Annotated in this window: 105 protein-coding genes and 1 tRNA gene (2 of these 106 running past the window's edge); 36 read left to right on the top strand and 70 right to left on the bottom strand. The window is 56.2% G+C overall.

Translation table 11 applies throughout. The features are described from left to right. A protein-coding gene (gene mltG, locus LNA76_RS04145) for an endolytic transglycosylase MltG (RefSeq protein WP_230018015.1) crosses the window boundary here: on the bottom strand, positions 1 to 897 show its 5' portion. Its footprint begins 111 nt before the window's first position; the window shows 897 of its 1,008 coding nt (coding positions 1–897); the start codon lies at positions 895 to 897; the stop codon falls past the left edge of the window. Positions 898 to 1,165: 268 nt separating this feature from the next. On the opposite strand from mltG, the gene ygfZ reads away from it, so the two are divergent. Then, on the top strand, positions 1,166 to 2,017 hold the full coding sequence (ygfZ, locus tag LNA76_RS04140; RefSeq protein WP_230018012.1) for a CAF17-like 4Fe-4S cluster assembly/insertion protein YgfZ: 852 nt from the start codon (positions 1,166 to 1,168) through the stop codon (positions 2,015 to 2,017). Here the strand turns inward: ygfZ and mmsB are convergent. The 5 genes from mmsB to LNA76_RS04115 form a co-directional block, all read right to left on the bottom strand. Then, a complete protein-coding gene (gene mmsB, locus LNA76_RS04135) occupies positions 1,992 to 2,888 on the bottom strand; it encodes a 3-hydroxyisobutyrate dehydrogenase (protein ID WP_094196801.1) in 897 nt (298 codons plus the stop codon). The two genes, ygfZ and mmsB, sit on opposite strands and share 26 nt — an antisense overlap. Positions 2,889 to 2,946: 58 nt before the next feature. Then, the gene (locus LNA76_RS04130) at positions 2,947 to 4,074 is read right to left on the bottom strand and encodes an enoyl-CoA hydratase/isomerase family protein (protein ID WP_230018010.1); all 1,128 of its coding nucleotides are present in this window, start codon (positions 4,072 to 4,074) and stop codon (positions 2,947 to 2,949) included. Further along, on the bottom strand, positions 4,071 to 5,219 hold the full coding sequence (locus tag LNA76_RS04125; protein WP_108727523.1) for an acyl-CoA dehydrogenase family protein: 1,149 nt from the start codon (positions 5,217 to 5,219) through the stop codon (positions 4,071 to 4,073). Before LNA76_RS04125 ends, LNA76_RS04130 begins: the two co-directional genes overlap by 4 nt. 149 nt (positions 5,220 to 5,368) lie before the next feature. Next, the gene (locus LNA76_RS04120) at positions 5,369 to 5,722 is read right to left on the bottom strand and encodes an RnfH family protein (RefSeq protein WP_094196804.1); all 354 of its coding nucleotides are present in this window, start codon (positions 5,720 to 5,722) and stop codon (positions 5,369 to 5,371) included. After that, complete coding sequence (locus LNA76_RS04115; protein WP_042480744.1) at positions 5,715 to 6,149, bottom strand: type II toxin-antitoxin system RatA family toxin; 435 nt, start codon at positions 6,147 to 6,149, stop codon at positions 5,715 to 5,717. The genes LNA76_RS04120 and LNA76_RS04115 overlap by 8 nt, the downstream gene beginning before the upstream one ends. Before the next feature lie 59 nt (positions 6,150 to 6,208). On the opposite strand from LNA76_RS04115, the gene smpB reads away from it, so the two are divergent. After that, positions 6,209 to 6,673 carry an SsrA-binding protein SmpB gene (smpB, locus tag LNA76_RS04110; RefSeq protein WP_042480746.1) on the top strand — a complete coding sequence of 155 codons (465 nt, stop codon included), beginning with the start codon at positions 6,209 to 6,211 and terminating at the stop codon, positions 6,671 to 6,673. A gap of 33 nt (positions 6,674 to 6,706) precedes the next feature. Here the strand turns inward: smpB and LNA76_RS04105 are convergent, their stop codons facing one another. Beyond that, positions 6,707 to 8,017 (bottom strand): NAD(P)/FAD-dependent oxidoreductase, encoded by a 1,311-nt coding sequence (locus tag LNA76_RS04105; protein ID WP_108727525.1) that lies wholly within the window; start codon positions 8,015 to 8,017, stop codon positions 6,707 to 6,709. Between the two features lie 341 nt (positions 8,018 to 8,358). Between LNA76_RS04105 and LNA76_RS04100 the strand changes: the two genes are divergently transcribed. Continuing rightward, complete coding sequence (locus tag LNA76_RS04100; RefSeq protein ID WP_230018008.1) at positions 8,359 to 9,000, top strand: TetR/AcrR family transcriptional regulator; 642 nt, start codon at positions 8,359 to 8,361, stop codon at positions 8,998 to 9,000. Positions 9,001 to 9,470: 470 nt separating this feature from the next. Here LNA76_RS04100 and ppsA read toward each other — a convergent pair whose 3' ends face one another. Beyond that, on the bottom strand, positions 9,471 to 11,837 hold the full coding sequence (ppsA, locus tag LNA76_RS04095; RefSeq protein ID WP_094196806.1) for a phosphoenolpyruvate synthase: 2,367 nt from the start codon (positions 11,835 to 11,837) through the stop codon (positions 9,471 to 9,473). 169 nt (positions 11,838 to 12,006) lie between these two features. Between ppsA and ppsR the strand changes: the two genes are divergently transcribed. Continuing rightward, on the top strand, positions 12,007 to 12,840 hold the full coding sequence (gene ppsR / locus LNA76_RS04090; RefSeq protein ID WP_094196807.1) for a posphoenolpyruvate synthetase regulatory kinase/phosphorylase PpsR: 834 nt from the start codon (positions 12,007 to 12,009) through the stop codon (positions 12,838 to 12,840). A gap of 143 nt (positions 12,841 to 12,983) precedes the next feature. Here the strand turns inward: ppsR and LNA76_RS04085 are convergent, their stop codons facing one another. The 17 genes from LNA76_RS04085 to rpsB all read right to left on the bottom strand — a co-directional run bounded on the left by LNA76_RS04085 (position 12,984) and on the right by rpsB (position 30,117). After that, positions 12,984 to 14,432 carry an amidase gene (locus LNA76_RS04085; protein ID WP_203226755.1) on the bottom strand — a complete coding sequence of 483 codons (1,449 nt, stop codon included), beginning with the start codon at positions 14,430 to 14,432 and terminating at the stop codon, positions 12,984 to 12,986. Between the two features lie 256 nt (positions 14,433 to 14,688). Continuing rightward, positions 14,689 to 15,471 (bottom strand): TrmH family RNA methyltransferase, encoded by a 783-nt coding sequence (locus LNA76_RS04080; protein ID WP_094196808.1) that lies wholly within the window; start codon positions 15,469 to 15,471, stop codon positions 14,689 to 14,691. A 10-nt stretch (positions 15,472 to 15,481) separates the two neighbouring features. After that, complete coding sequence (gene rnhB / locus LNA76_RS04075) at positions 15,482 to 16,087, bottom strand: ribonuclease HII (protein WP_230018006.1); 606 nt, start codon at positions 16,085 to 16,087, stop codon at positions 15,482 to 15,484. After that, complete coding sequence (gene lpxB, locus LNA76_RS04070) at positions 16,084 to 17,265, bottom strand: lipid-A-disaccharide synthase (protein WP_230018791.1); 1,182 nt, start codon at positions 17,263 to 17,265, stop codon at positions 16,084 to 16,086. The genes rnhB and lpxB overlap by 4 nt, the downstream gene beginning before the upstream one ends. 77 nt (positions 17,266 to 17,342) lie before the next feature. Next, the gene (lpxA, locus tag LNA76_RS04065) at positions 17,343 to 18,131 is read right to left on the bottom strand and encodes an acyl-ACP--UDP-N-acetylglucosamine O-acyltransferase (RefSeq protein WP_094196811.1); all 789 of its coding nucleotides are present in this window, start codon (positions 18,129 to 18,131) and stop codon (positions 17,343 to 17,345) included. A gap of 3 nt (positions 18,132 to 18,134) precedes the next feature. After that, positions 18,135 to 18,590 (bottom strand): 3-hydroxyacyl-ACP dehydratase FabZ, encoded by a 456-nt coding sequence (fabZ, locus tag LNA76_RS04060; protein WP_003799758.1) that lies wholly within the window; start codon positions 18,588 to 18,590, stop codon positions 18,135 to 18,137. A gap of 12 nt (positions 18,591 to 18,602) precedes the next feature. Continuing rightward, positions 18,603 to 19,736: a UDP-3-O-(3-hydroxymyristoyl)glucosamine N-acyltransferase gene (lpxD, locus tag LNA76_RS04055; protein ID WP_230018004.1), complete on the bottom strand. Its 1,134-nt coding sequence runs from the start codon at positions 19,734 to 19,736 to the stop codon at positions 18,603 to 18,605. A 6-nt stretch (positions 19,737 to 19,742) separates the two neighbouring features. Next, positions 19,743 to 20,297 carry an OmpH family outer membrane protein gene (locus LNA76_RS04050; RefSeq protein ID WP_094196813.1) on the bottom strand — a complete coding sequence of 185 codons (555 nt, stop codon included), beginning with the start codon at positions 20,295 to 20,297 and terminating at the stop codon, positions 19,743 to 19,745. Positions 20,298 to 20,358: 61 nt separating this feature from the next. Continuing rightward, positions 20,359 to 22,701: an outer membrane protein assembly factor BamA gene (bamA, locus tag LNA76_RS04045; protein WP_094196814.1), complete on the bottom strand. Its 2,343-nt coding sequence runs from the start codon at positions 22,699 to 22,701 to the stop codon at positions 20,359 to 20,361. A gap of 52 nt (positions 22,702 to 22,753) precedes the next feature. Continuing rightward, on the bottom strand, positions 22,754 to 24,076 hold the full coding sequence (gene rseP / locus LNA76_RS04040; protein ID WP_094196815.1) for an RIP metalloprotease RseP: 1,323 nt from the start codon (positions 24,074 to 24,076) through the stop codon (positions 22,754 to 22,756). An 11-nt stretch (positions 24,077 to 24,087) separates the two neighbouring features. After that, positions 24,088 to 25,290 (bottom strand): 1-deoxy-D-xylulose-5-phosphate reductoisomerase, encoded by a 1,203-nt coding sequence (locus LNA76_RS04035; protein ID WP_094196816.1) that lies wholly within the window; start codon positions 25,288 to 25,290, stop codon positions 24,088 to 24,090. Between the two features lie 39 nt (positions 25,291 to 25,329). After that, entirely contained in the window at positions 25,330 to 26,184 is an 855-nt protein-coding gene (locus LNA76_RS04030) for a phosphatidate cytidylyltransferase (RefSeq protein WP_230018002.1), read from the bottom strand. A gap of 13 nt (positions 26,185 to 26,197) precedes the next feature. Further along, the gene (gene uppS / locus LNA76_RS04025; protein WP_094198359.1) at positions 26,198 to 26,962 is read right to left on the bottom strand and encodes a polyprenyl diphosphate synthase; all 765 of its coding nucleotides are present in this window, start codon (positions 26,960 to 26,962) and stop codon (positions 26,198 to 26,200) included. A 25-nt stretch (positions 26,963 to 26,987) separates the two neighbouring features. Further along, entirely contained in the window at positions 26,988 to 27,548 is a 561-nt protein-coding gene (frr, locus tag LNA76_RS04020) for a ribosome recycling factor (protein WP_094196818.1), read from the bottom strand. A 19-nt stretch (positions 27,549 to 27,567) separates the two neighbouring features. After that, positions 27,568 to 28,284, bottom strand: coding sequence for a UMP kinase (gene pyrH / locus LNA76_RS04015; protein WP_094196819.1), 717 nt, complete (start codon positions 28,282 to 28,284; stop codon positions 27,568 to 27,570). A gap of 93 nt (positions 28,285 to 28,377) precedes the next feature. After that, positions 28,378 to 29,256, bottom strand: coding sequence for a translation elongation factor Ts (gene tsf, locus LNA76_RS04010; RefSeq protein WP_108727532.1), 879 nt, complete (start codon positions 29,254 to 29,256; stop codon positions 28,378 to 28,380). Positions 29,257 to 29,367: 111 nt separating this feature from the next. Continuing rightward, positions 29,368 to 30,117 (bottom strand): 30S ribosomal protein S2, encoded by a 750-nt coding sequence (rpsB, locus tag LNA76_RS04005; RefSeq protein ID WP_094196821.1) that lies wholly within the window; start codon positions 30,115 to 30,117, stop codon positions 29,368 to 29,370. A gap of 646 nt (positions 30,118 to 30,763) precedes the next feature. Between rpsB and map the strand changes: the two genes are divergently transcribed. The 4 genes from map to LNA76_RS03985 are packed head-to-tail and all read left to right on the top strand — an operon-like array spanning position 30,764 to position 35,368. Continuing rightward, positions 30,764 to 31,567 (top strand): type I methionyl aminopeptidase, encoded by an 804-nt coding sequence (gene map, locus LNA76_RS04000; RefSeq protein WP_094196822.1) that lies wholly within the window; start codon positions 30,764 to 30,766, stop codon positions 31,565 to 31,567. Positions 31,568 to 31,570: 3 nt separating this feature from the next. Next, entirely contained in the window at positions 31,571 to 34,150 is a 2,580-nt protein-coding gene (locus LNA76_RS03995) for a [protein-PII] uridylyltransferase (RefSeq protein ID WP_230018000.1), read from the top strand. Then, positions 34,150 to 34,863 (top strand): MarC family protein, encoded by a 714-nt coding sequence (locus tag LNA76_RS03990; RefSeq protein WP_094196824.1) that lies wholly within the window; start codon positions 34,150 to 34,152, stop codon positions 34,861 to 34,863. Before LNA76_RS03995 ends, LNA76_RS03990 begins: the two co-directional genes overlap by 1 nt. Positions 34,864 to 34,867: 4 nt before the next feature. Then, the gene (locus LNA76_RS03985; protein ID WP_094196825.1) at positions 34,868 to 35,368 is read left to right on the top strand and encodes a disulfide bond formation protein B; all 501 of its coding nucleotides are present in this window, start codon (positions 34,868 to 34,870) and stop codon (positions 35,366 to 35,368) included. Between the two features lie 78 nt (positions 35,369 to 35,446). On the opposite strand, the gene LNA76_RS03980 is transcribed toward LNA76_RS03985, so the two are convergent. The 8 genes from LNA76_RS03980 to aceE form a co-directional block, all read right to left on the bottom strand. Beyond that, positions 35,447 to 35,959, bottom strand: coding sequence for a ClbS/DfsB family four-helix bundle protein (locus LNA76_RS03980; protein WP_094196826.1), 513 nt, complete (start codon positions 35,957 to 35,959; stop codon positions 35,447 to 35,449). Positions 35,960 to 36,081: 122 nt separating this feature from the next. After that, a complete protein-coding gene (purF, locus tag LNA76_RS03975) occupies positions 36,082 to 37,566 on the bottom strand; it encodes an amidophosphoribosyltransferase (RefSeq protein WP_094196827.1) in 1,485 nt (494 codons plus the stop codon). Positions 37,567 to 37,589: 23 nt separating this feature from the next. Continuing rightward, positions 37,590 to 38,078: a CvpA family protein gene (locus tag LNA76_RS03970; protein WP_094196828.1), complete on the bottom strand. Its 489-nt coding sequence runs from the start codon at positions 38,076 to 38,078 to the stop codon at positions 37,590 to 37,592. Continuing rightward, entirely contained in the window at positions 38,075 to 38,920 is an 846-nt protein-coding gene (locus LNA76_RS03965; protein WP_094196829.1) for an SPOR domain-containing protein, read from the bottom strand. Before LNA76_RS03965 ends, LNA76_RS03970 begins: the two co-directional genes overlap by 4 nt. A gap of 38 nt (positions 38,921 to 38,958) precedes the next feature. Then, the gene (gene folC, locus LNA76_RS03960) at positions 38,959 to 40,350 is read right to left on the bottom strand and encodes a bifunctional tetrahydrofolate synthase/dihydrofolate synthase (RefSeq protein ID WP_121738972.1); all 1,392 of its coding nucleotides are present in this window, start codon (positions 40,348 to 40,350) and stop codon (positions 38,959 to 38,961) included. 92 nt (positions 40,351 to 40,442) lie between these two features. After that, the gene (gene lpdA, locus LNA76_RS03955; protein WP_230017998.1) at positions 40,443 to 42,215 is read right to left on the bottom strand and encodes a dihydrolipoyl dehydrogenase; all 1,773 of its coding nucleotides are present in this window, start codon (positions 42,213 to 42,215) and stop codon (positions 40,443 to 40,445) included. Between the two features lie 9 nt (positions 42,216 to 42,224). Further along, positions 42,225 to 43,913, bottom strand: a complete 1,689-nt coding sequence (aceF, locus tag LNA76_RS03950; protein WP_230017996.1) for a dihydrolipoyllysine-residue acetyltransferase — start codon at positions 43,911 to 43,913, stop codon at positions 42,225 to 42,227. Between the two features lie 11 nt (positions 43,914 to 43,924). Beyond that, positions 43,925 to 46,633, bottom strand: a complete 2,709-nt coding sequence (gene aceE, locus LNA76_RS03945) for a pyruvate dehydrogenase (acetyl-transferring), homodimeric type (protein WP_094196833.1) — start codon at positions 46,631 to 46,633, stop codon at positions 43,925 to 43,927. A gap of 267 nt (positions 46,634 to 46,900) precedes the next feature. Between aceE and LNA76_RS03940 the strand changes: the two genes are divergently transcribed. From LNA76_RS03940 to LNA76_RS03920, 5 genes are read left to right on the top strand one after another with little or no spacing between them, the layout of a single operon-like run. After that, positions 46,901 to 48,658 carry a PAS domain-containing sensor histidine kinase gene (locus tag LNA76_RS03940; protein ID WP_094196834.1) on the top strand — a complete coding sequence of 586 codons (1,758 nt, stop codon included), beginning with the start codon at positions 46,901 to 46,903 and terminating at the stop codon, positions 48,656 to 48,658. After that, a complete protein-coding gene (locus tag LNA76_RS03935; protein ID WP_094196835.1) occupies positions 48,655 to 49,278 on the top strand; it encodes a response regulator transcription factor in 624 nt (207 codons plus the stop codon). The genes LNA76_RS03940 and LNA76_RS03935 overlap by 4 nt, the downstream gene beginning before the upstream one ends. After that, entirely contained in the window at positions 49,279 to 50,142 is an 864-nt protein-coding gene (gene folD / locus LNA76_RS03930) for a bifunctional methylenetetrahydrofolate dehydrogenase/methenyltetrahydrofolate cyclohydrolase FolD (protein ID WP_230017994.1), read from the top strand. A 15-nt stretch (positions 50,143 to 50,157) separates the two neighbouring features. Next, positions 50,158 to 52,230: a M3 family metallopeptidase gene (locus tag LNA76_RS03925; protein ID WP_121738976.1), complete on the top strand. Its 2,073-nt coding sequence runs from the start codon at positions 50,158 to 50,160 to the stop codon at positions 52,228 to 52,230. Positions 52,231 to 52,245: 15 nt separating this feature from the next. Next, positions 52,246 to 52,857, top strand: coding sequence for an SCO family protein (locus LNA76_RS03920; RefSeq protein WP_230017992.1), 612 nt, complete (start codon positions 52,246 to 52,248; stop codon positions 52,855 to 52,857). Between the two features lie 209 nt (positions 52,858 to 53,066). On the opposite strand, the gene fusA is transcribed toward LNA76_RS03920, so the two are convergent. Continuing rightward, positions 53,067 to 55,184, bottom strand: a complete 2,118-nt coding sequence (gene fusA, locus LNA76_RS03915) for an elongation factor G (protein ID WP_230017990.1) — start codon at positions 55,182 to 55,184, stop codon at positions 53,067 to 53,069. Between the two features lie 120 nt (positions 55,185 to 55,304). On the opposite strand from fusA, the gene LNA76_RS03910 reads away from it, so the two are divergent. The 3 genes from LNA76_RS03910 to LNA76_RS03900 all read left to right on the top strand — a co-directional run bounded on the left by LNA76_RS03910 (position 55,305) and on the right by LNA76_RS03900 (position 56,957). Next, positions 55,305 to 56,147, top strand: coding sequence for an SGNH/GDSL hydrolase family protein (locus LNA76_RS03910; RefSeq protein ID WP_230017989.1), 843 nt, complete (start codon positions 55,305 to 55,307; stop codon positions 56,145 to 56,147). Next, entirely contained in the window at positions 56,098 to 56,520 is a 423-nt protein-coding gene (locus LNA76_RS17980; RefSeq protein ID WP_326833653.1) for an SGNH/GDSL hydrolase family protein, read from the top strand. Before LNA76_RS03910 ends, LNA76_RS17980 begins: the two co-directional genes overlap by 50 nt. A gap of 83 nt (positions 56,521 to 56,603) precedes the next feature. Beyond that, positions 56,604 to 56,957: an ArsR/SmtB family transcription factor gene (locus tag LNA76_RS03900; protein ID WP_094196841.1), complete on the top strand. Its 354-nt coding sequence runs from the start codon at positions 56,604 to 56,606 to the stop codon at positions 56,955 to 56,957. A gap of 133 nt (positions 56,958 to 57,090) precedes the next feature. On the opposite strand, the gene LNA76_RS03895 is transcribed toward LNA76_RS03900, so the two are convergent. Then, the gene (locus tag LNA76_RS03895; protein ID WP_230017984.1) at positions 57,091 to 58,476 is read right to left on the bottom strand and encodes a dihydrolipoyl dehydrogenase; all 1,386 of its coding nucleotides are present in this window, start codon (positions 58,474 to 58,476) and stop codon (positions 57,091 to 57,093) included. A 129-nt stretch (positions 58,477 to 58,605) separates the two neighbouring features. Between LNA76_RS03895 and LNA76_RS03890 the strand changes: the two genes are divergently transcribed. Further along, positions 58,606 to 59,067 (top strand): MerR family transcriptional regulator, encoded by a 462-nt coding sequence (locus tag LNA76_RS03890; protein ID WP_230017982.1) that lies wholly within the window; start codon positions 58,606 to 58,608, stop codon positions 59,065 to 59,067. Positions 59,068 to 59,276: 209 nt separating this feature from the next. On the opposite strand, the gene LNA76_RS03885 is transcribed toward LNA76_RS03890, so the two are convergent. The 11 genes from LNA76_RS03885 to LNA76_RS03835 all read right to left on the bottom strand — a co-directional run bounded on the left by LNA76_RS03885 (position 59,277) and on the right by LNA76_RS03835 (position 73,284). Further along, positions 59,277 to 59,846, bottom strand: a complete 570-nt coding sequence (locus LNA76_RS03885; RefSeq protein WP_108727544.1) for a nitroreductase family protein — start codon at positions 59,844 to 59,846, stop codon at positions 59,277 to 59,279. 50 nt (positions 59,847 to 59,896) lie between these two features. Beyond that, a complete protein-coding gene (gene pdxJ / locus LNA76_RS03880; protein ID WP_094196856.1) occupies positions 59,897 to 60,634 on the bottom strand; it encodes a pyridoxine 5'-phosphate synthase in 738 nt (245 codons plus the stop codon). 55 nt (positions 60,635 to 60,689) lie between these two features. Beyond that, positions 60,690 to 62,153: an efflux transporter outer membrane subunit gene (locus LNA76_RS03875; RefSeq protein ID WP_108727545.1), complete on the bottom strand. Its 1,464-nt coding sequence runs from the start codon at positions 62,151 to 62,153 to the stop codon at positions 60,690 to 60,692. After that, positions 62,153 to 65,347 (bottom strand): efflux RND transporter permease subunit, encoded by a 3,195-nt coding sequence (locus LNA76_RS03870; RefSeq protein WP_108727546.1) that lies wholly within the window; start codon positions 65,345 to 65,347, stop codon positions 62,153 to 62,155. The genes LNA76_RS03875 and LNA76_RS03870 overlap by 1 nt, the downstream gene beginning before the upstream one ends. A gap of 5 nt (positions 65,348 to 65,352) precedes the next feature. Continuing rightward, positions 65,353 to 66,594, bottom strand: coding sequence for an efflux RND transporter periplasmic adaptor subunit (locus LNA76_RS03865; protein ID WP_094196859.1), 1,242 nt, complete (start codon positions 66,592 to 66,594; stop codon positions 65,353 to 65,355). Between the two features lie 307 nt (positions 66,595 to 66,901). Then, entirely contained in the window at positions 66,902 to 67,696 is a 795-nt protein-coding gene (locus LNA76_RS03860; protein WP_108727547.1) for an ABC transporter ATP-binding protein, read from the bottom strand. Continuing rightward, entirely contained in the window at positions 67,696 to 68,592 is an 897-nt protein-coding gene (locus tag LNA76_RS03855; RefSeq protein WP_094196861.1) for an ABC transporter permease, read from the bottom strand. The genes LNA76_RS03860 and LNA76_RS03855 overlap by 1 nt, the downstream gene beginning before the upstream one ends. 79 nt (positions 68,593 to 68,671) lie before the next feature. After that, positions 68,672 to 69,640, bottom strand: coding sequence for an ABC transporter substrate-binding protein (locus LNA76_RS03850; protein WP_094196862.1), 969 nt, complete (start codon positions 69,638 to 69,640; stop codon positions 68,672 to 68,674). Positions 69,641 to 69,737: 97 nt separating this feature from the next. Further along, positions 69,738 to 70,499: a spermidine synthase gene (locus tag LNA76_RS03845; RefSeq protein ID WP_094196863.1), complete on the bottom strand. Its 762-nt coding sequence runs from the start codon at positions 70,497 to 70,499 to the stop codon at positions 69,738 to 69,740. A gap of 182 nt (positions 70,500 to 70,681) precedes the next feature. Beyond that, positions 70,682 to 71,854 carry a beta-ketothiolase BktB gene (gene bktB / locus LNA76_RS03840; protein ID WP_125276759.1) on the bottom strand — a complete coding sequence of 391 codons (1,173 nt, stop codon included), beginning with the start codon at positions 71,852 to 71,854 and terminating at the stop codon, positions 70,682 to 70,684. A 248-nt stretch (positions 71,855 to 72,102) separates the two neighbouring features. Further along, positions 72,103 to 73,284 (bottom strand): acetyl-CoA C-acyltransferase family protein, encoded by a 1,182-nt coding sequence (locus LNA76_RS03835; protein WP_094196865.1) that lies wholly within the window; start codon positions 73,282 to 73,284, stop codon positions 72,103 to 72,105. 192 nt (positions 73,285 to 73,476) lie between these two features. On the opposite strand from LNA76_RS03835, the gene LNA76_RS03830 reads away from it, so the two are divergent. Then, positions 73,477 to 73,938, top strand: a complete 462-nt coding sequence (locus tag LNA76_RS03830) for a universal stress protein (protein ID WP_009457090.1) — start codon at positions 73,477 to 73,479, stop codon at positions 73,936 to 73,938. A gap of 61 nt (positions 73,939 to 73,999) precedes the next feature. Further along, entirely contained in the window at positions 74,000 to 74,785 is a 786-nt protein-coding gene (locus LNA76_RS03825; RefSeq protein WP_094196866.1) for an isocitrate lyase/PEP mutase family protein, read from the top strand. 69 nt (positions 74,786 to 74,854) lie between these two features. Here LNA76_RS03825 and LNA76_RS03820 read toward each other — a convergent pair whose 3' ends face one another. Both LNA76_RS03820 and LNA76_RS03815 read right to left on the bottom strand, forming a co-directional pair. After that, complete coding sequence (locus LNA76_RS03820; RefSeq protein ID WP_159063934.1) at positions 74,855 to 74,995, bottom strand: hypothetical protein; 141 nt, start codon at positions 74,993 to 74,995, stop codon at positions 74,855 to 74,857. A 130-nt stretch (positions 74,996 to 75,125) separates the two neighbouring features. Further along, on the bottom strand, positions 75,126 to 75,287 hold the full coding sequence (locus LNA76_RS03815) for a hypothetical protein (RefSeq protein ID WP_230017980.1): 162 nt from the start codon (positions 75,285 to 75,287) through the stop codon (positions 75,126 to 75,128). Between LNA76_RS03815 and LNA76_RS03810 the strand changes: the two genes are divergently transcribed. Further along, positions 75,282 to 76,175: a LysR family transcriptional regulator gene (locus LNA76_RS03810; RefSeq protein ID WP_108727550.1), complete on the top strand. Its 894-nt coding sequence runs from the start codon at positions 75,282 to 75,284 to the stop codon at positions 76,173 to 76,175. The two genes, LNA76_RS03815 and LNA76_RS03810, sit on opposite strands and share 6 nt — an antisense overlap. Before the next feature lie 190 nt (positions 76,176 to 76,365). Here the strand turns inward: LNA76_RS03810 and LNA76_RS03805 are convergent, their stop codons facing one another. Beyond that, on the bottom strand, positions 76,366 to 78,633 hold the full coding sequence (locus LNA76_RS03805) for an arginine/lysine/ornithine decarboxylase (RefSeq protein WP_094196868.1): 2,268 nt from the start codon (positions 78,631 to 78,633) through the stop codon (positions 76,366 to 76,368). A 165-nt stretch (positions 78,634 to 78,798) separates the two neighbouring features. Here LNA76_RS03805 and LNA76_RS03800 point away from each other — a divergent pair. The 6 genes from LNA76_RS03800 (at position 78,799) to LNA76_RS03775 (ending at position 83,786) form a co-directional block, all read left to right on the top strand. Next, a tRNA-Cys gene (locus LNA76_RS03800) sits at positions 78,799 to 78,872 on the top strand. 564 nt (positions 78,873 to 79,436) lie between these two features. Then, entirely contained in the window at positions 79,437 to 80,219 is a 783-nt protein-coding gene (gene xth, locus LNA76_RS03795; protein ID WP_094196869.1) for an exodeoxyribonuclease III, read from the top strand. A gap of 15 nt (positions 80,220 to 80,234) precedes the next feature. Next, entirely contained in the window at positions 80,235 to 80,564 is a 330-nt protein-coding gene (locus LNA76_RS03790; protein ID WP_094196870.1) for a hypothetical protein, read from the top strand. A gap of 37 nt (positions 80,565 to 80,601) precedes the next feature. After that, complete coding sequence (gene gmk / locus LNA76_RS03785) at positions 80,602 to 81,246, top strand: guanylate kinase (protein ID WP_230017978.1); 645 nt, start codon at positions 80,602 to 80,604, stop codon at positions 81,244 to 81,246. A gap of 35 nt (positions 81,247 to 81,281) precedes the next feature. Beyond that, positions 81,282 to 81,485, top strand: coding sequence for a DNA-directed RNA polymerase subunit omega (gene rpoZ / locus LNA76_RS03780; protein WP_003799665.1), 204 nt, complete (start codon positions 81,282 to 81,284; stop codon positions 81,483 to 81,485). Between the two features lie 21 nt (positions 81,486 to 81,506). Beyond that, on the top strand, positions 81,507 to 83,786 hold the full coding sequence (locus LNA76_RS03775; RefSeq protein ID WP_094196872.1) for a RelA/SpoT family protein: 2,280 nt from the start codon (positions 81,507 to 81,509) through the stop codon (positions 83,784 to 83,786). A gap of 174 nt (positions 83,787 to 83,960) precedes the next feature. Here the strand turns inward: LNA76_RS03775 and LNA76_RS03770 are convergent, their stop codons facing one another. From LNA76_RS03770 to LNA76_RS03755, 4 genes are all read right to left on the bottom strand, one after another. Next, entirely contained in the window at positions 83,961 to 84,305 is a 345-nt protein-coding gene (locus LNA76_RS03770) for an AzlD domain-containing protein (protein ID WP_230017976.1), read from the bottom strand. Between the two features lie 9 nt (positions 84,306 to 84,314). Further along, positions 84,315 to 84,998 (bottom strand): AzlC family ABC transporter permease, encoded by a 684-nt coding sequence (locus LNA76_RS03765; RefSeq protein WP_125276757.1) that lies wholly within the window; start codon positions 84,996 to 84,998, stop codon positions 84,315 to 84,317. Positions 84,999 to 85,025: 27 nt separating this feature from the next. Next, positions 85,026 to 85,892: a M23 family metallopeptidase gene (locus LNA76_RS03760; RefSeq protein WP_230017974.1), complete on the bottom strand. Its 867-nt coding sequence runs from the start codon at positions 85,890 to 85,892 to the stop codon at positions 85,026 to 85,028. A 69-nt stretch (positions 85,893 to 85,961) separates the two neighbouring features. Next, a complete protein-coding gene (locus tag LNA76_RS03755) occupies positions 85,962 to 87,920 on the bottom strand; it encodes a SurA N-terminal domain-containing protein (protein ID WP_230017972.1) in 1,959 nt (652 codons plus the stop codon). Between the two features lie 161 nt (positions 87,921 to 88,081). On the opposite strand from LNA76_RS03755, the gene ugpQ reads away from it, so the two are divergent. Both ugpQ and LNA76_RS03745 read left to right on the top strand, forming a co-directional pair. Then, a complete protein-coding gene (ugpQ, locus tag LNA76_RS03750; protein ID WP_230017970.1) occupies positions 88,082 to 88,837 on the top strand; it encodes a glycerophosphodiester phosphodiesterase in 756 nt (251 codons plus the stop codon). 25 nt (positions 88,838 to 88,862) lie between these two features. Further along, on the top strand, positions 88,863 to 89,717 hold the full coding sequence (locus LNA76_RS03745) for a 23S rRNA (adenine(2030)-N(6))-methyltransferase RlmJ (RefSeq protein ID WP_108727555.1): 855 nt from the start codon (positions 88,863 to 88,865) through the stop codon (positions 89,715 to 89,717). A 15-nt stretch (positions 89,718 to 89,732) separates the two neighbouring features. Here the strand turns inward: LNA76_RS03745 and LNA76_RS03740 are convergent, their stop codons facing one another. Beyond that, a complete protein-coding gene (locus LNA76_RS03740; protein WP_094196878.1) occupies positions 89,733 to 90,467 on the bottom strand; it encodes a pseudouridine synthase in 735 nt (244 codons plus the stop codon). Between the two features lie 36 nt (positions 90,468 to 90,503). Here LNA76_RS03740 and LNA76_RS03735 point away from each other — a divergent pair, with 36 nt between their 5' ends. Together LNA76_RS03735 and LNA76_RS03730 are read left to right on the top strand one after the other, a co-directional pair. Next, the gene (locus tag LNA76_RS03735; protein ID WP_230017968.1) at positions 90,504 to 91,079 is read left to right on the top strand and encodes a chorismate--pyruvate lyase family protein; all 576 of its coding nucleotides are present in this window, start codon (positions 90,504 to 90,506) and stop codon (positions 91,077 to 91,079) included. 50 nt (positions 91,080 to 91,129) lie between these two features. Next, entirely contained in the window at positions 91,130 to 92,338 is a 1,209-nt protein-coding gene (locus LNA76_RS03730; protein WP_094196880.1) for an MFS transporter, read from the top strand. A gap of 75 nt (positions 92,339 to 92,413) precedes the next feature. On the opposite strand, the gene LNA76_RS03725 is transcribed toward LNA76_RS03730, so the two are convergent. Genes LNA76_RS03725 through LNA76_RS03715 form a run of 3 tightly spaced genes read right to left on the bottom strand, consistent with a single transcriptional unit; the run spans position 92,414 to position 94,975 of the window. Further along, positions 92,414 to 93,256 carry an aldo/keto reductase gene (locus LNA76_RS03725; protein WP_230017965.1) on the bottom strand — a complete coding sequence of 281 codons (843 nt, stop codon included), beginning with the start codon at positions 93,254 to 93,256 and terminating at the stop codon, positions 92,414 to 92,416. A gap of 50 nt (positions 93,257 to 93,306) precedes the next feature. Further along, on the bottom strand, positions 93,307 to 93,645 hold the full coding sequence (locus LNA76_RS03720) for a P-II family nitrogen regulator (protein WP_094196882.1): 339 nt from the start codon (positions 93,643 to 93,645) through the stop codon (positions 93,307 to 93,309). Positions 93,646 to 93,664: 19 nt separating this feature from the next. Next, positions 93,665 to 94,975 carry a mechanosensitive ion channel family protein gene (locus tag LNA76_RS03715; protein WP_094196883.1) on the bottom strand — a complete coding sequence of 437 codons (1,311 nt, stop codon included), beginning with the start codon at positions 94,973 to 94,975 and terminating at the stop codon, positions 93,665 to 93,667. Positions 94,976 to 95,120: 145 nt separating this feature from the next. On the opposite strand from LNA76_RS03715, the gene argH reads away from it, so the two are divergent. Next, positions 95,121 to 96,542, top strand: a complete 1,422-nt coding sequence (gene argH / locus LNA76_RS03710; protein WP_094196884.1) for an argininosuccinate lyase — start codon at positions 95,121 to 95,123, stop codon at positions 96,540 to 96,542. A gap of 287 nt (positions 96,543 to 96,829) precedes the next feature. Beyond that, positions 96,830 to 97,390 carry a hypothetical protein gene (locus LNA76_RS03705; RefSeq protein ID WP_230017964.1) on the top strand — a complete coding sequence of 187 codons (561 nt, stop codon included), beginning with the start codon at positions 96,830 to 96,832 and terminating at the stop codon, positions 97,388 to 97,390. A gap of 294 nt (positions 97,391 to 97,684) precedes the next feature. Here LNA76_RS03705 and LNA76_RS03700 read toward each other — a convergent pair whose 3' ends face one another. Then, complete coding sequence (locus tag LNA76_RS03700) at positions 97,685 to 100,135, bottom strand: penicillin G acylase (protein WP_230017962.1); 2,451 nt, start codon at positions 100,133 to 100,135, stop codon at positions 97,685 to 97,687. A gap of 154 nt (positions 100,136 to 100,289) precedes the next feature. Further along, positions 100,290 to 101,702 carry an NAD(P)/FAD-dependent oxidoreductase gene (locus LNA76_RS03695; protein WP_230017961.1) on the bottom strand — a complete coding sequence of 471 codons (1,413 nt, stop codon included), beginning with the start codon at positions 101,700 to 101,702 and terminating at the stop codon, positions 100,290 to 100,292. A gap of 227 nt (positions 101,703 to 101,929) precedes the next feature. On the opposite strand from LNA76_RS03695, the gene LNA76_RS03690 reads away from it, so the two are divergent. Next, complete coding sequence (locus LNA76_RS03690; protein ID WP_125276749.1) at positions 101,930 to 102,598, top strand: TetR/AcrR family transcriptional regulator; 669 nt, start codon at positions 101,930 to 101,932, stop codon at positions 102,596 to 102,598. Positions 102,599 to 102,938: 340 nt separating this feature from the next. Here the strand turns inward: LNA76_RS03690 and rlmD are convergent, their stop codons facing one another. The 4 genes from rlmD to surE all read right to left on the bottom strand — a co-directional run bounded on the left by rlmD (position 102,939) and on the right by surE (position 106,956). Beyond that, complete coding sequence (gene rlmD / locus LNA76_RS03685; RefSeq protein ID WP_230017960.1) at positions 102,939 to 104,249, bottom strand: 23S rRNA (uracil(1939)-C(5))-methyltransferase RlmD; 1,311 nt, start codon at positions 104,247 to 104,249, stop codon at positions 102,939 to 102,941. A gap of 297 nt (positions 104,250 to 104,546) precedes the next feature. After that, positions 104,547 to 105,371 carry a peptidoglycan DD-metalloendopeptidase family protein gene (locus LNA76_RS03680; protein ID WP_094196889.1) on the bottom strand — a complete coding sequence of 275 codons (825 nt, stop codon included), beginning with the start codon at positions 105,369 to 105,371 and terminating at the stop codon, positions 104,547 to 104,549. A 23-nt stretch (positions 105,372 to 105,394) separates the two neighbouring features. Further along, complete coding sequence (locus tag LNA76_RS03675; protein WP_094196890.1) at positions 105,395 to 106,219, bottom strand: protein-L-isoaspartate(D-aspartate) O-methyltransferase; 825 nt, start codon at positions 106,217 to 106,219, stop codon at positions 105,395 to 105,397. Beyond that, positions 106,216 to 106,956: a 5'/3'-nucleotidase SurE gene (gene surE, locus LNA76_RS03670; RefSeq protein ID WP_230017959.1), complete on the bottom strand. Its 741-nt coding sequence runs from the start codon at positions 106,954 to 106,956 to the stop codon at positions 106,216 to 106,218. Before surE ends, LNA76_RS03675 begins: the two co-directional genes overlap by 4 nt. Before the next feature lie 114 nt (positions 106,957 to 107,070). Here surE and plsY point away from each other — a divergent pair, with 114 nt between their 5' ends. Next, a complete protein-coding gene (gene plsY / locus LNA76_RS03665; RefSeq protein ID WP_230017958.1) occupies positions 107,071 to 107,712 on the top strand; it encodes a glycerol-3-phosphate 1-O-acyltransferase PlsY in 642 nt (213 codons plus the stop codon). Positions 107,713 to 107,715: 3 nt separating this feature from the next. On the opposite strand, the gene tsaD is transcribed toward plsY, so the two are convergent. Further along, positions 107,716 to 108,774 (bottom strand): tRNA (adenosine(37)-N6)-threonylcarbamoyltransferase complex transferase subunit TsaD, encoded by a 1,059-nt coding sequence (gene tsaD / locus LNA76_RS03660; RefSeq protein WP_094196893.1) that lies wholly within the window; start codon positions 108,772 to 108,774, stop codon positions 107,716 to 107,718. Positions 108,775 to 108,962: 188 nt separating this feature from the next. Here tsaD and LNA76_RS03655 point away from each other — a divergent pair, with 188 nt between their 5' ends. Both LNA76_RS03655 and trxA read left to right on the top strand, forming a co-directional pair. After that, positions 108,963 to 110,255: an NCS2 family permease gene (locus LNA76_RS03655; RefSeq protein ID WP_094196894.1), complete on the top strand. Its 1,293-nt coding sequence runs from the start codon at positions 108,963 to 108,965 to the stop codon at positions 110,253 to 110,255. A 120-nt stretch (positions 110,256 to 110,375) separates the two neighbouring features. Beyond that, positions 110,376 to 110,756 carry a thioredoxin gene (gene trxA / locus LNA76_RS03650; protein WP_094196895.1) on the top strand — a complete coding sequence of 127 codons (381 nt, stop codon included), beginning with the start codon at positions 110,376 to 110,378 and terminating at the stop codon, positions 110,754 to 110,756. Positions 110,757 to 110,820: 64 nt separating this feature from the next. Here trxA and LNA76_RS03645 read toward each other — a convergent pair whose 3' ends face one another. The 6 genes from LNA76_RS03645 to tadA form a co-directional block, all read right to left on the bottom strand. Further along, the gene (locus LNA76_RS03645) at positions 110,821 to 111,084 is read right to left on the bottom strand and encodes a DUF2024 family protein (RefSeq protein ID WP_094196896.1); all 264 of its coding nucleotides are present in this window, start codon (positions 111,082 to 111,084) and stop codon (positions 110,821 to 110,823) included. A gap of 24 nt (positions 111,085 to 111,108) precedes the next feature. Further along, on the bottom strand, positions 111,109 to 111,639 hold the full coding sequence (locus tag LNA76_RS03640; protein WP_125276746.1) for a peroxiredoxin family protein: 531 nt from the start codon (positions 111,637 to 111,639) through the stop codon (positions 111,109 to 111,111). Positions 111,640 to 111,849: 210 nt separating this feature from the next. Then, a complete protein-coding gene (locus tag LNA76_RS03635; protein ID WP_094196898.1) occupies positions 111,850 to 112,446 on the bottom strand; it encodes an IMPACT family protein in 597 nt (198 codons plus the stop codon). Positions 112,447 to 112,454: 8 nt separating this feature from the next. Beyond that, on the bottom strand, positions 112,455 to 114,053 hold the full coding sequence (locus tag LNA76_RS03630; protein WP_094196899.1) for an ABC-F family ATPase: 1,599 nt from the start codon (positions 114,051 to 114,053) through the stop codon (positions 112,455 to 112,457). 63 nt (positions 114,054 to 114,116) lie between these two features. After that, positions 114,117 to 115,079: an LD-carboxypeptidase gene (locus LNA76_RS03625; protein ID WP_230017957.1), complete on the bottom strand. Its 963-nt coding sequence runs from the start codon at positions 115,077 to 115,079 to the stop codon at positions 114,117 to 114,119. A 39-nt stretch (positions 115,080 to 115,118) separates the two neighbouring features. Then, positions 115,119 to 115,343, bottom strand: the final stretch of a protein-coding gene (tadA, locus tag LNA76_RS03620; RefSeq protein ID WP_166727010.1) for a tRNA adenosine(34) deaminase TadA. 324 nt of this gene lie beyond the right edge of the window; the window shows 225 of its 549 coding nt (coding positions 325–549); its start codon lies beyond the right edge, outside the window; it ends in the stop codon at positions 115,119 to 115,121.

Below are 115,343 nucleotides of genomic sequence, written 5' to 3'. Positions count from 1 at the left end.
GGGATGCAAGGTCGCCATCAAGGAAGCCTTACCGGGACTGGCAATCGGCGTGGGTGGCAATCCATTGCGCGTGTACGTGTTCCAGGGTGTATCGGTCGTCAAATCACGCTTGCGAATACGGCCCTCATAAGCCGAACCCATGCCGTAAATAACCGTCGGGTCTGTCTGCAAAGGCATGCCGACACGCAAACGATTCATGAATACCCCAGCCACGCGTGCCCGGTCCTGGCTGTGGCCCGTCTCACGTTCCACGATAGAGGCCATGATCAAGGCTTCATACGGGGTCTTCAAGGGCAAATCCGCGTCCCGGTCCGCCCAAAGCTGCTCCAGCAGTTCCTGCTGGGCCTGAAAACCGCGACGCAGAATGTCGATATCCGCCGTACCGGGCACAAAGACATAGGTATCGGGATAGAACAAACCTTCTGGATGAGACGCATCCACACCAAAGCGCTTCAACAAATCGGCATCGCTCACCTCGCTCAAGGTCTGTCGAACCTGAGGGTTGCTTGCCAGCGTGTCACGTATGCGTTGATAGGTCCACCCCTCGGGAATGGTCAAACGGGTCTGCAGCATATTGCCGCTGGACATGCGCTCCATCACCACCCACGGTGTATCCCCGCGTACCGCCTCATAAGCCCCCGCTTGCAAGGAGGTATCCAGACCAGAGAGACGCGCCATCCAGACAAAGGCATCTTCCTGAATATCGATCCCGGCCTGCTGCATACTGCGCGCAATCGCACGGGGACCTGAACCGGCAGGGACCACATAATCGATGCGTTCAGCACGCATCGTCACGGGCTGCTTCTTGGCCCAATACCAGGCACCACCCGCTATCACACAGGCGACTACCAACCAAAGGCCCAACAGGGCAGAGAAGATCTTGACAGTTTTTTTCATGCGAGCGCTATTGTAAACAGAATAAGGCGGCGTATTCCTGAATATGTGTCACAGCCCAACACCGAAACTGGGATCAGTCAGCCCCGCCCTCTCCTTCCACCCAGCCCATGCCCTGATCCCAGCGGGGGTATGCCCCTAGAACCAGCCTCGCACACGGTATCATTGATGTTTAAATTTATTTTTTCGCTCAGCCATGACCGGAATGCCTGCTCCCTCCTCTTTCGCCCTGCCAGATTTGTGCGTCCTCCAGTTCCAAGGAGCCGATGCCGTGTCTTTTCTCCATGCTCAAGTCAGCAATGATTTGGAGCACCTGGCTGCCGACCGTGCCTGCATCGCGGCCTATTGCACCGCCAAAGGTCGCAGCTTGGCCACCATGGTGTTGTGGCGCGAGCAGAACGAAACGGTCTTTGCCCTGGTCCGCCGTGATCTTAGCGAAGCCCTGATCAAGCGCTTACGCATGTTCGTGCTGCGCAGCAAAGTCGCGATCAGTCTGGCCGAGTTACAGGTTTACGGTGTGGCCGATTCGTCCGCTGCCCAAGCCGTCTGGAATGTGCGGCGCGAAGGTGGCGACACCCTGATTCAGGCCCCCGGCGATCTGGACGGCTTGAATCGTCACTGGCGAATTTCTCCCCAGCAGGACGCAAACGCTCAGACTTCTGAAGGTCGTTGGGAAACGGCAGATATTTTGGCCGGCTTGCCCTGGATCAGCGCCGACACGCAGGATTTGTTCATTCCCCAGACCCTGAACCTGGATCTGATCGATGGCATCAACTTCAAGAAAGGTTGTTATCCGGGCCAGGAAGTTGTGGCTCGCAGCCACTATCGAGGCACGATCAAACGGCGCATGATGGCCGCCCGTACCGCCGTTCTGGACACGGCACCACAGACGCCGGAAGCTGCCGATGTGTTTCTGGTCTCGCAGAATGCGGAACCGCTGGCCGCCGCGCGCATTATCAACCGCGCCTGGCATAACGGGCAGCAACGTCTGTATGTCTTGATGGAAGTGGTACTGGCGGACCTGGAACAAGGCCAGTTTCAACTGGAGCAAGGACAGGCGCTGGAACTGCAGCCCCTGCCCTACGCACTGCCAGAACTTAGTGCTTCTGACGGTACAAATTAAGAATGCTGGAGAAATCCAGCCCTGCATTCTGACCTTGTGCGGCGTGCAGGGCGAACAGGTTGCGTGCCAGTTCGCCCAAAGGCGTCGCGCTGTTCTGGCTGACAGCCGCATCGGCTGCCAGACCCAGGTCTTTCAGCATCAGGCCCGTGGCAAAGCCACCCTGATAATCACGCGAAGCCGGTACATCCGGCATCACCCCAGGCCAGGGGTTGTACAGCTCGGTTGCCCAGTTTCGACCGGAACTGCGCGCCATGATGGTCGACAGCACGGCAGGGTCCAGACCGTGGGCAACGCCCAAAGCCAAGGCTTCAGCAGTACCTGCCATCAAAATCCCCAAGAGCATATTGTTGCAAATCTTGGCAACCTGACCCGCACCGGCTTTACCCGCGTGGAAAATGTTCTTGCCCATGGCATCCAAGTAAGGGCGCGCCTTTTCCAGGGCCTGATCCTCGCCCCCGACCATAAAGGTCAAGGTGCCAGCAATGGCGCCACCGGTCCCACCGGAGACCGGCGCATCCAGCATTAACAGACCCAGCTTGCTGGCTTTGGCCGCCAGATCCTGGCTGGTTTGCGCATCAATGGTGCTGCAATCGACCAGCACCGTACCGGGGGCCACAGTCTGCAGCAAGCCGTTCTCGCCCTCGTAAACCTGACGAACATGGCGGCCAGCAGGCAGCATGGTAAAGACCATCTGCGCGTCTTGGGCGATTTGCACCGCCGATTCCCCCACCTGTGCCCCTGCTGCCTGTAGTTCCTGCATGGCTTGCGCATTCAAGTCAAAGACTTTCAGGCTATGACCGGCTTTAAGCAGATTCAGCGCCATGGGTTTACCCATATGGCCCAGCCCGATAAATGCAATCGTGTTACTCATTTTGTCTCCTCGTCATTATGAAAGCGGCGCCGTCTGGCGCCGCAGCGGTCTGCCTGGGTTACAGGTCAGCCAAGGGATGAGTCGTTTCTGCCGGCCAGGCAGGAACAAAAAACCGTTCCACCCAGCGTGCATCCGCCTGTTCCAGCAAGGCAGGATTCCAGCGCGGCTGTTTGTCTTTATCAATCAGCAGTGCCCGTATGCCTTCCTGGAAGTCGCCCTGTACGCCACATTGCAGCGACACTATGTATTCCAGACGGAAAACATCGGCCAAAGACAGGTGATGCACCCTCTCCAGCAGCTCAAAGGACAAACGAGCCGAGCCAGGCGCACCTTTGGCGAAGGTTTGCGCGGCACGGGACAACCAGGGGTCGGCACTGCCCTGCCACTGCTGCAGAGCCTGTGTAATGCGTTCAAATTCACGGCTAGCGCAAACGTCACGCAGCATGGCGTAGTTCTGCTCCAGCGGGCCGCTATCGGGGCGAGCGCCATCCGCCAAACGACACAGGATCTGATGCACGCTGCTGTCACACACAGCGCGATCATCGGACCAGTTTGTGGTTTGCAGGGCCTGGAGCAAGGCGTCGAAATGCACCCGTGGCAAGTAGGCATCCGCCAGACCCAGGAACAAGCAGTCCGACGCGTTGATTTGTGCGCCACTCAGTGCCAGAAAATGGCCAATGCCGGCAGGCAGATGCGACAGCATCCAAGTGCCGCCCACATCGGGAAACAGGCCAATGGAGATTTCGGGCATGGCAAAACGCGTGGTATCGGTTACCACACGATGGCTGGCGCCGTTGAACAGGCCCACGCCCCCGCCCATCACAATCCCGTCACCCCAGCACAAAATCGGCTTGGGAAAGGTATGAATCAGATAGTCCAGGCGGTATTCCACATCGAAAAATTCGCGGGCGTACTCGTTATTCCAGGCCGAGCCACCCTGGTTCTTTTGCATGGAGGCGTACAGCGAATGCAGATCGCCCCCTGCGCACAGCGCCTTTTCTCCGGCACCGTGCAATACGATCATGGCAATACTGGAGTCCTGCGCCCATTCCTGAAACTGCTTGAACAGCAGTTGGCACATCTCCAAATTAAGTCCATTCAGGGCTTGCGGGCGGTTCAGCGTAGCAACACCAATCGCCTTTCCGTTCTGGCCGGGCAGGCGATCAAACAAAACAGAATCCGTCATCGAATATCAGCTCCAAGATCAATGATTTGTCGTGCGATGATGACACGCATGATCTCGTTTGTGCCTTCCAGAATCTGGTGCACCCGAGTATCGCGCACCAGTCGCTCCACAGGATAATCCTTCAAGTAACCATAACCGCCAAAGAGCTGTTGCGCATCCACGCAGGCCTGAAAACCCAGATCCGTGGCCATGCGTTTGGCCATGGCGCAGTACGTGCTGGCCTGACTGCTGCCGGCGTCCAGGTGCGAGGCGGCCAGACGCACCATTTGACGAGCAGCCACGACACTGGTCAGGATATCGGACAATTTGAATTGCAGGGCCTGGAACTGATCCAGACTCTTGCCGAACTGGCGGCGCTCCTGCATGTATTGGCGGGCGGCATCATAAGCGCCTTGGGCGGCGCCTACCGAGCAACAAGCGATATTGATACGGCCACCGTCCAGGCCCTTCATGGCCAGCTTGAAGCCCTCGCCTTCCTGGCCCAGCATGGCCGAGGCAGGAACACGCACACGCTCAAAGGTAATGCCCCGTGTGGACTGGCTGTTCCAGCCCATCTTCAATTCTTTACGACCGTAGGTAATACCGGCGGCATCAGCAGGTACGGCAAAGGCGGAAATCCCCTTGGGACCGTCACCGCCGGTACGAGCCATGACCACCAGCAGGTCCGTGTCCCCAGCACCGGAGATAAAGGCTTTGCTGCCACTGATCAGATAATCGTCACCATCACGTTCGGCGCGGGTACGCAGGGAGGCGGCGTCCGACCCCGCACCGGGTTCAGTCAGACAATACGAACCCAATTTCTGGCCACTACTCAGCAACTCCCCCCATTGAGACTTGATCTCCTCCGTACCCCAGGTGCCCACCATCCAGGTCACCATATTGTGGATGGTCAGAAATGCGGTGGTCGACGGGTCAACCGCAGCCATTTCCTCAAATACCAGGCTGGACTCCAGACGTCCCAGGCCCAGACCACCGATGGATTCCGGGGCGTACAAGCCGCAAAAACCCAATTCACCCGCTTTACGGAACGCCTCGATCGGGAAAATTTGTTCCTCGTCCCAACGCGCCGCATGCGGTGCCAGCTCCCCTTGTGCAAACTCGCGAGCCGCTTGCGCAAAAGCGTTCTGATCGTCTGTCAGTATCATGTCTGTCTCCTTATTTTTACCCACCATAATGCGAGCCGCCCCCTTTAGTTGTCGTGCTGATGACAATCAGCATTTTCATAGGGAACAGCGCCAGGCAGAAGGCGACAGTCTAGCTGAAAGTAGCAGCCTGATGATCAGGCCGGAATGAACTAGGCGCGGACGGGTTTGCGGCGGGGTCTGGCGGCAGCGCGTGCCGCCAACTTGTGCGCGTAGCGACGACGGCGGGAATCCATCGGGTCAAAGACCAACTCACGGTAGACCTCCACCCGGTCCTGATCCTGCAAGAGCTGATCCAACTGGCAACGTTGGCCATAGACACCGACGTGCAATGCGTCCAGGCCCTGTTCATCATCCAGCGGTGGCAGGCCGCACTCACGCAGCCCTTCGGCAATTCCTGCTTTTAAAAGCGCATCACGGACACAACTGCCCGCAGGCAAACGCAGGGCGGCTTTCCAGACCTGGGCCTGAGTGGCCACAATTACGCTGACGGATAACTCAGTCACCGTAAACCTCTTGGGCGCGGCGCGTAAAGGAGTCGATAAAGCTGTTGGCAACGCGGTTAAAGATGGGACCCACGACCATTTCCAGCGCGCGGCTGGAGAATTCATACTCCATGGTGAACACGATCTTGCAACCGTCTTCGCCCAAAGGAGTAAACTGCCAGTCCCCCGTCAAGGCCGAGAACGGACCTTTGACTAGGCGCAAGACAATACGGTTGGGATAATCGTGTTCGTTGCGTGTGGTGAAGGTTTGACGAATACCCGCAATGCTGATGGTCACCGAGGCTTCCATCCCCTTTTCGTCGCGCTGATTGACGGTCGCGCCACCACACCAGGGCATGAATTCAGGGTATTTTTCCACCTCTGCAACCAAATCAAACATCTGTTCGCAGCTATAAGGAAGGAGGACGGAGCGTTTTACTGTATGCATCAGGTCTGGTTAATAGATAGAATGTTCTGATTTTACAATCTATGGTTGGCAATTAATTCATGAGTATTGTTGATAATCGCAAGGCTACCCACGAATATTTTATCGAAGAGCGCTTTGAGGCCGGTCTGGTCCTGGAGGGCTGGGAGGTCAAGGCGATCCGAGCTGGTCATGTTCAGCTCAAAGAAAGCTTTGTCATCGTACGCGAAGGCGAGCTGTTTATTATCGGGATGCACGTCAGCGCCTTGCCGACCGCGTCCACCCATATCCGGCCCGATGCTACTCGTACACGTAAACTACTGCTCAAAGCCGAAGAAATCAGCAAGCTGATTGGCAAGGTTGAGCAACGTGGCTACGCCCTGGTTCCCCTGAACCTCCACTACAAGAAAGGTCGTATCAAGCTGGACTTCGGCCTGGGACGCGGTAAAAAACTGCACGATAAACGTGATGTTTCCCGCGACAAAGACTGGAAGCGCGAACAAGAACGCTTGATGAAACACGACACCCGCCGTAAGACGAATGAATAAAAACGGGCTAAAAAGCCCGTTTTGTTCCAAGTCTCAATGTAATTTAACACGAGGGGCGGCCCGTTTGCTGAGCAAACGGCCCAAAGCCAAGGTTGCCGTTCGCGCAACCCCCAAAATCGCCATGTGGTGCATCAAGTGCAGGCTCATATACATAATGCGAGCCAGCAAACCCTCTACAAACCAGCTCTTGCCAGACAGAACCCCCATCAGGCTGCCTACCCCACGGCTATGGCCCACCGAGACCAGTGAGCCGTAGTCCTTGTAGACAAAGGGAGCTTCATCAACCGGCTTGCCTTGAATGCGAGCAGCCAACCGCTTGCGCAAGTAACTGGCTTGCTGGTGTGCGACCTGTGCGCGAGCAGGCAAGAACTGGCCTTCCTTGTCCCAAGGCACTTGCGCGCAATCGCCCAACGCCCAAATATACGGATCGGGCGTAGACAAACAGGCGTCCAGCACCAGTTGATTGATACGGTTAACAGGTAGACCGAGTTGAGCCAAAAAGGCAGGGGCTTCAATCCCTGCGGCCCAGACGCACAAATCGTTGGGATACTGACCACCGTTCACATCCTCAATGTGATCAGCCGCCAAACGGCTGACTCGCACCGAGGTCCGTACCGCCACACCACGCTGCTCCAGCAGGCTTTGCGCGGTAGCCGATAGCTTGGGCGGCAAGGCGGACAGAATGCGATCGGCACCTTCCAGCAAGGTGATACGCACTTCGCGGTCCGAGCTGCTGCCCGGAATGCTGTAAATGCTTAAATCGGCACGGGCTTCCAGCAACTCGGCTGCCAGTTCTACCCCGGTAGCCCCGCCCCCAACAATATTGATGTACAGGGGCGCCCCCGGTTCACGCTGCGCGCGGCGGGTCACACTGATCAGCTCATTGAGCAGCTTCAAACGGAAACGCTCGGCCTGATGAGTCGAGTCCAAGGCCAGCGCATGCTCATGGGTGCCAGGCGTATTGAAGAAATTGGATTTGCTGCCTACGGCCATCACCAGCGTACCGTAGGACAGGCTGCGCTCCGGGAAGACTTCTTCATGGTCGGGTCCCAGGACCGGAGCCAGCGTGATCGTGCGTTGCTCGCGGTCTATGCTGATCATTTCACCCTGAATAAAGGTAAAACCGCAGTCACGCGCCAGCATGAAATACGACAGCCCCTCGCGGTGAATATCCAGGGTACCGGCAGCCACCTCATGCAATGACGGTTTCCAGATATGGTCGCTGTCTTTGTCGACCAAAAAGATATGCTGACGCCCAAACTGACGCCCTAATTTGGCAGCCAGCTCCAGGCCTCCTGCCCCGCCCCCAACAATCACCACTTGATACGACTGCGTAGTAGACATCCACAACTCCTTGGGCCTTGTCTTAAGCAAAGAGAGTATCAGAACCGCCGCCTTATACTTTAAATCAAAACAGATAAGGACTATAGCGATCTGTAGACGCCGCCAGGCGCGTCCAGAAGCACTGACCCGTGCAACCACCCGAATGTGTGGCACTTTTGCGCTTTACTAGGCCTTAGATCAAAGACTGAGGCAAACAAATAGGCCCAATAGCAGTGCATGTCGTAAAATTAAGGGGTTTGGTCTTGCCTTCCCTTAACGGTCGACATGGAGCAGCAGCACAGCAGCCATTGATACGGTATGATGCTGGCTTTGTCCTATTCACTTAATTTTTGCCTGCCATTATGCATGACGATGTTCCCCGAAAATCCCAACGCGCGACTCGAAAGGGGCGCGAACGCCGCGACAAAATCCTGGAAGTGGCTTCCGAGGTTTTTCGCGAGAATGGTTTTGAGGCCACATCCATGTCCCAAATCGCTGCATTGGCAGGCGGCTCCAAGGGCACGCTCTACAATTATTTCCCATCCAAAGAAGACCTTTTGCTGGCTGTCCTGCTGACAGGTGCCCAGGAATTTACCGAACAGGTTCTGACCAAGCTGGACTGCGAAGGTGATATCCGCCAGGAACTGCAGAGTTTCCTGCTGCCCATGCTGCGTAATCTGTACTCCAAGCAAACCGCCCAGCTTTTGCGTATCGTGGTCTCTGTCGGTGGACACAGCGACATCGGCAAACGCTTTATGGAGATGCTGGACGACCAGATCTGGGACGGAGTGCAGTGTTTCTTTGCTCACCATATCGAGCGTGGCACGCTACGCCGGCTGGACCCGGTATTAATGGTGGAACACTTCCGTTGCCTGAGCGAAGGCGAAATTGTATTGTTGCTCATGGGGGCGATGGAGCCCTGGAGTGAAGAGCGCATTCAAACTGAGACGGAACATATTCTGGATATGTTCTTACACGTTTACCAAATCGACGCAGTAAACTAATACCAGCCAATCAGCTGCAGCGCTGATTGTTCTGTCCATACACGGTTCCTCTCCCCTTAGCAGCGAACCCGTCAAGACACTCCGAATCCATGCCGCCCGATCCAGGGCGGTTACGGCCATTCCCCATCACGGCCTCTCACCCGCGCCCTGCCCTGTTCCGTTCTGCTCATCAGAATTGCAGCCTGCCCCTCTCCTTAGCCACACACCAATAGGCACGAGCGCTTGGCAATACCTATACAAGCTTGTACAAGCACTCCAGCCAGCCAAAGCGCCAATATGCACACCTAATCAGCAAGCGCTGCAAAACAAAATCGCATGAGCACGGCCAAGAGCCATAGCAAGAACAAAAGCACAAGATACGTCCCCAAAACGACAACACCCCAACATGGAGCTTCCATGTTGGGGTGTTAGGTCTTACCTGACTTGACCCGCGTACTGCCAGAGAGATTTCGCTAGCAGTAACTTACGTCTTAGACCTTGGCCAGACGTTGCCAGGTATCCACAACCGTATCCGGGTTCAGCGACAGCGAAATAATGCCTTCATCGCTCAGCCACTTGGCCAGATCAGGGTGGTCGCTGGGGCCTTGGCCACAAATACCCACGTATTTGTTTTGTGCCAGGCATGCCTTGATGGCACGACTGAGCATGAACTTCACAGCCTCGTCGCGCTCGTCGAAGTCGGCAGCCAGCAGCTCCATACCGGAGTCACGATCCAGACCCAGAGTCAACTGAGTCATGTCGTTGGAACCGATGGAGAAACCGTCAAAGTACTGCAGGAACTGCTCGGCCAGAATGGCGTTGGAAGGCACTTCGCACATCATGATCAGGCGCAGGCCATTTTCGCCACGAGCCAGACCGTGGGAAGCCAACAGGTCCACAACACGTTCTGCCTGACCCAGGGTACGCACGAATGGCACCATGATTTCGACGTTGGTCAGACCCATTTCGTCACGCACTTTCTTCAGGGCTTCGCATTCCATCTTGAAGCATTCTGCGAAGTCTTCGGACAGGTAGCGAGCCACACCACGGAAGCCCAGCATGGGGTTCTCTTCCTCGGGTTCGTAGCGCGAACCACCCACCAGCTTGCGGTATTCGTTGGACTTGAAGTCCGACAGACGCACGATGACGGGCTTGGGGTAGAAGGAAGCGGCCAGAGTCGCAATACCTTCGGCCAGTTTTTCCACGAAGAAAGCACGTGGGCTGGCGTAGCCACGAGCCGCCGATTCCACTGCCTTTTTCAGGTCGCTATCCACATTGGGGTAGTCCAGAACGGCTTTGGGGTGAATCGCAATGTTGTTGTTGATGATGAATTCCAGACGAGCCAGACCCACACCATCGTTAGGAATTTGCGAGAAGTCGAAAGCCAGTTGGGGGTTACCCACGTTCATCATGACTTTCAGGCCGATCTCGGGCATTTGGCCCCAGCTGACTTCTTCGATCTCGGTTTCCAGCAGACCGTCGTAAATCCGGCCTTCGTCGCCTTCAGCACACGACACCGTCACTTCCTGACCTTCTTTCAGCACGTCTGTGGCGTTGTTGCAACCGACCACGGCAGGGATGCCCAGTTCGCGAGCAATAATCGCCGCGTGGCAGGTACGACCGCCACGGTTGGTGACGATAGCCGAAGCCAGCTTCATGATGGGTTCCCAGTTAGGGTCCGTCATGTCGGTGACCAGCACGTCGCCGGGTTTGACCAGATCCATCTCGGAGGCGTCTGCCACGATACGGACTTTGCCCGAACCGATCTTCTGACCAATAGCGCGGCCGGTAACCAGCACTTCGCCAGTGGCTTTCAGGCGGTAACGCTCTTGCACGTCGTTGCTGCCTTGCTGGGACTTAACGGTCTCAGGGCGGGCTTGCAGAATGTAGATCTTGCCGTCGATACCGTCACGACCCCACTCAATGTCCATAGGACGCTGGTAGTGTTTTTCAATGATGGTGGCGTAACGAGCCAGTTCGATCACTTCTTCGTCGCTCAGGGAGTAACGGTTGCGCTCGGACACCGGCACGTCTACGGTACGCACAGCGTGATCAGTCGTACGGCCTTCGTCAAATTCCATCTTGATCAGCTTGGAGCCGATACGGCGGCTGATGATGGGGTAGTGACCGGAAGCCAGCGTTGGCTTGTACACGTAGAACTCGTCCGGATTGACCGAACCTTGAACCACGGTTTCGCCCAGGCCGTAAGAGGACGTCAAAAAGACCACATCCTTAAAGCCCGATTCAGTGTCCAGGGTGAACATCACACCAGCGCTGCCCTTGTCGGAGCGCACCATGCGCTGAATACCAGCGGACAGCGCCACTTCAGCGTGGGCGTAGCCCTTGTGCACGCGGTAGGAAATAGCACGGTCGTTGTACAGGGAGGCAAACACGTGGTGAATCTTGCTCAGCACCTCGTCGATGCCCACCACGTTCAGGTAGGTTTCTTGCTGACCAGCAAAGGAAGCGTCAGGCAAGTCTTCAGCGGTGGCGGAAGAGCGCACGGCAAACGAACCCTTGCCGTCTGCATCCAGTTCAGCAAACGCGTCACGTACGGCTTTTTCAAACTCGGCCGGGAATGGAGTGTCGATGATCCACTGGCGAATTTCGGCACCGGCAGCGGCCAGTTCACGAACGTCGTCGGCGTCCAGCGCGTCCAGACGCTGCTGAATGCGCTTGTCCAGATCGTTGTTTTTCAGGAAAACGCGGAATGCTTCGGCTGTTGTGGCAAAACCACCTGGCACGCGCACACCAGCGTCGGCCAGTTGACTGATCATTTCGCCCAGCGACGCGTTTTTACCGCCCACTGTGTCGACGTCCGTCATGCGGAGCTTGTCGAAACTAATTACGTAAGACATAAGTCACCTTGAATAGAAAAAAAAGCGTGTTTGCTTAAGGCAGTGATCCCAACAGCGCTGTCTGTGTGATCTGTCCTAAGCAAACCTGCCTTTCCATACCCCGATCCGAGCGGTAAATGGTAATCTTGCAAATTGTACCGTTTCCCGAGCATTGTGCACGACTTATTCCATGACATCTTCTCCTATTGAGCGTACCGTCTTTGTCGTTTCTGACAGCACGGGCATTACCGCCGAAACTTTCAGCAACTCCGTCCTGTCGCAATTCGCTCAATTCGAATTTCAGGCCGTCCGTATCCCCTTCATCGATACCATCGAGAAAGCCCAAGCTGTCGCTGATCGCATCAACCAATGCGCTCAAGAGCAAGGCCAGCAACCGCTGGTATTCAGCACCTTGGTTGACCCCAAGATGGCACACATTATTGGCGCGGCCAACTGCACTTTCCTGGATTTGTTTGGTGCCTTTGTACGACACATTGAACGCGCCCTGGGAGTGAAGTCCAGCCGTTCCGTAGGCCGTTCGCACTCCGGTGGCATGTCCAAGCGCTACAACAATCGCATTGAAGCCATCAACTTCAGTCTGGCGCACGACGATGGTCAGTACGTGAATGGTCTGGAACAAGCCGACGTGATTCTGGTGGGTGTATCCCGCTGCGGAAAAACGCCTACCAGCTTGTACTTGGCGATGCAGTACGCCGTCAAGGCCGCCAACTACCCCATCATTCCCGAAGATTTCCAGCGCGGCACCCTGCCCGCCACGCTGGCTCCCTACCGGAAAAAGATTTTTGGTCTGTCCATTCATCCAGACCGTCTGTCTGAAGTGCGTAATGAGCGCCGTCCGGGAAGCAAATACGCCACCATCGAGCAGTGCCGCATGGAAGTGGCTGAGGCGGAACGTTTAATGCGTATGGAAGGCATTCCCTGGCTGTCCACCACCACCAAATCCATCGAGGAAATCTCCACCAAAATTCTGGATGATGTCGGTTTGGACCGCCGCTCTTACTAAGGATCGAACAGCTAGTCCGGGCGATACCCCTACGGGAGTATTCGGACAGCCTCAACATCAAGGCCTGATCTCGGTATCACACCGAGCTCAGGCCTTTTTGTTGGCCGCTGCTACGGTGTCAGATCTGCTGCTTTTATCCGCACTCAATCCAACTTGCCCACCCAAACCTGCGGGTGCTGATCACTCCAGGGCAAGGCTTGCTCCAATTGGCCAGCCAAGCCAAACAAGAGGCATTCCTGGCCATAAGCGGCCGTAAACATCATGCCTATAGGTAAGGAAGTCGCCACATCCTGCCCGGCCGGCACCGACATGGAGGGTGAGCCACTGATATTGGCCAAAGCCGCAAAAGGTGCTTGCTTAAAGACGTGGGCAATCCAGCCCAGGCCATCCACCTGATCCTGTATCTGGTTGTACTCACCCACCCTCATGGGCAGCGCAGGTACGGTGGGAGTCATCAGGACATCATATTTCTGGAAATACGCGCCCAGATTCCGGGAAACCGTATTACGCACGGCGATCGCCCCCAAAAGATCAATTCCGCTAATCTTCTTGCCGTAGGCATAGGCCGCCAACGTGGCCTGTTCCAGATACACCTCATTCACCGGCCGCCCGGTCGCTGCGGCAATGCTGTCTATCCACGCCGCCGTGTTCACATTCCAGAATTGGGCATTGGCGTGTACAAAAGCCTCCCAACTGACGCCGGAATCAAATACCAGGGGTTCGACCTGATGGCCCAGAGACTCCAGCACCGAGGCCATATCAATCGCCTTGCCGGCAATGACAGACTCGGTTTTATCACCGCTGGGCGGGTCCATCATCAACCCGATACGCAAAGCGCCTGGATTTTTCTTCACAGCCGATAGAAAGGTCTGAGGGGGTGCTGCCGTGTAATACGGTTCACCAATACCGGGACGGCTAATCGCATCCAGCAAAGCAGCGCTGTCTCGCACGCTACGACTGACGCCCAGGTGGGCCAGCAAACCGCTCCAGACCTCATCTTGCAGGGGGCCGCTGGAGACCCGCCCCCGAGTGGGCTTCAAGCCGAACAAGCCGTTCACAGCCGCCGGGACACGAATAGAGCCACCGCCATCAGTTGCGTGAGCCACCGGCACCATCCCTGCCGCGACCGCGGCTGCCGAGCCTCCTGTCGAGCCACCGGCATTAAAGGCAGGGTTCCAGGGGTTCAGCGTAGGGCCTACGCAGCGCGCCTCCGTCGTTGTACTGATGGCAAATTCCGAGGTCGTGGTTCGACCCAGGGTGACCAGTCCCGCCTCTTTGTAGAGGCTCATCAAAGTACTGTCCGCATCCATGACCATGCCTTGCGCCAGCTTGCTACCCAGCTCGTAGCGTTTGCCCTTCATGGTGATGGCCAGATCTTTAATCAAAAACGGGACGCCGTAAAGTACGGAGTCCCGGTCAGCATGGGGGTCAATCTCCCCGTCCCAGCTCTCTACCACCGCATTGATTTTGCTGTTCAATGCATCAACCGCTTTCTTGCCCACCTGACTTAATTCTTGAACACTGATGTGTTTCTTGGCAACCAGCTCAGCCAACGCCAAGGCATCATAGGTCGCGTATTCGCTAAGTTTCATTGTTGACCTCATCTGAAAAAGATTAGGAATCCAGCCGGATACAACGATGGAGCGATACAAGATGACAAAGCGGCCCTCAGGGAGCCGCTAGCAGACAAGCGTCAATGCCCTATGCTCTCAATGCTCGCGTAGCGATAAGCAGACGCCTTACTAGATGATTTACTTGATTTTAAAAGTGGAGACAAGAGCGACATCAAGAAAGAAGTCACTGACACCGGCTGACTCTTCCCGGTGCGGTGCAATCAAGCCGCCAAGACTAGCGGCTGTGCTGACGACGCTGCTCGTACAGACAAAGGGCGGTGGCAATCGCCACGTTCAAGGACTCCACGCCGGGCGCCTGAGGGATGAACAAACACTGATTCGCTTTGGTCAGCAAGGCCGGGCTAACACCCTGCCCTTCATTGCCAAAAACCCAAATTCCCTGGTCGGGCAAGCTGGATTCATACAGGTCCTGGGCATCTGGCCCCAAGGAGGTCACCAGCACCGGCAAGGCAGCTTTTTCAAGCAGAGCCACACCATCGACCTGCTCATGGATTTGAATGGAGAAATGGGCGCCCTGTGCACTACGCAGCACTTTCTGAGACCAGACGCTGGCACAGCCTGGCGTCAGATACACGGCCTCCAACCCCACCGCCACCGCCGTTCGCAAGACGGTGCCCACATTACCCGGGTCTTGAACCTGATCCAGCAAGATGGCACGTTTTGTGGGAGCCGTCCAAACCTGCCCTCGAGGTACGCGAACAATAAAGCCTATGCCCTGCCCCTGACCAACTTGGGATACGGCATTCATCAAGGTTGCATTGAAGGTCACACTGCTATGACCTGGCAAGAAGCGCGCCAGTTCGAGCAACTCGTCCGAGTGGCGGTCCATCTCGAAAACGGCCAGTTCCGGCAAACCTCGGCGCTCCAGCCACATCTGGCATAGATGAATGCCTTCCAACCAAATCAACTGATCGCCCCCGTCCAGCTCGCGTTTATCGTGAGCCAGGCGCTGCACTCGTTTGAACAGCGCATTATCTTTGGATTCAATCAGCCTCATTTTCTTCAACTTACCTAACTAGAGATGCGCGTACCGGCGCGAAACTTCGACGATGCTCGGGGCAAGGCCCGTGCTGAGACAAACGGTCCAAATGCAAGGCCGTCCCGTAGCCTTTGTGCTGATCAAAACCGTATTCAGGATAGTCTCGGTGTAATTCCAGACAGACCGCATCCCGCGCTGTTTTCGCCAAAATGGATGCGGCCGCAATGGCAGCATGGCTGGCGTCACCTTTGATGATGGCTTCTGCCGGGCAGCACAGGCCAGTGGGAATACGATTGCCATCCACCAAGGCTTGCTCAGGTTTGACGCTCAGGCCATTACAGGCTCGTTGCATCGCCAGCATGGCGGCGTGCAAAATATTGATGTCATCAATTTCTGCGACGGTCGCGCTGGCAATTTCCCAGGCCAAAGCCCTTTCCTTGATCTGAACGGCCAAGGCTTCACGCCGTTTGGCGGTCAGCTTCTTGGAGTCGTTCAGGCCTTCAATGGGATTGTTCGGGTCCAGAATCACAGCAGCGGCAAAGACGGGACCGGCCAATGGGCCACGCCCCGCTTCATCCAGCCCCGCCACCAAACCTGCCGAGACATCACTGACCAATAAATCCAGCTGCTTCATGCACGTGCCATCTTCAAAATGACCTCCGCCGCCAAGGCAGGCGTGTCCCTGCGCAAGGTCAAATGCATCTCGGTAAAGACTTGCTCGATATGCGCCACATAGCTCTGATCGCTCAAGGCTTTCCAGCACGCTTGCGCCAGTTTCGCTGGCTGGGCATCTTCTTGTAGCAGTTCGGGTACGACAAAATCCCGAGCCAGCACATTGGGCAAACCCACCCAGGGCACATAAGGCCTGTCCTGACCGGACTTCCACCGTATGATGCGCTCCATCATGGGGCTGAGCACATACGAAATAACCATAGGCCGCTTGTACAAGGCAGTTTCCAAGCTGGCAGTACCACTGGCCACCAACACAGCGTCACTGGCTTCCATCACCGTCCAGGCAGGTGGGCGAACCACGCCTTCCGAATCAGGCTGACGAATACCGGCCGTATTGGCATCAATAATGTGTAAATTGCGGATGGGATGCTGAGCCAGCGCTTCCTCAAACTCCTGACGGCGCTTGGGATTCACCATAGGCACCAGAATCGTCAGATCCGGATCCTGGTCTTGCAAGATCTGCACGGCCTGCAAAAAGCGCGGTGACAGCATCTTGACCTCGGAGGAGCGGCTGCCAGGCAGCACGCCCAGAATACGGCCTGTCTCGGGCAAGCCCAGGCGACAGCGAGCGTCAGCCTTATCCGGCTGCAAGGGAATATTCGCCGCCAAGGGATGGCCCACATAGGTCACCGGAATGCCTTCCTTTTCGTAGATCTCGGTCTCGAAAGGAAACAGTACCAGCATATGAGACACCGCTTCGCGGATTTTGTGGATGCGCTCGTAGCGCCAGGCCCAGATCGAAGGCCCCACAAAGTGCACCGTCGGCACACCGGCCTGACGCAAACGATGCTCCAGGCGCAAATTGAAGTCCGGGGCGTCAATACCCACAAACACATCCGGACGCTGGCGCAACCATTGATTGCGCATGCCCAAATACGTGGAGATCAGACCCGGAATACGTTTGAGCGCCTCGACGTAACCAAATACCGTCAAGGCGTCCATGGGATAGTATTGGTGAAATTGCTGAGCGGCCATCTCGGGGCCGCCTATGCCTTCTACCTGCACGCCAGGATTGCCCTGGCGCAGTCCTTGAATGATGCGGGCCGCCAGCAAATCGCCAGACGGCTCGCCCGCTACCATTCCTATACACAGATCCCGCTTGGCCCCTGTTTGCCCCGACCCGTCTGAACGTGCCGCTAATGGGCTGGAGGCGCTGCTCATGGTCTGCAAATACCCCGGCTGGAGTCATTCAGAAAGTCGATCATGACCTGTACGGCCGCACGGCACTCAGGCTGCGTTTCCTGCAAGGCTTGCATCTGCTCCACGGCCTGCTCCACCGTCAGCTTGCGACGATACAGCAGCTTGTAGCTTTCCTTCACCGCCGAAATCGCTTCAGCCGAGAAGTTGCGACGGCCCAAGCCTTCGCTATTCACACCGACAGGACGGAAAGGATCGCCTGCACCAATCACGTAAGGAGGAATATCCTGACGCACCGAGCTGGTACCACCAATCATGCTGTGTGCGCCGATACGACCGAACTGGTGCACAGCCGTCAAACCGCCCAGAATGGCCCAGTCGCCAATATGCACGTGGCCGCCCAGTTGGACGCTGTTGGCGATAATCGTGTGATTGGCAATCTGGCAATCATGTGCAATGTGGGTGTAGGCCATGATCCAGTTATCATTGCCGACACGGGTCACACCGACATCCTGCACCGTACCGGTATTGATGGTGACGTACTCACGAACCATATTGCCATCGCCGATTTCCAGACGAGTCGGTTCACCCGCGTACTTCTTGTCCTGCGGCATGCCACCAATGGAGCAGAAACGGTAGAAATGGTTGTTGCAACCAATCGTGGTCACGCCATCAATCACGCAGTGGGGCCCCACTTTGGTGCCCGCCCCTATCGTGACATTAGGCCCAATGATGCTGTAAGGCCCGACCTCGACATCATCTGCAAGCTGAGCGCCCGCTTCAATGATGGCCGTTTCATGAATACGCATAAACTATTCTTCCAATTGACGGATCGCACACATAATTTTAGCTTCGGCAACCACTTGGCCATCAACCAAGGCACGGCCCGTGTACTTGCACAAGGCGCGGCTGATGCGATCCGCGGTCACTTCCAAACGCAACTGATCGCCTGGCATCACGGGTTTGCGAAAACGCGCGCCATCCACACCAACCAGGTAATAGGCTAGCTTGTTGTCCACTTTGGCGTACGGATCCTCAGGATCGGTAAAAGAGAACAGCGCCGCTGCCTGAGCCATGGCTTCAATGATCAAGACCCCAGGCATAACCGGCATGTGCGGAAAGTGACCCGTAAAAAAGGGTTCATTCATCGACACGTTTTTAATGGCGACGATGCTCTTGCCGGGCACCAGTTCCAAGACGCGATCAACCAGCAGCATCGGGTAACGATGAGGGAGGCGATCCATAATTTGTCGAATGTCGAGTTCCATGTCCTGTCCTGCTTATTTTTGTTTATTGATATGTTCAGATGATTCATTTGCCCCATCAGCCTGCTGACGCTCCAAAGAGCGCAGGCGACGGCGCAAACCGCTCAATTGCCCCAGCACGGCAGCGTTTTTCTGCCAGTCCTGATGCCCAGCAAAGGGATAAACCCCGGTATAACGTCCAGGCTGACTGATATTGGAGGTGACAGCCGTACCGCCAGAGACGTGTACATCGTCACCCAAGACCAGGTGACCCGAGAGCATCGCTGCCCCGGCGATCGTACAACGCGCCCCAATCTGGGTAGAGCCGGCCACCCCCACACACGCCGCCATGGCCGTGTGCTCGCCAACCTGCACGTTGTGCCCGATCATAATCTGGTTGTCCAGCTTGACGCCGTTGGCCAACACGGTGTCATCCAGTGCACCACGATCCACCGTCGTATTGGCGCCGATTTCAACATCGTCGCCAATACGCACGTGGCCGATCTGTGCAATCTTGGCCCAGGCACCCTTGCCTTTCACTGGATCCGGCGCAAAACCAAAACCGTCCGCACCCAGCACTACGCCCGAATGCAAAATGGCGCGAGCACCGATATGCACCTGGTGGTAAAGAGTGACACGCGCATGCAGTAAACAGTCTGGCCCCAAGGTAGATCCTGCGCCAATCACGCAATGCGCACCCAAACGGGTGCCACGTCCGATCTTGACGCCGGCCTCCACCACGCAAAAGGGCCCGACCGACACGCCCTCGCCCAATTGAGCACTAGGGTCAATCACCGCACTGGGATGGATGCCCTGGGGCAAATCCGCCATGCGCACCTGATCAAAACGCTGAGCCAGCAGCGCATACATTAGATAAGGCTCTGAGCACAAAACCGGAATAAAGGACGGTGTAAAGCCCAGATCCTCGTAGACCTGTGGCGTCAAAATCACCACCGCAGCACGGGTCTGCTCCAGCAGATCCTGCATCTTGGGATTGGACAGAAAGCTGATTTCTTCCGGACCCGCAGAAAGTAAAGAGCCTAGGCCCCGAATCCGGGGCATAGGCTCTTTAATGCCTTCTGGCAGCTTGCAATCCAGTCCGGTGTTGTTGATGGCGTCTATGAGTTCAGACAGCTGTACAGCCTGATCAACGTTCAGCAATACCGGCATAGTGCATCAACCGCCCAGTGCTTTCAGAACTTCCTCGGTGATGTCCACACGTGGGCTAACGGTGACCGCGTCCTGAATGATCAGGTCGTAGCCTTGCGAGTCAGCAATACGCTTGATAGCGGCATCAGCCTGCTCAACGATGGCCGAGAACTCTTCGTTGCGGCGACGATTGAAGTCTTCCTGGAATTCGCGGCGCTTGCGCTGCAAATCGGAATCCAGGTCAGCCAGTTGACGCTGACGCTTCACACGATCGGACTCGGACAAGACAGGAGCATCCTTGTCGAACTTCTGAGCTTGCGAACGCAGGTTGTTGGCCATGCGCTCCAGCTCTTCGTCACGACGCTTGAATTCTGCTTCGATTTTGGTTTGGGCCGCTTTGGCGGGCTTGGAATCACGCAAAATGCGCTCTGTGCTGACAAAACCAATTTTGGTCTGGGCCTGAACAACAGGAGCAGCGGTCATGGCGCCGACACCCAGCGCGGCAGCCAGAACGAGCGCGTTATTGCCACGCGACAAGCTGCGGGCGATGTTTGTAAGTTTTAATGCGATGTTTGACTTCATGAAAAATCTACCTTGCTAATTAGGCTGCAGAATAGTGCAATTGTGCCACTAAACACGAACATCAGAAAGCGGTACCAATCTGGAACTGGAAGGCTTGTTTATCGTCGCCTTCCTTGGCGCGCAAGGCGCGACCATAGGACAACTGCAACGGACCGAGTGGGGACTCCCACGACAAGCCCAGACCTGCAGCGTACTTCCAACCGCATGGATCCTCCGACAAACGGTCAGGACGACCCATTGGGCAACCACCGCTGGTGTTGTCAACTTTACCGGCATCGGCAAAGACGAACCAACGCAACGTACGGTCACGTGAGGCACCGGGGAATGGCAGATACAGTTGAGCGTTGGCAATCATTCGACGCGAACCACCCAGGTAGTCGCCCGTCAAGATATCGCGTCCGCCCAAGGATGCACCTTCGTAGCCACGTACCGACCCGATACCACCGGCGTATACGTTCTTGATCACCGGGAAACTCTTGCCACCGATGCTGCGACCGTAGTCAATCGCCCCGTTCAGAGCCAGCGTGTAAGCACGCCCCAAAGGAATGTAGTGCTGATGGCTGGCACGCAGCATGTAATAGCGCAAATCCATCGTACCCATATCAGCCGACAGACTGGTCAAGCTGCCCTTGTTGGGAGCAATCGCACTGTCGCGAGTATCTTTGGACCAACCCAGGTTGAAAATAAAGGTGTTGGTGCCTTCACCGTACTCGTTTACGTAATCCTGATAGGCACGGGGTGTGTACTGCGGGCTCAGGCGCGAGAGCTTGTTGTGCTCGAAGTTCACGCCCATGAATACACGGTCGTACTCGGAAATAGGCACACCGAAGTTCAAACCGGCACCGATTGCGGTGTTCTGATAATCACCCCAACCATCATTGGACTGGTAAGGCGTGGTACGACGGTAGTAAATCGAGGTGGTCTTGCTGATGCCGTCACCTGTCCAGAAAGGATTGGTATGGCTGATCACCGCCGCACGGTTCACTTTACTGGTATTGACCTGCAAGGACAGACTGTTACCACTACCGAAGATGTTGTCCTGACTGATACCGGCTGACAGCATCAGCTTGTCAGTCGAACCGTAACCAATACCGAGGTTAACCAAGCCGGTGGGCTTTTCTTTCACGTCCACGTTCACGTCGACCTGGTCAGGCGAACCCGGTACAGGCTTGGTGTTCACATCTACTTCATTGAAGTAGCCCAGACGGTCGATACGGTCACGCGAGAACTTGATGGCGTCCGAGTCATACCAGGCCGCTTCCTGCTGACGCATTTCACGACGCACCACTTCATCACGGGTACGGACGTTCCCACCAACCTCAATACGGCGCACATACACGCGACGACCGGGATCGACGTAGAAGGTCAAGTCAGCCGTATGATTTTCGCGATCCAGCACCGGGTTCGGGTTGGCATTCGCAAAGGCATAACCCAAGCCACCCAGATATTCGGTGATCGATTTTACGGTAGCGCTGGTCTTGTCCGAGGAAAACACTTCGCCTTCTTTTTGCTGCACCATCGGCTCGATCTTGTCTTCCAGACCCAGCAGATCACCGGCCAATTTCACGCTGCTCAAGGTGTAGGGCTGGCCCTCGTGAATGGTCAGGGTAATGAAAATGTCTTTGCGATCGGGCGAAATCGATACCTGAGGCGCTTCGGCCGAGTACTCCAGGAAACCACGATTCAGGTAGTAGGAGCGGATACGCTCCATATCCCCTTCCAGTTTTTCGCGGGAGTATTTATCAGTGCCGGTGTACCAGGTCATCATGCCCGAGGTCGTCAGCTCCATCTGATCGAGCAGGTCACCTTGCGAGACGGCTTCCGTACCGACGATGCGGATTTCCTTGATCTTGGCCAAGCCACCCTCAAAGATGTCAAAGCTGACACCGACGCGGTTACGTGGCAAAGGCGTGATGATAGGCGTGATTTCCACACCATACTTGCCCTTGGACAAGTACTGTTGTTTCAGCTCGAATTCAGCACGTTCCAACATGGAACGGTCAAAAACCCGGCCTTCTCCAAAGCCTACCTGGGCCAGGGAGTTGATAATATTCTTGGCGTCGAACTCGCGCATGCCATTAAAAGACACGGAGGCGATGGTTGGACGCTCCTTGACGTTAACGATCAGCACATTGGTGCTGGTGTCAATTTGCACGTCACTGAAAAAACCGGTGGCGTACAAGCGCTGAATCGCGTCTGCCGCCTGCTCTTCCGAGAAGGACTCACCGACCTTGACAGGCAAAGACGAGAACACGGCACCGGGATCGACCCGCTGGATGCCATTGACTTGAATATCGCGCACGACAAACGGTGCAAATGCATTCGCCAGGGCGGGGGCAAGCAGACTTGCCACCAATACGGGCAGAACACGCAACGCAAAAGTAGGTTTCCGGCTAAACGACATCCTGGACAATCCTTGGTCGGTCAAATGGTTGGAAATTGTATGCCACCCGCTCTCAACTGAAAAGACGGGTGATGTCATTAAAAAAAGCAATACTCATCAGCACGGCCAACAAGGCCAAACCCAGCCGTTGACCGACAAGCATCATACGCTCCGAAGCGGGCTTGCCGCGCACGGCTTCGATGGCATAGTACAGTAGATGCCCACCGTCTAGCATAGGTACGGGCAATAAATTCAGTAAACCAATGCTAATACTGATCAAGGCCAAGAAATTCAGGTAGGCAATAAAGCCAATACGCGCTGTCTGACCTGCATAATCCGCAATAGTAACCGGCCCGCTAACATTACGTACAGAGACATCGCCCGTAATCATGCGCCCGATCATCTTCAAAGAGAACCAGAAAGTCTGCCCGGTACGGGTAAATCCGCGCTCCACGCTCTCAATGGGCCCATACCGCACCAAGGTCATGGGCATATCCATAGCCACTTGGGCACCAATACGCCCTTGTGCCTTGGCATTGCTCTGGGGAGTGAGCAGCAGGCGTTGAATTTCACCCTCGCGCAGCACCTCAAGCTCAAGTGTCTTACCCGCAGATTGTTGCACCTTTTGAACGAACGCCGTAATTCCAGGCTCGATCAAATCATCCAGCCGGAGAATAAGGTCGTCTTTTTTCAGACCTGCTTGTTCGGCTGCCGTATCTTTAAACACTTCTTGAACGACTGATCGTGCCGGGCGTAACATCAGCCCAGCCTTGGCCATCAGGTCCTGCCCGTCCGGCAAAATCTCGCCAGCCGGTAATGTCAGGTAACGATTTTCTTCTCGTCCCAGCAGGTCCTTGACTCCCACTTCGAGCTCGCCGCCCGAGGACAAGGCATCCATAAAGGCCCAGCGCGCCTGCAACCAGGAATCCACAGGTTTGCCATCCACCGAGACCAGACGATCCCCAGCCTGGAAACCGGCCTGAGCCGCTGGCGTGCCTTCTGGGACGGGACCGATTTGCGCGACGGGCTCCTGGGCTCCTAACAACCCTACAAAGGCATAAATCACCACCGCCAGAATCAGGTTGGCCATTGGACCAGCCAGCACAATCGCGGCACGCTGTCGCAGGGGCTTGTGATTGAAGGACTCGTCGATCTGTGCCTGCGTTGCATGAGCAGGCGGATCATTTTGCATGGCGACGTAGCCGCCCAAAGGAAGAGCAGAGACAGCCCATTCGGTGCCGTTCTTGTCGAAACGACGGTACAGCACCTTGCCAAAACCGATAGAAAAACGCTCTACACGCACGCCGCAACGACGAGCCACCCAGTAGTGGCCAAGCTCGTGAAAAGTCACCAGCACGCCCAAGGCTACCAAGAAAGCCAGAACCGTGAAGAGCATGTTAATTCCTGTTAAATACGCGCAGAGACTCTGCAGTAATCCAGCGCCAGCGAACGGGTCTCGCTATCCAGCTCCAACACCCCTTCCAGGGCCTCTAAGGCCTGGCTGGCACGGCCATTGAGCCTGTCCAGACAATGCTCAATCACCGCCGGAATCTGAGTATAGCCAATCTGCCTTTCCAAGAAGCGGTCTACGGCAATTTCGTTGGCGGCATTCAAAGTCACGCAGGCAGCCTGACTGCTGCGCAAAGCATCATAGGCCAATCGCAGACAGGGAAAACGCACAAAATCCGGCTGTTCAAAGTCCAGGCGACCCATTGTGGCCAGATCCAACAAGCCTACGCCGCTGTACAAGCGTTCCGGAAAGCCTAGACCGTAGGCAATCGCCGTGCGCATGTCGGGCTGCCCCAATTGCGCCATCACCGAGCCATCTATGTACTCAACCATGGAGTGAATCACGCTTTGCGGATGCACCACCACATCAATCTGCTCAACGGGCACCGAGAACAACCAATGCGCCTCAATAACTTCCAGGCCTTTATTCAGCATAGTGGCTGAATCTACCGAAATTTTGCGGCCCATGCTCCAGTTGGGATGCGCACAGGCTTGCTCGGGGGTCACCTCATCCAGCTCGGCCAAGCTGCGCGAGCGAAACGGTCCACCGGAAGCTGTCACCAAGAGACGGCGTAGAGCAGCCACAGGCTGACCGGGCTCCGCAGGTAACTCACCGGCCAGACATTGGTAGATGGCGCTGTGTTCGGAGTCGATAGGCATCAATTGCGCCCCGCCCTCTTGCACGGCTTGCATGAAGATACGGCCCGCAGCGACCAGCGCTTCTTTATTGGCCAGCAACACCCGCTTGCCCGCACGAGCCGCAGCCAGGGCCGAAGGCAGACCTGCTGCCCCGATAATCGCGGCCATCACCGTCGTTACTTGTGGGTCTGCTGCCGTATCGGCCAGAGCTTGGGCACCTACCCGGATCTCGGGCAAGACACCACCCTGCCACGCCGCCAGAAAGCGGCTACGCGCGGCTTCATCAGGCACCAGAACAACCCGGGCGGCACTGTCACGAGCTTGCTGGGCCAGCAGCTCCATACGAGTGTGGCCGCTCACGGCATAAACCGCCATCCGCTCCGGATGACGAGCAATCACATCCAGTGTGCTGATACCAATAGAGCCAGTGGCCCCTAACACACAAACATGCTGGAAACTCATGAGTTCTTCCTTGACGCAAACACTTAGTTCCACGCAGGACTAAAAGAGCCACGCCCCACTTAACAGCAAGGCTACGGGAGCAACCGGCAACAAGGCGTCGATACGGTCGTAGACTCCACCATGGCCGGGCAATAATTGACTGGAATCTTTCACAGCGGCACGGCGCTTGAGCAAAGACTCGAACAAATCACCTACGATCGACAAGGCCGCCAGGGCAACACCCAAAACAGCCGCGGCAACCCACCCCCAACGTTGCTGCACGTCGGCACCAAAGCTGCCTGCCCAATTTGCGCTTATCACCATCCATACCGCCGCAGCGGCCATACCGCCAACCGCTCCAGCCCAGGTCTTGCCGGGACTGACACGCGGGGCCAGTTTGGCCTTACCAAAAGCACGACCCGTGAAGTAGGCGGCGATATCCGCCGCCCAGATCAGAACCAATAGGGAGAGCACATACACAATGCCCTGCGTGTACAAGAAAAGAGACAGGCTGGCCCACGCGACCAAGGGAGCCAGCACACCCATCACACTGAGCAAAACACCTTGAGCTCGTTGTGTGGCCTGACCCTGCAACACCAGCCCTGTCGCACCAACGATCCACCATGCCGCCATTAACGGCACCAGGGCACGGTACACCAGATCAGCCGCCTGCTCTTGTGGACCTGTGTCATACCAGTACACGCTTAGCCACAACATCAAGGCACCGTTAAGCAAGGCCAAGGGCCATGCCCAACGCTGCTGATCCTCAGACAGACTCAGACGCTCCCACTCCCAGCACGCCAACGTACTCATCAGCACAAAGATGGCCAACAAGGGCCAGCGCACGGGGGCAAGCATGGCCGCGCCCAGAATCACCAGCAAGATCAGGGCGGTGATGACTCGTTGTTTCAACATAGATAAGGCTCCGTCAAGGCGCGGGGCTACCCTGCACCTGGGCACTGGTGCGCCCAAAGCGCCGCTCGCGCCCACGATACCACTCGAAGGCTTGTTCCAGCTGCGCCCGGTCAAAATCCGGCCAGTACACGTCTGTAAAGTACAGCTCGGTATAGGCCATCTGCCAGATCAAGAAATTGGAAATGCGACGCTCTCCACCCGTGCGAATGAACAAATCCGGCTCGGGGGCATAAGACATCGCCAAATAGGGGCTGAACATGGCCTCATCCAACTGCTCGGGATGATCGACCAAGTGAGGATTAGCGGCCAGCGCCTTTTGGGTCGCTTGCAAAATATCCCAACGACCGCCGTAATTGGCGGCAATCGTCAAATGCAAGGTGTCGTTATCGCGTGTTTTTTCCTCTGCATCGGCAATCAGCCCACGCAGTTCATCGCTAAATGCGGACAGTTCGCCAATAACATGAAGTCGGACGCCGTTTTTTTTCAGTGTTGCCACTTCTTTTTGCAGCATCTTGACAAATAGCCCCATCAACAGGGAGACCTCCTCGGGAGGACGTCGCCAGTTCTCGGAACTAAAAGCAAACAGGGTCAAATAACGCACGCCGAGCTCACCACAAGCCTCGACAATGCGCCGCACGGTCTGCACACCCCGCAAGTGCCCTGCCGTGCGTGGCAAAAGACGACGGGTCGCCCATCGTCCATTGCCGTCCATGACAATTGCCAGGTGGCCAGGAACCTGACCGTGTTCCGGAATAGTTTGGGTAGAACTGAAAGAAATCACCTAGCCACCTGTGCAAAAGCCGTTAGACCGTCATGATCTCGGCTTCTTTTTGGGCGATCAGCTTGTCGACTTCAGCCACATACTTGTCGGTCAGCTTCTGGATTTCATCCTGAGCGCGACGCTCGTCGTCCTCGGAAATCTCCTTGTCCTTGACTTGCTTTTTGAGCGTGTCATTGGCATCCCGACGCAGGTTGCGAATCGCCACCTTGGCATCTTCACCTTCACCGCGCACCACTTTGGCCAGATCGCGACGGCGCTCTTCGGTCAAGGCAGGCATGGGCACACGAATGCTCTCGCCCATCGAGATGGGGTTCAGGCCCAGCTCGTTGTCGCGAATGGCTTTTTCAATGGGGCCAGCCATATGCTTTTCCCATACCTGCACATTCAAGGTGCGAGCGTCAACCACCGTGATGTTAGCCACTTGACTGACAGGCACCATGGAACCGTAGTATTCGACCTGAACATGATCCAGCAAGCCTGCCGTAGCGCGGCCAGTACGAATCTTGGCCAGGCCCGTCTTGAGAGACTCCAGGGACTTGCCCATACGGTTATCGGTCGATGCTTTAATCTCGGAAAGACTCATGGACTAAATTCCTATAACTTTAAACGTGAACCAGGGTGCCCTCGTCCTCGCCACAAACCGCACGCGTCAAAGCGCCGGGTTTGTTGATCGAAAACACCTTAATCGGCAGTTTCTGATCGCGACACAAGGCGAAGGCCGTGGCGTCCATCACTTCCAGACGACGCACAATGGCCTCGTCAAAGCTGATGCGCGAATAACGGGTCGCACCGGGATCCTTATTGGGATCGGCACTGTAGATGCCGTCAACCTTGGTGGCTTTCAGTACGATTTCCGCCCCCACTTCGGCGCCGCGCAAGGCCGCTGCCGTATCGGTGGTAAAAAACGGATTGCCCGTACCGGCTGCAAAAATAACAACTTTGTTTTCTTCCAGGTAACGCAGTGCCTTGGGACGAATGTAAGGCTCCACAACCTGTTCAATATTCAGGGCGGATTGCACACGGGCATCCAGGCCACGGTGCTTCAAGGCATCTTGCAAGGCCAGCGCGTTCATGACGGTGGCCATCATGCCCATGTAATCGGCTGTCGCACGATCCATGCCCTGGGCACCTGGAGCGATGCCGCGAAAGATATTTCCCCCGCCAATCACGATAGCCAGTTGCACCCCCAACTGGGCAACCTGGGCGATCTCCTCCGTCATGCGAATGATTGTGCTGCGATTAATACCGAACGAGTCCTCACCCATCAGCGCTTCGCCGGAGAGCTTTAACAGGACACGTTTGTAAAGAGGGGTAGTCATGGGTGGGATTCCAAGTGACGAAGACAGAAGAGAGTGTAAAGCAGCAGGGCAGGCACCGCCACTACGGTGCCTGCCCTGAAAAAACCAGCTAGATTAGGCTTGGCCGGCAGCAGCAGCTACCTCAGCGGCGAAATCCTCAACACGCTTTTCAATGCCTTCACCCACAACGTACAGGGTAAAGCCAGCGATCGATGCTTTTTTCTCGTCCAGCATTTGCTGCACGCTTTGCTTGTCGTTCTTGACGAAAGGCTGGCTCAGCAGAGTCACTTCTTTCAGGAACTTGGCAACAGCGCCGTCAACCATTTTGGTGACGATGTCAGCAGGCTTGCCCGATTCAGCCGCTTTCTGAGCCGCCACGGAGCGTTCGGCTTCGATTTCAGCAGCGTCAACACCGGAAGCGTCCATCGCTTTAGGACGAGTCGCAGCAATGTGCATGGCCAGATCCTTGCCCACTTCTTCGTCGCCACCGGCGAAATCAACCAATACGCCGATTTTGCCACCGTGAACGTAGCTGGCCAGTTGGCCGGCTGTTTCGTAGCGCTGGAAGCGACGGATCGAGATGTTTTCACCAATCTTGCCAACCAGAGCAGCGCGCACGGTCTCGACATTGCTGTCGGCCAGTGGCAGTTCAGCCAAAGCGGCCAGATCTGCTGGGTTGTGCTTGGCAACCAGTTGTGCGACGTCGTTGATAAAGCCGATGAAGTCATCGTTCTTGGCAACGAAGTCGGTTTCGCAGTTGACTTCAACAACGGAACCGGTCTTGGCATCGTCAGCAATGTAAACAGAAACCAGGCCTTCAGCGGTAACGCGGGTAGCTGCTTTGCTAGCCTTGCTGCCCAGCTTCACGCGCAAGATTTCTTCAGCACGTGCCATATCGCCGTCGGCTTCGGTCAGTGCTTTTTTGCATTCCATCATGGGCGCGTCGGTTTTCTCGCGCAATTCTTTAACCATCGATGCGGTGATTTGAGCCACGGTTTTCTCCAATTCTGTAGAACGTGCCCCGGCAAGCCGGGGCGATACGAAAGGTCACTGTAGCTGTCTGCCATGACAACTGATGGTGTCTGGCAGACAGCGGTGAACCTGTTACTCCTGGGTGTCAGCCTGAACTTCGACGAATTCTTCGTCAGCGGCGATTTCTTCAACCAGACCGTTCAGGTTCTGTTCGCGGCCAGCCAACACGGCGTCAGCCATGCCACGGGCGTACAGAGCGATAGCCTTGGCCGAGTCATCGTTACCAGGAATCACGTAATCCAGACCTTCTGGCGAGTGGTTGGTATCAACCACGGCCACAACGGGGATACCCAGCGTGCGGGCTTCGGCCACAGCAATCTTGTGGTAGCCGACGTCGATCACGAACAGGGCGTCAGGCAGGTTGTTCATGTCCTTGATACCGCCGATGGCCTTGTTCAGCTTTTCCAGTTCGCGCTCGAACATCAAGGCTTCTTTCTTGCTCATGGTTTCCAGACGGCCTTCAGCCATCTGACCTTCCATTTCTTTCAGACGCTTGATGGAAGTCTTGACCGTTTTGAAGTTGGTCATCATGCCACCCAGCCAGCGGCTGTCAACGTAAGGCATACCGCAACGCTCGGCCTCAGCAGCCACCAGTTCGCGAGCAGCACGCTTGGTACCGACGAACAGCACGTTGCCGCCACGAGCAGCCAGTTGACGCACGAATTTGGTTGCTTCTTCGTACTGAACAACCGTTTTTTCCAGGTTGATGATGTGGATGTTGTTACGCTGGCCGAAGATGAACGGAGCCATCTTGGGGTTCCAGTAACGGGTTTGGTGGCCAAAGTGCACACCAGCTTCCAGCATTTCACGCATTAAAGACATAAAGTTCTCCAAGGGTTTGGTCTTGTAACTGCCCGGTATCCGGTAAGGGCCGCAGCCTGTGCTGCATTCCAGACACCCCGAGACGGACAGTCACGCGATTTACTACATACAACATAAAAAACGTCGCCCGACATGAGCGTACGCCTGCACTGCAACGGACCCGCGCCTTTGAGCAGACAAGAAATCTGCCGTCAAACCCGGGCCTGAAACTTTTCTGGCTACTGCCTGCATGCAGCGCACCGCTTGCAGGTGTATCCTAGGGGATTGCCTGGTCAGCATCTGTTGAACAAGAACCGGGCTGCTGCCCATGTTGCTTTTGCAACGCTTGTAATCGTGCTGACCCTGTATTCGTTGTGAATTCTGCGTGTTTTTGCTGGCTCGCAGCGCCCTGAGGCGTTTTTTTCAATCTTGGAGCAAACTGTCCTGACCCCTTGCTTTACTCATCCGCCCTGAAGATTCAGAAGGCCTGAGAAAAGCCGGTCAAACCAGGAAAACCTAGATTTAATGCGGTAAACAGCGTCTTGCGCTGCCTTACACCACCTTGCTTGGACAGCCGCCAGATCGTCCCAAACGGGACTGTGCGTAACTGCAAAATTCACAAAAGCCTATAATTCTACTATTTTTCAATAGACCTGTTCAAGTTGCTATGAGTATTCTCGTCACAGACCCCACTGATCTCGAAAAAATGCGCACTGCTTGCCAGACGGCGGCATCCATCCTTGACTACCTGACCCCCTTTGTCAAAGCAGGCGTCACGACTGGCGAATTGGACCGCCTGTGCATGGAGCGCATCAATGAACTAGGGGTCAAATCAGCCACCGTGGGTTACGCGCCCCCTGGCTACCCGCCCTTTCCGGGCTCTATCTGCACCTCCGTCAACCACGTCATCTGTCACGGCATTCCTGGCGATAAAGTGTTGAAAAACGGCGATATTCTGAACATGGACGTCACCATTATTCAAGATGGCTGGTTTGGTGACACCAGCCGCATGTTCTACGTGGGTGAACCCAGCATCCTGGCCCGTCGCCTGACTGAAACCACTTACGAATGCATGTGGTTGGGCATCGATCAGGTCAAGCCGGGCGCAACCCTGGGGGATATCGGCCACGCTATTCAGCAACACGCTGAAAAACAAGGCTTTTCCGTGGTACGTGAATATTGCGGACATGGCGTGGGCCAAAAATTCCACCAGGACCCGCAAGTGCTGCACTACGGCAAGCCCGGCACAGGCGTAAAACTGGAAGCCGGCATGATCTTCACCATTGAACCCATGATCAACGCGGGCCGTCGCGAACTGCGCACCCTGGCAGATCAATGGACCGTCGTCACCCGCGACCACAGCCTGTCAGCCCAATGGGAGCACGCCATACTGGTGACCGATACCGGCTATGAAGTACTGACCGTCTCGCCCGGCATGCCTGCCCCTCCAGCCATCATCAACAAGGCCTGAACCATGTCCTTCCTGGCCCAGCTTCGCGACAGAATTGCTTGCCGCCGGGCCCAGGTCTACGAGCGCTTCAGGCAAGACCTGCATTGTGATCGTCTGCTCAAAAGCCTGTGCCAGATTTGTGACCAAGGCCTGCGCGAACTCCTGGACTGTTACCCCCTGCCCCGCCAAGCCAGCTTGGCGGCCTTGGGCGGGTATGGTCGCGGGGAACTGTACCCGCACTCGGATGTGGATCTACTGATTCTGTTGCAGCGTGAACCAAACGCAGAGGACATTGACCGCATCCAGGCATTGGTCGCCGCCTTATGGGATATCGGCCTGGCCCCCAGCCACAATGTGGCCACACCCGCCCAATGCCTGGAACAAGCCAGCCAGGACATCACTACCGAAACCGCCATGCTGGAAAGCCGTTGGTTGGCAGGCTCCAGGTTATTGCTGCGCCATGCCCAACAGCAACTGCAAAGCCAGATGGACCCGCAAGCCTTCTTTCTGGCCAAGCAGGCCGAGCAGCAGCAGCGTCATGCCCATCTGCAAGACACGCCCTACTCCCTGGAGCCCAACTGCAAAGAGTCGCCTGGCGCCTTGCGTGACTTGCAAGTGCTGCTCTGGATGGCCAGGGCAGCCGGTTTGGGGCGCACTTGGCTGGACGTCGCGCAATCCGAGCTGCTGACCGAATCCGAGCTCAATGCCCTGCAACGGGTCGAAGCAGCCTTCAAGCGCCTGCGCATTGAACTTCATCTACTGACAGGCCGCGCCGAAGACAGACTGCTGTTTGATCTGCAACCACGTCTGGCGGAAATCTACGGCTTCCAACCCACGGCCACCCGACGTGCCAGCGAACTGCTGATGCAGCGTTACTACTGGGCCGCCAAGATTGTCAGCCAGCTCAATCTGATCCTGATGCGCAGCATTGAGGAACACCTGTTTCCACAAACCGATCAGGAACCGCTTGTCCTGGATGAACACTTCCAGATTCATCATGGACAGTTGGAATTGCGTCAAGCCAATGGCTTCGAGCAAGACCCCTCTCTGATCTTTGTCGCCATGCTGCATTTGCAGCAACAAGCTAGTTTGCGCGGCCTGAAAGCCGATACGCTGCGCGCCTTGTGGCACGCCCGCCGCCTGATCGATGCCACCTTCCGGGCCGAGCCCCGAAATCGACGTCTGTTTCTGGAAATTCTCCAACAGAACAAAGGCATTGTGCACACTTTGCGCTTGATGAATTTGCTCAACCTGCTGCCCCGCTACCTACCTGTCTTCCGGCGCGTGGTCGGGCAGATGCAGCACGACCTGTTCCATGCCTATACCGTGGACGAGCACACGCTGAAAGTCATACGCAATCTACGCCGCTTCACCATGGCTGAGCACAGCGAGGAGCTGTCCATGGCCAATCAGCTAATGAGCGGTTTTGATCGCCACTGGCTGCTGTATATTGCCGCCCTTTTTCACGACATTGCCAAAGGACGCGGTGGGAATCACTCCGAATTGGGTGCCCAGGACGCATTGGCCTTTTGCCAGGATCACGGCCTGATGCCCGTAGATGCAGAACTGGTGGTGTTTCTGGTCCGAGAACACCTGAGCATGTCTCAGGTCGCACAAAAACGCGATTTGAGCGACCCGAATGTAATTTTCCAGTTCTTACAAACCGTAGGCACCGAACGCCGGCTGACCGCCCTGTACCTGCTCACCGTAGCCGACATTCGTGCCACCAGCCCAACCGTCTGGAACTCCTGGAAAGGCAAGCTACTGGAGGATCTGTACAACCTGACCTTGGCCGCGTTAGGGCGCGACGTCAAGGACGGTGTCTCCGTGCTGGATCAGCGCAAACGTGACGCCGCCGGTGAAATACGTCTGGCCGGTCTGCTGGACGATGCTCGTGAAGACTTTTGGCAGTGGCTGGACAAGCCTTATTTTCTGCGTCATGACGCCAGCGAAATCGCCTGGCACACGATCCAGCTCTACCACCAGTCCCACAGCCTGACTCCTGTTGTGCGCATACGTCCCGCCGGACAAACCGACGCGCTGCAGGTACTGGTCTATACCAAAGACGCCAGCCGTCTGTTTTTACGTATCTGTCGTTACTTTGACAGCCAGGCCGTCAGCATTCAGGACGCACGCATCTACACGACTCGCCACGGCTGGGCACTGGACAGCTTTGTCGTGATGCTGCCCGCCTACGACCATGCCCTGCGGCGTGATCCCTTGCTGATCGAAACCGAGCTGTGCCAGGCACTACAGCAGGACTGGATCCCCAACGAGCATGCTCACGATCCCTATCGCGACATACGTTCGCGCCGGGCTCGAGTATTCCCCATTCAGCCCACCGTGGATCTGCGCCTGGATGAGCAAGGCCAGGACTGGATTTTGACCTTAAGTGCTACAGACCGGCGCGGTTTGTTGTACAGTCTCGCCCAAGTATTCGAGCGCCACGGCGTACGACTGCGCTCAGCCAAAGTCATGACTCTGGGCGACCGCGTGGAAGACGTCTTCATCCTCAGTGGCGCCGCACTGGAACACAACCGTCATCAATTGCGCCTGGAGCGCGATGTACGTTTGGCCCTCTCTCAACAAACCTCCGCGTCTTAATGGAAATCTCCTCTGTCTTTGCCGATGTCAGTCGCAGCTTCTTGTTTGCATTGGCCACACTCTTGCCCATGCTGAACCCGCCTGCGGCCGCCCCCATCTTTCTGACCCTGACCGAAGGGGCCAGCGTGCCCGATCGCGCCCGACTGGCCAAGAAAGTTGCCATCAACATTTTCATCATGCTGGCCATCGCTATGGTGGCAGGCAATATTGTGCTGAATTTCTTTGGCATCTCCCTACCCATCATTCGTATTGGCGGGGGCTTGCTGGTGATTGGCACCGCCTGGCGATTGATCAACGCCTCGGACTTTGATGCGGCACACGCCCAGAACATGGCCGAGTCCTATTCCTGGGAACAAATTCGCTCCAAGGCCTTCTACCCCTTGACCTTCCCCATGCTCTGCGGCCCCGGCTCCTTGTCTGCTGCGCTGACGGTAGGGGCGACCTTGCACGACAACTCGGTCGCCGGCACCATGAGCAAGCTGGCTGGCGCCCTGCCCGCTATTGCCGCTGCCAGCTTTATTGTGTTTCTGGCCTTGCGGTTTGCATCTCAATTTCTGTACAAACTGGGCAAGAATGGCACCGCTGTCGTGATGCGCCTGTCCGCCTTTATTCTCTTGTGCCTGGGCGTGCAGATTACCTGGGCAGGTTTCCACGAGCTTTTCCTGGGTTTGCTACAGGAAGCCTCTACCTTTCATTCTTTAAGTTCCTCTTGATACCATGGCCGCCTCTTCCCGCCAATCCGCTGCACCCTATTATCTGATCGCCCTGCTCGCCTTCTCAGGCGTAGGCATTGCGCTGCTCTCTCAGCACGTATTCAGCATCCCACCTTGCGCCTGGTGCGTGCTGCAACGGCTGATTTTCATTGTGCTGGGCGTATTCAGCCTGATCGCAGGTGTGCTGCAGCAACTTGGTCACCCACGCAGCTCCACCATAGCCAGCCTGCTGGGTTTGGCCACAGCGGTAGGCGGTATTGTGGCTGCCTGGTATCAGGTCTCTGTGGCGCAACACCTGTTCAGCTGCGACCAGACCTTTGCTGACCGCTTCATTACCCAATCTGGCCTGGAAAGCGGCCTGCCCTGGTTATTTGGCATCTATGCTTCCTGCATGGACGCCCGTCAACCGCTGCTGGGGATTGAATATGCGTACTGGAGCCTGGCGTTGTTTGTCATTCTGGGCCTAGGCTTGCTGCTGACCTTGTTCAAGCGTCGTGGTGCTTAGCATTGGCGGCCATATGTTTCAGGCATGGCGTGACAGCTCGGCCAGACCGTGCGCCAGCACGCCAAGAACATCGAATTATCAGGTGATGGCGTTCGCTTTCTTCCACTTGCGCAACCGCAACCGTGCATTGGCATAGGGTGACGATGTATTGAACTGGATCATCCGGCCTTGGGTGTACCTCTCATACCAAGGCATGCCATACAGCGAAGCATCGTTTTCCTGCTCAACGAGCGCGACAATGCGAGCATGTACATCCGCAAATAGCCGCAGCAAGTCAGCGTAGGCCACGCCTGCATAGTCGGCATAAAATTTTTGCGCCAGTCTGCCTAACTCGCTCCACGTATAGCCGGTTTCAGGGAAATCGACCGGTCGTCCCTTTGATTTGCCATCACACCATTTCAGCACCAACAGATTCCATCCGATCAAATAAGCCACCAGATCGGACACACTCATCTGTGTGCCTTGTCTATGCCCCGGCAGCGTCGCGTCTCGGGCATGCTCCGCTGGCACACTGGCAAGGTCGGCCATCAGTTTCTGATAGGTGGTACGAATCGCATCCAGCAATTCCTGCTTGTTCTGTGGCACCGCCATACCGATCCTCTTTACGCTACGACGAAACTTCCGATTAAAACACCCCAAAGCTTGGACTGGCGTCCAGCTTTGGGGTATAGCTCAGAAAAGCAGATTTTCTATTCAACTAAGCGGTTAAGCGATCAATCCGTCACGTCCGGCACTTCACGACCGCTTTTGCGGCCTTCCGCCAGCAAATTCAGATAAGCCTCGTCCACATCACCCGTCACATACTCGCCACTAAAGCAGGAGGACTCAAAACCGGCAAAACGTGGGTTCAAATCGCGCAGGGATTGCTCCAGATCGTGCAGATCCTGGTAGACCAGACCATCCACACCGATTTCCTTGGCAACCTGATCCACATCACGCCCCGTGGCAATCAGCTCGGACACGGTAGGCATATCAATGCCGTATACGTTCGGAAAACGCACAGGTGGCGCTGCCGAGGCAAAGAACACCTTGTTCGCACCGGCAGCACGAGCCATGTCCACGATCTGGCGGCTGGTTGTGCCACGCACGATGGAGTCATCCACCAACAGCACGTTCTTGCCCTGGAACTCCATGGGAATGGCGCTCAGTTTCTGACGCACAGACTTCTTGCGCACTTCCTGGCCGGGCATGATGAAGGTGCGACCTACATAGCGGTTCTTGATGAAACCTTCGCGGTAGTTCAGATTCAGATGAGCCGCCAGCTGCATGGCCGATGGACGGGCCGAGTCAGGAATAGGCATCACCACATCAATATCAGCCAGACGCAGATTCTTGGCAACGTTCTCGGCCAGGTACACACCCATCAACAAACGCGCGTCGTACACCGACACACCATCGACCGTCGAATCGGGACGGGCAAAGTATACGTATTCAAAGACACAGGGATTCAGGCGCGGGTTCTCGGCACACTGGCGGCTGCTGAGATTGCCATCCAGATCAATGATGATGGCCTCGCCGGGCTCCACATCACGAACCAGCTCAAAGCCGCAACCGGTCAAGGCCACGGACTCGGAGGCAACCATCCACTCCTCGCCCTTGGGGGTCACGTTGCGGCCCAGGCACAAAGGACGAATCCCGTTCGGATCGCGAAAGGCAACCAGACCAAAGTTTGCAATTTGCGACACCACGGCGTAAGCACCACGAGCACGACGGTGCACGGCGGCCACGGCGTCAAACACCTCGTCCTGAGACAGCTCAGGACCGGTAGCAGCACGTTGCAGTTCGTGCGCGTACACATTCAGCAGAACCTCGGAGTCCGAGTTGGTGTTGATGTGGCGACGGTCAATGGTAAATAGCTCTTCACGCAGTTCACGCCAGTTGGTCAGATTACCGTTGTGAACAAAGCTCAGACCAAAGGGGGCATTGACGTAAAACGGCTGCGCCTCCTCCACGCTCTGGCTAGAGCCTGCAGTGGGATAACGCACATGGCCAATACCGCTATTGCCTGGCAAAGAGCGCATGTTGCGGGTACGAAATACGTCCCGCACCAGCCCAAATGCCTTGTGCATGCTGAAGAACTGGTCGTGCCAGGTCGCCAGCCCCGCTGCATCCTGCCCGCGATGCTGCAGCAAGAGCAAACTGTCATAGATCAACTGATTTACAGGGCTGCGCGCAACAACCCCTACAACTCCACACATGATTGGTTCCCGTTAGTGTGTTCTCAATAAGGCAGCCATTCTGCCAGAGACGGCGGCAGCATGGCCTTAATCGATTGCACCGCGCGGATCGCAGGTTCGGCCAACTTAGCCTGCTCCCACCACGGCTCTTTCGGTAAATCGGTATGTCCGGCCAGGATGACCAGAATCAGCACCAGCAATACCCCGCGGGCCAGCCCAAACAAGCCACCCAGCCCATGATCGGCAGGTGTCAAACCCGTTTGTTCTATCAGGCTGGCCAGCAGCATATTCAACAAACCCACCAGCAACAAGACCATAAAAAAAACGGCTCCGTAGGCCAAAGCCGTACGTAATAAGCCGTTTTCTATCCAGACTTGTATCCAACCTGATGTGCGTGGCCCCCACCAGATTGCGGCCATGAAAGCCAGCAAATAGGCGCTGAGCGAAAGAACTTCCTTGATCAATCCGCGTATCAGGCCCAGCAGGCCTGATACGCCCACAATTCCAAGGACGATATAGTCGAAGCTGCTCACTTAGCCGAGATAAAACTGTTCTCGTAACCGAGCGAGCGCAAGCGGGCCTGAGCTGCCTGAGCCGCTTCACGGGTGGGGAATGGTCCCACACGCAAACGATAGGTTGGCTTGCCACCGCTTTGTGCCGTTTCTACATAGGCATTGGTCACACCGGCCGATACCAGCTGATCACGACGCGACTGGGCATCGTTCTGGTTGGAATAGGCGACAATCTGCAAAATGAAATTGCCTTGCTGCGCTGCGGGTTTGGTGGCAGCTGCAGGGGCAGGCTTGTTGGGTACACGGCCTTCGAGCAGGGCCAGCGCATAGGAGCCATCATCCGTACGGCCGTTTTGGGCAGGCGCTGGAGCAGGCTTGGGTTTTTCAACAGGTTTGGGCTTTTCGACCGGTTTGGGCTGCTCTGGAGGCGTTGTCACCGGCGGTGGTGCTGTCGGCGTGCTTGGCGTGGTCACATGAGCAGGATCCGTTTCAAGGCCGGGATTGACCACAGCCAGACCACCATTTGTGCTGGTGGAGGGATCAGTCACCGGTGGCTCGTCGGGCTGCTCGATAACAGGCGTTGGGGTGTTCTCTTGCACGACTAACTCGCCAGGGCGAGTTTGCGCCGCGCCCTGCCCCGTTGTCTGACCAATAGGGCCCAAGGCCAGAGATTGCTCGGGCTCGGGTGGCGTTTTGTCGGCAGTCAGCATAGGCACCAGCACAACCACGGCCAGAACCAGAGCCAACGCACCGATCAGACGGCGGCGAGCCCGTCCACGCAGTTCCGATAATTGTGAGTCGCTAGAAGCACTAGCGCGGCGACCCGACGATGAGGAAGTATCGTTACGTGAAAATAAACCCATGAGCCCCAGACCTATGAAATAAGCAGTCTTACCGATATTCAGGAAGATGAACGGTCGTTTGCGGCTTCAAGTATCGGCCCTACTGTCGCAAACGAGCCAAACACAACAATTCTATCATTGTCACTGGCCTCTTTTAATGCCGCCTCGTAAGCAAGCCGAGGACTGTTGTAACTGGATACGACCGCTGACGCTTTACTGACCGAAGCCCGTGCAACAGGTCGAACGCCCGGGCGATGTGAACTGGATTCGGCCTCGGGGGCCAGAACATCGTCAGGCGTCTGACCACTGGCCAGAACGGTGTGCACATGATTGGCCAATTCCTCGCCCGACATGCTGCGTGGTCCTTCCAAACTGGCGCACATCCAATGATCGATACGCGTGGCCATGCGGGCAATCACGCCATCCACATCCTTGTCCTTGTACATGCCCACAACCGCAATCGTCTTGGGGTAAGGCGGCATATTGTCCAGATTCTGCGCCAAGGCCGCCGCCGCATGCGGATTATGCGCCACGTCAAAGATCACGCAAGGCTGACCAGGCTGAATCTGGAAACGGCCAGGCATGTGGGCACGCAGCAAACCGGCGCGTACCGCTTGCGCAGGCACGGCCAAGCGGGGATGCAAGGATTCCAGCGCAGCCAATGCTGCAGAAGCATTAAGCAATTGGTTTGCGCCACGCAAGGCCGGGTAAGCCAATGCAGCGCGGCGCTGATTACGGCCACCGTAGGCCCATTGCTGACGGTCGCCGGAATAGTTGAAATCTTTGCCAAACAGCCACAACTGGGCACCAATCTCCTGGGCATAATCCAGCATGGTCTGTGGCGGCACGGGATCGGCGCAAATGGCGGGACGATCCGCACGGAAAATATGAGCCTTTTCCCAAGCAACCTGCTCTCGGGTATTGCCCAGGTATTCAGCATGATCAATATCAATGCTAGTAATGATGGAACAGTCCGCATCAATGATATTGACGGCATCCAGTCGGCCACCCAAACCCACTTCCAGCACCGCGACGTCAACGCGCTGCTCCTGGAACAGCAACAAGGCCGCCAGCGTGGAGAATTCAAAGTAAGTCAGTGTCAGGTCGCCCCGGGCTTCATTGATACGGGCAAATTGCGCCGTAATCTGGGCATCCTCGGCCATCTCGCCATTTAAACGAATGCGCTCGTTGTAGCGCACCAGATGCGGAGAGGCATACACACCCACCTTATAGGCCGCCGCCAGCAAAATCGCTTCCAGCATGGCGCAGGTCGAGCCTTTGCCGTTGGTGCCGCCCACCGTGATAACGACGGAATCCAATTTGATGTTCAGACGTTGGGCAACCTCGCGAATCCGGCCTAGGCCCAGATCAATGGCCGAAGGATGCAAAGTTTCCAAATAGGACAGCCAGTCACTCAGCGAGGAGTCGGCTTTCAGAACAGGATGAGTCATGGACAACACCAATTACAAAATAAAAACGGCAGGCGCTGATGATAGCACCTGCCGTGATCCAATACGCCTTAACTATCAGGCCAATACTGGTATTACTTGCGACGGGCTGGCGGCAAGTCCGTGCACGTCCCTTCGGCAACGGCAGCCGCCTTGCTGACCGACTCGCACAAGGTGGGGTGCGGGTGGATGGATTTGGCCAGATCGACCGGGTCCACACCCATTTCGATAGCCAGCACCAGCTCGCCAATCAGCTCGCCCGCATTGGTGCCGACGATGCCGCCACCCACAATACGGTGGGTTTCCGCATCGAACAGAACCTTGGTAAAGCCTTCATCACGGTTGTTCGCAATTGCGCGACCGGATGCAGCCCAAGGGAACACGCCCTTCTCGACCTTGATACCGTCTTTCTTGGCCTGATCTTCGGTCAGACCCACCCAGGCGATTTCCGGATCGGTATAGGCCACCGAAGGAATCACACGAGCATCAAAGAAGGATTTTTCGCCGGCGATGACTTCAGCAGCCACGTGGGCTTCGTGTTCGGCCTTATGTGCCAGCATGGGCTGGCCCACAATGTCGCCAATCGCATAGATGTGCGGCACGTTGGTGCGCTGTTGCTTGTCAACCGGGATGAAGCCACGGTCTGTAACCTGCACACCAGCTTTCTCGGCACCGATCTTCTTGCCATTGGGCGAGCGGCCCACGGCTTGCAGAACCAGGTCGTAGCGTTGTGGCTCGGCCGGAGCGTTCTTGCCTTCGAAAGTTACCCAGATGCCGTCTTCGCGGGCTTCGGCAGCCACCGTGCTGGTTTCCAGCATCATGTGGTCAAAGCGATGCTTGTTCATCTTCTCCCACACCTTGACCACGTCGCGGTCTGCACCCGGCATCAGGCCGGTTTGCATTTCCACCACGTCCAGGCGTGCGCCCAGAGCCGAGTACACCGTACCCATTTCCAGACCGATGATGCCACCGCCTACAATCAGCATGCGCTTGGGCACAGACTTCAGTTCCAGCGCACCGGTGGAGTCCACCACGCGTGGATCGTCAGGCAAGAATGGCAGTTTTACCGACTGACTACCGGCAGCAATAATGGCCGAACCGAACTTGATCACTTTCTTGGTGCCGTCGTTGGCGGTCACTTCGATGTGATTGGGGTCCAGGAACTGGCCATTACCGACCACAACCTGGACCTTGCGGCCCTTGGCCATACCGGCCAGACCACCGGTCAGCTTGCCGATGACCTTGTTCTTGTAGTCGCGCAGCGCATCGATGTCGATTTGCGCTTCGCCGAACTTGATACCGTGTGTGGCCAGGGACTTGGCCTCCTCGTAGACCGCCACAGTATGCAGCAAGGCCTTGGAAGGAATACAACCCACGTTCAGACACACACCACCCAGAGTGCTGTAGCGCTCGACCAGAGCCACTTTCAGGCCCAGATCAGCCGCACGGAAGGCCGCGTTGTACCCGCCTGGGCCAGCGCCCAGAACAAGCACATCCACGGAGTCATCCGCAGCACCCTGATGGCTGGCCGCCTGCGGAGCAGGTGCCGAGGCCGGAGCAGCAGCGGCAGGCGCAGTTGCCTGCGGCGCTTCTTCTTTGGCGGGTGCCGCAGCGGGAGCCGTCTGGCCTTCCGCTGCTTCGATCTTGGCAATGGCCGAACCCTGGGAGACTTTGTCACCCACCTTGACCAGCAATTCCTTGATCACCCCCGCCTGAGCGGCAGGGATTTCCATCGAGGCCTTATCGGACTCCACGGTGATCAGGCTTTGCTCGAGCTCGACCGTATCACCGACCTGCACCAGCACTTCGATGACATCTACTTCACCGGAGTCGCCGATATCCGGGACCGTCAGATCAATCAGACTCATGACAACTCCTTACAGTGCAATACGACGGAAGTCGGCCAGCATCGTTGCCAGGAAGGCATTGAAACGGGCAGCCGAGGCACCATCGATAACGCGGTGGTCGTAAGACAGGGACAGCGGCAGCATCAGGCGTGGCGCAAATTCCTTGCCATTCCAGACGGGCTGCATGGAGGAACGTGACAGACCCAGAATGGCCACTTCGGGCGCATTGATAATGGGTGTGAAATCCGTACCACCAATACCACCCAGCGAGGAAATGGTGAAGCAACCGCCTTGCATCTGGGCTGCGCTCAACTTGCCATCGCGGGCCGCAGCAGCCAGTTCGCCCGTTTCACGAGCGATATCCAGAATGCCTTTCTTGTCGGCATCACGAATGACCGGCACAACCAGACCGTTAGGCGTATCCGCCGCAAAACCGATGTGGTAGTACTGCTTGAGCACCAGATTGTCGCCATCCAGCGAAGCGTTGAATTCGGGGAATTTCTTCAGGGCCGCCACGGCAGCCTTGATGACAAAAGCCAGCATGGTGACACGAGCGCCGGACTTCTTGTATTCCTCGTTCAGCTCTTTGCGAAGGGCTTCAAGAGAGGTAATGTCAGCCACTTCGTTATTGGTGACATGAGGAATCATGACCCAGTTGCGATGCAGGTTGGCACCCGAAATTTTCTTGATGCGCGACAGAGCCTGCGTTTCGACTGGGCCAAACTTGGCAAAATCAACCTTGGGCCAGGCCAGCACATCCAGACCGCCGACCTGAGCCGCCGTACCGGCTGCAATAACCGGAGCAGCGCCGCCAGCCATGACTTGCTTCACAAAGCCACGCACGTCGTCAGCCGTAATACGACCTTTATCGCCCGAGCCATGAACCTTGGCCAGATCCACACCCAATTCACGCGCAAATTTACGCACACTCGGTGAGGCGTGGGGCAGATTACGTAATGAGCCTTCTGCTTGAGCAAAGGCAGCCGTAGGCGAGACACGCTCTGGAGCCGGTGCGCCGGCACCGACCACGACCGAGGAGCTGGCCGCAGGCGCAGCAGCGGCAGCGGGAGCGGCAGGAGCGGATTCAGCTTTAGGAGCAGGAGCGGCTTCGGCCTTGGCCGGTGCAGCGGCAGCACCTTGCACGGTCAGTTCCAGAATGTCGCTACCCTGGCTGACCTTGTCACCCAGCTTCACTTTGATGGCCGTGACCACGCCAGCATGGGAGGACGGCACCTCCATGGAAGCCTTGTCCGATTCCACGGTGATCAGGCTTTGGTCCACTTCGATAGTGTCACCCACTTGAACCATGATTTCGATTACGTCCACATCACGGGCGTCGCCGATATCAGGTACTTGAACCGTTACTTGCTGTTCACCACCCGCCGCAGCGGTTGCGGCGGCGGGCGCCGCTTCAGCCTTGGAAGCAGGCGTGGCCTCGGCCTTGGCAGGCTCAGCGGCAGGCGCTGCCTGCGCACTTTCGGCGGCTTCCAGTTCCAGAACCAAGCTGCCTTCCTTGACCTTGTCACCCAGTTTGACCTTGATGGACTTGACCACGCCAGCGTCAGACGATGGGATTTCCATGGAGGCCTTGTCGGACTCCACCGTAATCAGGCTTTGCTCGACCTCAATGGTCTCGCCTTCCTTGACCAGGATTTCGATCACTTCGACAGCGTCGTCAGCACCGATATCCGGGATTTTGACTTGAATGATATTGCTCATGATTCAGTCCCTTATGCGTGCTGCGGGTTGGCCTTGGAAGGATTGATGCCGTATTTGGCAATCGCCTCGGACGCTTTGCTGAACGGAATCTTGCCTTCTTCAGCCAGCGCGCGCAGAGCAGCCAACACCACGAAGTGACGATCAACCTCAAAGTGCTCACGCAGCTTGAAGCGGTAGTCGGAACGACCAAAGCCATCGGTACCCAGCACTTTCAGTGTGCGGTTCTTAGGCACGAACGGACGAATCTGGTCACCAAAGGCCTTGATGTAGTCGGTAGAGACCACGATAGGACCGTCGGTGTTTTGCAATTGGGTCGTCACGTACGGTACAGGCAGATCCTTGCCTTCCGGATTCAGCAGAGCGGCACGCTCGCAATCCAGACCATCACGACGCAGTTCAGTAAAGCTGGTGACACTCCAGACATCGGAGCCAATGCCCCAGTCTTTTTCCAGCAGATCTTGTGCCGCGATCACTTCGCGCAAAATCGTACCCGAACCCATCAGTTGAACACGCAGCTTGCTGTCCTTGGCAACCGACTTGAACTTGTACATGCCACGCAGGATGCCGTCTTCATCGCCTTCGACCAAACCAGGCTGAGCGTAGTTCTCGTTCATCAAGGTGATGTAGTAGTACACATCTTCCTGGTCCTGCACCATGCGCTTCAAACCATGCTGCATGATGACAGCCACTTCGTGAGCGAAGGTGGGGTCATAGGATATGCAGTTAGGAATCAGCGAGGACTGAATATGGCTATGACCATCTTCGTGCTGCAGACCTTCACCGTTCAGGGTGGTGCGACCGGCGGTGCCGCCCAGCACGAAACCACGTGCCTTCATATCACCGGCTGCCCAGGCCAGATCGCCAAAGCGCTGGAAGCCGAACATCGAGTAATAGATGAAGAACGGGATCATGATGCGGTTGTTGTTGGAGTACGACGTGGCCGCCGCAATCCAGGAGCTAAATGCACCCTGCTCGTTAATCCCTTCCTGCAACAACTGACCGTTGGCCGTTTCGCGGTAGTACATGACCTGATCTTTATCGACCGGGGTGTACTTCTGGCCTTCAGGCGCGTAAATACCGATCTGACGGAACAGACCTTCCATACCAAAGGTACGGGATTCGTCCGCCAGGATAGGCACAGCACGAGGCCCCACCTGTTTGTCGCGCAGCAAAGTATTGAGGAAACGGACAAACGCTTGCGTCGTGGAGATCTCACGGCCCTCGGCAGTGGCTTCCAGCATGGGCTTGAACGCGTCCAGTGTCGGCACGGTCAACTGCTCGTCCGCCTTGTTGCGACGCTTGGGCAGGTAGCCACCCAAGGCTTGACGGCGGGCATGCAGGTACTGCATTTCTGGAGAGTCTTCCGCTGGCTTGAAGTAAGGCAGCTCTTCCAGTTTGTCATCAGGAACCGGGATGTTGAAACGGTCGCGGAATTCGCGTACGGCGTCCAGATCCAGGCTCTTTTGTTGGTGCGACGGGTTCTTGGCTTGGCCCACGTGGCCCATGCCGTAGCCCTTGATGGTCTTGGCCAGAATAACGGTAGGCTGACCTTCGTGCTTGGTGGCGGCATCAAATGCAGCGTACACCTTATGAGGATCGTGACCGCCACGGTTCAGGCGCCAGATGTCCTCGTCGCTCATGCGGCTGACCATTTCCAGCAGCTTGGGGTGCTTGCCAAAGAAGTGCTCGCGAACGTAGGCGCCATCATTGGCTTTGTAGGCCTGATATTCGCCGTCCACGGTTTCTTCCATGACCTTGCGCAGGATGCCTTCCTTGTCGCGGGCCAGCAAGGGATCCCAGTAACCGCCCCAGATCAGTTTCAGCACGTTCCAGCCAGCACCACGGAAGGTCCCTTCCAGTTCCTGGATGATTTTGCCGTTACCACGTACAGGGCCGTCCAGACGCTGCAGGTTGCAGTTCACGATGAAAATCAGGTTGTCCAGCTTTTCACGTGCCGCCAGACCAATGGCGCCCAGGGATTCGGGTTCGTCCATCTCGCCGTCGCCCAGGAACACCCAGACTTTACGGCCGCTGGTATCAGCAATGCCACGGGCATGCAGGTACTTCAGGAAACGGGCCTGGTAGATCGCCATCAATGGGCCCAGGCCCATGGATACGGTGGGGAACTGCCAGAATTCGGGCATCAGCTTGGGATGCGGGTAGGACGGCAAGCCTTTACCATCAACTTCCTGACGGAAGTTGTTCAGCTGCTCTTCGGAGATACGACCTTCCATGAAGGCGCGGGCGTAAATACCGGGCGAGGAGTGGCCCTGGAAGAACACCATATCGCCGCCGCGATCTTCGGTTTCAGCGTGCCAGAAATGGTTTTGACCGCAGCCGATCATGGTGGCCAGCGATGCAAACGAGGCAATGTGTCCGCCCAAACCACCGCCATCGGGAGGAGTTTCGCGGTTAGCGCGCACGACCATGGCCATGGCGTTCCAGCGAATGTAGGAACGGATACGCTCTTCGAGCACCAGGTTGCCGGGGTGGGCAGGTTCCAGACCGGGAGGGATCGTGTTCTCATAAGCCGTGTTGGGCGAGAACGGAATGTGAGCGCCGGAGCGACGGGCCAGATCGATCAGCTTTTCGATCAGATCATGGGCACGGGCCGGGCCTTCACGGTCCACCACCGCCTCCAGGGCGTCAAGCCACTCTTTTGTTTCTAGGGCTTGGTCTTGACTGACCTGAGCCGAACTATTGTCTTGGGTTGAGGACATATAGTGTCTCCATATATGTGGTAGTAGTCCGGTCTTGTTCGACGCTGAGCCGCCCCTCTAAGAAGAAGTAAAGCGATCCTGACCGAAGCGGGTATTGCGGACTGTGAGCGTTCAAGGCGGGGTACGCCTGCACCAAACCATTCTAGGAAAGAACACAGAAAGGCTCAAGCAAAATTTCATTTTATGGTATGTGTTTTCATAATACGAAATATCACTAAAAAAAATAGCCCTACATTACAATCCAGCCATACTTCTTTTCTTGCTGTTATGGCTACTCATCCCAAAAAGTCTCTGATCCCTTCAACCTTTTATGATCAGGCTAAGCAGAATCGGCGTGGATTCTATTGGCTGACACCGGTTGTCGTGCTGTTTCTCTACCTCTGTGTCATGGGGGTATTCCTGTGGCTGCAGCGTTTGCAAAACGATAGCGTCATGTTTGTGACCATCGATCAGGAAACGCGCCAGCAACGCCTGATGATGGTAATTCTGGCCCTGTCTCTGGTGATTGTGGTCAGCTTGCTGGCCCTGTGGCGCTATACCCGCTTTCGCACCCACGCCGAAGCCGCCCAGACTGCCGAGACCGGTTTCCGACGCGCCATGGAGAACTCCATGTCCACGGGGATGCGCGTGTTTGACATGCAAGGCCGCATTGCCTATGTGAACCCGGCTTTTTGTCGAATGATTGGCTGGAACGAAGCCGATCTGGTGGGTCGTACCGCCCCCTTCCCTTACTGGTTACCCGGCCGCCATCAACAGCATCAGGAAACCCTGGATCTTTTGCTGTCGGGCCGAACACCCAGCAGCGGTCTGGAAGTGGAGGCCCAGCGCCGTGATGGTTCGCGCTTTACGGCCCGTATGTATGTTTCGCCCTTGCGTGCTCCCAATGGAGAACAGATTGGCTGGATGACCTCCATGACAGACATCACCGAGCCCAAGCGCATTCGCGAGGCCCTGACTGCGGCGCACGAGCGCTTCATGACGGTGCTGGAAGGTCTGGATGATGCCATCTCCGTGGTGGCCGATACCTCCGACGGTCTGGAGCTGCTGTTTGCCAACCGCACCTATCGTCGCTTCTTCGGCGCCCAATCCAATGGTCACGCTGAATTGCTGGGTGGCCGCCTGGGCCGCTTCACCGATGAAACCGTTGAGATTTACTCCGAATCGGCGGCCCGCTGGTTTGAAGTTCATCACCGCATGCTGGCCTGGACCGATGGCCGCCGGGTACGCCTGCAAGTGGCGCGTGACATTACTGATCGCCGCAAGCACGAAGAAGCCTCACGCATTCAGCAGGAAAAAGTTCAGTTGACCAGCCGCCTGACCACGATGGGCGAGATGGCCTCCTCGCTGGCACACGAACTGAACCAGCCACTGACCGCCATCAATAACTACAGCATGGGCGCTGTCGCCATGTTGAAATCTGGCCGCTACCAGCCTGAAACCCTGCTGGCTGCACTAGAGAAGGCTGCCCAGCAAGCCGAACGTGCGGGCAAGATCATCAGCCGCATTCGTGAATTCGTGAAGCGCAGTGAGCCACGCCGCGTCCGCGTCAAAGTCATGCGTATTGTAGAAAATGCCGTCGGCTTTGCCGAAATCGACGCCCGCAAGCGCCAGATCGAGATTGAACTGAGCATTCCGGACCCCGTCCCTGACGTCATTGCCGACCCCATTCTCATAGAACAGGTATTATTGAATCTGCTCAAAAATGGGATCGAAGCCATGGAGCACAGTGAACATCATGTGCTTCAATTGGTGATTACCCAACAGGAATCGCTTTTGGAGATGGCCGTCATCGATCGCGGTCATGGCTTGAAAGACCCCGAGCGCCTCTTTGAACCGTTTTACAGCACCAAGTCCGAAGGCCTTGGGATGGGCCTGAACATCTGTCGCACAATTATTGAATCGCATCACGGCCGCCTATGGGCAGTCGGCAATCCAGAGGGTGGAACGATTTTCCGTTTCAGTCTACCTTGTGCGGCACCTGATGTAGTGGACACCCTTGATAACAAACTGGAGATACCCGAATGACCAGCCCGCAAATGCCATGCACCATTTACGTAGTCGATGACGACGAAGCCGTACGGGACTCCTTGCGCTGGCTCTTGGAAGCCAATGGCTACCGGGTCCGCTGCTTTGCATCGGGCGAAGAGTTTCTGGGCGCCTACGATCCTACCCAGGTCGCCGTCCTGATTGTGGACGTGCGCATGCCCGGCATGAGCGGCCTGGAGCTTCAGGAAGCCCTGATCACTCGTAAATCGAATATCCCGATTGTGTTCATTACCGGCCACGGTGACGTGCCCATGGCCGTGAGCACCATGAAGAAAGGCGCGATCGACTTTCTGGAAAAACCCTTTAATGAAGCCGATCTGCGCACGATTGTCAGCCGCATGATCGAGCAAGCTACCGCACGTGCCTCGCAAGCGCAGGCACAGAAAAGTCAACAAGAAGTCCTGGGCCGCCTGACAGCGCGCGAGCAGCAAGTGTTGGAACGCATTGTTGCTGGCCGCCTGAACAAGCAGATTGCCGGGGACTTGAATATCAGTATTAAAACTGTCGAAGCGCATCGCGCCAATATCATGGAAAAACTGGAAGTCACTACGGTTGCCGACCTCATGAAAATCGCCCTCACCAAGTCCGAGGATGCGTAAATGAGTGCTCGCATTATTGATGGAAAAAAGCTGTCCACCGCTATCAAGGCGGACGTTGCAGAACGCGTTGCCAAACTGAAGCAAGCCCAAGGCATTCAAGCTGGTTTGACCGTGGTACTGGTCGGAGAAGATCCGGCCTCCCAAGTCTATGTACGCAACAAGGGTCTGGCATGTGAAGCCGCCGGCCTGAAATCCGACATCATCCGCCTGCCGGCCAACACCACCGAAGCCGAGCTGCTGGCCCTGATCACTCGTTTGAATCAGGACAGCTCGGTACACGGCATTCTGGTTCAACTGCCCCTGCCCGCCCATCTGGACGAGCACAAAGTCATTGAAACCATTGCGCCCCACAAGGACGTGGATGGTTTTCATGTCAGCAATGCCGGCATGCTCATGACGGGCAAACCCCTGTTTGCCCCCTGCACGCCCTACGGCGTCATGAAGATGCTGGAATCCGAAAACGTGACGCTGCGTGGAGCAGAGGCCGTCGTCGTGGGCGCCAGCAATATTGTGGGCAAACCCATGGCCATGCTCTTGCTGGCTGCAGGCGCGACCGTCACTCTCTGTAATTCCAAAACGCGGGACCTGGCCGCCCAGACCCGCCGTGCCGATGTACTGGTTGCCGCCGTAGGCCGCCCCGGCATCATTACTGGCGATATGGTCAAGCCCGGTGCTGTCGTAATCGACGTCGGTATCAATCGTGGCGCCGATGGCAAACTGTGTGGTGACGTGGATTTTGCCAGCGCCAGCGAAGTGGCCTCAGCCATTACGCCCGTACCCGGTGGCGTGGGTCCCATGACCATTGCCATGCTGCTGGTCAATACCTTGGAAGCGGCCGAACGCTCGGCCAACATCAGTCTTTAAATTAATCAACGGTTTATGACGACAAATCCCTTACTGGTTCCTATCGACAGTCTTATTGACTATCCCGCCATCCAGCCCGAGCACATCGAGCAGGCGGTGGACCAACTGCTGGCCTTGGCCCGCCAAGCCATAGACACAGTCTCCAACGACGATAGTGAACCCAGTTGGGACAATATCGTCGAGCCCATCACCGACGCCACCGAAACCTTGTATCGCGCCTGGTCGGTGGCCGGTCACCTGAACTCGGTCATCAATACGCCCGAGCTGCGTGCGGTGTACAACCAGTGCCTGCCACGCATGAGCGAGTTCTCGACCTGGGTAGGCTTGAACCGTCCTTTGTTCCTGCGTTACCAGGCTCTGGCTGACAGCCCAGCCTTTGCCGCCCTGACGCCCCAGCGCCAACGTATCATTACCCTGGCCTTGCGCGATTTCCGCCTGAGCGGTGTGCAACTGGAAGGTCAGGCACGTGAAGACTACGCCCGCATTTCCGAAGAGCTGGCGCAAACCTCGCAGCAGTTCTCCGAGCATGTACTGGATGCCATTGATCAGTGGTATTACCTGGTCACTGACCAGGCCGAGCTGGACGGCATCCCGGACGACGTGCTGGCCGCTGCCCAACGCGCTGCGCAAGAAAATGATCAGCAAGGCTGGCGTCTGACGCTGAAAATGCCTTGCTACCTGCCTGTCATGCAATACGCTCGCAACCAGACCTTGCGTGAGCTGATGTACCGGGCCTACACCACCATTGCCTCCGAACAAGGCGATGCCCAATTTGATAACTCCCAGGCCATTGAAACGTTGCTGGACCTGCGTGCCCAGGAAGCCAACCTGCTGGGTTTTGCCAGCTACGCCCATATGCGTCTGGAAACCCGCATGGCCGACACCCCAGAACAGGTGATGAGCTTCTTGCGTGATCTGGCCGCCAAAGCCCGTCCCTACGCCCGCCAGGATCTGGACGAGCTGCAAGCCTTCGCTCAACAAGAACTGGGCCTGGAAACCCTGCAAGCCTGGGATGTACCGTTCAGTGCCGAGCGCCTGCGCGAACAGCGCTACGCCTATTCGGAAGACGAGGTCAAACAGTACTTCACGGAACCTGCCGTTCTGAGTGGCCTGTTCAAAGTCATCCAGCGTTTATTTGACGTGACACTGCGTGCCGTCGATATCCCAGCCTGGCATCCTGCCGTGCGCCCTTTTGAAGTGATTGCCTCCGATGGCAAGGTCCTGGGTTATCTGTACATGGACCTGCACGCCCGTCAAGGCAAACAAGGCGGCGCCTGGGTCGATAGCGAACGCAGTCGTCGCCGTCTAGGTGAAACGCTGTGTCTGCCGATCGCCTACCTGGTGTGCAACTTTGCCGAACCTCAGCCTGGCCGCCCTGCGCTACTGACGCATGATGATGTGATCACCCTGTTCCACGAATCCGGCCACGCCCTACACACGCTGCTCTCGCGGGTAGACGATCCGGCTGCCTCGGCCTTCTCCGCCGTGGAATGGGACGCCATCGAGCTGCCCTCGCAGTTCATGGAAAACTTCTGCTGGGAATGGCCCGTCGTGCAGATGCTGACTGCCCACGTGGAAACCGGCGAGCACCTGCCCCGTGCGCTCTACAACAAGCTGAACCTGGCCCGCAACTTCCAGAGCGGCATGCAAATGGTGCGTCAGCTGGAGTTCTCCCTGTTCGACATGCTGATCCACTCGCGTGACAGCGGCCTGAGCATTGATGCCGTCATGGAAATTCTGGATCAGGTTCGCCAGGAAGTCGCCGTGCTGTTCCCGCCTGAGTGGCACCGTTTCCCGCATCAGTTCTCGCACTTGTTTGCGGGTGGCTATGGCGCAGGTTACTACAGCTACAAATGGGCCGAAGTCCTGTCCGCCGATGCCTACTCGGCCTTTGAGGAAAAAGCCTATACCCACTCGGATGGAGCACGTGATACCCTCGACAGCAATACGGGCCATCGCTTCTGGCGTGAGATTTTGTCCGTAGGGGGCGAGCGCCCCGCTGCCGACTCCTTCCGTGCTTTCCGTGGCCGCGACCCTTCGATTACCGCCCTGCTTCGTCACAGCGGGCTCACTCCAGAGCCAGCCTAAACCCAGAGGACGTCCATGACACCCAGCCCAGTAAAGTCCATTCTTGTCTTGTTTAAACAGTTTGGCCTGACACTGGCGCTGGGCCTGTTCCTGCTAGGCAGCGCTGCCGCTGCCAATCTGCATCCCGTACGCGGCTTCCTACCCGATCTGCGCTTTTCCCTGCAAGCCGCTGGTTCCAAAACACTAACCCAGGATGACTTCAAAGATAAAGTCGTCATGATGTTTTTTGGCTATGCCAGTTGCCCGGATATCTGCCCCACCACCTTGGCCCAGCTTGGGCTGGTCATGGAAGAACTGGGTAACGATGCCGAACAGGTACGCATCATCTTTGTCAGTGTGGATCCCCACCGCGATACGCCCGACTCCCTGGCCCGTTATATAGCCGCCTTTGACGGCAAGCACACGACAGGGCTGACAGGCTCTGAAAAGCAGATTGCCGATCTGGCCCGTCGTTACCGGGTCGCATTCCAGATTGAAAAACCCGATCCCAACGCGCCCGAGAACTACGAAGTCTCGCACAGCCGTGGTGTGTATATTTTCGATCAGCAAGGCAGGGCGCGGTATCTGGCACCCGACACCGAATCGGTGCAGGTTCTGGCGGACGGGGTACGCAGTCTGCTGAACTAAGCAGGCTTGGCCCTGAATCAAACCGCACATCAGACTGGCCAGCAGCGACAACAACAACAACAACAACAACAACAACAACAACAACAACAACAACAACAACAACAACAACAACAACAACAACAACAACAACAACAACAACAACAGGCAAAGCATCAGGGGCGGGGGTTCCCGTGCCTGGTTAGACACAGGAAAACCCGCCCCCTTTGTCATCAGCCTCCCTGTCGTGTGCTCTGACGTTCTGCCACCAGATCCTGCACCATGGACCTGGGCACTTCCGCGTAGCGTTTGAACTCCATGCTGTACGTTGCACGGCCCTGGGACATGGAACGCAGCGTGGTGGCATAACCAAACATCTCGGACAAAGGCACTTCCGCCTTGATCAGCTTGCCCGCCCCCACCATATCATCCATACCCTGAACCATGCCCCGACGGCTGGACAGATCACCCATCACATTGCCGGCATAGTCTTCAGGCGTTTCCACTTCCACCGCCATCATAGGCTCCAGGATCACGGGTGAAGCCTGTTTGGCCGCTTCCTTGAAACCGAAGATCGCCGCCATCTTGAAGGCTTGCTCGGACGAGTCCACGTCGTGGTAGGAACCGAAGGTCAAGGTGACTTTCACATCCACCACGGGATAGCCCGCCAGCACACCACTGTTCAAGGCCTCCAGCACACCTTTTTCCACTGCCGGAATGTACTCACGCGGAACCACCCCGCCCTTGATGGCATCGACGAACTCAAAGCCCTTGCCCGCCTCTTGCGGCTCCAGGGTGAAGACCACATGGCCGTACTGTCCTTTACCGCCGGACTGACGCACAAACTTGCCTTCGACATCACGCACGGTCTTGCTGATGGTTTCGCGGTAGGCCACTTGCGGTTTGCCCACATTCGCTTCCACACCGAACTCGCGCTTCATGCGATCCACAATAATCTCCAGATGCAGCTCGCCCATACCGCCAATAATCGTCTGGCCCGATTCCTCGTCCGTGCTGACACGGAAAGACGGATCTTCAGAAGCCAGACGCGAGAGCGCAATCCCCATCTTTTCCTGATCGGACTTGGTCTTGGGCTCCACGGCCTGACGAATCACCGGCTCGGGAAACTCCATGCGCTCCAGCGTGATGATGGCCAAAGGATCACACAAGGTTTCCCCTGTGCTGACCTCTTTCAGGCCAACACAGGCGGCAATATCACCCGCATGCAGTTCATCGACCTCATGTCTGTCATTGGCATGCATCTGCACAATCCGGCCAATACGCTCTTTCTTGCCACGGCCCGGAATATAGACGCTATCCCCCTTGGCCAGCACACCGGAATACACTCGCACAAAGGTTAGCTGGCCGACATACGGGTCCGTCATCAGCTTGAATGCCAATGCTGAGAACTTCTCATTGTCGTCAGATTGGCGAGTGACGATTTCACCGGCCTCGTCCAAACCCTGCACAGCGGGCACATCCACAGGGGAAGGCAGCAGCTCCACCACCGCATCCAGCATGCGTTGTACCCCCTTGTTCTTGAAGGCCGAACCACACAGCATGGGCTGAATCTCTCCGGCAATGGTGCGCAAGCGCAGGCCCAACGTAATCTGGGCCACGCTTAAGTCACCCGTTTCCAGGTACTGATTCATCAGCTCTTCATTGGCCTCTGCCGCCGCTTCCAGCATGCGCTCGCGCCACTGTTTGGCCGGGGCCTGCAGATCATCAGGGATGTCCTCAAAACTGAATTTCATGCCCTGAGAGGCCTCGTCCCACACAATCGCTTTCATCAAGCGCAAGTCGATCACGCCTTTGAAGCCATCTTCAGCCCCCATAGGGATCACCACAGGCACAGGATTGGCCTTGAGTCGATCCACCATCATCCGACGTACGCGAAAGAAATCCGCCCCCACACGGTCCATCTTGTTGACGAAAGCCAGGCGCGGAACCTTGTACTTGTTGGCCTGACGCCAAACCGTTTCAGATTGCGGCTGTACCCCGCCGACAGCGTCATACACCATGACCGCGCCGTCCAGCACGCGCATGGAACGTTCCACCTCGATGGTGAAATCCACGTGGCCGGGGGTGTCGATGATATTGATACGGTGCTCGGGCAGCGAGCCATCCATGCCTTGCCAAAAGCAGGTCGTGGCCGCCGAGGTAATGGTGATGCCACGCTCCTGCTCCTGACTCATCCAGTCCATGGTGGCCGCCCCGTCATGCACTTCCCCCAGCTTGTGACTGACGCCGGTGTAGAAAAGAATGCGCTCGGTTGTCGTGGTCTTGCCGGCATCAATATGTGCCGATATACCGATGTTCCGATAGCGAGTAATGGGGGTATGGCGGGCCATGATAATTCCCTTGAAGTCCTTATACCTTGCGCAACAAGGCAGTTGGGCTCCTGTTTATTTCAGTGGTTGATAATCATCTAATAGTACGCCTACAATCGTACTATTAACAAGGAATTTTCTGTGCACCACTTATCTCAAGAACACTCAAAGTCATCCCACTGGATTGCCACCTGGACCGCCAGCACCCAACCGCTCTGGGGCGAAGAACTACCTTTCCCAAACAATATGGCAGCGCTAAGCGGCCAACAAACGGTGGCCTTGAGGTTGCGCGTCAGCTTGGGTGGGAAGCGTTTAAGACTGCTTTTTTCCAACGAATACGGCACACAGCCACTGATTCTGGGCCCGGTCAGTGTGGCACTTGGCTCGAACACACAGAAGCACCAGACACTACTGTTTTCCGCTCAACCACAGGCCGTTATTGCTGCGGGTAAAACGTTGCTCAGTGATCCGCTCGAGCTGGATATCCCCGATTTGGCCAGCCTATTTGTACGCTTCTATCTGCCCCAGCGTTGTCCCGTGTCCAGCTTTCATTGGGATACGAGGCGTACTGTCACCCTCCTGCCCGGCAACCAGACCTTGGTCGAGCACGTTGATTCTTGCACAGGCACCGAGATCACCGCCCTGCCTGTACTCGGCGCCGCCTGGGTCGAAACCAGCACAAACCGCAGCGTGGTGGCCGTCATTGGGGACTCTTTGGTTGATGGCAATGGCGTATCCATCGATAGTGATCAACGCTGGACAGATCATCTGGCAAAACACTTGGTGCCGCATGGCGTCGCAGTCGTCAATGCAGGGCAATCTGGCTCCCGGCTGCGACAAAATGGCATAGGCATAAGCGCCAAGATCCGTTTTGAACGTGATGTCTTAAACGTCCCTGGCATCCGACTGGGCATCCTCCAGGTCGGCCTAAACGATCTGGGTTGGCCGGGCACGCCGCTGGAACCGGACACAGCCCCCCCCTAGCGCAGCAGTTCTGATTACGGCCTATCAAGACCTGATTGCTCAAGCCCATGCCAAGCACATCCCACTAGTAGGACTGACCTTAACGCCCTTCAAGGGAGCCTTTGGCGGCTCACCCTTCGATGCCTTCTTCACCCCAGAGAAAGAAGCCATCCGACAAGCGCTGAATACCTGGATGCGTAGCAGCCAGGAATTTGATGCCCTTATCGATCTGGACACGTTGCTACGCGATCCGCAAGACCCGCAACGCCTGCGAGCGGCTCTGGATGTGGGCGATCACCTGCATCCTCATAATCATGGCAATCAATTAATTGCCGAATCCATCTCCATAAAAACGCTGCTTTCGCTACTGCAGCGTTCAGAAATCACAGCATAAGCAGTAGCAAGGGCGACTAATAGGCAGGAGACGGTACGTGGACACAGGTACAATCACTGCGACGAATCAAGACAGGACTTTACATGCTTCCCAATCATCCCGAGCGCGCACAGATTCGCTTGGAAAATGTGCTCACGGCCCTGGGCAATCCTTTGCGCCTGGCCGTTGTACGCGCCTTGGCCTCGGAAGGCGAACGCGCGTGTGGCTCGCTGCTGCAAGGCCAAACCAAATCCACCATGACCCATCACTGGCGTGTATTGCGCGATAGCGGCGTGATCTGGCAACGACCCTCTGGACGGGAAAACCTGTTGTCTCTACGTAAGGACGATCTGGAGGCACGCTTTCCCGGCCTGCTGCATTCCTTGCTAGGCGCACTGGAACATGACCCGGTAACCGAGGCGACCACCGCGCAACATCTGCAAAACGCCGCTAAATAATAAAAATGCCCTGAAAATCAAACTGCCCGCCCAAGGTCGGATCAGCATCCAAGCTTTGGCGGGCAGTTCAAATACAGGATCAAGATTCCCGGGGCAAAAACCCGAGAAGGAAATCAACCCCATTCAGATGAGCTTACTTGCCTCGCACGGCAGATTGAGCCTGACGCAAGGCCGTACGCAGACCCTCTTCCAATACAGGATGATAGAACGGCATCGCCAGCATCTGATCCAGTGTCAGCCCCATCTGCAAGGACCAGGCCAGCAAATGAGCGATATGTTCGGCTTGAGGCCCGACCATCTCGGCCCCAAGGAACTTGCCCTCCTTGTCTGCATACACATGCAGCAAGCCACGGTTGACCAACATCACGCGGGCACGGCCCTGATTGCCAAAATTCACACTACCCGTCACTGCACCTTCTGGCAGCGACTTAAAGGGTGTGCCAACCACGGCCACCTGCGGATCACTGAACACCACCGCCATGCGGGCACGACGCGCCATAGGCTCGTCCTGGCCATTGCTGGCGGCCTGCAAGGCGGCCAGACGACCATCATCTGCCGCCTCGTGCAAGATAGGTGCGCGCTGGTTCACATCGCCCGCCAGATAGATAGAGGTGCCTTTCAATTGCAAGCTGTCCAGGTCAAAGACCACCCGCCCTTTGCTATCCCATTGAGCAGGGGTATTGTCCAGGCCTAAATTATCCAACTGCGGTCTGCGGCCTGCTGCTCCCAGCACGTAATCGTAATCCTCGACCCGTTCCTTGCCGTCCACCTGCAAACGCACGCGTGCCTTGCCATTGACGACTTCGCTGCCCAGTACAGCCACATCCGCGCGAATATCCAGTTCCTGACTGAAGATTGCCCTTCCCGCTTCACGCACTTCGGGATCGGAAAGCCCGGCCAGACTCTGACTACGGTTGATGATGGACACCTTCACGCCCAAGCGCGCCAGCGCCTGGCCCAGCTCCAGACCAATGACACCGGTGCCCACGACCAGCACACTTTCTGGTACATCCGTCCAGTCGAAAATCTCTTCGTTACTGATTAACAAAGCCCCCAACGGCTCCAGCTCCTTGGGGCGCACCGGCGTGGAACCGGTAGCAATAATCACGTGTCCTGCAGTGATACGGGTATGGTCGTCCACTTCCAGCACATGCTCGGACACAAAGCGGGCATGGCCACGCACTTTATCCTGGGAATCAAAACCTTCCACATCGTCCACCACAAACTGCACAAAGCGATCCCGTTCGCGGCGCACGCGGTCCATAACCTCTTTGCCTTCAATGCGGATATTGCCATCCACGTGAACACCAAAGGGAGCGGTATGGCGGGCATGATGGGCGGCATCGGCCGCTGCAATCAGCAGCTTGGATGGCATGCAGCCAACGCGTGCGCACATGGTGCCATAAGGGCCTGATTCGATCATCAACGTTCGTTTGCCGGCTCGTTTGGCCGTACGATACGCTGTCATACCTGCTGTCCCTGCTCCAATGACGGCAACATCACACTGAATTTCTTTCATCACCACTCCTTGAGTCCATACTCAGGCAATCAGGGGCCTGATGACCTACCTGACGGCCCACTCTACAATGTGCAGAATTGACTCTTTCAATCATAACGCAGTCCCCTTGCACTGCCCCAAGGAAAGCCCATGCTGATTAGTGAAGCGGCCCGCGTAACCGGCCTGACACCCAAGATGATTCGGCACTATGAAGATCTGGGACTCTTGCATAGTGACCGTGCCCCCAATGGCTACCGCGTCTACCAGGATCAAGACCTGGATACCTTGCACTTTATTGTTCGTGCCAAGGATTTGGGCTTCAATCTGGCGGACATTCAGCAGTTGACCAGCCTGTGGCGCGACCAGCAACGTCCCAGCAGCGAGGTCAAGCAACTGGCCCAGGCACATATCAAGGATCTGGAAAGCCGCGCGGCTCTGCTGCTGGACATGGCGGCCAAGCTGCGCGTGCTGGCTGAGCAATGCCAGGGCGACCACCAGCCGGATTGCCCGATTTTGGATGGCTTGGAGGGGGCATGCTGTCATACAGACACTTTGGCCAATGTAGATTCACATGAGCCCGCTCGCCGTAACGCCAATAGGGGCAAGTTTTAAGCCACCCCAACGCCTTGAGCGATTTAGGCACAACAAATGACGATACGGGTGAAACACAGAACCTAGAGGTCGCTCTCTTAACGACCCATCACGATCACATCAGCCGTGCCTGACAGTAGGATGAACACCAAAAAGGCCTGAGTTCACCATCGAACTCAGGCCTTATTATCAAGATCACGAGCTTGACTCGCGCAAGCTAGCACTCAAACTTAGGCGGGCTGCCACTCAGTCAGGAACTGTTGAGGTTCAGGGCGCTGCGCAGGGCCTAGTTTATGAATCGGTGTACCCACAGACACAAAGCCCAGGAACTGGTAATCCAGGGAATCAAAGCCCAAGGCTTCAGGGACCTCTTCACCGTAAGTGCCCAGACCAGTACTCCAGAAAGCACCAAAACCCAATTGATGCGCAGCATGCAGCATATTACTGACAGCCGCACCGGTAGCCAATACACGTTCCAGTTCAGGGATTTTTTCTTCACCGTGATCAATGTGGCTGGCCACGGCGATCAGCATAGGCACCTTGGCCAGCCAAGCGCGCACGCTGGCGGCTTTCTGTTCGGTCAAGGGATTACCGGCGCGTTCGTTGGCGGCAATAGCCAGCTCACCCAAAGCCTGCACGTTTTCACCGCGAATCAGGCAAAAGCGCCATGGCTGCAAACGGCCATGGTCAGGAGCGACCATGGCAGCGCGCAAAATCAGGTCCAGCTCTTGCTCGTTCGGGCCGGGGCCTTGCACCAGCTTGATGGAGCGACGGGACAATAAAGAATCAATAGTACTCATAGTGCTTCCAGAATCAGTTAAGCGTGCCCTGCCCTGATGGCAGGGCTCAATCAGGCTTGAGCAGGGGCGAGCGCTTGCACCAGCAGGGCTTTCATGTCACGCACGGCTTTTTCCCAGCCGTCAAAGACAGCCTGGGCAACAATGGCATGACCAATATTGAGCTCCGTCAGTCCGGGCAAGGCGGCAATCGCTTGTACATTACCGTAATGCAGACCGTGACCCGCGTTCACACGCAGACCTTGGGACACACCTTGAGCAATACCGGCACGGATACGTTCCAGTTCGCTGGCTGCCTGTTCGGGTGTTTGAGCATCCGCATAAGCGCCAGTGTGCAGTTCAATCACGGTAGCGCCGACGTCACTGGCAGCGCGAATTTGCGCCGGGTCGGCATCAATGAACAGCGAAACACGAATACCGGCAGCTTGCAATTGCTGCACTGCGGCCCTGACCTGGTCCAGATGACCGACCACATCCAAACCACCTTCGGTTGTCAGTTCGGCACGGTGTTCGGGAACCAGGCAGACATCGTCCGGTTTGATACGGCACGCAATGTCCAGCATTTCGGTGGTGATGGCGCATTCCAGATTCATCCGGGTACGCAGTACGGGGCGCAGCGCCTCGACATCGGCATCCTGAATATGACGCCGGTCTTCACGTAGATGTAAGGTGATCAGGTCCGCTCCGGCTTCCTCTGCTCGCAAAGCGGCCTGAATTGGATCAGGGTATGTGGTCAGACGCTGCTGGCGCAGCGTCGCCACATGATCGATATTGACGCCCAGTTCTAACATTCCCCAAGGACCTCCGTAGTTTCAGGGATGAATGACTAGACGTATTATCGCCTGTTTATTCCGGTGCTGTCCCAGCGGCCTGAGTCTTTGTTTCAGGCTGGATGGTTTCGGCTGTCCAGCCGCCCCCCAAGGCCTTGTACAACTCGACCCGGTTCATCAAGGATGCCAAGCCAGTTTGGATATAAGCCTGACGCGTACCGTACAGGCTGACTTCCGCCGTTTGTACCTGCAGGAAGCTGTCTATACCCACTTCGTAACGCAGCTTGGCCAAACGCAAGCTTTCGCTGGCCGCCTGATCGACCTCTTGCAAGGCATCGATCTGCTGACCATAAGTGGCTTCGCCCGCCAGAGCATCAGCCACTTCACGGAAAGCTACCTGAATGGTTTTTTCGTACTGGCTGATCGCAATATCACGACGAGCCTCGGCCAAATCCAGATTGGCCCAAGTGCTGCCCGACAACAGCGGCATGGTGACTTGCGGCTGGAACTGCCAGTAACGGTTACCCGAGCTGAACAAGCCACCCAGCTCGGGACTCATGAAGCCCAACAGGCCGGTCAAGCTCAGACGCGGGAAGAAAGCAGCGCGTGCCGCACCGATGCTGTAGTTGGAGCCACGCAAAACGTGCTCGGCGGCCAGAATGTCGGGACGACGTTCCAGCAATTCTGCGGACAGGCCTACCGGCAAGCTAGGCATCAGCTGCGCACGGGTAAACGGCAAGCCAGCAGGCAGATCCTGGGGAATTTCACGTCCCAACAAGACCTGCAAGGCATTGAGCGCCCGCTGGCGATCACGTTCAACAGCCTGCATATCAGAACGCACGGTGTTGTATTGCACCTTGGCCTGATTCAGGTCCAGCGCAGACACGGTACCGGCATCATAAGAGGATTGCACCAGGCGCAATGTCTCTTGACGGCTACGCAGGGTGTTGCTCATCAGAGCATGCAATTCTTCTGCTGCACGTACCTTAAAGTAGGCTTCAGCAGTGCCCGCCACCAAAGCAATATGGGCGGTGCGCTGAGCCTGCTCGGTGGCAAAGTACTGTTCACGAGCAGCACGGGCCAAATCACGCACCCGGCCAAAGAAGTCCAGCTCGAAAGCAGTAATACCGACGCCGGCCTGATACGTACGAGACACGGGCGCCGAGCTTGGGCCAGCAGGACGCAACTCAGCCGGTGTATGAGTGGCCTGCTGGGCCGCCTGTACACCAATGCTGGGCAACTGATCACTGCGTGCCACACCATACTGCGCACGCGCTTCCTCAATACGCTGGGTGGCAATACGCAAGTCACGGTTGTTTTCCAGAGCCTGTTCGATCAGGGCATGCAGGCGCGCATCGGTAAAGAATTCGCGCCACCCCAGATCAGCGACCTGTGCCACATCCGCCTGGCCCTGCTGGGCCAGAGGAAATTGTGCAGGCACAGGGGAATCAGGACGCTCGTACTTCGGTGCCAAGGAGCAAGCCGACAAGGCAAACGCCACGGCCAGCACCAAGGGACTACGTAAAAACATACTAGACATCAGTGCTGTCCTCCTTGCGAACCGGCCGGTTGTGCAGCTTGCTTGGCCAGTTCTTCCTCGTGCAATTTGGCGGCTTCGCCAAACAAACGGGGTTTGGTTTTAAAGAGCTTGAGGATCACGACAAAGAAAGTCGGCACCATCAAGACCGCCAAAGGCGTAGCGGCCAACATACCGCCCAGCACGCCCAGACCCACGGCGTTCTGACTGGCCGCACCCGCACCGGTAGAGGTAGCCAGAGGCACCACACCCAGCACAAAGGCGAAGGAGGTCATCAAGATAGGACGGAAACGCAGACGGGCGGCTTCCAAAGTGGCATCGATCAAGGTGGCGCCACGGGCGTAAGCATCCTTGGCAAACTCCACAATCAGAATTGCGTTCTTGGCCGACAGACCGATCACCGTCACGATACCCACCTGGAAGTACACGTCGTTAGGCATACCCAGACCGGACACCAGCAAGACCGAACCGAGCATACCCAGTGGCACGGCCAGCATCACGGACAGCGGGATCGCCCAGCTTTCATACAAGGCAGCCAGCAGCATGAACACCACCAAAACAGCCAAGCCCATCAGGATACCCGACTGACCCGCCGCCTGACGCTCCTGGTAGGACAGGCCAGTCCAGTCCACACCAAAGCCGCTGGGCAATTGCTTCATCAGGTTTTCCATCTCGATCATGGCTTCACCCGAGGTGTAGCCTGGAGCGGGACCGCCACTGATACGAACAGACTCGTAGCTGTTGTAACGCACGATCTGTACCGGACCTTGTTCGGTCGTCTGGTTCACAAAGGCAGACAGCGGAACCATCTTGCCTTCCTTATTGCGAGCGTTCAGCTTGAGCACGTCCTCAATGGTCATGCGGTACGGCGCATCAGCTTGCACCCAGACACTTTGCACACGGCCCTGGTTGGTAAATTTACCCACGAAGGACGAACCCAAAGCGCCACTGATCAAGGCAGACGCTTCGCTAAAGTTCACTCCCAAGGCAGCAGCCTTGTCACGGTCAATTTCCAGACGAATCTGCTTGCCAGGCCCCAAGCCTGTGATACGCACGCTCTGTGGATCAAACACAGGGCTTTGCTTGGCCAGACCCAACAACTGATCGGCCGCAGCCATCAAGGCATCGTGACCCATGCCACCACGGTCTTCCAGACGCATATCGATACCCGAGGAGTTACCCAGAGCAGAAATAGCGGGTGGCACAATCGCGATCACCATGGAGTCAGGCAAACCGAACAACAACTGCCCCATGGCTTTGCCGGAGATGGCTTGAGCCGAGTTTTCCTCGCCTTTACGTTCGTTGAAGTCCTTCAAGGGCACAAAGGCAATCGCCGAGTTCAAACCACTACCATTAAAGCTGAAACCTTGAACGGCGATGATGTTTTCGACCTGAGGCTGCTCTTTGAAGTAATCCTCGACCTTGGTAATGGTTTCAATCGTACGGTTGGCAGTCGAACCGGCAGGCAGCTCGATATTGGCAATCACGTAACCCTGATCTTCCTCGGGCAAGAACGCGGTTGGCATGCGCATGTACAAAAAGCCCAGCACCAGCACCATGATCAAATAGATGAACATCATCCGACCGCCACGACGCAGGGTCTTGCCAATAAAGCTTTCGTAGCCGTTGGTGGTACGCGTAAAGACACGGTTGAACCAGCCAAAGAAGCCACGCTTGGTTTCGTGATGCCCCTTGGGGATCGGTTTCAACAAGGTCGCGCACAGAGCAGGCGTAAAGGTCAGTGCCAGAAAGCCCGAGAAGGCAATCGACACGGCCATGGCCACCGAGAACTGACGGTAAATCACCCCCACCGAACCGGCCATGAATGCCAGCGGCAAGAACACGGCCGACAGCACCAGCGTAATACCCACAATCGCGCCACTAATTTGCGGCATGGCTTTCTTGGTGGCCTCTTTAGGCGAGAGCCCGTCTTCCACCATGATACGTTCGACGTTCTCCACCACCACGATCGCGTCGTCCACCAAAATACCAATGGCCAGCACCATCGCGAACATGGTCAGCACGTTCACGGACATGCCCAGCACCTGCATCACCGCGAAGGCCCCGAGAATCGCCACCGGCACCACCAGTGCAGGGATCAGGGTATAGCGCACGTTTTGCAGGAACACGTACATCACGATGAACACCAGCACCATGGCTTCCAGCAAGGTGTAAACCACCTGGGTGATGGATTTGTCCACGTAAGGTGAGGTGTCGTAAGGAATGTCGTAGCGAATGTTTTCTGGGAAGAACTCGGCCAACTTCTCCATTTCGACTTTAATCGCCGCCGCGGTATCCAGCGCGTTCGCTTCAGGCAATAAGGAGATTGCAAAGGCCGCTGTCGGCTTGCTGTTCAGACGGGCACCAAACTGGTAGTTGTCCGCCCCCACTTCCACTCGAGCCACGTCCTTGATACGCACGGTCGAACCATCGGCCTGCGAGCGCAGAATGATGTTTTCAAACTCTTCCACGGTTGCCAACTGACCGTTAACCGTAATCGGCGCAGCCACGCGTTGACTGTCCTGATTCGGTGGGCCACCCAGAATACCGGCAGACACCAGCATGTTTTGCTGACGAATGGCGTTGGTCACGTCTGCCGGGCTCATCTGGTAACCGACCAGCTTGGCAGGATCCAGCCACACACGCATGGCACGACCGGACGCAAACAACTGGAAGCGAGCCACACCAGGGACACGGGAAATCGTGTTCTTAATATTGCGTTCGATGTAATCGGCCAGAGCCGTCTGGTCCAGGCTGCCATCCGTGGAGGACAAGGTCACCACTTGCAGAAAGCCTGTACTGGACTGCTCAACGTGCAGGCCCTGCTCCATCACCGCTGTCGGCAAGGACGCGGTAATGTTGCTGACCCGGTTCTGGACGTCCACCTGAGCCATGTCAGGATTGGTACCAGGACGGAACGTAGCGGTGATTTCGGTTGAACCGTAGGAATCACTGACGGACTCGTAATACAGCAGCCCCTTGGCACCGTTCAGTTGATCTTCGATCACACTGGCTACCGTGCTGGCAACGTCTTCCGCCGTTGCACCTGGGTAGGTCGCCCGGATGGTGACCGAAGGGGGTGCCACATCGGGATACTGCGCTACGGGCATATTGGGCAAAGCCAATAAGCCAAATAGCGTGATCGCCAAGGCAACGACCCATGCAAAAATGGGCCTTTCAATAAAAAACTGAGGCATGTCGCTTACTCGCTAGACTTGGCTTCGTTTGGCTCAGCCGCAGCGGCCGGTTCCTGTGCGGGGGCCGCATCAGGAGCAGGCGCAGCGGCGGATTTGTTGCCCTGCTTCCAAGGCATCGTCTGGACAGGTGCACCGGGACGAATCTTCTGGAAGCCTTCGACAATGATCTGGTCGCCAGCTTGCAGGCCATTCTCCACGACATACTGACCATCGCTTTCAGGTCCCAATACAACCGGTACGGACTGGGCTTTCTCTTCACGAACCACGTAAATATTAGAGGCCCCATCCGAGGTGTACTGAACCGCCTGGGCGGGCACCAACAAGGCATCGGGAATCACGCCTTGTTCCAGACGAACGCGCACGTACATACCGGGCAAGAGGATCTCGTCAGGGTTCGGGAACACGGCACGCAAGGTCACTTGCGAAGTAGAAGGATCCACGCTGACACCGCTAAACAGCAGCACACCGTCCTGATCGTACAAAGAGCCATCTTCCAGCACAGCCTTGGCTTTGGCCTGGGCCTCGCCCGCTGACTTCAAGGTGCCATCGGCCATGGCGCGACGCAGTTGAGTCAGCTCTGCCGTCGAACGGGTCACATCAATATAGACACGATCCAGTTGCTGTACGGTTGCCATGTGCGTGGCGTTGGCGGCCGAGACCAGCGCACCTTCGGTTACGAAGGATTTGCCAATACGACCTGACACCGGCGACACAATCTTGGTGTAGCCCAAATCAATATTGGCGCTCTCTAACGTGGCTTGCGCAGCAGCAATCGCCGCATCCGCCTGCATCGCACGGGCCTTGGCATTATCGTAATCCTGACGCGAAACCGCATTTTCCTTGATCAAACGCTCATAGCGCTGGGCCAATTGCTTGGCACTTTGCGCTTCCGCCTGCGCATTTTTCAACTGGGCGGCGGCCTGATTGCGAACAGCTCGGTAAGGAGCAGGATCAATGGTAAACAAGAGCTGATCTTGTTTGACATCAGCGCCCTGTTCAAAGTTGATTTCTTCCACGATTCCCGACACACGGGCGCGGATTTGTGCATCTTTGATGGCTTCGACTCGTCCAGGCAGCTCGGAGAACAACTCGGTAGAGGTCGGTTGGACGGTAATCACACTGACCGGGACCTTCATCCCGCCGGCCGGAGCTTGAGGCTCTTTGTTGCCGCAAGCGGCCAGAAGAACCAAGGAAGAGAAGGCAGCAATACGGAAAGTCTGCCGACCCAACAAGCTTTGAAATGACATGAAGAACTCCTGAGCTAAGCGTTGCATGGGAGTTTAACGCTTAAACTGACTGGATTGTATGGTTTGGACAAGCAGCAAGTATATGTCGAAAAAGCCCAAATCAAACAGGAAAATTTGCGATGAGACGCATTCCGATCTTGCAATCGTTTGGCGACTACGATTAGCCAGCTCCCCCCTTACACTTGCCCCGTCGTCCGCCTACGCCAAAAGAACACGTATTATCATATGCCTAGGGATTTTTTAATATAAAAAAACCGCGTTTACCCCCTAGAGTTGACGCGGTTTTCCAGATTCGGAATAGTGCTTTCTAGCCTAGCAATAAACTATCATCGGCTAGTGTTTCACCCCGCACCTTCTCAAACATCTCCAGCAAATCACGCACATCCAGGCCTTGGCGCTGCTCACCACTGACATCCAGCACCACCTTGCCTTGATGCAACATCACCGTGCGGTCGCCCACATCCAGAGCCTGACGCATACTGTGCGTGACCATCATGGTGGTCAGGCCACCTTCGCGCACAATACGGTTGGTCAGTTGCAACACGAAGTCTGCTGTACGTGGATCCAAGGCGGCAGTATGTTCATCCAGCAACAATATCTTGGAAGGACGCAACGCGGCCATCAACAAGCTGACCGCCTGACGTTGACCACCAGACAGCAAACCGATACGGTCTGTCAGACGGTTTTCCAGACCCAGGCCCAAGGTTTCCAGGCGCTCTGCAAACTCAGCACGCATGGAGTGACGCACAGCACGGCTCAACCCGCGGCGACTGCCACGACACGTCGCCAGTGCCATATTTTCTTCAATGGTCAGGTCCTCACAGGTACCAGCCATCGGATCCTGAAACACACGGGCAACCCAGTTGGCACGTTCCCAGACCGGGCGACGAGTCACGTCCACGTTGTCGATCATGATTTGACCATCATCGACAGACTGGTCGCCCGAGATCGCATTCAGAAAAGTAGACTTGCCTGCGCCGTTCGAGCCGATCACGGTCACAAACTGCCCTTCAGGAATGGTCAGGGACAAGCCGCGCAAGGCGCGGGTTTCAATAGGCGTGCCTGGGTTAAAGGTCAGGCACAGGTTTTTTGCTTCTAACATTACTGAGCCCCCTTCTGTTTACGAGCACGCTTTTTCTTGAGCAATGGAATCACCAGCGCCACGGTTACCAACAAGGCGGTGACCAGATTCAAGTCCTGCGCTTTCAAGCCGATCACATCGGCATTCAGGGCCAAAGCAATAAAGAAGCGGTACAGAATCGCGCCCAGCACCACGGCCAAGGTGGCGTAGAACAGTTTACGGGCAGGCAAAATGCTTTCACCCACAATCACGGCGGCCAGACCAATCACGATAGTCCCAATACCCATGGAAATATCCGCCCCACCCTGCGACTGAGCAAACAAGGCACCGGCCAAAGCGACCAGCGCATTGGAAATCGCCATCCCCAGCAAAAGCATATTGCCGGTTGCCACGCCTTGCGCACGAGCCATACGGGCATTGGCACCAGTGGCACGCATGGCCAGACCCGTTTGTGTACCGAAGAACCAGTCCAGCGCCAGCTTGGCGATGATCACCAAACCAATCAGCAGCAAAGGACGGGCAATATAGTCAGCGATGGCTTCGGGCTGCAGGATCGTAAAGACCGTCGGTTCCATGATCAAAGGAACATTGGGACGACCCATGATGCGCAGGTTAATGGAATACAAGGCGATCATCATCAGGATACTGGCCAGCAGATCCATGATTTTCAGGCGGACATTCAACCAGCCGGTAATGGTTCCGGCAATGGCGCCGGCAAACGTTGCCACCACGGTCGCCAGAAAAGGATCATTGCCCTGACTGATCAGGATGGCGGCAACCGCCCCACCCAAAGGAAAACTACCATCGACCGTCAGGTCAGGAAATCGCAAGATGCGAAAAGAAATCAGAACACCCAGAGCAACCAGTCCGAAAATCAGACCAATCTCCAGGGCCCCCCACATTGAATAAATAGACATATTGTTGGACGTCTAGGATACAAAAGAAACAGGCGGGCAGCTTGTGGCAACCCACCTGCAAGAAGCAGTCAGCTCAGGCTTATTCGACGATTTTTGTAGCGGACTTCACGAAGTCCTCGTTAAGCGAAACGCCTTGGCGCTTGGCAGCGCCCGGATTGACATACAGTTCCAGATTGCTGCTGGTCTCGGAAGCCATATCGCCGGGTTTTTCGCCCTTCAGAATACGGATGACCTGTTGACCGGTTTGCAAGCCCAGGTTGTAGTAGTTCACGCCCAACGCCGCGATCGCGCCACGGGCCACACTGTCGGTGTCAGAGGCAATCAGGGGTACTTTGGCATCGTTACCGACTTTGACCAAGGATTCGTATGCCGACACCACGTTGTTATCAGTATTGGTGTAGATCACATCGACCTTGCCCACCAGACTACGGGCAGCCGCACCCACGTCCACGGTACGAGGAGCCGTGGCTTCTACCAGCGTCATGCCATGCTTGGGCAACAGCTCTTTCATTTCCTTGACGACCACGGCCGAGTTGGCTTCACCGGGGTTGTACACCATACCCACACGCTTGGCATCGGGAACGATTTTCTTGATCAGATCCACCTGGGCTTCCAATGCCAGAGCGTCGGACACACCCGTCACGTTGGTGCCGGACGGCTCCATGCTGGGGACCAGATGCGCCACCACGGGATCGGTCACCGCCGAGTACACCACAGGAATGGTCTTGGTTGCTGATACGACAGCCTGAGCCGAAGGCGTGGAAATCGCCACAATCACGTCAGCCTTGTCGCCCACGAACTTGCGAGCAATTTGAGCAGCAATGGCAGGGTTGCCCTGCGCGGTCTGAAACTGCCATTTGAAGCCCGAGGCTTCGTTGTAACCGGCATCAGTCAGTGCTTTGTGTACCCCATCCTTAATGGCGTCCAAGGCCGGATGTTCCACAATCGACGATACCGATACAGATTGCGCATGAACTGCAGCGCCCGACATCAATCCCACACAAGCCAACGCGGCCGCCACCTGATGCACCGATCTGATCAGCTTCATCCAATTACTCCTTAGATGCAAAAACGAAAATTTTAGGTGTTAAGTCTAACGCGAACAGCAGGACTTTGCCCCTTGAGGTAATCCCTGCCCCAACACTTTACTGGTCTAGCATCTGTCGACGAAACGACAACAGTTCCCTGGCCCAACGCGTGGCCGGCAAGCCATAATCGGCCTGCACGTGCTCGGCCCGATTGAGCAGCTCTCCGGCCGTCATCTCCAGTGTGCTGCCCTTGAAGGCCAGAACCACTTGGTTGCCCTCGTCCATCTCGGGCAACAATAAGACTTTGCCATTGAAGGCTTCACGAATATTGTCAATATTGTGTTTGAAGCTGGGATGCGCACCAAAAAGATTGACGGTCATAATGCCCTCGTCATCCAGAATGGCACGACAATCCTGGTAAAACTCCAAACTGTCGCGCACCGGGCCTTCGGCATGGGCGTCGTATAAATCCACCATCAAGGCGCGATATTGGCCGTGCTGATCGCTGTCTTGCACCCAGACCCCGGCATCAGCCTGATCAATCAGGGAGCGTGGGCTACGTGGCAAACGGAAAAAGGCATGACACATCCCAATTACAGACGGGTTCCATTCCACCGTCTGCACCTGGCTGTCGGTCTGCTTCAGACAGAAGCGCAACAAGGATCCCGCCCCCAGGCCCAGAATGGCCAGCTTGTGTTCGGGCTTGGGGTCTGGCGTAAACAACAGCCAGGCCATCATTTGTTGTGTATAGGCCAAGACCAATTCAGCGGGCTTGCGAATGCGCATGGCACCTTGAATCCATTCCGTTCCAAAGTGCAGATAACGGATCCCCTCGCTTTCCGACAACGTAGGACTATCGTCCCCCTGCTCACCAGCCATGAAACTCTTCCTTGCAAATCAGTCAGGCACCCCGGTTCAGGCAGAAGCAACTTTCCCTCAGCAATCTGAACCTGGACATACCCTGCAGACAGAGAAAACAACGCCGGAAGGTGACATTGCGCCCCTTCCGGCGTTTTTTAGCAAGGCGCCATCATAACAGCGATCACTTGATGAGCAACGGCTCACTGGCGCTCGATAATTAGGGCCACTCCTTCGCTGCCGCCATGACACATGGTTACCAGCGCATACCGCCCCTGGATACGCTGCAACTCATGCAAAGCCTTGACCACGAGTGCCGCCCCTGTCGCCCCCAAAGGATGGCCCATACTAATGCTGCCGCCATTCGGATTGACACGTTCTGGATCAAAATCCAATTCTTTGGTAACGGCGCACACCTGTGCCGCAAACGCCTCATTGGACTCGATCACATCAATATCGGCCACTGTCAGCCCCGCTCGCTTAAGCGCCAAGCGAGTCGATGGCACCGGCCCCATTCCCGCAAGTTGTGGATCCACGCCCGCATGCGCCCATGAGCGCAGCTTGCCCATGGGTTTCAAGCCTTGACGACACGCCTGCCCCTCTTCCATCATCAGCACCACCGCCGCCGCGTCCGCTAAACCCAGAATGTTGCCAGCCGTCACCGTTCCCCCGTCGCTCTGGAAAATAGGCTTCAAGGCGGCAAGCTGCTCCAGGCTCCCATCATGCCGGACATGCTCATCTTGCTCGAAGACGGTCCCCTCATGGGCCACCATCGGAACGATCTGCTCTTTAAAGTATCCGCTTTCAATGGCACGCGCCGCTCGACGATGCGACTCCAGGGCCAACTGATCCTGTTCACAACGAGACACACCGTACTTTCTGGCGACATTCTCCCCCGTCACCCCCACATGCTCCCGAGTCAAAGGGCTGATAAAAATTTCCGACAAAACATCCACCAAGGCCACATTACCCATGCGGCTCCCCCAACGCTGGGAGGTCGCCATATACGGTATTCGACTGGTGCTTTCAACACCGCCAGCCAAAGCCACCTGGGCCTCACCCAATACGATCGCTTGCGCTGCCGAAATAATGGCCTGCAAACCTGATGCACATAAACGATTCACGCTCATCGCAACAGCCTCATGAGCGACCCCCACCCTCATGGAGGCCGCCCGAGCCAAATAGATATCCTGGGGCTCGGTCAGCACCACCTGCCCCATCACCACCTGCTCCACCTCCGAGGCAGATACGCCGCTTCTGCCCAACACTTCCTGCATAACAGCAGCGCCCATCTCAACGGGGGGCACACTCCGTAACGAACCACCAAAGTTACCAAACGCGGTTCGACACGCCTGAACCAGGACGACTTCTTGCATACGAACCTCCTTTTATTCTGACGAGAGAAAAAAGTGGCTCCGTGTTCAGCCACACAAGCCACGTATAATTTGTAAAACAATTCGATGCAATTGGCCGGATGCTTAGGGGCCACTACAAAACAAATAATCAGGTCGGCGTTTTGTAAGATTTACTGTTATGTGCCGCAAAAAAAGCCGGCAAGTGGTTTAGTACCACTTCCGGCTTTCTTGCTCTCTAAACGAGGCCTAGAGAGGGACAATCAACAAGCTCAAGAGCGCTCGAAAATCGCCGCAATGCCTTGGCCGCCACCAATACACATGGTGACCAGCGCGTAACGACCCTGAACGCGCTGCAATTCATGCAAAGCCTTGACGGTAATGGCCGCGCCGGTCGCCCCAATAGGGTGGCCCAGGCTAATACCACTGCCGTTGGGATTGACGCGCGCCGGGTCCAAGCCCAACTCACGTACTACCGCGCAAGCCTGGGCGGCGAAAGCTTCGTTGGACTCGATCACATCCAGGTCCGACACGCTCAAACCGGCACGTTCCAACGCCACACGGGTTGCGGGCACAGGGCCAATGCCCATGATGCTGGGATCGACACCGGCATGGCCCCAAGACACGAGTTTGGCCAATGGCTTCAGACCACGTTGACGCGCCTCTTCGGCACACATCAACAAAACAGCGGCCGCACCGTCATTCAGACCGGAGGCATTGCCCGCCGTCACACTGCCACCGTCGGGCAGGAACACGGGCTTCAAACCGGTAAAGTTCTCCATCGTGGCATCCAGGCGTACGTGTTCGTCCTGATCAAACACGATCTCGCCCTTACGGCTTTTCTGGATGATGGGTACGATCTGCTCTTTAAAGTAGCCTTGTTCGATTGCGCGACGCGCACGCTGGTGCGATTCCAGTGCCAGCTCGTCCTGATCGGCACGGGTTACGCCGTATTGGCGAGCTACGTTTTCAGCCGTAATACCCATATGAACGCGATCAAAGGGATCCGTCAGCGCGCCGGTCATCATGTCCATCATGACCGAGTCGCCCATGCGAGCGCCCCAGCGATGTGCGCTGGACATATAAGGAGCACGGCTCATGCTTTCTGCACCGCCTGCCAAGGCCACCTTGGCATCACCGAGCAAAATGCCCTGCGCGGCCGACACAATAGCCTGCAGGCCCGAGCCACATAAACGGTTAACGTTCATGGCCGGTGTTCCATGCCCCACCCCAGCCTGCACCGAGGCCACACGCGACAAGTACATATCGCGCGGCTCGGTCTGAATGACCTGCCCCATCACGACATGCTGGACGTCTGCCGCTGATACGCCACTTCTGTCCAGTACCGCGCGCAACACCGTGGCTCCCATCTCGATTGGCGACACATTCTTTAATCCACCACCAAAATCACCAATCGCGGTACGGCATGCCTGGACTACCACTACTTCTTTCATATGAATCTCCCTCAATCCCTTTGGGATATGATAACCAGCATAAAAAAGCCAAGCTGACAAAACGTCCACTCGAATATACACGGCTGCCATGGAAAACCGTAAAGCAGACACAAAGACCGTAATTCGCAGTATGGTTTGATACCTTACCCACAAGACACGTTCTTGATAACCCTTTTTATAGGATTCCCCCTCATGTACGAGCGTATCCTGGTATGTACCGACGGCTCAGAACTGTCCGCCCACGCCGTCACCCATGCACTGAATCTGGCCAAGACCAGCGGCGCCAAATTGCTGGCTCTGCGCGTCATTCCGCGCTATCGACAAAGCTATCTGGAAGGCGGCCCCATTATTGACCAGAAGCTGGATAGCCGTATCGAAGCCTCCTGGGTAGAGCACGCGCAATCCGAATTGGCTGCCGTCAAACAAGCCGGGAAAGATATTGGCGTTTCAGTCAAAGGCCTGGTGGTGAAATCAGAACTGGTGGCCGATGCCATTATCTCTACCGCTGAAAAACAAAAAGCCGACCTGATCGTCATGTCCTCGCATGGCCGCAAGGGCTACAAGCGTCTGCTCTTGGGCAGCGAAACACAGCATGTCCTGACCTACTCGGAAATCCCCGTCCTGGTTATCCGCAAGAAAGCCAAGAAAAAATAGAACGTGGCCAGGCATTAAAACGCAAACTTCGGTTTGCGTTTTTTGTTCTCAGGAGTTCGGCATGACAATCAGCACACAGGACAAACGCCGCCGTTTTCGAGCCTTGCATGAAAGCGGCTTACTGGTTTTGCCCAACCCTTGGGACATAGGGGGAGCCAAACGCTTGGAACGTTTGGGTGCTCAGGCGATTGCCAGCAGCAGCGCCGCTTTTGCCTGGTCAAACGGCCTGGAAGATTTTGAAGTGGGCCGCGATGCCCTGCTGGCACATTTGCGGCAACTGGCGGCCAGCACAAACCTGCCGCTCAATGCCGACTTTGAAAACGGTTTTGCCGATGAGCCGAAACAGGTCGCAGAAAACGTCCGTCTGGCCATTGATACCGGCATTGCAGGTTTGTCCATCGAAGATCGCCAAGGCAACGAGCTGTACGAACTGGATCTGGCCGTGGCCCGCATCCAGGCGGCCAAGCAAGCCATTTGCAGCAGTGGTGAGGACGTTCTACTAGTGGGACGCAGCGAAGGCATGCTGATTGGCGCGCTGGATCTGGAGCAAACCATAGCCCGGCTGCAAGCCTTTGCCCAGGCCGGTGCCGATGTGGTCTACGCCCCCGGTTTACGCGAGCTGGACGATATTGCCCACGTAGTTCAGGCACTGGCACCGACACCCGTGAATGTGCTGCTGATTCATCCGGGGCTGAACGTGCCTGATTTGGCAGCCATTGGCGTACGCCGTGTCAGCACCGGCTCACAACTGGCCTTGGCCACCTGGAATTGCTTTGAACAGGCCAGCCTACAGTTGCTGGAGCAAGGACATCTGCCCCCTACCCAGGCCCATCGCCGCTGGTCTTAGTGCCAAACCGGCAGGCATAAAAAAAGCGCAAGCACCATGGCTTGCGCTTTTTACACCTACAGTCAGAACTTAGTTGTCCTGAGCCTGGTCGCTGGACGCGTCCACCTTGGCTTCCTGATCGGTTTCTACAACTGCTTTCTTGGGAGCCACCCAATTCAGGGGCTCAACCTCAAAGGCCTGTTTACGACGTACTGGTTTCGATTTGCTCACGAATAACTCCTGCTCAATATCGCCAGGGGGCACTGCCCTTAGTGCCCCGATTTCTTTATTATATCAATGATTAGACCACAAATCAATTTTTTAATAATATGAGTGCATTATGGATGCAAATTAGACGATGTTAGAACAAAATAAAGGCAATTAAAAACAGGGCTTTTTCATAGACAATTCCAGTCAAAATAACTGGTCTGCAAACACCACTCCCCACCCCAACCCAAGGTCCCCAGTAAAAACTCACTTTTCGCGCATTTAAGTAAAACAATAAAGAGACAATGGCATGCATGATTTCCGCTCCATCGACAATCTGGATCGTTCCTTGCGATGCTTTTTACGCATCGCACAACTGGGTTCGGTCAGCAAAGCGGCTGATGATCTGGGACAAAGCCAATCCAGCCTGAGCAAACAATTAAACACATTGGAACAAAGCCTGGGACAGGTCCTGTTTACCCGCACCGGACGCGGAGTCAGCCTGAATGACGCAGGCGAGCTACTGCGCCAGGCCATTGAACCCGCTTACAGTCGTATTGACGGCGCCATCCATGCAATGCGCCAGGACCATGGCGTCAATTCAGGCACAGTAAGGCTGGCCACTGTACACACATTGAGCTACTACTTCATGTCCGATGTGGCTGCCGCTTTCATGAGCTCACACCCGGCCGTGAATTTATCCTTATTGGGGCGCAGCTCGCCCGAAGTGGTGGCGTTGGTGGCAAACGGCAAGGCCGATGTCGGTTTTGTATACGACTCGGCAGTGGACTGTGGTGGCTTGGTCTCGCACACTTTATTTGACGACCAAATGTGCCGTATCTCCGCCAAACAGGAGCCATTTCCAAATGCAGACTTAAACCACCAGGCCTTGCGCCTGATCGGGTTTCCGCCTCACTACGCCCTGCGCCGAATGATTCATAGCAGCGGCTTGCACCCTGAATTTGTGGCGGAAGTCGAAACCATCGACGCCATGTTACGGCTGGTCGCCTCAGGATTGGGAGACTGTATCTTGCCCAGTCGCATTCCCGACAGCCTGCTGCACGAGCACAATCTGCACAAATACCCGATTGAGCAACCGAGCCTGCACCGCCGGGTTGTCGCGATTTTGCGGGCAGACCGCGACCCGCAAATCCTGACCTCGCGTTTGCTGGAATGTGCTTTGCGCACGGCCCAGAGTCTATAGCGAAACGCTGCAACAAGAACCTGTCACAAGAATTGGTCGCAGGCAAACCGCCCATAAAAACCGGGCCTGATTAAAGACGCTTCAAATCTGGATATTTTCCAAAATCTTGAAGGTCCATCACCAGGCCCGCTTGCTTTACAGCCCTAGCCAAAGACCGATGCCCAGCCCCGGCCTTGGATAGCAAACTGTTTTACTGCGCCACGCAATCCACGTAGTAACGCTTCTGACCCGAGGCATCGACCTCTTCCACAAAACCGTGGATATCCGTACCAAAGCCGGGACACTGGCGGTGCAGTTCACGCGAGAACTTCAGGAAATCCACAATCGTCTTGTTGAAAGCTTCACCCGGAATCAAGAGCGGAATACCCGGCGGGTAAGGAGTGATCAGGTTGGTCGTCACGCGACCTTCCAACTGATCAATCTCGACCCGTTCAGTACGACGCTGCGCAATGCAGGCAAAGGCATCAGCCGGACGCATGACAGGCACCACATCCGACAGATACATATCGGTCATCAGACGGGCAATGTCGTGCTTGGCGTACAACTGGTGCACGTGCTGACACAAATCGCGCAAGCCCATTTCTTCGTAGCAAGGATACTGACGCGCGAACTGAGGCAGAACACGCCAGACGGGCAAGTTACGGTCGTAATCGTCCTTGAACTGCTGCAAGGCTGTCACCAGGGAATTCCAACGGCCTTTGGTAATACCGATGGTGAACATGATAAAGAAGCTGTACAGGCCAATCTTCTCCACGATCACGCCACGCTGCGCCAGGAACTTGGTCACGATAGAGGCTGGAATACCGGTTTCACCAAACGTGCCCGTCAGATCCAGACCGGGGGTGACAATCGTCGCCTTGATCGGATCCAGCATATTGAAGCCATCAGCCAGCGGGCCAAAGCCGTGCCACTCGCTGTGCTCAACATCATCCGTAATAATCCAGTCTTCGGGCTGCCCCACCCCGTCCTCGGCCAGGGTTGGCGGCCCCCATACCTTGAACCACCAGTCGTCCTCATCAAACTGCGACTCGACCTTGCGCATGGCGCGGCGAAAGTCTAACGCCTCAATAATGCTTTCCTCTACCAGCACACGTCCACCGGGCGGCTCCATCATGGCAGCGGCCACATCGCAGGACGCAATAATCGCGTACTGCGGGCTGGTGCTGGTATGCATCAGGTAGGCTTCATTAAACAAATGGCGATCCAAACTACGGGTTACCGAGTCCTGTGCCAATACATGGCTGGCTTGGCTCAAGCCGGCCAGCAGCTTGTGGGTGGACTGGGTGGAGAACACCATGGTTTCTTGTGGACGCGGACGGTTCTTGCCCATGGCATGGAACTGACCGTAGAAAGGATGGAAAGCCGCATGCGGAATCCAGGCCTCGTCAAAGTGCAGCACTTCCACGTAACCGTCCACGGCATTCTTGATCTCCTGAGTGTCGTAAATAATGCCGTCGTAAGTGGACTGGGTCAGCGTCAACACGCGGGGTTTAACCGTGTCGGCATCCAGGTGCGAGAGCAAGGGGTGCTTGCGGATCTTCTCGCGAATGGTCTCGATATCAAATTCACTGCGTGCAATCGGGCCAATAATCCCGAAGTGGTTGCGCGTAGGACGCAGGAACACGGGAATGGCACCGGTCATCACGATGCTGTGCAGGATGGATTTGTGGCAATTGCGATCCACGACCACCACATCGCCGGGAGCCACAGCGTGATGCCAGACAATCTTGTTGCTGGTGCTGGTGCCATTGGTGACGAAAAAGCAGTGATCAGCATTGAAAATACGCGCGGCATTGCGTTCACTGGCACCAATGGCCCCGTTGTGGTCTAGCAATTGACCCAGCTCTTCGACGGCATTACACACGTCGGCACGCAGCATGTTCTCACCAAAGAACTGGTGGAAAATCTGCCCGACCGGGCTTTTCAGAAAGGCCACACCGCCGGAGTGACCGGGACAGTGCCAGGAATAGGAACCATCTTCGGCGTAGTCGAGCAAGGCTTTCAGAAACGGAGGCTTGACGCCTTCCACATAGCTGCGCGCTTCACGCACGATGTGGCGCGCCACAAACTCGGGCGTGTCCTCGAACATGTGAATGACGCCCTGCAGCTCGCGCAAGATATCGTTTGGCATATGACGAGCTGTTTTGGTCTCGCCATAGACATAAATGGGCACATCGGTATTGCGACGACGCACAGCCCGAATAAAGGCACGCAAATTGACCAGCGCCGGGGCGCTGTCTCCATCTTGCGTGAACTCCTCATCATCGATGGACAAAATAAACGCGCTGGCACGACTTTGCTGCTGGGCAAATTGACTCAAATCGCCATAACTGGTGGTTCCCAACACCTCGAAGCCTTCAGCCTCGATCGCATCTGCTAATACACGAATGCTCAGACCAGACGCATTTTCAGAACGAAAATCCTCATCGATAATCACAATGGGGAATTGATATTGCATGCCATGTCCTTAATACAAGGGAGCGCCGCAGGGGCGGCAAAAAAAGGGAGGGACGCCAGTCGCTTTCGTGCAGCAGATCGTACCGATTTTCACGTCCCGTCATTTGACACTTGCTTTTCCCTACGTCCTTGGGCATAATTCTACATGTCCCAGGACAAAACAAAAGGCGTGGTGACAGATTGGCTATGTGACGGACTGCAAATCCGTTCAGGTTGGTTCGATTCCAGCACACGCCTCCATCTTGCTTGCATTCAAGACAGACAAAACTGGCCTTCTTTCCGGTTTTGATCACACAGAAAAAGTCGCCATTACGGCGATTTTTTTATTCCCTTTTCCTGCACGGCAAATCCTTGCATCACGCGCTGCGGCCAAGCACTTCCATCGTTTTTGGCCCACCGTTCCAACTTGGCCTGCAATTTAACACAAGCAGGCGCGTGATCTACGCAAAAAACCCTCTTTTTAGTGCCCTAAAAACATCAATCTGTCCACAACGGCATTCAGGTCTTGAACCCTGACTTTGTAGCTGTTACATGCAGACGGTTTGAGGGTAAATTTCTTGTCCGAGAGTGTCTGTTTTTCACTACGACCTAGAACAAAGATCAAGTCGAGCGGTCAATTTCATCCCCATCGCCTCGCTGGCTTTAAAACCAGTCCCTGGCTAGCGCTGATATGATGGCGGCATTCGCGCACGCTAAACGCCCTCTTGCCCGTTTCCGACACGCTGATGGCCGCCTCTGCACCACCTCTACCGACAAAGCTCCGCTCCAGCGGCTTCCTCTGCTTTATTTAGATTGTCTGACACCATGAAACTCACCACCTGGAACGTGAACTCCCTGAACGTCCGTCTTCCTCAAGTTCTGGACTGGCTGGCCGCCAACCCCGTCGATGTACTCTGCCTTCAAGAGCTGAAACTGCCCGACGAGCGTTTTCCTTTGGAGGCTTTTCAGGAAATGGGATATCACGCTCACTGGGCAGGTCAAAAAACCTATAACGGCGTCGCCCTGATTTCCCGCGAGCCGGGCACGGATGTGCAGCGCAATCTGCCCAATTACGAAGACCCGCAGCAACGTCTGCTGGCCGCCACCTACCCATCGCCTGACGGCCCGGTCCGCGTGATTTGTGCCTACTGCCCCAACGGGCAGTCGCTCGAGAGCGAAAAGTACAGCTACAAGCTGGAATGGTTCGCCGCCCTGCACGACTGGTTGGAAAAAGAATTGCAGCAGTATCCCCGTCTGGCCATCCTGGGCGACTATAATATTGCCCCAGCTGACCAGGACGTTCACGACCCTGCCAAGTGGGCCGATGATGTTCTGGTCTCCCCGCCCGAGCGGGCCGCCTTCGAGCGCTTGCTGGCACTGGGCTTGCATGACGCCTATCGCCTGTTTGAGCAGAGCGGCAGCCCGTTTACCTGGTGGGACTATCGTCGTTTTGCATTCCGCCGCGACGCCGGTTTACGCATTGACCATGCCTTGTTGTCCGATGCCTTGAAAACCCGTTGCTCAGCCTGCGACATTGACCGCGAACCGCGTGCCAATGAACAGCCCTCGGATCATGCACCTGTTACCGCTACTCTGTCCTTTACCTGACATAGCCACTGAATTATGCAACTACAAAGCCAAATCATTGAGCAGACTGACTCGGGCTACGTGCTTGAGATCATCCTGGAGCAAGAGCACAAGATCTGGGCGTATCTGGCCATCAGCGAGCCTGACCTGGACGCCGTTGCCAATATCGTCCCCCCCGAACAATTCGAGGCAGGTGGCGACGTGCACGTCATGGCCATCGCCCAGGCCGACGATGCCGCCCAGGAAGTACAAGAGGTTTTGTTTTCCATGAACCCCAACGACACGGTCGTCTTTTTGTGCTCGGACAAGGCCAGTGTGATGGCTGTCCTGACTGAGTTTGGGCAAACCGACCTAAGCAGCAATTAATTCTTTTATAAAAATCTACTTCTAGAGTCTGCTCTCCATGTCCACGAGCTATCCTGGCACTGTTTTTATGGTTGTCGCCCCCAGCGGGGCGGGCAAATCCAGTCTGGTCAACGCCCTGCTGGCCAACGATTCCAACATCATGCTGTCCATCTCGGCCACGACCCGAGCACCACGCCCTGGTGAGACCGACGGCGAACACTACTTCTTTGTGGACAAGGCGCGCTTCGAGCAGATGTGTGCCGACAACGCCATGCTGGAATGGGCCAAGGTGCATGACAACTACTACGGCACACCACGCGAACCCATTCAGAAAGCCCTGAATGCAGGCCGCGATGTGCTGCTGGAAATCGACTGGCAAGGCGCCCGTCTGGCCCGCGAACATTTCCCCGAAGCCGTAGGCATTTTCATTTTGCCGCCCTCCTTGCCCACCTTGCAGGCGCGTTTGCGCAAACGCGGACAGGACAGCGAAGAGATCATTGCCCGCCGCGTCGAGGCTGCCGAGCACGAAATCGCCCATGTTCGTGACTGTCAATATGCTATTATCAATGAGGATTTTGATACGGCATTACAGCAGCTATTGAGTATTGTGCAGGCCAGTCGGTTGCGCACTGCCACTCAGTCAGTACGGCATCGCCAACTCTTTCAACAATTAGGCGCAGATGCCCTGCTGAATCAGGGCTGATCTCCTTCTTATTTCTTTTTGATAACAGGTCTACTATGGCTCGCATCACTATCGAGGACTGCCTGGAGCAAGTCCCCAATCGCTTTAAGCTCACCTTGGCAGCCGCCTACCGTGCGCGCGAACTGGCCCAAGGCCACGAACCACGCCTGGAAAGCAAGAACAAGCCTACGGTTACCGCCTTGCGAGAAATCGCCTCCGGCGCGACCGGTCTGGAAATGCTGCGCAAAGTTCCTACCTGATAGGCACAAGCGGAGCACGGTATGGCATTTTCAGGTTTACGGGGCGCATCGTCTGGGCTGTTGGCCGTCCTTAAAAAGGGTTCACGGCTAGGTCGTCGCAAGCCTAAAGAAAAGAACACCCCGGCACTGGCACAATCCGCGCAGGAAAGTGCCAACCCGCCTATTGCCTCACTGGCTCCGCTAACCAAGATCATCTCGCAGTACCTGGACCCGAAAGATGTAGAACGGGTACGGGAAGCGTATCGCTTTTCCGATCAGGCCCACCTGGGGCAATTTCGCGCCAGTGGCGAACCCTATATCTCGCACCCCATTGCCGTCACAGAAATCTGTGCAGGCTGGAAGCTGGATACCGACGCCTTGATGTCGGCCCTGCTGCATGACGTGATCGAAGATCAGGACGTCACCAAGCAGGAACTGGCTGAAAAATTCGGTACTGATGTAGCCGAGATTGTGGACGGTTTGTCCAAGCTGGAACGCCTGGAGTTTGCCACCAAGACGCAGCAACAAGCCGACAGCTTTCGCAAGATGCTGCTGGCCATGTCGCGTGATGTGCGCGTCATCCTGATCAAGCTGGCCGACCGCTTGCACAATATGCGCACGCTGGACGCCGTCAAACCTGAAAAACGCCGCCGCGTAGCCCAGGAAACCCTGGATATCTACGCTCCGATTGCGCATCGCCTGGGCCTGAACGCCCTGTTTCGCGAGCTTCAGGACCGCTGCTTCAAGGCCATCTACCCCAATCGCTACAAGGTGCTGCACAAGGCCCTGCTCGCCGCTCGTGGCAACCGCCGTGAAGTGCTGGGCAAAATCACCGAAGCGGTCAAGATTGCCCTGCCTGCAGCCGGCATTGATGCTGAAATCTCCGGTCGTGAAAAGTCGCTCTACAGCATTTTCTGCAAGATGGTCGAGCAGAAAAAATCCTTCTCGGACGTGCTGGATATTTACGGCTTTCGCATCATTGTTCATACCTTGCCCGAGTGCTATCTGTCCCTGGGTACGCTGCATCAGCTCTACCGCCCCGTACCGGGCAAGTTCAAGGACTACATAGCCATCCCTAAAGTGAATGGCTATCAATCCCTGCACACCACCTTGATTGGCCCTTACGGCACCCCCGTCGAGTTCCAGTTCCGCACCCGCGAAATGGACCACGTGGCTGAAGAAGGCGTGGCCTCTCACTGGCTGTACAAAGAAGAAGACGTCACGCTGAACGATTTGCAAAAGCGTACGCACCGCTGGTTGCAATCCTTGCTGGACATCCAAAGCCAGACGGGTGACTCCACAGAATTCCTGGAGCACGTCAAAGTTGACCTGTTCCCCGATGCGGTTTACGTCCATACACCCAAGGGCAAGATTATTTCCCTGCCACGCGGTGCTACGCCAGTGGACTTTGCCTACAGCATCCATACCGACATCGGCAATCACGCTGTTGCCTCCAAGATCAATGGCGAGTTTGCCCCGCTGCGCACCGAGCTGAAAAGCGGTGACTCGGTGGAGATCATTACCTCCCCCGCCGCCCGCCCAAGCGCGCAGTGGCTGAACTACGTCCGTTCCGGCCGTGCCCGTTCGGAAATTCGCCACTACCTGCGTACAGTTAAATACGAGGAATCCGTAGCTTTTGGTCGCCGCCTACTCGATCAGGCCTTTGACCAGCTAAGCCTGCCTCATGCTACGGACGACGATCCAAACTGGGACAAGCTGGCCAAGGGTTCAGGCGCAGCGTCCCGCGAAGAAATTCTGGCTGATATTGGCTTGGGCAAACGCTTGGCAGCCGTTGTGGCTCGCCGCTTTGCCCCAGAAAATCCCCTGCTGGAAACTACTGCCGCAGAATTTGACGAAATCAGTGCCAACACCTCGGCACCGATTCTGATTCACGGTAACGAGGGGCAGGCCGTACAGTTGGCGCCGTGTTGTGGCCCGCTACCTGGTGACGCCATTATTGGTGGTATCCGCTTAGGTCACGGTCTGGTCGTTCACATGGCGGAATGTGCTGTGGCACAACGCGCCCAGGCCAAAGAACCCGAGCGTTGGGTGCCGGTGATGTGGGACAGCAATACCGCCCGCCACCTCTCGACCCGTCTGGATGTAACTGCGATCAACGAGCGCGGTGTCCTGGGCCGTCTGGCTGCTGAAATTACCGATGCCGACTCCAACATCCTGCATATATCCATGCCGGATGAATCGGCTGCAACCTCCGTGCTGCACCTAACCGTTCAGGTGGATAGCCGCACCCATCTGGCCCGCGTGATTCGGGCAATTCGCCATGTACCCCAAGTTCAGAAAATTGTGCGTGTGAAGGGTTAAACCCGCTTGCAAACCAGTTTTCAGCCGTACAAAAAACGCCCGCTCACTAGCAGGCGTTTTTTTTGGTCTGAGACCTGACAGCAGACACTCAATAAAAAACAGGCGACTCCCCCTTCTTGCCTACCCAACATAAATTGCCGTGATCGATCAGCAAGAGAGCTTCGACCAGATCATCTACACACCCACATAAGCCACGCACAGGCCGTAGGCCAGCACGCCGGTCAGTGTTGAGCCCGCGATACCACCCGGCCAGCGGCGGCCCAGCAGCACCCCTGCCAGACCTGCCAGCAAAGGCGGCAAGTCCAGGGACATCTGCTCGGGGCGCAGCAAGGAAATCAGGGACACGACGAGCAAAGACACCACACCTGCCGGACCGATAGCGCCAAACAGGCGCGGCCAGATCGAAACGCGACTGGGGTCCGCCTTGCCTTGGCGTCCACCCAGGCGCAAAGGCAGGTAACGAATCAAAAATGTGCCTACGCCCGCCAGCACAATCATGAGCAGAAAACTCCAATCCATCTCTACTCCTTAAGCGCGGCGCAAGGCCATTAGGCCGCCGGCCAGCATACCGACAATAATGGCCAGATACGAGGGCAAGAAAGCCATGGCCAGCACTGCCCCGACAGCGGCTGCCACCAGCACCGGCAAAGGTGCGGAACGGCGGATTTCCAGCAGCAAAGCAAAAAACAAGGCAGGCAAGACAAAACCCAAGGTCTTCTCCAGCACAGGAGACTGGCCCAGCAGGTCGCTGGCAAAGAATGCCCCCAAAGCGGTGCCCAAGACCCAGGAGAGGTAAGAGCCTAACTGCAAGCCACAGTACCAGGACTCTTGCTCTTGGGCCGGCTGGCGGGCCACCCCGGCCGCAGAAGCGGCAAAGACCTCGTCAGTCAAACCTGGAGCCATGAACAGGCTGGACACAGTTCTGGGCCCGGTGAAAAAGCCCATCAAGGTCGGGCCGTAGAACACATGGCGCAGGTTCATAAGCAGCACAATACCCAAAATACTGGGATAGGCCGCCCCTGCGACCAACAGGCTGATCAAAATAAACTGGCTGGCCCCGGCGTACACAATCAGGGACACTAGAACCGCCAGCCAGGGCGACAGGCCTGCATGTACCGCCGTCAGCCCAAAGGAAATCGCTACGGGGACATAGCCCAAAGCGATAGAGGCGCTGTCTCGCAAGCCTCGTCGATATGCCGAACCGATGATCATGAAAAACCTTGCAGCGCCTGACTAGGCCTAGAATGCACCAATAAAGATAGCGGGGTCCACCCGTGCGTTATTCAGACTGACGTTCCAGTGCAAATGAGGGCCGGTCGCACGACCCGTCGCACCGGAGCGCGCTACGACATCGCCCTTGCTGACACGATCGCCCACACGCACATCAAAGGCCGACAAGTGACAGAACATGGTGATCAGGCCCTGGCCGTGATCCACAAATACGGTTTTACCGTTAAAGAAGTAGTCCGCCACGATGGTGACAACCCCATCGGCAGGCACTTTGACTGCCGTGCCGGTAGGCGCGGCAAAGTCCAGACCCGAATGTGGGTTACGCTCTTGGCCATTGAAGAAACGGCGCAGACCAAACGGACTGGTCAGGCGACCCGGAACGGGCTTTTCAAAGACCACATTGCTGGGGCCTTCGTTGCGAAAGCTGGCATAGGCCTGCATCTGCTCTTCATACTCGCGCTCAAAACGAGCCTGCTGCTGCGGGTCAGGATTCACATGAGACTTGTTTTTCAAGGTAATGCGCTGCTCCCGATACCGCTTGCTGCCCACCTGGAACGCCACACCCGACTGCCCCTGTACCGAGATGCTGTGCTGGCCCGGCTGGGTTTTCAGGTCCAGCCCAACAATCGCTTTCCAGCGCTGGTCAGCATCCTGAATTACCAGAACACGGTTGCCATTAAAGTGCGCCACCGGGGCTGAGCCACCTGATCCCAGGTCCAGCACGGCTACCCCACCCGGCACAGGACGATGCAGAGTACGTTCGATGAACGTGCCCTGCCCAGGCGCGGCCTGTGCCAGCCACGGAGCGGTCAGGCCCCAAACAGTTGCGGCGCCTAAAAGGCGCCGCCGTACCAGAGAAATATCAGTGTGATTCATCAGAATGCTCTTTGAAAAACACCCTGGAGCCTGAGAGCTCCAGGGTTACCGGCCCTGATTCAAGCCGCCTTATTCATCCTCACCACTGGAGGTCAACTCTTTTTCTGCTTCGGGCAGAATCTGTACCTTCTCTTGTACACGCATCGCCTGCAAAACAGCTTGGGTCTCAGTACGAGCCATGGCTTGCGTCAACTGTGCCGTCAACATGTTCAGACCGGGATTGCCCGCCTTGCCGGGTTGGTGACTCAGAATCTGCACGACGGTGTAGCCCTGGGGCTGACGATCACCCACATACGCAGGCAACTTGTCCACGGGATTGGCCAGAACCTTGTTCAGCAAGGCTTCATCCATTTCCGGGAATTCAGCACGGCTCACAGCAAACTGGGCAGAGAAATTTGCTGGTTCGCTACCGGCTTGCAACTGTTTCAAGTAGTCTTCACCCGCTTGTACCGCCAGGGCAGCCGCCTTTTCACGGCGCAGGTTTTCCTCAGCAATCGTACGTACTTTATCCAGCGCAGGCACATGAGCGTCGGTTACGTCGATCACCCGCAAGGCAATCAAGGTGTCAGGGGACACTTCGACAACGCCCGCATTCTTGCGCGAAGCCAAAGCCTCGGCATTGAACAGCGCCTGACGCACACGGCTATCATCCAGCACGGCCGCATCGGGGCCATTGGCGGCAGCCAGATCACCCTCTACTTGCGAAGCAGGAATCAAACCTTGACGGCTGATACCTTCAGCTTGCTTCAAAGTCAAACCCAAGGCATTGGCCGCCGCTTCCAGACTGTCCTCATTGTCGTAGACCAGGTTGGTCAGCTTGCTGGCCATATCGGCAAAGCGCTCAGAGGCCAGTTGCTTGCGCACTTCTTCCTGAACCTTGCTGCGGGCCTGCTCGAAAGACTCGCCTTGCTCGGGCTGAACCTCATTGCTTTTGAAAATATGGAAACCGTTGGGGCCTTCGATCACGCCGGACACATCACCCTTTTTCAGAGCAAATACCGCATTTTCCAACACGCTGGGCCAGGAACCTTTGCTAATCCAACCTAGCTCGCCACCTTCGCGGGCACTACCTTCATCTTGGGAATTAGCACGCGCCAGATCGGCAAAATCGTCTTTATTGGCTTGCGCTTTTTCAGCCAGCTCACGAGCCTTGGTCTGGGCCGCTTCGCGTTCGCTGTCGGAAGCGCCCGCCGGTACATTCACCAAAATATGGCTGATATTTACGCGGCCAGGCTGCACATAACGTGCCTTGTTCTGCTCGTAATACTGCTTGAGCTGTTCGTCTGTGGGCGTAGGCAGATCCTTGAAGGCTGCGGCCTCATTCAGCAACAGGTATTCCACCTTGACTTGCTGTGGCAATTCCAGCGATTGCTTGTTGGCATCGTACCAAGCCTGCAGGTCTGCATCGCTGATCTGCACCTCGGGTTCAAAATCACGAGTCAAGAAAGTGCGAGTGCGCACACCGCGCTCTTCGGTCAGGGCGATTTCCAGTTTGTTCATGACGCTAGGCAGCATCGAAGTGCTGGCAGCGACCGGGCCAAGCACACGTTGCAGGGCCAACTGACCACGCTGACTTTGCTCGAAATCACGGGTATCGATGCCGGCCGAGGCCAAAACCTGGCTGTAAAGGGCAGGTGAAAAGACGCCGTTTTCCTGAAACTCCGGCATGGTAGCGATATAGTCGCGCAACGCAATGTCGGACACGTTAAAGCGATCAGCAGTGGCCACTTCGATTTGTACACGTTGATCAATCAAGGACTCCAGCAATGCACGACGGCTCTCCAGGCTGTCGGCCTGGGCCAGATCAAAACCGGAAGGATTGTTGCGCTGCATATCATCCAGCTGCATGCGGCGCGCACGATCAAATTCCTGGGATGTAATGGCGCTATCGCCAACTTTGACAATATCGCTATCGCCAGAAACGTAGCTGGAGTAGCCGCTGACACCAATCAATACAAAAGATGGCAAAATCAGCACTAACAGGACCAGCTGCATGACGCGTTGGTTCTTACGGATAATCTCGAACATTAATCATCACCTACTTTCGCTTGCAGCAGGGCGCTGCGGGTGGCGCATCAGACCGGCAAGCCGGCTCGGCCTGAAAATATACCGTATATGAAAACCGTACAGTGTACAGCCCCGGTTAAAATAGTACATTGGCTTTTTATCACGCCTCTTGCGAGTCCGCCATGCCTTCACTGAACCATCACTGGCCCTACCCCGCTTTGATCGCCCACCGTGGCGCCGGCAAGATTGCCCCGGAAAACACCCTGGCTGCCATTCGGGTCGGTACCCAGAATGGTTTTCGCATGATGGAGTACGACGTCAAACTGAGCCGCGATGCGGTTCCCGTACTACTGCACGATGACCAGTTGGAGCGCACCTCCAATGGTCAGGGTATTGCCTCCCGGCTGACACTGGCCGAACTGTCAGCCCTGGACTTTGGGGCCTGGCATTCCTCGGCCTACGCCGGAGAGCCCATACCCACATTAAGTTCGATAGCCGCCTTTACCCTAGCCAATCAGGTGCACAGCAATATCGAAATCAAGCCCACCACTGGGGACGAGGCGGAAACGGGTCGACGGGTTGCCCTGGCTGCGCAGGCTCTGTGGGCACAGGCCAGCTTGCCGCCTTTGCTGTCTTCTTTTTCCGAAGCGGCTTTGGAAGCGGCCCAGCAAGCCGCCCCCACCCTGCCCCGCGCCCTGCTGATTGAAGAAGACGTTCCGGCAGACTGGCCTGAACGCCTGGAACGCCTAGGCTGCATGGGTCTGAATTTGAATGATCGTTTTGTCAGCCAGGCCTTGGTTCAGGCGATTCGGCAAAAAGGCTATACCGTAGCCGTATGGACCGTCAACGAGGCTGAACGGGTACGCGAGCTGCTGGATTGGGGATGCAATGGCATCTTCACTGATAAAGTCACTACCATTCGCCCCGATACGCTTTAATTAAACCGCAACATCAGGATTTCTCTTGTTCAGTTACCGTCACGCCTTTCATGCTGGCAATCACGCGGACGTGCTCAAGCACGCCACCTTGCTGCATATCTTTAATTACTACGCTCAAAAAGACAGTGCTTTCAGCATCATCGATACTCACTGCGGTGCCGGTATCTATGATCTGGAACACGATTGGGCGCAAACCAAGGGCGAGTTCTACGACGGCCTGGACCGGGTCTTGCAGCAAGATGACTACCCGGAGCTGGTGGAACACTATATTGATGCCATTGCCGACCTGAACCCGGACGGCACGGCACGCTACTACCCCGGTTCCCCCTGGTTGGCACTGGAGCGCTTGCGCCCGCAAGACAGCTTTCATGGCTTTGAGCTACATCCGTCCGAATTTGAAGTCTTGAGCGACAACGTGGCGCAATTGTTCCCTCAAGGCAATCGTCGAGTACGTCTGTACCCAGACAATGGGTTTGAACAGTTGGGGCGCCTGCTACCGCCGCCATCGCGACGCGCCATCGTGGTGATGGACCCCTCTTACGAGGCCAAATCCGACTATCAACAGGTCTTGAACAGCGTCAAAAATGCCCTCAAGCGATTTGCTCAAGCCTGTATTGTCGTGTGGTATCCCATTGTGCAACGGCCCGAAGTGCAGGCCTTACAACGCAAGCTGGAGCAACTGGATACACCCTGGCTGCATGTCAGCCTGTCGGTTCGTGCTCCGGCCAAAAATGGGTTGGGTTTGCATGGCAGCGGCCTGTTCATCAGCAATCCTCCCTGGACGCTGCTCAAGGCTCTGGAACAAAGCATGCCGTGGTTAACAAAAACGCTGGCCCAGGATGACAAGGCCAGCTTTCAACTTCGTCATTCGGGGCTGTAAGCCGCCCCTTTGCCTTTAGGCCAGGCGCTCGGACTCTTTCATGTAGCGCCACTGGCCCATAGGCAGGTCGCCCAGTACCAGTTCGCCAATACGCACACGCTTCAAACCCACAACCTTCAGACCGACCAGCTCGCACATGCGGCGAATCTGGCGTTTCTTGCCTTCGCGCAAAATGAAACGCAGCTGGTCATCGTTCTGCCAGGACACTTGGGCAGGCAGCAAAGGCTTGCCATCCAGGCTCAAACCAAAGTTCAGCAGTTCCAGGCCGCGCTCGCTCAGCTTGCCGGTCACACGCACCAGATATTCCTTGTCGATGACCGAGTCTTCGCCAATAATCTGCCGCGCAATACGACCATCCTGAGTCAGGATCAGCAAGCCGGTGGAGTCAATATCCAGACGACCAGCCGGGGCCAGACCGCGCAAATGCGCTGGGTCAAAGCGTTGGCCACCGCGGCCACCCTTGTACTGCGTGGCCGCGCCGATCAGGGAAACCGCATTGCGATAACCGGCTTCAGCTTGCCCCGACACATAGCCCACGGGCTTGTGCAACAGGATGGTGGCACGTTGGGTCTGGCGCTGACGCGCCTGTTTTTCCAGTGTGATTTTCTGATTGGGGTAGGCTTTACTCCCCAATTCAGAGACGATTTGACCGTCCACACGAACCCAGCCGCGTTCGATGAAGGCATCCGCCTCACGGCGTGAACACATGCCGCGCTGGGCCATTAATTTTGAGATACGTTCTTTTTCCATGAGCGCTATTTTATGGCTTTGGCGATAATACAGGACATGAAATTTTCCTCCAGCACAAAAAAACCCTGGCACGAGCGAATTCATCCCTCTGCCACCCCTGCCCAAAAGTACTGGCTACACCGTCCCGGCGCACTGACCACCGGTTTACGCCGCTTGGGCAACGTCCATCTGGAAGTCGTCAGCGAATACACGTGCCGCTTGAGTCCTCAAGAAGCCGCTTTGATTCAAAAGCCACTGGGCACGCTGGCCTGGATACGAGAAGTATCCATGTCCGTGGACGGAATCCGTTGTGTGATTGCCCGCAGTTTCACTCCCCTGCCCGCCTCGCACAGCGTCTGGCAGGGTATGCGCCGGCTACGCAGCCGACCGCTGGCCGACATGCTTTATAACGATGCCCAGATACAACGCTCGGCTTTTTTAAGCTGTCGATTGAATCGGGGCATGAGCGTTTTCCGCACAATTGAGCGCGCCCTGGCCAGTAGTGACGAACCGGTTCCGCCGGCTCAGCAGATTCTGTCTCGCTGCTCCGTCTTCTGGCGGCACGGTCAACCCCTCCTGGTGGCTGAATCCTTTATGCCAGCCTTCTGGGCACGTGGTGCTACACTGGCTTAGCCAAAATTCAGCATTAACTAATAAAACAAAGTTATATACCGAGACCCGCCATGTCCACGCAAGTCGATCCAAGCCGTCGCAACGCCTTTATTCTTTCTGGAATGCAAGCACTTGGCGGGGCCAATCCGGCATTGGTGGTGGCGCTTAGCAGTCTGGTCGGGCAAAAAATGGCCAGCAGCCCGGACCTGGCAACCTTGCCGGTGGGTATTTTCAACCTGGGGTTGGCCATCGGCATTTTGCCTGCCGCTTTTCTGATGCGCCGTTTAGGACGCCAAGGTGGCTACATCATTGGTGCCTTGCTGGGCATAGGAGCGGGCCTGTTGGCTGCTGCCGGGATTTACAGCCTGTCCTTTGTCCTGTTCTGTGTGGGCACCCTGTTGGCCGGGCTGTATGCCTCTTATGTACAAAGCTATCGCTTTGCCGCTGCGGATGACGCCAGCGATACGTTCCGACCCAAAGCCATTTCCTGGGTTATGGCCGGAGGGCTGTTGGGAGCAATTATCGCTACCCAGACGATTATCCATACTCAGGACATCTGGCCGGATCACCCCTTTGCCGCCGCCTTCCTGGCGCAGGCGGCCTTGGCAGCCCTGGTCTTGCCTTTTGCCTTTTGCCTACGCTTGGCGCCAGGCACACGAAATCAGCAAGAGAAGATACCCTACACCGGACGCCCCTTGCGCGTGATTGCCTCCAACAGCTACTTCATTATTGCGGTCATCGCTGGGGTCGCTTCCTACGTCCTAATGAATTTTCTGATGACGGCCTCACCCTTGGCCATGGTCATGCACGGTCATAGCCTGAAAGAATCCACCCTGGGCATTCAGTGGCATATTCTGGCCATGTTCGGTCCCAGTTTTTTTACCGGCAATCTGATCAAACGCTTTGGCAAAATCCCCGTCACCTTTGCGGGTGTACTCTTGCTGGGGCTGGCCAGCATTGTGGCGCTGCTGGGTATGACGGTGCCGCATTTCTGGGTCAGCCTGATTTTGCTGGGCCTGGGCTGGAACTTTGGCTTCATCGGTGCCACCAATATGGTGGTGGACTGCTACCGTCCCGAAGAGCGTGGTCGTGTGCAGGCATTGAATGACTTCATCATCTTTACCTGTGTGGCCTTGTCCTCCTTTACCTCGGGTCGTGTGCTGGCCGTCTATGGCTGGTACGGCGTCAATACCTGGACGCTGCCAATTTCGGCAGTGGTCATGCTGGCCCTGGCCTGGCTGTACGTCAAGAACAAGCGTCAGCCCTACTTCGCCACTTAATCAAAGCGACGACTCATGAAAAACGGCCCCCAAGCCTGGATGTCATCCCAAGCTTGGGGGCCGTTCTTCCTGCATTCAAATCATTGGTAAATAAGCAGGCCTGGGGCCGCGTGGAAACTGAGCATCCAATGCTTGAATGTGCTCGGGCTGCAACACCAAATCTGCAGCGGCTGCATTTTGCAGAGCATGAACCGCGCGCGATGCCTTGGGAATCACAAACACATTGGGGTCACGCAGCAAAAAGGCCAAAGCCACTTGCCGCGCGGTGGCCTGATAGTGGCTGGCAATCTCGGCCAACAAGGCCCCGCCTTCAGAATCCGGCTCCGGGAAATCGTCGTGACCGAAGGGGCTATACGCCACCACGCTGATCTTATGCTCCTGACACCAGGGCATGACTGCGTGTTCAATGGCGCGCTCATTCAGGTGATACAGAACCTGATTGCAAGCAATCTCGCCCGGCCCCACGATGTCATACAGCTCTTCCAGATCTGGCACGTCAAAATTGCTGACGCCCCACTGCCTGATCTTGCCTTGCTGTACGAGCCGGTCAAAGGCCGCGCAGGTTTCCTCCAAAGGAACCTGGCCGGGCCAGTGCAATAAATACAGGTCCAGATAGTCCGTACCCAAACGCTTCAGGCTGGCCTCGCAAGCACGGATCACGCCCTGACGGCTAGCGTTAAAGGGCAAGACCTTGGACACCAGAAAAGCCTCGTGACGACGACCTTGCAGAGCCTGACCGATCAAGGTCTCTGCCTGCCCGTCGCCATACATCTCGGCGGTGTCGATATGGTTCATGCCCGCGTCCAGCCCGGCCTGAAAAGCCGTCATGCTTTGCGACCAATCGGCCTGCTCGACATACCAACTGCCTTGGCCCACACACGAAACACGCGGTGCTGAACCTAGTTTTTCATATCGCATCAGCTTGTCCTTCCAGAACGACTGTCCACACCAGCCCAGTTGCGGCCACCTTACAGTGCGTCGCGACCGCTCTCCGAGGTCCGAATGCGGATAGCCTGCTCAACCGGTGTCACAAATATCTTGCCATCACCGATCTTGCCAGTGTGGGCGGCTTTAATAATGGCTTCGATAATCGAATCACAGCGATCGGCTGCCACCACGATGTCCACACGGATCTTGGGCAGAAAATCCACCACATACTCGGCACCGCGATAGAGCTCGGTATGACCTTTTTGGCGACCAAAGCCTTTCACTTCAGTTACGGTCAAGCCGTTAACGTCCAGCTCTGCCAGGGCTTCGCGAACTTCATCGAGCTTGAAGGGTTTGATGATGGCCGTAATTTGTTTCATGGTTACTCGCACGTCAAATTTAAAGAGGATCTTTCGCACTGCCCGACAAAGACGGGCGGTGACTTTCGGCTGCCAGACTCAAGCCAAGGCTCAAATCCCGACCGGTGGGCGACTGGAACAGACGCAAGCCAATCTCAGGCAGCACCGCCAGAATATGGTCAAAAATGTCACCCTGGATGCGCTCATAGTCCACCCAGGCGGTTTTATTGGTAAAGCAATACACCTCGATCGGGATACCCTCTGTCGTAGGGTCCATCATGCGCACCATCTGGATCATGTCCTGGTGAATTTCAGCGTGGCGTTTGATATAGGCCGTGCAATAGGCACGGAAGGTGCCCAGATTGGTCAGACGGCGATAGTTGACCGCATCCATACCCGCACGGCTCAGTTCCTGATTGGAGCGCTCCAAATCTTCTTTTTTCTCAGCCAAATAATCACGCAGCAACGCAAAACGCGACAAGCTATCAACTTCGGCCGGAGTCAGAAAACGAACGCTAGAAGCATCAATGCTCAAGGTACGTTTGATGCGTCGCCCCCCCGACTCGAACATCTGACGCCAGTTGCGATAGCTCTCGGAAAACAGCTTGTAGGTGGGGATAGTCGTGACGGTCTTGTCCCAGTTCTGAACTTTGACCGTATGTAGAGCGATATCAATAACAAAACCATCTGCTCCGGCCTGTTTCATCTCGATCCAGTCGCCGATGCGTAACATGTCATTGGTGCTCATTTGCGTGCTGGCCACCAGCGACAGCAAGGTGTCTTTAAAGACCAGCAACAGCACGGCCGACAAGGCGCCCAGACCGGAGAGCAGCAAGACAGGCGATTGATCCAGAATGATGGAGATCATGACGATAATGCCAATCGCCCACACCGCTATCTTGGCCACCTCCACATAGCCCTTGATGGACTTGGTGCGCCCCTTGCTGGAGTTGGCGTAGACCTCTTGCCACGCTCCCAAGAGGCTGACAATCGCCATGATGAGAAAGACCAGAAAGCCCAGTAAGGCCACCCGTTCGACCACCTCCAGCAAAGTCTTGGCCAAGGGCAACAGGGTCAGATTTGAGCTGACCACCAACAAAGGCACGGCATAGCCCACATTGCGCACAAAGCGTTTTTTCACCAAGGCTCGTGCCCAGTCATCTTTGCCCGCCACTTTCAGCAAACGCCGTACCAGGCGCGAGAGAACGGAGCTGGTCAACCAACTGACAACCCAGACCAGCACAGTCAGCATCGCCAAACCGGCCAATATCTGTACCCAGCGATCCTGCGGTAAATACGCTTCGATCCATTGCCATCCCAACAAATCGGCAAAGGTACTGTCTTGCTCCATGTATTCTTCCTTATCCCACCAGCCCCAAAAAGGGCCTGCATGGTTTCCTAGAGTCTCAAAACTATCTAATATACTGCACAGCGTCTGTTTTCTGCGGGACTGGATGACCTGCGTCAGCCCGTCCAATCCACTATAATCACCCTCTATGTCAACAAACACCCCCCCCTCTTCCCAAGACCAGTTTGCCAATAAGGCCATGGCCTGGTCGGCTCGTTTTTCCGAGCCCGTCTCTGACCTCGTCAAACGCTACACAGCGTCGGTGGACTTTGACAAGCGCATGGCCCGCTTTGATATTCAGGGTTCCCTGGCCCACGCCAGCATGCTGGCTGCCGTCGGTGTGATCACCGAGCAGGACAAGGCCGACATTGAGCGCGGCATGAGCCAGATTCTGGACGAAATCGCCCAAGGCCAGTTCCAGTGGTTGCTGGACCTGGAAGACGTACACCTGAACATTGAAAAACGTCTGGTCGAGCTAATTGGCGATGCGGGCAAGCGCCTGCATACCGGCCGTTCGCGCAACGATCAGGTCGCCACCGATATCCGCCTGTGGCTGCGCAATGAAATTGACATTGCCCTGGACCTGCTGGCCCAGATGCAGCGTAAATTGGCTGAATTGGCGCTGGCTCAGGCAGACACTATTTTGCCTGGCTTTACTCACCTGCAAGTGGCACAGCCCGTTACTTTTGGCCACCATTTGCTGGCTTACGCTGAAATGTTCCAGCGCGATGCCGAGCGTCTGCAAGACTGCCGCAAACGCGTGAACCGCCTGCCTTTGGGCGCTGCCGCTCTGGCCGGTACCAGCTACCCCATCGACCGCGAAATGGTTGCCAAGCTGCTGAACTTTGACGATGTGTGCCGCAACTCGCTGGACGCTGTGTCGGACCGCGACTTCGCCATCGAATTCTGCGCCGCTGCCGCCCTGATCATGACGCACATCTCCCGCTTCTCCGAGGAGCTGGTGCTGTGGATGAGCCCCCGCGTTGGCTTTATTGATCTGGCTGACCGCTTTTGCACTGGCAGTTCCATCATGCCGCAAAAGAAAAACCCCGACGTTCCCGAGCTGGCCCGTGGCAAGACCGGCCGAGTCAATGGTCACCTGATTGCCCTGCTGACTTTGATGAAAGGCCAACCGCTGGCCTACAACAAGGACAACCAGGAAGACAAGGAAGGTCTGTTCGATTCGGCTGATACCATTCGCGACACCCTGACCATTTTTGTAGACCTGATCTCGGGCATCAAGGTCAAGCCAGAAGCCATGCGCGCTGCTGCGCTGCAAGGCTTTGCCACCGCTACCGATCTGGCCGATTACCTGGTCAAGAAAGGCCTGCCTTTCCGTGATGCCCACGAAACCGTGGCCTTGGCCGTGCGTGAATGTGAACAGTTGGGTTGCGACCTGGCCGATCTGAACCTGGAACAACTGCAAAAATTCGATAGCCGTATTGAATCGGATATCTTTGGCGTGCTGACGCTGGAAGGCTCGGTCGCTTCGCGCAAACACATCGGCGGCACCGCACCCGAGCGTGTTCGTATCGAAGCACAGCGTATTCTGGATCGTATTCCAGGCTGATAAGAGCTTAGGTTAAAAGTAAGAAAAGCCGCTCCTGTTTCAGGAGCGGCTTTTTTTAGGCATTGACTCAGATTTGATCTGACATATTTTGTCAGTTGCGTTAGGGTTAGGGCTGGAATTGCTGCTTTCGGCCATGAGCAGTCATTCCGTCGTATTAAAGTAGGCGATAAACAGACTGAACTTTGCCATTCGGGGGGCGGATGATTTTATGACGTTCTGTACTGATAACGCAGCACATAGGTAGTAATCGCCGTCAGTGATGCTGAAAGAATAAGGAAGAGAAAGAAATGAGTGATGACCCGATTAAAGTGGACCTCGACTTAGGCTCCCTTCTTGATCCTGAGATTATTATTGTTGCAGCTGAGACCGAAGACGATATTGGTTGCATTTTGCGATTGCATCTCCAAGTTGAGCAGCTACTTGAATTTTATCTTGCCGAAACCCGTACAGGAGAAATCACTGACTTTGTAAAGTTACCCCGTGATTTCGGGGGGAAATTGTCGATTGCGGTCGCTTTAGGCTTGCCTTTAGAGTTCGCACGCGTTGCGAAACAGGTCAACGCAATTCGAAACCGTCTCGCTCACGACCATAAAGCAACGATCAGTCCTGCTGCTGTAAAACTATTGGGACAGACCGTTAATGCGGTGAGCGCATTAATTCCTGAGCTACACCCAGTGGAACGTCGCTATATTGAACTACTGCAGAAAAATCCGGGCAACCGATACTCTTATGGACAAGGAGATTATCGCTTGGATTTTGTTCTTGCTGTAACGGCGTTCTTGGGGGCTGCAGTTCCCTGGTTAATTCAGCATTTTGCCCAACGCCATATTGTCGTTGAGTCCACTTAAGTGGGAGCAATCGACTGAGCCGCTCCTCTGAGGCGCAAGGTAATGACCGCTTTGGGTCGTTTTCTGCCCGATAGATCCGCCTGCGTCTGTCAAATCAATCTGAGTCAATAAATTTATACCGCTTCAACCACTTTCAATCCTGCCTGCCCAGATTTGCAGCTTAGACTTCGTACACAGCTTCGCTGCTGATACTGGCAAGCTACCTTTACTAACGACATCCCCTGACCTGCTAAACCCTCCAGCAACGATCGAAGAAGCGGCACCGCCTCAAAGTGCAGGTGCCGCACTCCTTTGTTAAGGCTGAGGCTGAATCAACAGCATCGTGCTGCTTTGTGCATTGCGGCGAATGTCAGAGTGGCTCACATCCATCGTCTTGCACTCGAAGTTCTCGTACAACTTCAACTGATCCTCGTAATGCGGGCTGCGGACACCATTACGGTCGGTGAAACCGCTTTGGCCGGGTGGCATGGCATCGCAGAACTCCACGCCCTGGGTATCAAACACCACACGGTTGTTTTCCGTGCCACGGTTCTGATAGCCCGTGAACGCAAAAGTATTGCCCGACGTCGTCTGCGGGGTTCCCGTGAAATTCTTGTCACTGAAGCGGTGCACCGAGGTCGGCATGGTCCAGCGCTCCATCTGAGCGCCCTGCTCCTGGCTCAAACGAGCCTGCGCATTTTGCAAAGCCGTGTGCATGATTTCTGGAGACGAGCGCTCACCAAAAATATTCACACGCTTGGGATCAGGATGGGCTTCCAGCGCCAAAGCACGCAGCAAAACCTTGGTGCCCATGCTCAAGTTGATGGAACCAGGATTGGGACCTTGCTGTGTGGCAAAACCTGCCTGGCTGTACATGGCGCGATGTGATTCGGGCACCACCGGCATCAGAACCTGCTTGTACATTTCTTCCAGCCAGGTTTTAAACAGGACACGGGCCGGTCCGGCATTGTGCCCATCCTGATCGCGCTCCATGCCATCCCAGGCCAGCAAAGTCGTCAACGCCGCCTGACTACCATCATTGGCAGGTAGACTTTGCGCCAATTTTTCCAGATGTGGACGGAAGTAGCGCCAGTTCACATCGCTATAGGACGCCTTCTTGTTGAACGTCCAGATCTCCTGCACGCTGAATACGTCTTTCTGCTGATATTGGCTGACCAGCTCGTTCATGCGGTCGCCGTAAGTCCAGTAGTACGTATCCGTGTTGGTCTTGTCCGGCGCAGGTTTGTTGTTCCAGTTGACCAGATAGCCTTGGGGCGGATTGTAGGCTTTGGGAATCGCGTCAAAACTCTTGATGCCCAGCCACTCCATGCTGCCGTCCCCTTTAGCAGGCACGCGGATGTCCTGATCGGCAGGACGCTGGGGCAGGAAGGCCGGCGAGACATAGCCAATATTGCCGTGCTTGTCGGCGTAGTACCAGTTAATGGAAATCGCCATCTTACTGGCTTGATCAAGAAACTCCGTCCAGTTGCGGGCCTTGGCCACGTTCAACCAGGCCAGCAAGGACTGCACCTCATAACCATCCCAACTGCGTTTCTTGCTGTAAGCCGTGCCCTGATCGTAATCAAACTGCATCACTGGGCCGTGTACGGTGCGCCAGATCGTCATTTCACGATCAGCCTGACCACGCACCTGGATGCGCTCCTTGCGCTGCTCCATCGTGCGCCAGGCATTGTTGAACCAGTACTGATCGGCACGCGCCGGATTCAGCCTCTCCTGGTACATATCCACCACGTCCTGAGGACCGGCAGTCGCCCCCCAGGCAATCTCGCTATTGGTGCCAAACAGAACAATTGGATAAGCAAAAGGCGTGTTGCCCACCACATCAAAGCCCGCGCCGTGCAAGCCGATGCCGTAGGTATAAGCCGGGTTGTACCAGCCAAACTGCGGGCCATTGATCAGCACGGTAGACCCATCCTGAACGCGCTCGGGGCGAGTGCTCCACAAATTGCTGGCCTTGGGCGCAAAGTCCGGGCCACGACCACCCCAGTGCTTGTCCTGACGTTCCAGCTCGGCAGCCAGCACTTGCGAGGAAACATGAGCCAGATTCCGCGTCCCTGCTTGCGCCTGTGGCTTGTGCTCGGCAGCGGGAGCCGGAACCGTGGTGGGAGCTGTTGTGTCATTGATCCACAGCAGCTCATCAAATAAAGCACGGCCACGTTCCGGGCCGTGCTCTTTTTCCAAAGACTGACGCATGGCCAGCGCCGTCACTTCCAGATTCGTGTCGGAGAAGCGATTAGCCATAGACCCGACCCAAATCATGACCACGTCAAAATCCGTCAGCGGCTCGGGCTGGAAATCAAAGTCTACATATTCTTTGGGCAGCAGCTCGGGACGTCGTCGCACCTGCTCCAGATAGGCGTTATAGCCATCAGCATAGCCACGGAAAATGTCGCGCTCATCTTTGGACAAGGCAGCGATTTGCCGCTGTATGGAAGCGGGTGTGAAATTCTGCCTGACCTGCATGTCGTACTTGACGTAGACATCCTGCTCGCCAGGGCCCAGGACGGCAGCGGTTGTACCTACAAAGGAGCGACGCGCCATGTCCATCTGGAACAGACGGTCTTGGGCGACCGCATAACCATAGCCGTAATACAAGCCATAGTGGCTGTCGGCAAAGACATGCGGCACACCATAGCTGTCGCGCATCACCTCTACCGACTGCACTTGCGCATGAGCCGGTGCCCACGCCAAACCCAAAATCAAACCAGCGGCCGCAACCCCTGTACGAACAAGCCCTTTCTGCATATCTGTCCCTCGTTTTTATGATACTGATAATTCTTATGAACCTAAAATATTGAAGCCAATACAAATAGGAAATCACAATGTAAAGCAATCAGGATCGAAAACAAGTGAGGGCTTGCCCTAGTCAGCGCCGCTAAACAGGGACTTGAAAACGTACTTAGAAAGACACCAGGCGGCCGGGGTTCACCGCACTCATCATGCCAATGGCGGCTTTGACCACAGGGATCGCCAGCCCCGATAACTGATGGCCCAACGGAATGCTGCGGTGGGTAATATCCGTCAACATGGCAAAGTCCTCGTTGCGACCCATCACGTCGTCGCTAATGGCTTTACCAATACGCACGGTTTGTGCCACACCATGACCACTCCAGCCATGCACCATGTAAACGGGAACCGCATCCTCGGTCTTGCGCGAGTCAGTGGCCCCATTCAGGGTGAAGTCACTGATCCCGCTCCAGGAAAACTCCAGCTGCACCTGCTCCAGCTGTGGGAATACCGTTTGGATACGATCCAGTAAATAATCATTGATACGTTCAGGGGACCAACTGGTGCCCGTACCCTGCCCGCCAAACAGCAAGCGGTTTTGACGCACGGCACGGTAATAGTCGATCTGGAATTGGGTGTCGTACACCGCACGGTCCGTTGGCAGCAGCTCGCTGACCGGGCACTGCAGCGGCTCGGTCACGCCCACATAGGTATAAAACGGGACAGTGGTATTGGACTGCGTCGGCAAGAACTGTGAGGTCGTGTCATGGACGGCCAGCACCAAGGCCTGACGCGCCAGAATTGTGCCACCGGCAGTGACCGCCAAGGCACCCTTTTCTGTCTGCTCGATCTCCTCGACCGGACTGCCTTCATAAACCCGACCACCATGCTGAACCAGGCCATACACCAGCCCCCGCAACAGCGCCAAGGGATGCAGTTGTCCGCCCAGAGTATCCACCACGGCACCGTGATACAGCGGTGAACGGATTTCCTGTTCCAGTTCGTAGCTACCCACAATCTCCACACTGGTATCGCCCAGGTAGCGGCGGGCATCCGCCCCCTCCACCAGAGCGCCCATATGGCCTGCATGAACCGCAGCCGTCAAATGGCCACGACGACGATCAAAATCCAGTTCGTAATCCTGAGCAATCTGATCGAGCAGATCCATCGCTTCATGCGAGGCAAAGCGCCACAAGCGGCGGGCTTCATCCAAAGGCAGATGGGCAATCATGTCTGCCGCTTCCCAACGGGCCAAACCGGGAGTTAACTGACCACCATTTCGACCTGAGGCGGCAGAGCCAATACTGTCTTTTTCCACCAGCACCACATCCAGGCCGGAGCGGGCCAAATGCAAGGCGGTCGAGGCACCTAACAGGCCACCGCCTACCACCAGCACATCACATTGCGTGTCGGCTTGCAGAGGATCAAAGCGGGTCCAGGGGGCAAGCGATGCTTCGTAATACGTCGCGGGCGCGACGGCGTCGTTCAGATGATCTTTGCGCCAGTTCCACAATCGGGGATTACTGACCAGCAAGCTCTCTGCGCTAGAGACATCGTTTAAAAGTGTGGGTTTAGAAATCAGCATAAATGTCCTGTGTCTGTTACGGCCCTTTGGCCGCCTGGATCACAGAGCGGAATGCTCCGGTGACGCCCCGTCAACGCGGCGTTCCGTTCTGTCTCGTTATCAACACCCCGTTGCAAAAACGGAATGGAACGATCTTCTTCTACGCTGTAGAATTAATTTATTCTACTCTGTAGAGTTAAACTTGGCAAATCAACCCTTTTTATCTCCGCTTCGACAAAGGAACTCTATTGGCACAAGCACCCTCCACGCGTACCCGCAAATTGAATAAGGACGAGCTGGCCATCGCTGCCGTCACCTTGATGGAAGAAGCCGGAGACAGCGGCTTTTCTTTACGCAAACTGGGCGAGCGCGTCGGCTGCGATCCAATGGCTGTGCTGTATCACTTCAAGTCCAAGGAGGGTTTGCTTCGCGCGATGGCTGATTATTTGACAAGTCGCATTCAAGCTGTGGATACAGAGCTCGCGTGGGCGGAACGCCTCTATGAGCTAGCCCGACAATACCGCGAATTGGCCTTAAACCACCCGCAGACGTTCAGGCAGATGCAGCGCTTTCTGAATACCGGCAAGGCTGACTATCGGGTGCTTGAACAGGTGTACCGGGCCTTGCGCGACGCAGGTTTGAGCGATGCCGAAATCCCCGCCGCCTGTGTAGGCTGGTACGCCGCTTTATATGGACTGATTCAGGGCGAGCTCGGTGGGCTTATCCGCCCGGTCACAGAAGAAGAACTGAACGAACTGGAGCAATGGCCTGCTGAGGATGTGCCTATGCTGCGCCAGATTCTGCCGCGTTTTGTCAACCTGCAGCCCGATCACGTGTTCAAAATGATGATGGAGCTGATACACGATGGCTTGATTGCCCATGCCGGTAAAGCAGCGACGACTGCCACCAAGCGGTAAAACCAGCAACGGATCGAATCAAACACACAAAACCGATCAGCCAGCCTAGCCTTCAAACGTGGTGATAAAAAGCATATAGCTGCCGGCCCCCTTGGCAAGAACACGGGCTGGCTCATGCCCACATCTCAAGAAAAACACCTGAACGCGACTGATCCTTCAGCCAGCCTTTAAAACGTGATACCACCGAAATGGTCGGGATTGAAGGCAACAGCACTTTGGGCGAACGAGCTGACAAAGCCACCCAGGAAAAACAAAACGCCCCGCAAACTGAACTGCACCCCAAAAGTTGGACACTCATCCAACCTTTGGGGCGTTTTATATCCAGCCCGCTTAGGTATGCTTAACGCGTAAAAACCGCAATCGATTCCACGTGCGCCGTGTGCGGAAACATATTCACCACACCGGCTGATTCCAGCGTATAGCCACCTTGATGCACCAGTACACCGGCATCGCGCGCCAACGTACCTGGACTACAGGAAACGTAAACCAGACGCTCGGGGCGTTCGTGCTTTTCCAACTGTGCCAAAGCGGTTGCAACAGCAAAGGCACCATCGCGCGGCGGGTCGATCAACATGCGGTCGAAATGCCCCAGGTCACGCAGCCATTGCACGTCCACTTCAAACAGGTTCAGGGTAGTAAATTTCGCCTTGTCCTGCAGGTCATGGGCCAAGGCCGCTTCACCGGCACGTTCGGTCAAAGTGCTGCTGCCTTCAATCCCGACCACTTCGGCGGCACGGCGTGCCAGCGGCAGGCTGAAGTTACCCAGACCACAGAACAAGTCGGCCACACGGTGCTCGGGTTTGACGTCCAGCAAGGTCAAGGCACGCGAGATCAGGCTGCGGTTAATGTCGTGGTTCACCTGCGTAAAATCCGTAGGGCGATACGGCATGCGCAGATCAAACTCAGGCAGTGCGTACGCCAGTTTGTCCGCATCCTCACGCAACAAAGGGTGCGCTGTTTCAGGGCCTTTAGGCTGCAACCACCAGCTAATATCGTGCTCCTGGCCGAAGTCTTGCAGGCGTTGAATATCTTCGCCCGTCAATGGCTCCATATGACGCAAGGTCAAGGTCGTGATCTTGTCGCCCATGGCCAGCTCGATCTGAGGCAAACGATCCGGTCGGGACAGGCCTGCCAGACAGGTGCGCAAAGGCGCCAGCAAGGCGGACACCTTGGCAGGTAAAACACGACATTCCGTCATGTCCACCACGTAGCGGCCATTCTTTTCACGGAAACCCACCAGCACTCCGCCTTTTTTAGGCACATAGCGCATGGAGAAACGGGCGCGATAACGATAACCCCAGTAGGGACCGTGCAATGGCGCCAGGACGCGGCCGGGTTTGACCTTGCCGATATGCCCCAGAGAATCTTCCAGCACGCGTTGCTTGACCGCGACCTGAGCCGAAGGCTCCAGGTGCTGCATGGCACAGCCACCACAGACACCAAAGTTGGGACAGGGAGGCTCGGCACGCTGGGACGAGGCTTTCAACAAAGCCGTCATACGGGCTTTATCGTATGAATCTTTGGAGCGTACCGTCTCGGCCAGCACTTCCTCGCCAGGCAAAGCACCTTCCACAAACACCACTTTGCCCTCTTTATGGGCGACGCCGCGTCCTTCCAGATCCAGCGATTCAATTAACAATACGTCAGACATTCGATAAAAACCTAAATAAGCGTCCTGCCAAGCAAAATGGCGCAGTTGCATTGCAGCAAATGATGGCGAATCGCTGATTTTACAATGAGCCTTCCGCACAGCGGGTAAAAACAAGCAGAATGCGGCAAGAGCGGTTGAGCACAGCGGGTGAACCCACCATACCCAGTAGGGTCGGCAAACAGCGCGGGCAAGCGTCAGGGCCCATCTCCGTTAAAAGCCTCAGAGCACTCAGGCGCCAGACACAGTACACAAAAAAAGCGGCCAAAAGCCGCTTTCTTGTCAGTCCAGATACCGAGCTTACCGCGTAGGCAGGTACGAGATCGGATTGACCGGCGTACCGGAACGACGAATCTCGAAGTGCAGCCGTGGCGAGGTGGTGTCAGATTGACCCAGATCGGCAATACGCTGTCCCTTCTTCACCTGCTGGCCCGTTTTAACGTGCAAGACACTGTTATGGGCATAAGCGGTAATAAAACCATTGCTATGACCGACCAACACCATCGAACCTAAACCACGTACACCATTACCGGCATACATGATCTTGCCATCCGCAGCGGCAACCACGGGATCACCCACCTTGCCTTCAATATCAATGCCCTTGGTCGAGGCATTGAAGCCCTGGATGATCTTGCCACTGGCAGGCCAACCCCAGGCGATCAGGGCAGCGTCGCTAGCGCGAGGCGCAGACACAGGTGTTTCAGTCTTGACCGGAGTGGCTGGGCTGACGGGCGAGGTCTGTGTGCTACCGCTACCGGCTGGGCGAGTGTTGACTGCCGCCATCGAGGTATTGCCATCCAGGCGCAAGGTTTGGCCCACGCGCAGCATGGAAGGATCGGTAATCTGGTTCAACTGGATCAGCGAGTTCACGTCCATGCCGTGTGCCTGGGCGATTTTGTAAAGCGTATCGCCAGGACGTACCACATAGGTACCTGTGGCACTGCTGACGCTGCCCGCCGCCGAAGAAGAACTCAGGTCGGTGACTGGGGCACGCTCGTTACGGCTTGCACAACCAGCCAGCAGGGTACTGGTGACCACAGCCGCCACCAGGCACTGACGGGGCGTCAAGAACCACTGTGTACCGGTGGAAGCAGCGGTTAACGGTAACCTGACTGCATGCTGCATAAAAATCTCCTGAGAATATCTGACTAAATCTGGGTTCCGGCTCGCATCGGCACGAAGCGAACCGCATCAAGTTCTTCACGACGCCACGAAGCCTGTCCGGTGCGTTCCACCAAAACCAGGCGCTGTTGTGTCGTACCTTCAGGGGCGATCAGCCTCCCCCCCAATGTTAATTGTTCCAATAAGGTTCTGGGAATGACCGGACCGGCTGCCGCCACAACAATAGCATCATACGGGGCTGCCGCAGGATAACCTTGCATTCCGTCACCAAACAGTATTCGAGCACGTTGCGACAGACCTAATTGACGCATGTGATCGCGGGCCATATCGCACAAACCTTTGATGCGTTCCACGGCGTACACTTCTTTGACCAATTGTGCCAAAACAGCGGCCTGATAACCACACCCGGCGCCCACTTCCAATACTTTATTCGGTATTTTCTGGTCACACACCAAACTGATCATATGAGCCACGACCCAAGGCTGGGAGATGGTCTGCGCAAAGCCAATGGGCAAGGCATCATCTTCATAGGCCCGACTGGCCAAACCTTGATCAACAAACTGATGGCGAGGCACTACCTGCATGGCGGCCAACACCCGTTCATCGGTAATTCCCTGTCGGCGTAAGCGCTCAATCATCATGCCACGCGAGCGTTCCGAGTTCAAACCCAGATTGACACTTGTTGACACTTGCGGTGACAAATTGACCGACGGTGTCGGTTGTAACTGACCCCGTTGCACGATGCGCGTATTGCTGTTGCTGGCAGACAAGCCACTGCCCAGGCTGGACTTGCCAAACCGGTTCCGTGTCCCATCCGCGAAGGGATAGCGTTTGCCGGGTTTGCTTGTCATTGCACCCAGTCCCGCAAACCAGCCAGTTGATCGTGATTCGTCAGATCTGCCCGCAAGGGAGTAATCGACACCGCACCGCTTTCAATCGCTCCGAAATCCGTTCCCTGCTCGCTATCGGACACGCCACCTACACGACCAATCCAGTAGACGGGTTCGCCATAAGGAGTCTGGCTTTTCACCACCGGCTCCGAGGGGTGGCGCTTGCCCAAGCGCGTCACCTGCATACCTGTCAGGGCTTCATACGGCAGGCACGGAATGTTCACGTTCAGCAGGGTGTTGACCGCCAGCGGCTGCTTCTGACACCGCTGCACCAAGTCCCGTGCCACGCGCGCCGCGCTGTCCAGGTTTTTCCAGCCCCGTTCGATCAGGGAAAAGGCAATCGCGGGAATGCCGAATAAATGGCCTTCCATCGCAGCAGCGACCGTGCCCGAATACAAAGTGTCATCACCCATATTGGCGCCATTATTGATACCGGACACTATCAGATCGGGACGGAAGTCCAGCAAACCGGTCAGCGCCACGTGGACACAATCAGACGGTGTACCATTCACAAAATAAAAACCATTGCTGGCCTGGCGCAGCGACAAGGGACGATTCAAGGTCAGGGAATTGCTGGCACCACTGCAATTGGTCTCAGGTGCAATGACAGTTAGCTCGCCCAGCCCTTGCAAAGCTTCATACAACGCCTCGATACCGGCTGCTGTATAGCCATCATCGTTGGAGACCAGAATACGCATGCTTACTTTTCCGTTAAAAATCTAACAGGGGCAGCAAATTGTACCCGCTGCCTTTGGTATTTTGCTGCAAGGCCGGTAGAATCCGCGCAACAATAATTGTGGAGCTCAATCCTCATGAACGCCGTTTCTTTTGCTGTGGCTGTACCGCTTGTCGCCCTTTTATCCTACTTGCTGGGGTCCTTGCCGTTTGCCGTAATCGTCAGCAAGATCATGGGCTTGCAAGACCCTCGCACCTTTGGTTCGAAAAATCCGGGAGCCACTAATGTACTACGTAGCGGCAATAAAAAAGCAGCCATTCTGACCTTGTTGGGCGATGCCTTCAAAGGCTGGCTGGCTGTCTTTCTGACCCAACAGGCCATCAGCAACTGGGGCTGGGCACCCACATTACTGGGCGCCAGCGCCTTTTTTGCCTTTTTAGGTCACTTATACCCGGTCTTTCTGGGCTTCAAAGGCGGCAAAGGCGTGGCAACCGCGCTGGGTGTCATCCTGGCCCTGCTGCCCTGGCTGGCTCTGGCTACCGCAACCACCTGGCTGATTATTGCCTATGTCAGCCGTTACTCCTCACTGGCCGCCATCATCAGTGCCGTGTTCGCTCCCTTGTTTTACCTACTCGGTGCCAAGGTGGTCTGGCCCATGAATGCGTCCATTGCCACCGCCCTGGTCCTGATCAGTGCTTTCTTGCTGTGGCGTCACCAAGAGAACATTCGCCGTCTGCTGACAGGCAAAGAAAGCAAGATCGGTTCCAAGAAAAAATAAATACTAACGCTCTGGCGGGGAGACGGGCTGATTTACACAGGCCAGATCCCAGCGAGGCCGAATGGCAAAGCCATGCTGGCTATCATCTAACGTCGCCAAACCGTGTTTGACCCGCATGGCCGCCGCAAAAGCAATCATGGCACCGTTATCGGTACAAAATTCCAGCGGTGGAAAAAACACCTCGCCCTTCAAACGCGCCACGGCTTTTTGTAGATACGCCCGCAAGTGGCGGTTGGCGCCCACACCACCGGCAACCACCAAACGTTTCAAGCCGGTTTGCTTCAAGGCTTTGACGGCCTTGGCGGCCAACACATCCACAATCGCGGCCTCGGTCGCGGCGGCCAGATCAGCGCGTTGCTGTTCAGTCATCCCGCCCTCTTGCGCTTCCAGCTTGCGCAGGCGCGTCAGCACGGCAGTTTTCAAACCACTAAAGCTGAAATCCAGATCCTTGCTATGCATCATGGGACGCGGCAACTCGTAGACGCTGGGGTCTCCCTGTTCAGCCAGACGCGACAGGGCCGGGCCGCCGGGATAGCCCAGGCCCATCAGCTTGGCGCTTTTATCAAAGGCTTCGCCCGCCGCATCGTCCAGCGTTTCACCCAGCAATTCGTACTGACCCACGCCATCCACGCGCATCAGTTGGGTATGACCACCCGAGACCAGCAAAGCCACAAAAGGAAAGTCCGGACGCGGCTCGGCCAACAAAGGCGAGAGCAAATGGCCTTCCAGGTGATGGATGGCAATGGTCGGTTTCTTCAGCGACCAGGCAATCGACTGCGCCACGCTGGCCCCCACCAGCAGGGCCCCGGCCAGGCCAGGACCGGCGGTATAGGCAATGGCATCGACCTGATCGAGCTGCATATGGCAAGAAGCCAGCACCTGACGTGTCAAAGGCAGGACACGGCGGATATGATCGCGAGAGGCCAGTTCAGGCACCACCCCACCGTATTCACGGTGCATGGCAATCTGGCTGTGCAAGGCATGGGCCAACAAGCCCTGTTCCGTGCTGACCAGCGCCACGCCGGTTTCATCGCAGGAACTTTCAAATCCAAGAATATTCATAGGACTTATTTTAGCCTGCTGTATTGGGGAAAATAGGAATTTATCCCCTCAAGACAATCAGCGGATAGTGTCGGGGTTGTGCCGATACATCGCGACAAAGGGGGGCGACGCCGTGGCACACTCGTGGTTAAAATCCCGCATCGATAATCTCAAGCTCCGATCGCCTAATAATCACAAGGAGGCTGCCCATGTTTGAACGTCTCTTCAAACTCTCTGAGCATGGCACCAACGTTCGTACCGAGGTCCTGGCAGGTATTACCACCTTCCTGACCATGTCCTATATTATTTTTGTGAATCCAGACATCCTGTCCTCCACAGGCATGGATCGCAACGCTATTTTTGTCGCTACCTGCTTGGCCGCCGCTTTGGGCACCTTCATCATGGCCTTTGTGGCCAACTGGCCTATCGGCATGGCGCCGGGTATGGGTCTGAACGCTTTTTTTGCCTTCACTGTGGTCGCCTCCCTGGGCTATACCTGGCAACAAGCACTGGGCGCGGTCTTTATTTCCGGCGTAATCTTCCTGATCCTGACGGTGACTGGCATCCGATCCTGGCTGATTCGGGGCATTCCCAAATCCTTGCAAAGCGCGATTGCCGCCGGTATTGGTATGTTCCTGGGCCTGATTGCCTTGATGAACTCGGGCATTGTGGTCGCTCACCCCGACACCAAAATTACATTGGGTGACCTGACCCAACCAGCCGCACTGTATGCCATTTTAGGTTTCTTCATTATTGCCGCCCTGGATGCGCTGAAAATACGTGGTGCGATTCTGATCGGCATTCTGGCCGTGACCGTTTTATCTATGCTGACCGGTCATAGCGAGTTCGGTGGCGTAGTCTCCGCCCCGCCCTCTCTGATGCCCACGTTTATGCAACTGGACATCATGGGTGCTCTGCACACCGGCTTTGTCCACGTAATTCTGGTTCTGGTACTGGTTGAAGTGTTTGACGCCACTGGCACCATGATCGGCGTTGCCAAACGTGCCCGTCTGATCGAGGAAGGCAAACCCAATCGCTTGGGTCGCGCCCTTTTAGCCGACAGCACCGCCATTGTAGCTGGCTCGATGTTAGGCACCAGCAGTACCACCGCCTACGTGGAAAGCGCCTCGGGCGTGCAAGCCGGCGGCCGTACCGGTCTGACTGCCCTGACTATCGGCGTGCTGTTTCTGCTGGCCCTGTTCTTCTCGCCCCTGGCGGCTACCGTGCCCAACTACGCCACCGCCCCCGCCTTGCTGTACGTGGCGTGCCTGATGATGCGTGAAATTACTGAAGTGGAGTGGGAGGACATGACTGAGGCTGTCCCTGCTGCTCTGGCTGCCTTTTCCATGCCCTTCACTTACTCGATTGCCAACGGTCTGGCCTTTGGATTTATCAGCTACGTCATCCTGAAACTGACAACCGGCCGCTGGCGCAGTATTCACCTGGCCACGCTGATTGTGGCCATCTTGTTCGTGATCAAATACGCCATCGCTACGGAATGAAAAAGCATGCTTTAAACTCGTTTGGCGCTTTAGGGCTGTCTGGAAAACGAGTACACTGATCACATGTTTAACGAAGCGGCTGAACACCATCAGCCGCTTTTTTATTGCGGAGGCTCCCCCATGAGCATCGTCGAACTGAACGAAGAAACATTCCAGGCAGCAGTAGAAGACGGCAAACCCCTGATCATCGACTTCTGGGCTCCCTGGTGCGGTCCATGCCGCCAATTCGCCCCTGTCTTTGACGCGGCAGCGGCCAAGCACCCCGACGTGACCTTTGCCAAGGTCAACACCGAAGAAGAGCAAGAACTGGCTGCTGGCCTGCGTATCCGCTCCATTCCAACCTTGATGGTATTCCGTGAACGCGTTCTGCTGTTCTCGCAAGCCGGTGCCCTATCCGCTGCCCAACTGGACGATCTGATCGAGCAAGTCCAGGCTGTCGACATGGAAAAAGTCCATGCTGAAATTGCTGCTCAGCAAAATCAGCAGCCTGACCAGGCTTAATCGGCCCAGTTCCACAAAAAACGCCAGACAACTTGTCTGGCGTTTTTTTATGCCTGAGTCTGCTTTATTCGCAGTTTTCCAATTCAAGAATCGCAAAACCGCTACGTTTGATTTCATTCTCGACCGGCGCGGAAGCCATTTCCGTATGGCAAAAACGACACTCTCGCGAGGTGAAACTTTCCACACTCACCCCTTTGGCCTCGAGATACCGCCGACCATAACTCAGGACCTTGTCCATATCCTTGGCCTCATCGCTGACCAAAATATCAAAGTGCATACGCCGCCCGTCAGGACGCACGACGTAGGTATCAAACACGGCAATCTTCATGACAAACCCTTTTCAGCAAAACACCTAATAGGTACACGTAGGCCCGCAAGAGGACGAGCCTTCCTTTTCCATCATCCCCTCTTTCTTGTTTTCTTGGGCCGGGCGACGAGCAATCAACTGCCCGACAAACGCACCCAGACGCAAATCATCCAGATGGCCCAATTCCTTCAAAGCCAGCTTGCCATCACGATCAAAAATAATGGTGGATGGCGTGCCGCCCAGCCCCCACTCCTTCATGGTGCGCGGCAAGGGGCCGCTGTCTGAGGGCTGATCAATGGCAATAGGAAAATTCAAGCGATACTCATGGGCGAAGACTTGCAAGGCTGCCGGGCCCATCACCGCATGATGCTCGAACACGCTATGCAGGCCAATAATGCGCAAATCATCGCGCGAGAACAGGGTATCGAGTTTCTTGGCTTGCGGCAGGCTGTTGATGACACAGCCCGGACAAAGCATCTGAAAGGCAGTGACCACCACAACGCGGCCACGCAAGGATGACAGGCTTAATGGCGCGCTCGTATTGAGCCACTGGCTGGCATGGATCTCGTAGGACATGACATATACCCACAATGCTGACTAAACCCGATCATACCCGCAGGCTGGATGCAGACTTAGAAGGAATCAGAAGTGTTTAGTATGGCCACGGCCCGGACAGCGCGAAGGGACAATCGTCTGGAAAAGATACCTTTTCGTCCAAAAAGGCCCTATCAATACAGATGGCAAGAACAAGCTCATTCCGACCCGGCTTGCTGAACGGAGGATAGCCTACGTTTGCTCCAGGGGCTCACATTCGCCCTGGCCACGCGTCATATTGATAAAGGACTGCTGGAACTCCGTCTTATGCTCGACTGGCAGATTCAATACCCACTGCACGCCTTCAGCGTCGAATTGCTCGTCCTGAACCTGAACGCCAAAACTATCGAAACGGGATTGAATCAAAGCCAAGTCGGCGAAGGAGCAGCGGCAGCGCAAGGCGGCCATGGGAATCAGTTCCTGCTTGTCAGCAAGACGCAAACATTGAGCGGCCACACCGCCGTAGGCACGCACCAGGCCGCCCGTTCCCAGCTTGACGCCCCCAAACCAGCGAATGACCAGCACCGCGACACGGTCGCAATCTTGCCCTTCTATGGCTTGCAAAATGGGGCGCCCGGCCGTACCGCCAGGCTCGCCGTCGTCGTTAAAGCGGTATTCAGCCCCGATCTTGTAAGCCCAGCAGTTATGCGTAGCATCGGGCACAGCCTTGGCCTGGAAGAAGGCCAAGGCCTGGCTGGCACTGTCTACTGGTGCAGCCAGTGCCAGAAAACGGCTTTTTTTGATGTCCTGCTCAAAGCTGGTGGGCTCACGCAGGGTAAAGACGGCCACCGCTAGCCTCAGTCCTGTTCGCGGCTGGCCAGGTAGTCTTCGTAGCCACCACGGTAATCAACCAGACGGCCTTCAGGCATCACTTCGATAATGCGGGTTGCCACACCGGATACGAACTCACGGTCATGGGACACGAAAATCAGGGTGCCTTCGAACTTTTCCAGGGCCATCTGCAAGGACTCGATCGACTCCATGTCCAGGTGGTTGGTGGGCTCGTCCAGCAACATGACGTTATGCCGGCCCAGCATCAGACGCGAGAAGGTCATGCGGTTTTTCTCGCCACCGGACAACACCTTTACAGGCTTGATGATGTCATCGGCCGAGAACAGCATGCGACCCAGCACAGAACGCAGAGACTGATCGTCGTCGCCCGCCTGACGGAACTGGCTGATCCAGTCAAACACATTGTCTTCGGTGTCGAATTCGTCCGATACGTCCTGAGCCATGTAGCCGATATCGGCGTTTTCGGACCAGACGACCGAACCGCTGTCGGGAGCCAGATCACCAGCCAGCAAACGCAGCAAGGTCGTCTTACCCACACCGTTCGCCCCCACAATCGCAATTTTCTCGCCCGCATCAATCATGGCCGAGAAGTTCTTGATAACGGGATGATCGTAGGATTTGCTCAGCCCCTCGATGGTGACGGCCAGACGATGCAGGACTTTTTTCTGTTCAAAGCGAATAAACGGATTCTGACGCGAAGAAGGTTTGACTTCGATAGTGTCTGCTTTCAAGCGACCAATCTGCTTCAGACGCGACGTCGCCTGACGGGACTTGGACTTGTTGGCGGCAAAACGGCGCACAAAGTCCTGCAGCTCGCCAATGCGCTCTTTGGCCTTGGAGTTGGCCGCCAACACGCGTTCGCGCGACTGCACGGAAGCCAGCATGTAATCGTCGTAATTGCCGGGGTAGACACGCAGCTCGCCGTAGTCCAAATCGGCCATGTGGGTGCAAACCTGGTTCAGGAAGTGACGATCGTGACTGATGATGATCATGGTGCTCTGGTAACTGTTGAGCACATCTTCCAACCAACGAATGGTATTGATATCCAGGTTGTTGGTCGGCTCGTCCAGCAGCAGGACATCAGGATTGGAGAACAGGGCCTGTGCCAGCAGCACACGCAGCTTCCAGCCCGGAGCAATTTCGCTCATGGGCAACTGGTGCTGTTCGACCGGAATTTCCAGACCCATCAGCAGTTCACCGGCACGGCTCTCGGCGGTGTAGCCGTCGTACTCGGCAAAACGCGCCTCCAGCTCGGCGGCCTTCATGTAGTCTTCTTCCGTGGCCTCTGGATTATCGTAGATGGCATCACGCTCTTGCATGGTGCTCCACATTTCGGTGTGGCCCATCAACACCACATCCAGCACACGTTTGTCTTCGTAAGCAAACTGGTCCTGACGCAGCTTGCCCAGGCGCACGCCCGGGTCCAGCGATACATTACCCCCGCTTGGCTCCAGGTCGCCGCCAATGATTTTCATGAAGGTAGACTTGCCCGACCCGTTGGCACCAATCAGGCCATAGCGGTTGCCTCCGCCCAGTTTGACACTGACGTTTTCAAATAAAGGCTTGGCACCAAACTGGATCGTTAAATTAGCGGTGGAGATCACGTAAACGTACTTTGAAAAAGGTTGAGTTCAACCCAGTAGTGTATCAAGCAGGCGCGAAATCCGTTAGTGTTCGTGCTCATCCAGGACCAGATAAGCCATGCCATCCTCGGTGGCCAGGCCCACTTCCTTGCCTACAGGCAGGCTGACTTTGACCTCCACATGCCCATACGGCAGGCCCGTTACGACTGGAACCTTGACGGTTTCACGCAACCAGCGCACCACCGAATCCATATCGAAACCATTATCCGAAGCGCCCGTTTTGTAGGCCGTGAAACGGCCCAACACCACCGCCATTTGGCGATTCAGAACGCCAGCATGCCAAAGTTGCGTCAACATGCGCTCGACCCGATACGGGGCTTCGCCCACGTCTTCCAGAAACAAGATGCCACCGTCAATATTGGGAAAATAAGGTGTGCCCAGCAAAGAACAGACCACGGCCAGATTGCCGCCCCACAAAATGCCATGGCCATCGACAGCATCCGAATCCTCGGACTCAAAGCTGAACAACTCCAACTCGCCACGCATCAACTCGCCAAACAGCTCGGTGGTCAGCTCATCGGTTTCATCGCCGCCGAAATCGGCAATCGCCGTGGGGCCGGTGTAGCTGATGGCCCCTGTTTGCGCCAGCAAGGCCAGATTGAAGGCCGTGAAATCCGACATGCCCACAAAACGCTTGCCGCTATCGGCCACCGCGCGCCAGTCGATCTGGCCCAGAATGCGGCTCAAACCATAGCCGCCGCGTGTCGCCATCACAATGGGCTGGGGCTGCTGCAAGGCCCGCTGTACAGCGGCCAGACGCTGGGCGTCCGTACCGGCAAAGCGTTCGTGTACCGCCAAGGCGTCCGGGTCTATGTCCACGGCAAAGCCCAACTGATTCAGACGCTGGCTTGCCAGCTCCAAACGCTTGGGTTCAAGGATCTGGCCAGAGGGCGAAAACAGGTAAATGCCCGAACTGTCCTGCTGCCCACAATGGCATTGGCCATGTTCGTGGTGATGGTGATGGTGGTCGTGCTCGGGGCTGCTCATGATGAACCTTGATAATAAAGTGCTGATATTTTAGCGAGACTACGGGGTGCCATCCAGCGGCGATTGGACTGTTTGAGCCTGTTTTTGCAACTTCTTTTGTTCCCGTCGCTCGCGGAAAAAATCCCGTAAGGCCTGGGCCGCCTCCTCGGACATCAAACCGCCCGAAACACGGGTGTGGTGATTCAGAGTGGGATGCAAGTGCAAGGACTCCACGCTGCCACACACCCCGGTCTTCGGATCGGCTGCCGCCCACACCACGCGTGA

The organism is Alcaligenes sp. MMA (genome assembly GCF_020907215.1).
In the GTDB taxonomy this organism is placed as follows: domain Bacteria; phylum Pseudomonadota; class Gammaproteobacteria; order Burkholderiales; family Burkholderiaceae_B; genus Alcaligenes; species Alcaligenes aquatilis.
Note: the sequence above shows the minus strand (reverse complement) of the source record. Positions and strands in the feature narration are given on the sequence as shown.

Coding starts and splice junctions, on each gene's coding strand:
- LNA76_RS03765 (WP_125276757.1), bottom strand. CDS start 84,998: ATGATCATCGGTTCGGCATATCGACGAGGCTTGCGAGACAGCGCCTCT.
- rpsB (WP_094196821.1), bottom strand. CDS start 30,117: ATGTCTTTAATGCGTGAAATGCTGGAAGCTGGTGTGCACTTTGGCCAC.
- LNA76_RS03720 (WP_094196882.1), bottom strand. CDS start 93,645: ATGAAACAAATTACGGCCATCATCAAACCCTTCAAGCTCGATGAAGTT.
- LNA76_RS03940 (WP_094196834.1), top strand. CDS start 46,901: ATGGCTACTCATCCCAAAAAGTCTCTGATCCCTTCAACCTTTTATGAT.
- lpxB (WP_230018791.1), bottom strand. CDS start 17,265: ATGGTAGCGGGCGAGCCGTCTGGCGATTTGCTGGCGGCCCGCATCATT.
- LNA76_RS03770 (WP_230017976.1), bottom strand. CDS start 84,305: ATGGATTGGAGTTTTCTGCTCATGATTGTGCTGGCGGGCGTAGGCACA.
- rlmD (WP_230017960.1), bottom strand. CDS start 104,249: ATGTCTGACGTATTGTTAATTGAATCGCTGGATCTGGAAGGACGCGGC.
- LNA76_RS03995 (WP_230018000.1), top strand. CDS start 31,571: ATGTCCTTCCTGGCCCAGCTTCGCGACAGAATTGCTTGCCGCCGGGCC.
- LNA76_RS04030 (WP_230018002.1), bottom strand. CDS start 26,184: ATGTTGAAACAACGAGTCATCACCGCCCTGATCTTGCTGGTGATTCTG.
- argH (WP_094196884.1), top strand. CDS start 95,121: ATGTCAACAAACACCCCCCCCTCTTCCCAAGACCAGTTTGCCAATAAG.
- rnhB (WP_230018006.1), bottom strand. CDS start 16,087: ATGAAGCAGCTGGATTTATTGGTCAGTGATGTCTCGGCAGGTTTGGTG.
- LNA76_RS04035 (WP_094196816.1), bottom strand. CDS start 25,290: ATGAGTTTCCAGCATGTTTGTGTGTTAGGGGCCACTGGCTCTATTGGT.
- plsY (WP_230017958.1), top strand. CDS start 107,071: ATGAACGCCGTTTCTTTTGCTGTGGCTGTACCGCTTGTCGCCCTTTTA.
- LNA76_RS03740 (WP_094196878.1), bottom strand. CDS start 90,467: ATGGAAAAAGAACGTATCTCAAAATTAATGGCCCAGCGCGGCATGTGT.
- lpdA (WP_230017998.1), bottom strand. CDS start 42,215: ATGAGTCTGATTGATCTGACGGTCCCGGATATCGGCGACTCCGGTGAA.
- LNA76_RS03855 (WP_094196861.1), bottom strand. CDS start 68,592: ATGTCTATTTATTCAATGTGGGGGGCCCTGGAGATTGGTCTGATTTTC.
- LNA76_RS03865 (WP_094196859.1), bottom strand. CDS start 66,594: ATGTCATTTCAAAGCTTGTTGGGTCGGCAGACTTTCCGTATTGCTGCC.
- LNA76_RS03935 (WP_094196835.1), top strand. CDS start 48,655: ATGACCAGCCCGCAAATGCCATGCACCATTTACGTAGTCGATGACGAC.
- tsaD (WP_094196893.1), bottom strand. CDS start 108,774: ATGAATATTCTTGGATTTGAAAGTTCCTGCGATGAAACCGGCGTGGCG.
- LNA76_RS03730 (WP_094196880.1), top strand. CDS start 91,130: ATGTCCACGCAAGTCGATCCAAGCCGTCGCAACGCCTTTATTCTTTCT.
- bamA (WP_094196814.1), bottom strand. CDS start 22,701: ATGTCGTTTAGCCGGAAACCTACTTTTGCGTTGCGTGTTCTGCCCGTA.
- LNA76_RS03895 (WP_230017984.1), bottom strand. CDS start 58,476: ATGAAAGAAATTCAGTGTGATGTTGCCGTCATTGGAGCAGGGACAGCA.
- fabZ (WP_003799758.1), bottom strand. CDS start 18,590: ATGGAACTCGACATTCGACAAATTATGGATCGCCTCCCTCATCGTTAC.
- LNA76_RS03640 (WP_125276746.1), bottom strand. CDS start 111,639: ATGTCCTACGAGATCCATGCCAGCCAGTGGCTCAATACGAGCGCGCCA.
- mmsB (WP_094196801.1), bottom strand. CDS start 2,888: ATGAGTAACACGATTGCATTTATCGGGCTGGGCCATATGGGTAAACCC.
- LNA76_RS04105 (WP_108727525.1), bottom strand. CDS start 8,017: ATGTCTACTACGCAGTCGTATCAAGTGGTGATTGTTGGGGGCGGGGCA.
- bktB (WP_125276759.1), bottom strand. CDS start 71,854: ATGCAAGAAGTCGTCCTGGTTCAGGCGTGTCGAACCGCGTTTGGTAAC.
- LNA76_RS03835 (WP_094196865.1), bottom strand. CDS start 73,284: ATGAAAGAAGTAGTGGTAGTCCAGGCATGCCGTACCGCGATTGGTGAT.
- LNA76_RS03675 (WP_094196890.1), bottom strand. CDS start 106,219: ATGACAAGCAAACCCGGCAAACGCTATCCCTTCGCGGATGGGACACGG.
- LNA76_RS03900 (WP_094196841.1), top strand. CDS start 56,604: ATGCTTCCCAATCATCCCGAGCGCGCACAGATTCGCTTGGAAAATGTG.
- LNA76_RS03825 (WP_094196866.1), top strand. CDS start 74,000: ATGACAATCAGCACACAGGACAAACGCCGCCGTTTTCGAGCCTTGCAT.
- LNA76_RS03990 (WP_094196824.1), top strand. CDS start 34,150: ATGGAAATCTCCTCTGTCTTTGCCGATGTCAGTCGCAGCTTCTTGTTT.
- LNA76_RS03655 (WP_094196894.1), top strand. CDS start 108,963: ATGTTTGAACGTCTCTTCAAACTCTCTGAGCATGGCACCAACGTTCGT.
- pdxJ (WP_094196856.1), bottom strand. CDS start 60,634: ATGTTAGAACTGGGCGTCAATATCGATCATGTGGCGACGCTGCGCCAG.
- LNA76_RS03875 (WP_108727545.1), bottom strand. CDS start 62,153: ATGTCTAGTATGTTTTTACGTAGTCCCTTGGTGCTGGCCGTGGCGTTT.
- LNA76_RS04080 (WP_094196808.1), bottom strand. CDS start 15,471: ATGAGGCTGATTGAATCCAAAGATAATGCGCTGTTCAAACGAGTGCAG.
- folD (WP_230017994.1), top strand. CDS start 49,279: ATGAGTGCTCGCATTATTGATGGAAAAAAGCTGTCCACCGCTATCAAG.
- LNA76_RS03860 (WP_108727547.1), bottom strand. CDS start 67,696: ATGTTAGAAGCAAAAAACCTGTGCCTGACCTTTAACCCAGGCACGCCT.
- LNA76_RS03790 (WP_094196870.1), top strand. CDS start 80,235: ATGCAACTACAAAGCCAAATCATTGAGCAGACTGACTCGGGCTACGTG.
- ppsR (WP_094196807.1), top strand. CDS start 12,007: ATGACATCTTCTCCTATTGAGCGTACCGTCTTTGTCGTTTCTGACAGC.
- LNA76_RS03810 (WP_108727550.1), top strand. CDS start 75,282: ATGCATGATTTCCGCTCCATCGACAATCTGGATCGTTCCTTGCGATGC.
- ppsA (WP_094196806.1), bottom strand. CDS start 11,837: ATGTCTTACGTAATTAGTTTCGACAAGCTCCGCATGACGGACGTCGAC.
- xth (WP_094196869.1), top strand. CDS start 79,437: ATGAAACTCACCACCTGGAACGTGAACTCCCTGAACGTCCGTCTTCCT.
- LNA76_RS04130 (WP_230018010.1), bottom strand. CDS start 4,074: ATGACGGATTCTGTTTTGTTTGATCGCCTGCCCGGCCAGAACGGAAAG.
- LNA76_RS03735 (WP_230017968.1), top strand. CDS start 90,504: ATGAAATTTTCCTCCAGCACAAAAAAACCCTGGCACGAGCGAATTCAT.
- LNA76_RS03625 (WP_230017957.1), bottom strand. CDS start 115,079: ATGAGCAGCCCCGAGCACGACCACCATCACCATCACCACGAACATGGC.
- LNA76_RS03925 (WP_121738976.1), top strand. CDS start 50,158: ATGACGACAAATCCCTTACTGGTTCCTATCGACAGTCTTATTGACTAT.
- LNA76_RS03775 (WP_094196872.1), top strand. CDS start 81,507: ATGGCATTTTCAGGTTTACGGGGCGCATCGTCTGGGCTGTTGGCCGTC.
- LNA76_RS03985 (WP_094196825.1), top strand. CDS start 34,868: ATGGCCGCCTCTTCCCGCCAATCCGCTGCACCCTATTATCTGATCGCC.
- LNA76_RS04050 (WP_094196813.1), bottom strand. CDS start 20,297: ATGAAGTCAAACATCGCATTAAAACTTACAAACATCGCCCGCAGCTTG.
- surE (WP_230017959.1), bottom strand. CDS start 106,956: ATGCGTATTCTGGTCTCCAACGATGATGGCTATACAGCAGCCGGTATC.
- LNA76_RS03850 (WP_094196862.1), bottom strand. CDS start 69,640: ATGAAGCTGATCAGATCGGTGCATCAGGTGGCGGCCGCGTTGGCTTGT.
- LNA76_RS03845 (WP_094196863.1), bottom strand. CDS start 70,499: ATGGCTGGTGAGCAGGGGGACGATAGTCCTACGTTGTCGGAAAGCGAG.
- LNA76_RS04115 (WP_042480744.1), bottom strand. CDS start 6,149: ATGCATACAGTAAAACGCTCCGTCCTCCTTCCTTATAGCTGCGAACAG.
- rpoZ (WP_003799665.1), top strand. CDS start 81,282: ATGGCTCGCATCACTATCGAGGACTGCCTGGAGCAAGTCCCCAATCGC.
- LNA76_RS03760 (WP_230017974.1), bottom strand. CDS start 85,892: ATGAATCACACTGATATTTCTCTGGTACGGCGGCGCCTTTTAGGCGCC.
- LNA76_RS03890 (WP_230017982.1), top strand. CDS start 58,606: ATGCTGATTAGTGAAGCGGCCCGCGTAACCGGCCTGACACCCAAGATG.
- LNA76_RS03965 (WP_094196829.1), bottom strand. CDS start 38,920: ATGGGTTTATTTTCACGTAACGATACTTCCTCATCGTCGGGTCGCCGC.
- LNA76_RS03715 (WP_094196883.1), bottom strand. CDS start 94,975: ATGGAGCAAGACAGTACCTTTGCCGATTTGTTGGGATGGCAATGGATC.
- gmk (WP_230017978.1), top strand. CDS start 80,602: ATGTCCACGAGCTATCCTGGCACTGTTTTTATGGTTGTCGCCCCCAGC.
- trxA (WP_094196895.1), top strand. CDS start 110,376: ATGAGCATCGTCGAACTGAACGAAGAAACATTCCAGGCAGCAGTAGAA.
- LNA76_RS03870 (WP_108727546.1), bottom strand. CDS start 65,347: ATGCCTCAGTTTTTTATTGAAAGGCCCATTTTTGCATGGGTCGTTGCC.
- smpB (WP_042480746.1), top strand. CDS start 6,209: ATGAGTATTGTTGATAATCGCAAGGCTACCCACGAATATTTTATCGAA.
- LNA76_RS04125 (WP_108727523.1), bottom strand. CDS start 5,219: ATGATACTGACAGACGATCAGAACGCTTTTGCGCAAGCGGCTCGCGAG.
- LNA76_RS03815 (WP_230017980.1), bottom strand. CDS start 75,287: ATGCATGCCATTGTCTCTTTATTGTTTTACTTAAATGCGCGAAAAGTG.
- lpxD (WP_230018004.1), bottom strand. CDS start 19,736: ATGCCGGTATTGCTGAACGTTGATCAGGCTGTACAGCTGTCTGAACTC.
- LNA76_RS03920 (WP_230017992.1), top strand. CDS start 52,246: ATGACACCCAGCCCAGTAAAGTCCATTCTTGTCTTGTTTAAACAGTTT.
- LNA76_RS03885 (WP_108727544.1), bottom strand. CDS start 59,846: ATGAGTACTATTGATTCTTTATTGTCCCGTCGCTCCATCAAGCTGGTG.
- LNA76_RS04085 (WP_203226755.1), bottom strand. CDS start 14,432: ATGAAACTTAGCGAATACGCGACCTATGATGCCTTGGCGTTGGCTGAG.
- fusA (WP_230017990.1), bottom strand. CDS start 55,184: ATGGCCCGCCATACCCCCATTACTCGCTATCGGAACATCGGTATATCG.
- LNA76_RS03700 (WP_230017962.1), bottom strand. CDS start 100,135: ATGCAGAAAGGGCTTGTTCGTACAGGGGTTGCGGCCGCTGGTTTGATT.
- aceE (WP_094196833.1), bottom strand. CDS start 46,633: ATGTCCTCAACCCAAGACAATAGTTCGGCTCAGGTCAGTCAAGACCAA.
- purF (WP_094196827.1), bottom strand. CDS start 37,566: ATGTGTGGAGTTGTAGGGGTTGTTGCGCGCAGCCCTGTAAATCAGTTG.
- LNA76_RS03705 (WP_230017964.1), top strand. CDS start 96,830: ATGAGTGATGACCCGATTAAAGTGGACCTCGACTTAGGCTCCCTTCTT.
- LNA76_RS03645 (WP_094196896.1), bottom strand. CDS start 111,084: ATGAAGATTGCCGTGTTTGATACCTACGTCGTGCGTCCTGACGGGCGG.
- aceF (WP_230017996.1), bottom strand. CDS start 43,913: ATGAGCAATATCATTCAAGTCAAAATCCCGGATATCGGTGCTGACGAC.
- folC (WP_121738972.1), bottom strand. CDS start 40,350: ATGACTCATCCTGTTCTGAAAGCCGACTCCTCGCTGAGTGACTGGCTG.
- rseP (WP_094196815.1), bottom strand. CDS start 24,076: ATGCTCTTCACGGTTCTGGCTTTCTTGGTAGCCTTGGGCGTGCTGGTG.
- LNA76_RS03695 (WP_230017961.1), bottom strand. CDS start 101,702: ATGCTGATTTCTAAACCCACACTTTTAAACGATGTCTCTAGCGCAGAG.
- map (WP_094196822.1), top strand. CDS start 30,764: ATGAGTATTCTCGTCACAGACCCCACTGATCTCGAAAAAATGCGCACT.
- LNA76_RS03805 (WP_094196868.1), bottom strand. CDS start 78,633: ATGCAATATCAATTCCCCATTGTGATTATCGATGAGGATTTTCGTTCT.
- LNA76_RS03755 (WP_230017972.1), bottom strand. CDS start 87,920: ATGTTCGAGATTATCCGTAAGAACCAACGCGTCATGCAGCTGGTCCTG.
- LNA76_RS03980 (WP_094196826.1), bottom strand. CDS start 35,959: ATGGCGGTGCCACAGAACAAGCAGGAATTGCTGGATGCGATTCGTACC.
- LNA76_RS04100 (WP_230018008.1), top strand. CDS start 8,359: ATGCATGACGATGTTCCCCGAAAATCCCAACGCGCGACTCGAAAGGGG.
- ugpQ (WP_230017970.1), top strand. CDS start 88,082: ATGCCTTCACTGAACCATCACTGGCCCTACCCCGCTTTGATCGCCCAC.
- frr (WP_094196818.1), bottom strand. CDS start 27,548: ATGAGTCTTTCCGAGATTAAAGCATCGACCGATAACCGTATGGGCAAG.
- lpxA (WP_094196811.1), bottom strand. CDS start 18,131: ATGCGTATTCATGAAACGGCCATCATTGAAGCGGGCGCTCAGCTTGCA.
- LNA76_RS03725 (WP_230017965.1), bottom strand. CDS start 93,256: ATGCGATATGAAAAACTAGGTTCAGCACCGCGTGTTTCGTGTGTGGGC.
- pyrH (WP_094196819.1), bottom strand. CDS start 28,284: ATGACTACCCCTCTTTACAAACGTGTCCTGTTAAAGCTCTCCGGCGAA.
- LNA76_RS03830 (WP_009457090.1), top strand. CDS start 73,477: ATGTACGAGCGTATCCTGGTATGTACCGACGGCTCAGAACTGTCCGCC.
- LNA76_RS03680 (WP_094196889.1), bottom strand. CDS start 105,371: ATGCAGCATGCAGTCAGGTTACCGTTAACCGCTGCTTCCACCGGTACA.